Origin of the sequence: Thermosynechococcus sp. (genome assembly GCF_025999095.1) — a bacterium.
Lineage (GTDB): Bacteria > Cyanobacteriota > Cyanobacteriia > Thermosynechococcales > Thermosynechococcaceae > Thermosynechococcus.
On sequence record NZ_AP024678.1, the window covers coordinates 2334340 to 2448043 of the forward strand.

Consider the following 113704-nt stretch of genomic DNA (forward strand, 5'->3'; position numbering starts at 1 on the left):
CTTCGCTTGGCGCAGCACTGCCCGACTCTGTTGGAGTTGCGCCTCAAGGATCTGCAGTTGGCGATTGTTCCGCCGAGCGAGTTCAATCGCTTCGTTGAGGGTAATGGGGCGATCCAAATCAATTTTCACTTGATCGGGACGGCTGGGGAGATAGAGGGGATCGGGATTGGGATTGAGGGGCAAGAGATCTGTCGCCCCAGGATTGGGTTGGGCGATCGCGCCCGCCGCCATCGCGATCCAAACACTGGCCAGACTTCCCAGGAGCAGACTGCTTTGTTGGCAGATGAATTGTTGACCCATGCTCACTCCCAACACCGTGACAATTAGGAATTCTCGCTACCACATAAGACTATAACAGTCCTTTTCAAAGGAATCCTTTCCCAAAAGGCGGTACACTGGCACTGAATTGGTTCACACTCCAGGTAACTCAAGGCTTGATCAAGCACGGTGGCAACCATCTTACGCACTTGGAGCTATCAATATCCTTGGCTGTACGACACCATTAGCGCCCTTGCCGCCATAGCAGTTGGGGGGAGCGATCGCCTGCATCGTTTGGCTTGGCAAGATTTGAGTTTACCCCGCACTGCTGTGGTTTTAGATCTCTGCTGTGGCCACGGCATTGTGACTCAAGCCTTAACTGAGGCCTTTGATCAGGTTACAGGGTTGGATGCCTCACCGCAGGCGATCGCCCGTGCCCGAGAGCGCGTACCCCAAGCCACCTATGTACAGGCCTTTGCTGAGAAGATGCCCTTTGCCGATGCCACCTTTGATCTGGTACACACCAGCATGGCCCTCCACGAAATGACCGCAGCCCAACTAAATGCTATCTTGGCGGAAACGTGGCGGATTCTCAAGCCCGGTGGCTGGTTTGCCCTCATTGATTTTCACCGCCCCCAAGTGCCCCTCCTTTGGCCGGGGATGGCTCTCTTTTTTTGGCTCTTTGAAACGGAAACCGCTTGGCAACTGCTGCAAACGGACTTAGCTGCGCAGCTACGGCTACAGGGCTTTACGGTGGAGGGGCAGACTTACCACCTAGGACGCAGTTTACAGGTTCTCCATGGCCGCAAACCCAGCACGAACGATTAAGATATATGAACGACTTGCAACACGAGTGCGATAGCGATGGTAAGTTCACCGCCCCAACTGGAGATTAACTTAGAGACCGATGCCGAATTTGTAGCGCGGCACATTGGCATTACGCCCAGCGATCTACCGCAAATGTTGACCCTGTTGGGGTATGGCAGCCTCAAGGAACTCATCAATGCCGTCATTCCGCCAGAGATTCGCTTGCAACGCCCTCTTGCCCTTGGTGAGGGTCTGAGTGAAACGGCAGCCCTGCAAAAATTACGCACCCTTGCCCAGCAAAACCAAGTTTGGCGCAGCTACATCGGCATGGGCTACTACAACTGCATTACGCCCGCCGTGATTCAGCGCAACATTCTTGAAAACCCCGGCTGGTACACCCAGTACACCCCCTACCAAGCGGAAATTGCCCAAGGACGCCTGGAAGCCCTCCTTAACTTTCAAACCCTTGTGAGCGATCTGACGGCCCTACCCATTGCCAATGCCTCCCTCCTCGATGAGGCCACGGCTGCCGCTGAAGCTATGACCCTGAGCTTCAATGCCTGCCGTCAAAAGGGCGCCAACCGCTTCTTGGTGGCCCAGGATTGCCATCCCCAAACCCTTGCCGTTCTGCATACCCGTGCCCTACCCCTTGGCATCCAGATTGTGCCCATTGACCCGATCGCCAGTGAATTGCCCTGGGAGAATGCCTTTGGCCTCCTCTTGCAATATCCTGCCAGCGATGGCGCGGTGCGATCGCCCCAAGCCCTGATTGCCGCTGCCCATGAACGGGGACTGCTGGTGACCGTGGCCACGGATTTACTGGCCTTGACCCTGTTGCGGCCGCCGGGGGAATGGGGGGCAGATATTGCCGTGGGTAGTTCGCAGCGCTTTGGGGTGCCCTTGGGCTATGGGGGTCCCCATGCTGCCTTCTTCGCCACCCGTGAAGAATTTAAGCGGCAGTTGCCAGGGCGCCTAGTGGGGGTTTCCCACGATGCCCTGGGTCAAAAGGCCTTGCGCCTTGCTTTGCAAACCCGCGAGCAGCACATCCGTCGCGAAAAGGCTACCAGCAACATTTGCACCGCCCAAGTTTTGCTGGCGGTTGTTGCCAGTATGTATGCCGTCTATCACGGCGCCGATGGGCTGCGGCAAATCGCTAAGCGCATCCATCAACAGGGAGTGAGATTGGCCGCAGGCTTAGAAGCAGCGGGCTATCAACTCTACTATTGGGAATTTTTTGACACCCTGCGCATCGGCTTGGGCAACCTGCCAGTGCAGGTGCTCAAGGAGCGGGCAGCAGCGGCACAAATTAACCTGCGCTACTTTGACGATGGCAGTGTGGGCATCAGCCTCGATGAGACCACCACCGAAAAAGATGTGGCGGATTTACTGGCCCTCTTTGGCGCCAGTCCGGCTGAAGTTGAAGGGGGCGATCGCCTGCCGTCAACCCTGAAACGTCAATCCCCTTATCTGCAGCATCCGGTCTTTCAGGACTACCACAGCGAACACGCACTGCTGCGCTACATTCATCGCCTTCAGGCCAAGGATCTCTCCCTCACGACCTCAATGATTCCCCTTGGTTCCTGCACGATGAAGCTGAATGCGACGGCTGAAATGCTGCCCATCAGCTGGCCAGAATTTAATCAGCTCCATCCCTTTGCTCCCCAAGAACAGGCTCAGGGATATCAGCAGCTCTTTCGGGAACTGGCGGCAATGCTGGCGGAAATTACAGGCTTTGATGCCATTTCCCTGCAACCCAATGCTGGCTCCCAAGGGGAGTATGCGGGACTGTTGGTGATTCGTCAGTACCACCACAGTCGCGGCGAAAGTCAGCGCAATGTCTGTCTCATTCCCACCTCTGCCCATGGCACCAACCCCGCCAGTGCCGTGATGGCTGGCATGCAAGTCGTGGCCGTAAATTGCGATCACCAAGGCAACATTGATGTGGCGGATCTGGCGACCAAGGCTGAGACCTATGGCGATCGCCTAGCGGCCTTGATGATCACCTATCCCTCTACCCATGGCGTCTTTGAAACGGGAATTCGCCAAATCTGCGACATCATCCATCGCTACGGTGGGCAGGTGTATATGGATGGTGCCAATATGAATGCCCAAGTAGGGCTGTGTCGTCCAGGGGACGTTGGTGCCGATGTCTGCCATTTGAATCTCCACAAAACCTTCTGCATTCCCCACGGTGGTGGTGGGCCCGGCGTCGGCCCAATCGGGGTGAAAGCCCACTTAGCGCCCTTCTTGCCGACAACCCAGGTGATTCCCCAAGGATCAGAAATTGGCCCAGTGACCGCCGCCCCTTGGGGCAGTGCCAGTATTTTGCCGATTTCCTGGATGTATATCACCCTGATGGGGGGGGTGGGGCTAACGCGCGCCACGGCGATCGCTATCCTCAATGCCAACTACATCGCCAAACGCCTGGAACCCTACTATCCCATTCTCTACAAAGGTGCCCACGGCCTGGTGGCCCACGAGTGCATTCTTGATCTGCGGCCCCTGAAAAAATCAGCGGGGATTGAGGTGGAGGATATTGCCAAGCGGTTGATGGACTACGGCTTCCATGCTCCCACTGTCTCTTGGCCGGTCCCCGGCACGTTAATGATTGAACCCACAGAGAGTGAAACCAAGGCGGAATTGGATCGCTTCTGTGAGGCGATGATTGCCATTCGGGCAGAAATTGCTGAAATTGAGGCCGGGGTGAGCGATCGCCAGCAAAACCCCCTGAAAAACGCCCCCCATCCAGCACTGATGCTGGCCACAGACCCATGGCCCTACCCCTATTCGCGGCAGGTGGCCGCCTACCCTGCCCCTTGGCTGCGGGAGTACAAATTCTGGCCAGCGGTAGCCCGTATTGACAATGCCTATGGCGATCGCCACCTAGTGTGTAGTTGCTCAGTGCCCATCAGGGCACCCCAATCTTAAGCAAAGCTGAAATTTTGGCGGCGGTTGCCGATTCGCCTTGTCGAAGCCCAAAAGGGATTGCTAAAAGTAAGGCAGGTCAACCCCTAGGTGGTCTTATGACACTGGATAGTCTCGATACCGTTGTTCTCTCCCGTTGGCAGTTTGCCCTCACGGCCATTTTCCATATGCTCTGGCCGGTCTTGACGACGGGTATGAGTATTTATCTCGTCATCATCGAGGGGCTGTGGCTGAAAACCAAGAACCTGACCTACTATCACCATGCTCGTTTCTGGTCGAAGCTCTATGTCCTTAACTTTGGGATTGGCGTGGCTTCAGGGCTACCCATGGCCTTTCAATTTGGCCTCAACTGGGCACCCTTTTCTGAGGCCGTTGGGGATTTCTTTGGTACTGTTTTGGGATTTGAGGCCACCATGGCCTTTATGCTGGAGGCGGCCTTCCTCGGCATTATGATCTTCGGCTGGCAACGGGTCCCCCCGCTGATGCACTGGATTTCGACCCTCTGTGTTGCCTTTGGGTCCAACCTCTCTACCTTCTGGATTCTCTCGGCCAACTCATGGCTGCAGACCCCTGCCGGGGGCGTGTTTGTCGAGGGTAAATTCCGTGTTCAGGACTACTTCCAAGCGATCGCCAACCCCTTCATGGTCAAGAGCTTTGCCCACATGTTCTTTGCCACCCTTGAAACATCACTTTTTGTGATTGGTGGCATTAGTGCTTGGTATTTGCTGCAAAACCGCTTGCCCAATTTCTTTACCAAATCCCTGAAGGTGGTGTTGGTCATGGCCTTGGTGATTGCCCCGCTACAGGTGTTTGTCGGCCACCTGAGTGCTGAGCAGGTCTATCACTACCAACCCGCCAAATTAGCCGCCATGGAAGCCCTCTGGGAAACAGTACCAGCGGCTACCCCCGCAGACTGGAGCTTGATTGCCCTACCCAACGAGGCGGCAGAAACCAATACCTTTGAGGTCAAAATTCCCGGCCTGCTGAGCTACCTATTGGCGCTAAAGCCTCAGTTAGAGACACCCATCCTTGGCTTGAAGGAGTGGGCACCCAGCGATCGCCCCCATCTGGTTGGCCTGATTTACTATTCCTTTCGACTGATGGTGGCCATTGGTCTGTACCTCGCTGCCCTGGCAATTGTCACGATTTTTGTTTGGTGGCGCACGGGTCTTGAGGGCGATCGCCTGCGCAATTACAAGTGGCTCTGGTGGGGCTGGATTTTTGCGGGGCCCTTGGGGTACCTTGCGGTCGAAGCGGGCTGGATTGTGCGCTGTGTCGGGCGTCAACCGTGGATTGTCTATGGTCAGTTGCGAACAGCTGAAGCCGCCTCCGATCTACCCCCCCAAGTGGTGCTCTTTTCCCTCAGCGGCTTAGTTGCCCTCTACACCATTTTCTTCTTTGCGGCTCTTTTCTTTGGCAGTCGCATCATCCAAAAAGGCCCCAACGTTGCTTTACCAGTACCCGGCCAAGCCAATGCGGAAGCACTGGAAATCCGCATCAAATTGGCCCAACACCAACCCGATCGCCGTCCCCTAGAAACTCAACAGTAGCAAGAGGACACAATGGAACCCAATCCCCTTGCCCCCTTAGAGCACTTTTTGCCTCAGGTGTGGTTTTTTATCCTTGGTCTTTTTCTATTTCTCTACATTCTACTGGATGGGTTTGACCTTGGCATTGGCATTCTCTCCCTCACCAGTAGCGATGAACGCCGCCGCAATATCCTCATGACCAGCCTGGGCAATGTTTGGGATGCCAATGAGACGTGGCTAGTGCTGATGGGTGGATCCCTATTTGGGGCCTTCCCTTTGGCCTATGCCACCATCCTCAATGCCCTTTACCTGCCGGCAGTGATTATGGTCGTGGGGCTGATTTTACGAGCAGTCTCCTTTGAGTTTCGTGAAAATGCCAATAATAAACGGGTGTGGAACCTTACCTTTGGCATTGGCAGTTTCCTGGCGGCCTTGGGGCAGGGCTTTGCAGTGGGCACCGTCTTTGAGGGCATCAAGGTGGATGCGGCGGGTCACTTTGCCGGCAGCATGTGGGATTGGTTGACATGGCACTCTGTGTTGGTGGCACTGACGCTGATTCAGGGCTATGTGCTGATTGGGTCAACCTATCTGATTTACAAAACCACGGGCGAGTTGCAGCAAACCCACTATCGCACCGCCACAATTGCAGCCTGGACAACGTTTATCGGTGCTGTGTTGATTACCATTAGTGCCCCCATTTTCCATGAGCACTTACGTGCCCAACTGTTTCAGCCTCCCCTGTTCTACATTTTTGCTGCAATTCCAGTTCTGGGTGTCTTGCTGATTTTTCTACTGCTGCGTAGCTTACGAAAGCGTGAAGAAGTCATGCCCTTGGTGTGGACGTTTCTGCTGTTTCTCCTCTCATTTATTGGTTTGGGGTTTGTTATTTTTCCCAACATTATTCCTCCCAATGTCACCATTTACGAAGCTTCAGCATCTCCTAGTGCCCAAGTCTTTATGTTGATTTTTGTGGCCTTCTTAATTCCGATTATGCTGGCCTACAATCTCTACAATTATTTGGTGTTCCGTGGCAAAGTGGTGGCCTAGGTCTTGTCAGGCAATGGAGATTAAAACCGCCGATGCTGTTTTCTCGGTCTTTGAATGCGTTCGGGTTTGTGAGCTGGCTGAGGGAGTATCGTTTGCCGGCGTTAGGGAAACCTTCGCTGTTGATGATGAAATGTACCGATTCATCTGAAGGGGGTGATTCAGGCAGCGGTGAAAGCAGCAGGTCACGAGGTGTTACTCTCCCGATTTAACTTGATTGAGCAGGACTTTAGTGGGCTGCAGTGAGGGCGGATCTATGCAGGGGCAAAGGGTTCAATTGATGAGGTGATTCGCAAATTAGGGTGCTGGATAACGTCTCATTCTTTATTGGAATAGCTATCAATGGAATAATCACAAAACACGGAAATAGCCTAGAAAGGGCTCAACCAGTCTCTCCAGTTTTGACAATTTCACATTCAGGTCACCGAGAGCTAAACGCTCCCTTTGGCGAAATGTTGTGTAGTCCAATGGCTAGTTTCAAACCAGCTCAAAGCTAGGTTAGACTAGCTTATTGGGTCAACTCCTTGATTAGGAGGTTGCCCATTTCGCGACAGCCCACAAGCGTGCAGCCCTCAGACATTAAATCGCCAGTGCGGTAGCCTTGATCTAAAACGGCGGTAATCGCCTCTTCGATCGCCTGCGCTGCCGCTGGTTGGTGCAGACTATAGCGCAGCATCATTGCCGCACTGAGCACCATGGCGAGGGGGTTGGCTTTGTCTTGGCCGGCAATGTCGGGGGCCGAGCCATGAACGGGTTCAAACAGACCCGGCCCCGATTCCCCTAGGCTGGCGGAGGGAAGCATGCCAATACTGCCGGTGAGCATGGCGGCAATATCGGAGAGAATATCGCCAAAGAGGTTACTGGTCACCATCGTGTCAAACTGTTTTGGGGCGCGCACCAGTTGCATTGCGGCATTATCCACATAAAGGTGCGTTAGTTCCACATCCGGGTACTCAGCACTGAGGGCCGTCAGGCGATCGCGCCACAGTTGGGAGACTTCAAGGACATTGGCCTTGTCCACAGAGCAGAGTTTGCCCCGCCGTTTGCGAGCGGTTTCAAATGCAACACGGCCAATGCGATCAATTTCCGGGGCGCTGTAGGCCATCGTATTCACCCCTCGCTGCTCCCCAGTTTCGGTGGTGAAAATACCGCGCGGTTGACCAAAGTAAATGCCACCCGTCAGTTCGCGCACAACCATGAGATCCACACCGGCAATCACTTCCGGCTTGAGGGAGGAGGCATGGAGCAGTTGGGGAAACATTTTGGCGGGGCGGAGGTTGGCAAATAAACCTAGGCCAGAGCGCAGGGCAAGTAATCCTGTTTCCGGGCGCAGATGACGGGGTAGGCTATCCCACTGGGTTCCGCCAATGGCAGCTAAAAGCACGGCATCACTTTGACGACAGATTTCCAGCGTTGCTGCTGGCAAGGGTTCCCCCATAGCATCAATGGCGCAGCCCCCCACAAGGGCAGGCACAAAGTCAAAGTTCAGTTCAAAGCGAGGGGCGATCGCCCGCAACACATCAAGGGCAACAGCCATAATTTCTGGACCGATGCCATCCCCGGCCAAAACAGCAATGCGATACGTGGTTGCCATGCCTGTCTCAAAATCACCGATCTTCTAATCTACACCAGCAGCAGTCTTCCCTTGATGCTATTCGCAGAGATAGCCATCCGGTAAAATCGCCTCACTCATATCTACCGCCCTCAGATCAACACCATTGAGGCTGGCACCGGTGAGAATGGCTTCAATGAGATTGGCTCCCCGCAGATCAGCCCCGCTGAGATTCGCACCCATTAGGTTGGCGCCAATGAGAATGGCAGAACTCAGATCTGCTCCCCGCAGCAGCGCTTGAGCAAGGCTCACCCCCCGCAAATCAGCTCCAACAAGATTGGCTTTGTCCAGACAGGCATGGCGTAAATTGGCTTCTTTGAAGGCCACTTCGCGGAGGTTGGCTTCCTCAAGGCGGGCACGACGCAGATTCGCTCCGATCAAAATCGCCCGCTCTAGATTGGCCTGCTGCAAATTGGCGGCACTGAGATTGGCACCCCGTAAATTGGCCTGCAGGAGTTGACTTTCCCGCAAGACCGCATCCGTGAGATCGGCACCCCGCAGGTAGGCTTCAGTCAAGTTGGCACGGGTGAGGTTGGCACGCTCAAGTTCAGCAAGGGTCAAATCCGTGAGCGTCAAGTTGGCATCCCGCAAAATTGCTTCACTCAGTTGAGCACCGGTGAGATTGGCCTCACTGAGATCGGCATTGGCAAGGTTGGCACGGCTCAGATCCGCCCCTGTCAGGTTGGCCTTGCGCAGAGACACCCAGCGTAGATCGGCACTGATTAAAATCACACCCCGCAGATCCGCCCCCCGCAAGTCCGCTTGACTGAGATTCACGCCAGTCAGAATTGCCCCCCGCAAATCGGCCCCTTGCAGATTCGTACTCTGGAGGGCAGCATCGGTGAGGTCGGCACGGGAAAAATCAACGCCCGTTAGAATACAGCGGCTCAGGTTACCACGGCGCAAGCGTATCCCCGCAAAGTCGCGATCGCCAACGCTATAGCGTTTCAGTAAAACATCAGGTTCCACAGTAGTTGGGTCACGTCCTTAGGTAGCAGCTCTAGGTCTAGTTTCAGGGTTCCCCCAGCGGTCGCTGAACTTACGGGGGTGAAGTGGGTTTTAAGCGAATTCGAGCGATGTAGTGGGTAAACTGATTATCCCGCACATGACTGGTGATGCCCAGGGCAGCAAAGGGTTGGAGCGATCGCACCACCTCAGGAGCCAGTTGTGGCAAGAGCAAGTTATTTTGCAATGACCCCAAGTTACTCAAATTCAGGTAAAACTGGGTGTCCTTGGGCTGGGGAAGTACCGCATGGTAAAGGGGAGAGTCGGCAAGGGAGCGCTCAGGCCGGCGACTCATATCCATCAGAGGACCGAGTCCCAAAAAGACGATCTGGTCATTGAGCCAGCCATGCTGCCCCACAGGCAAACCCGGAGGAATGCGCCAAGTAGTAATGGGTTGGGGTTCTGTTGCTGTTTGCTGTACTTGCCACCGCAGGCGATCGCGAATTTGGCTATCGAGTTGGCTAAGGGTTTGGCTGGCGCGGGGGCGATCGCTCGTCTGACTCAAAAAGACTAAGCTAGGGGCATTTCCCAGGGAAGGAACCGGCACAAAGGCAGCGGCAAATTCGCCATCCATCCAAGGCACAAAAGCCTGTTGCCAATCGAGGCCGGTGAGATCTTTAACGGTGCTGGCGATGGTCTTTTTGACTGAGGCAGGGGTATTGTGCCATAAATTTTTGAAGGAACCTGTACCGTAAAAAGCAAGGGTTGTTTCAGGCACAAGACGACTGAGTTCACGGCTTTGACCTTCACTGACTAAGGCTTGATTCGCCTCAGGGCGCCAAGTTACTGCCTCCAGTTCAATTTGCTCAGGGGTCATCTCTGCAGTGAGCACGATCCCTTGCAGCTCCCGGGGCGGCTCAGGCAGACTTCCCTCAGGGGCAGCCATCTGACTGGCTAAAAAAGCGGGCAGGTTCAAATAGAGTTCCACAAGAGGGCGATGATCCGATAACCCTTTCACCGCCTGTTGATAGGTGAGCTGACTGGCAATGCCGTTGTTGGCTTGGGCGGTGGCAATGACTTGTTGCAGGGCGCTCTGGTGCTGACTCCAGATGAGATAGGCTTGGTCTTGATGCTTGAGGAGGGCGATCGTGCCGCTATCGGGGCCAGGAACAATTCCCTTTGCCCTAAAAATTTTCACCCCATTGATTTCTGTGATCGGTTCGCCAATTAGACTTTGCAGGAGCTGCTCCCCCATTGGTACATTCAGCGTTGGCACAACCCAAACGTAGGGGGGGACTGGCGATTCCTTTACCGATTCCGGGGTAATGGGTAGCAGCACAAGGGTGGCGCGATCGCCAATGAAGGGGCGCACCTCCTTGAGGTAATCCAGTTGCGCCAGATTCACCCCCTCAGGGGATAGCGGATCGTAGGTTGGATTCAACCAGGGTTGGGTCTGCAACAGATTGCTTTTGCTCAGGACTTCCCAGGGCTGGGGATCTGTCGGTAGGGTTAGGGTTAAAAGAGCCGCCTTAGGGGCGATCGCCATGCCAGGAGCGATGGAACGTTGGCTAAAGCGCTGCCACAGGAGAAGGGCCGCTGCTGTCCCCGCGCCCAGAACCACCACGGCAACAGCAGCCACTAGCCAAGGGTGGAACCGCCGGGGAGGCCGAACCAACGGCCGAGATTCAGTGGTCATCGCAACTCTCCAACGGCATTGTAAAGGGTTGTCCGCTGACGCGGGGTTCGACCCAAGGAGTGAATTGCTGCCACGAGATCCGCGGGGCTAACCCCCGTGCCCCCCTGCGCCCCCGCCACTGATGTAATGTGTTCTTCCATCAGCGTTCCTCCCAAATCATTACAGCCCCAGTTGAGTGCCATTGTCGCACCCCCAAGGCCAAGTTTGACCCAACTGGGTTGATGGTTGGCAATCCACCGTCCCAAAAAGAGCCGCGCCACTGCCGTCAGCACCAATGTGGGTAGTAACTGCGGTTGGTGGTGTCCTACCCATTGTCGCATGGCTTTAGGGGCAAGTTCCCCAACGTAGGGCAGCAGGATAAACTCGCTGATGCGGGCGGGATAGTCGTGTTCTAAAGCCTTTTGCTGAAGTTGCTGTAGGTGTTGTAGGTGAGCCACCTGATCCGCTGGCGTTTCAATATGGCCGCAGAGCATCGTGCTGGTCGTCCACACCCCCAAGCGATGGGCCGTCTCAACAATCTCAAGCCAAGTGGCGGTGCAAATTTTCTCAGGACAAATTTTTGCCCGCACCCGATCTACTAATACTTCAGCGGCGGTACCGGGCATGGAGTCCACCCCAGTCTGATGCAGGACATCAATTACTTGGGCATAGGAGCGGCCATCCTCACGGGCAATGAATTGAATTTCTTGGGGCGAAAAGGCATGGAGATGGATCTGGGGAAAGGCCGTTTTAATTTCCCGCACCAGGAATTGGTAGTAGCGCAAACTGGAACCGCCTTCCTTGGCGGCCGGATTGAGTCCCCCCTGCATACAGATTTCTGTAGCCCCTTGGGCAACCGCATCCGCCACTTTCCTCAGTATTGTTTCAATGTCGAGCCAGTAAGCATCGCCAGCGGTGGCATCGCGACGAAAGGCACAAAAGGCGCAGTGTTGCTCACAGATATTGGTGAAGTTGATGTTGCGGTTAATGACATAGGTGACGGTGTCGCCCACCTGTTGTTGGCGCAGGCGATCGCTAGCAGTCTGCAGTGCCCGCAGTAGTGGGGGCAATGGTTCTTGAGGATTGCTGGTTGCCGCTAAGGGAAGGGCGGCTGTCAAAAGGGTTAAGGCTTGTTGGCTAGAAATGCCATTGTTGGTCAGAATCTCCTCTAGCTCGGCGATCGCGCCTATGGTCTGCATGGCTTCAGGATACACTATCAATTATTTAGACACCATTATTTAGACACCTAGGGCACAGTTGCCTGTATCTTACAGCTTGACATAGCCAAGGTCGATGCTCCTAGAGAGTGCAGGCTTCACTGAGTGCGGCTCGAGATTGCGATCCTGAGAACAGAGACAAAGCAACAATGCGGTAAGGTAACGATGGCCAGATCAAAGAAGAATGCGAAGAGGACCAACTCCAGCGGCGCCACCCTCGGCTACGAGGTTGAGCTCTGGCAGATGGCCGATAACCTGCGCGGCAGCATGGACGCTGCCGAGTACAAACACGTCGTGCTGGGGCTTATCTTTCTCAAGTACATCTCCGACGCCTTCGAGGAACGGCACGCCAAACTCGTTGGTTCGCAGGGGTCTTATCTCTCAGTAGGTGGAACTCTTGTAAAAAATAACATATGGCCACACAACGTTACTCTGTCACCCCGCATCCTATCGAAACCCTGTTGAGCTGGGTCAAATCTGGCGAAATCGCCATACCCGAAATCCAACGTCCCTTCGTCTGGGATGCCACCAAGGTGCGCAACCTGCTTGACTCGTTCTACCGTGGCTATCCAGTCGGGTATTTGATCACCTGGCGCAACCCCACAATCAAGCTCAAGGACGGTACTCTATCCGCCGGCAAGCGCATTCTGATTGATGGTCAGCAGCGAATGACGGCGCTGATGGCTGCCCTGCTCGGTCGGGAGGTCATCACCAAAGACTACGACATTGTGCGCATTCGCATTGCCTTTCACCCGATAGAAGAGCGCTTCGAGGTCAGTAACCCAGCGATCCTGAAGGACTCAGCTTGGATCGCTGATATAGCGGACGTGTTCTCGCCAACTGCGAGTCTTTTTCAGTTGGTGACCAACTATTGCCAGAAGGATCCTGAGGCCTCGCAGGACAAGATCTTTGCCACAGTAGAGAAGCTGCGGAAAATTGTCAGCAATCACGTTGGGGTGATCGAACTGGCCGAAGACTTGGACATCGAGACGGTCACCGAGATTTTCATCCGAGTGAACTCGGCGGGTGTAGCACTTTCTCAAGCCGACTTTGCCATGTCCAAGATTGCCGTCAACGAAAAATTCGGCGGCAACCTGCTGCGCAAGGCAATTGACTACTTCTGCCACCTCGCGGTCGCTCCCGAATTCGCCTCGAAAATCGAAAAAGGCGATCCAGAGTTCGCAACGTCCGAGTTCTGGCCGACCATGCGTTGGCTGAAGGACGTCAACGACGACCTCTACGACCCCACCTATACGGACTTGCTGCGCGTGGCGTTCACCTTCAAGTTTGGCCGTGGCAGACTGCAGGACCTGGTGGCACTGCTTTCTGGACGGAATTTCGAGACAAAGCAGTACGAGGAGGCTGTTGCCGAGAAGTCTTTCGCCAAACTTAAGGAGGGTATCCTCGCGTTTATGAACAAAACCCATTTCGAACGCCTGACCATGATCCTCTCGTCGGCCGGCTTTGTCAGCAGTCGCCTTATCACCTCACATAACGCTGTAAATTTTGCGTACATCCTCTACCTTCGTGGACGTCGGGAAGGCATTCGATCCGATGAGCTCGAACAGCTTGTTCGGCGTTGGTTTGCCATGTCGGTCCTCCGAAGCCGCTATGCAGGTAATCCGGAGAGCATGTTCGACAGTGACATTCGTAGAATCGCAGAACACGGCCTCCAGGCGCACGTCGAAGGGGTCATTGCAAGTGAACTATCGGAGAGTTTCTGGTCGGTGACGCTACCGCAGGAAATGCAAACATCGTCGACGAAATCGCCGTACTTTATGGCATACCTTGCTGCGCAGGTGAAACTTGGCGATAAGGGTTTCCTTTCGAGGGACATCACCGTCCGGGATCTTTTACCCAACCGTGGTGACAAGCATCATATCTACCCACGTCGGTACCTTCAGCAACAAGGACTCGGCAGAAATCAGTACAATCAGATCGCCAACTTTGTGATGGCGCAAAGCGAAATCAACGTCGCGATTGGCAACAAGTCCCCTGAAATTTACTTTAAAGAGATCGCTGAGCAGGTGAACGGCGGCCCCAAGCGCTACGGCGGCATCACCGACACAGAGATGCTGAGGATAAACTTCGAGGAGAACTGCCTGCCCCTAAGCCTGCTCGATGGCCAGGTGCCGGACTATGAAAAGTTCCTTGCCGAGCGTCGCTGCCTTATGGCCCGTCGTATCAAGAAATGGTTCGATACACTTTGATGGTTACTGAGTTGAATAAACACAGCGCCAATAGGCATCCTGATGCACTACAGCACAGCCAGAACGTGTTGGAAGCTGTGTTCCCCGATCTCAAGGCCGACTTCATCCTCGCCAATCCGCCCTTCAACATGAAGCAGTGGGGCGGCGATCGCCTGCGCGACGACAAGCGCTGGCAGTACGGCGTGCCACCCGCAGGCAACGCCAACTTCGCCTGGGTGCAGCACATCATCCACCACCTGACGCCCAACGGGGTGGCCGGCTTTGTCCTCGCCAACGGCTCGATGTCCTCGAACCAGTCGGGCGAAGGCGAAATCCGCAAGAATATCATCGAAGCGGACCTCGTGGATTGCATGATCGCGCTGCCGGGCCAGCTTTTCTACTCGACGCAGATCCCGGCGTGCCTGTGGTTCCTCGCGCGCGATAAACGTGGCCTCCCCTCTCCCAGAGGGAGAGGGGCCGGGGGTGAGGGATGCGATCGCCGCGGCGAGGTTCTTTTCATCGATGCCCGCAAGCTGGGCCGCATGGTGGACCGCACCCACCGCGAGCTGACCGACGAGGAGATCGCCCGCATCGCGAACACCTATCACGCATGGAGGGGAGAGAAAGAAGCAGGGGAGTACACGGACGTGCCCGGCTTTTGCAAGAGTGCGACGCTCGAAGAGATCCGCCAGCACGGCTACGTCCTCACCCCCGGCCGCTACGTCGGCGCCGAGGCGATCGAGGACGACGGCGAGCCGTTCGAGCAGAAGATGGCCCGCCTTGTGGCGCAGCTGCGCAAGCAGCAGGCCGAGGCCATGCGGCTGGATGAAGCAATCTGGAGAAATCTGGAGGAGTTGGGCTATGGAGCATGAAAAAATCAGGCTTCGGGTATCTGTCAATCCGGCCCTTCTCCGTTGGGCGAGAGAACGCGCCGCCCTGACCCTCGGCGAGCTGATGAGGCGTTTCCCACATTACGAACAGTGGGAACAGGGTGTAACGCAGCCCACGCTGAAACAGCTTGAGCGATTGGCGCAGGCCTTGCATGTGCCAATCGGCTTTCTCTTCCTGAATGCGCCTCCTGAGGAGTCGATCCCTATCCCTGATTTCCGCACCCTGCCAGGACGGACTGCGCGGCCCAGCCCTGATTTGCTGGATACGATTTACCTTTGCCAGCAACGCCAGGCGTGGTATCGCGATTTCCTGACAAGGGAAGCAAGCCGCCCCCTGCCCTTTATCCGTAGCGCCACCATCAAACAGAATCCCGTCGGAGTGGCTGCTGACATTCGCCGCCGCCTCAAGTTCGATGTGGAAGAACGCAACCACATCCCCACCTGGAGCGAAGCCCTGCGCCGCTTCATTGAACAAGTCGAAGCGGCTGGCGTCCTGGTCATGGTGAGCGGGATCGTCGGTAATAACCCGCATCGGAAACTGAACGTTCAGGAATTTCGCGGATTTACCCTGGTGGACGAACTGGCGCCGCTCATTTTCATCAATGCTGCCGATACCAAAGCAGGGCAGATGTTCACCCTGGCCCATGAACTGGCGCATCTCTGGTTGGGCAGCGGCGGCGTTTCCGATGTCCAATTAAGCGCTTTCCCGGATTCGGAGATCGAGCGCTGGTGCAATCAGGTGGCTGCCGAGGTACTTGTTCCGCTTGAAGAGTTCCACCGACTCTTTCGCCCGGACGAACCGCGACGTTCCGCTCTTGACCGACTGGCGCGTCACTTTAAGGTGAGCACCTTAGTCATTTTGCGGCGCATGGTTGAGGCGGGAGCCATCAGCGGGGAGGATTTCTGGCAGGCTTATGAAGAAGAGTTAGAACACTTGCAGCAGTTCGAGCGGAAAGGCGAGGGCGGCGGTAACTTTTATCACACGCTGCCCCTGCGGGTCAGTCGAACCTTTGCCGAAGCCGTCCTCATCAGCACGCTGGAAGGGCAAACGCTCTTCCGCGAAGCGTATCAAATCTTGGGCATCCGCAAACACGAGACCTTCCAGCAATTCGCCGAAACCCTGGGGGTGCGCTGATGGCTTATTTGCTTGACGCCAATGTGTTCATTCAGGCGAAAAACCTCCATTACGGCTTTGATTTCTGCCCGGCCTTCTGGGACTGGCTGGATTGGGCTAATCAGCAAAGGCTGGTGTTCAGCATCGAACGCGTGCTTGACGAGTTGACTGCCGGAAACGATGCGCTGGCGCAGTGGGCACAGCAACGCACCGATTCTTTTTTTCTTCCGCCCGATGCCCAGGTTCTGGCGGCGTTTGGCAAAGTTAGTCAATGGGTCTCCACACAAGGCTATGAACCGGCCGCCATCAACACCTTCTTTCAAATCGCAGACTACTATCTGGTGGCGCACGCCCTGGCGCATTGCTTCACGGTGGTTACCCATGAAGTGCCGGCCGCTACCACGAAGCGGGTCAAAATCCCGAATGTCTGCATTGGGCTGAGCATCCGCCACATGACGCCCTACGAAATGCTGCGCCGCGAAGGCGCGCGCTTTGTGCTGGACGCTTCTCACGCACAACAGGAGGGAGGCGATGAGGGGTGAGTGGCCCCTGGTTCCTTTAGGCGAACTCGCGCAAAACTTCGACGCGCGTCGAGTTCCGCTCTCAAGCCGCGAGCGAGAGAAGCGGCGAGGCCCGTACCCGTACTACGGGGCGACCGGCGTCATGGACTACGTGGATGGGTTTCTGTTTGAGGGACTCCATCTCCTATTGGCCGAAGATGGTTCCGTCGAAACGACCGACGGCAAGCCGCTCCTTCAGCTCGTAGACGGAAAGTTCTGGGTCAATAACCACGCCCACGTCTTGAAGGCAGCCACGGACGAAGACACAAAGTTCCTGTATTACGCGCTCTCGACGGTTGCCATCCGCCCCTACATGAGCGGATCGGTTCAGGCCAAGCTGTCGCAGGCTAACATGAACCGAATTCTTGTCCCATATCCCCCTGATGAGCGTGACCGGCGCGCCATCGCCCACATCCTCGGCACGCTGGACGACAAGATCGAGCGGAACCGGCGGATGAGCGAGACCTTGGAGGCGATGGCGCGGGCGCTGTTCAAGGCGTGGTTCGTGGACTTCGAGCCCGTGCGCGCCAAGGCCGCAGGCCGCGACCCCGGCCTGCCCAAGCCCCTCGCCGACCTCTTCCCCGACCGCCTGGTGGACTCCGAACGGGGCGAGATCCCGGAGGGGTGGGAGGTGGGGACACTGGGCGATTACGCCATCAACTTCGACTCAAAGCGAGTGCCACTCTCTGGAAGAGACCGTGCAAAACGTAACGGTCCGTTTCCTTACTACGGAGCGGCGGGAATAATGGATTACGTCGATGACTATCTCTTCGACGGAATTTATCTCCTTATTGGAGAGGATGGTTCCGTTATGAATCCATCCGGTTTCGCCGTGACCCAATACGTCTGGGGCAAGTTCTGGGTGAATAACCATGCACATGTGGTGCAGGGGAAATACCCCGTTAGCACCGAGCAACTGTATGGGTATTTTACCTTTGAGTCAGTGGCACCCTATATTACAGGCGCAGTTCAACCTAAGCTGTCTCAAGGTCAGATGAACTCCATGCCGTTTCTGTATGCTGGCGAAAAAATCTGTTTGGAATTTCACAAGATCGTTGAGCCGTGGTTTGCCAAGTTCCGAGCATGTGCTGAAGAATCCCGCACCCTCGCCGCCCTGCGCGATGCGCTGCTGCCCAAGCTCATCTCCGGCGAACTGCGGGTGCGGGATGCGGAACGGTTTTTGAAAGAGAGGGGATTATGAGCAGCGCGGTCACACACATTGGGTTCGCGGACGAAGCATATTGGAACACGGGCCGGTTTCGCAGTCTTGGGATGGTGACGCTGCCCTTGAATTGCGTGGAGGTCATGGAAAGCGAAGTGAGGCGGCTGCTGAACGAGTCGCAGGTCAGCGAATTCAAATGGAATAAACTGCGCGGAGCTAAAGAGCGTTTCGCTGCTGAGAAGCTTTGCAAATTCATTGTAGAGAAAGCCTCCGCTGATCAGATTCGCGTTGATGTTCTGATTTGGGATACCGAAGACAGCCGACATAAGATCGCCAACAGAGACGACATTGCCAATCTCCAGCGGATGTATTACCACATTTTCCGAAACGTCCTAAGGGCACGGTGGCCGGACAATGCCATCTGGAGGCTTCATCCCGATGAGCACACCGCCCTGAATTGGGAAACAGTGAGAGACTGCCTCGAGAATAAGAGCACCGGTATTGACGTAGATCGTTCCCTTTCTACTGGTGGCCAGTTTCGCATCCGGCTGCGGCAGGAGTTCGGCATACAAGAAATCCAGGCGGTATCGTCCGGGGCGCATCCACTTCTCCAGCTTGCTGATCTGTTTGCCGGTTTGGCCGTATTCTCGCGCGATAATTTCGACGACTATCAGAAGTGGTTGCAGGCCACGTCACCGCAGGCCCGCCTATTCGACGAAGGCGACGCTTCAGACGATCCATCCCGTAGTTCTCGAGAGCGTTTTCAAGTCCTCAAAGAGTTTGACCGCTTGTGCAAACAGAGAAAACTCGGCGTGAGCTTGGAGACGAAGCGCGGGCTGTGGACACCCAAGCCACAAAACCCCATCAATTTCTGGATATATGAACCTCAGCATTCGGAGGACAAGGCACCGCAAAAGGAAAGACGATGAGCATTTCAGAATTGAGCAAAGCAACCGTTGAATTCGCCGCCCTGAGCGATACGCTGCTGCCTAAGCTCATCTCCGGCGAGCTGCGGGTTAGGGATGCGGAACGGTTTTTGAAGGAGCGGGGGCTATGACTGATCACCATGGTACGGGCGGGTTTCAAACCCGCCCCAACCGCCGCAGCATCCGCCTGAAGGGATACGATTATTCGCAGGCCGGGGCGTATTTCATCACGATTTGCACAAAGGACCGCGCGTGCCTATTCGGAGAGGTGGTAGATGGCGAAATGCGGTTGAATGATTTCGGCCAGGTTGTGCACGGCGTTTGGAATAATTTGCCAAACCATTATGCAGGTGTAGAAATGGACGCGTTCGTTGTGATGCCGAACCATGTGCATGGGATCGTTGTCATCGTAGGGGCGGGTTTGAAACCCGCCCCTACGACCACCGCCGCCCCTACGACCACCACCGCCCCTACGCAACACGGCCTGCCCGAAATCATTCGTGGTTTCAAAACATTTTCTGCACGCCGCATCAACGAATTGCGCAGCACGCCTGGGGTGCCGGTTTGGCAACGCAATTATTACGAACACATCATCCGCAACGAGGAATCATTGCACCGTATCCGCGAATACATCGCAAACAACCCCCTAAAATGGCAATTGGACCAGGAAAATCCGGATCGGGTAGGAGCGGTTCGCAAATCGCCCCTACAGTAAGGACAAACCATGGCGCGTCTGACCGAATCCGACATTGAATCCGTCGCCCTTGACTGGCTGCAAGCCACCGGCTGGCAGGTGGCCTACGGGCCTGATCTTGCGCCGGATGGCTCCGCGCCCGAACGCACCGATTACGGCCAGGTGATTCTGGAGCGACGCCTGCGCGATGCGCTCGCCCGCCTCAACCCCCAACTCCCCGCCGAGGCGCTGGAGGACGCCTTCCGCAAACTGACCCGTCCCGCGGACGCCGACCTGATGCAGCGCAACCGCACGCTGCACCGGCGGATGGTGGACGGCGTGACGGTAGAGTATCGAACAAGCGATGGCAGGATTCGCGGCGCGCAGGTCCGGGTGCTGGATTTCGACAATCTAGACAATAACGACTGGCTCGCGGTGAACCAGTTCACGGTCGTGGAACGTAAGGGCACGTTGCAACGTGCCCCAACCCGCCGGCCCGATGTAGTGCTGTTCGTCAACGGTCTGCCGCTGGTGGTGCTGGAGCTGAAGAACCCCACCGATGAGAATGCCACAATCTGGGCAGCCTGGCAGCAGCTCCAGACCTACAAACACGAGATCCCTTCGCTCTTTGCTTACAACGAGGCGCTCGTCATCTCCGACGGCATCGAGGCGCGGGTCGGGGTGGTGGGCGCCGGGCGCGAGTGGTTCAAGCCCTGGCGCACGATCGCAGGCGAGACCCTGGCACCCGATACGATGCCGCAGTTGCAGGTGATGATCGAGGGGCTGTTCGAGAAGCGGCGGTTCCTTGATTTGGTGCGCGATTTCATCGTCTTCGAAGATGACGGTGGCGGACGCCTGATTAAAAAGATGGCCGGCTACCACCAGTTCCATGCCGTGCGGGTGGCTGTGGCCGAGACCCTGCGCGCCGCGCAATTGACGCATACTGATCGGGTGGCGGACGCGCTCGGGCGCTACGAAGCAGGCCGTAAGTCCGGCGGTCAACCGGGCGATCGGCGCATTGGGGTGGTCTGGCACACCCAGGGTTCGGGCAAGAGCCTGACCATGGCCTTCTACGCCGGGCGCATCATCCGCGAGCCGGCCATGGAGAACCCTACCCTGGTGGTGCTCACCGATCGCAACGACCTCGACGACCAGCTCTTCGGGACGTTCTCCCGCTGCCAGGAGCTGCTGCGCCAGCCGCCGGTGCAGGCCGAGAGCCGCGCCCAGCTGCGCGAGCTGTTGTCGGTGACTGCGGGTGGGGTAGTGTTTACCACCATCCAGAAGTTCCTGCCCGAAGAGAAGGGCGATCGCCACCCGACGCTTTCTGAGCGGCGCAACATCGTGGTCATCGCCGACGAAGCGCACCGCAGCCAGTACGACTTCATTGACGGCTTCGCCCGCCACCTGCGCGACGCCCTGCCGGGCGCCTCCTTCATCGGCTTCACCGGCACGCCGATCGAACAGGCCGACGCCAACACCCGTGCGGTCTTCGGTGACTACATCAGCATCTACGACATCCAGCGCGCAGTGGAGGATGGCGCCACGGTCCCCATCTACTACGAGAGCCGGCTGGCCAAGCTGGCGCTCGACGAATCCGAGCGACCCCGGATCGACGAGGACTTCGAGGAGGCCACCGAGGGCGAGGAGCTCGAGCGCAAGGAGCGACTCAAGAGCAAGTGGGCCCAGCTTGAGGCCATCGCCGGCGCCGAGAAACGCCTGCGCCTCATCGCCCAGGACATCGTCGAACACTTCGAGCAGCGGCTCGAGGCGATGGAGGGCAAGGCCATGGTGGTGGGCATGAGCCGGCGCATCTGCGTGGAGCTCTACCGCGAGATCGTCAAGCTGCGGCCGCAGTGGGCCAGCGAGGAGGACGGCAAAGGGGAGATCAAGATCGTGATGACCGGCTCGGCCTCCGACCCCCCCGACTGGCAGCCGCACATCCGCAACAAACCGCGACGGGAGGCGCTGGCGAAGCGCTTCCGCGACCCAAACGATCCGCTGAAACTGGTCATCGTGCGCGATATGTGGCTCACCGGCTTCGATTGCTCCAGCCTGCATACCCTCTACCTCGACAAACCCATGCGTGGCCACGGCCTCATGCAGGCGATCGCCCGGGTAAACCGGGTGTTCCGCGACAAGCCGGGCGGCCTAGTGGTGGATTACCTGGGGCTGGCGCACGAGCTTAAACAGGCGCTGGCGACCTACACCGAAAGCGGCGGCACGGGGCAGACCGCGATCGCTCAGGAGGAAGCGGTGGCGCTGATGCGAGAGAAGTACGAGGTCTGCTGCGGCCTCTTCCACGGGTTCGACCGGGCGAAGTGGGTGAGCGGCACGCCTCAGAAGCGGCTGGCGCTTCTCCCTGCTGCCCAGGAGCACATCCTGTCGCAGCAAAAGGGCAAGGAGCGGTTTCTGCAGGCGGTGCGCGACCTGTCGCAGGCCTTTGCCCTGGCGGTGCCCCACGAGGAGGCCTTGGCGATCAGGGACGATGTGGCTTTCTTTCAGGCAGTGCGGGCAGCGATCGCCAAAACCACGGATGTAGGGGCGCACGGCCATGTGCCCCTCGAGCATGCCATCCGCCAGATCGTGTCCCGGGCCATCGCCCCCGAAGGCGTAGTGGACCTCTTTGCCGCGGCCGGCCTCAAGAAGCCCGACATCTCGATTCTCTCGGAGGAGTTCCTGGCCGAGGTACGGGGGATGCCCCAGCGCAACCTCGCCGTGGAGCTATTGCAGAAACTATTGAAGAGCGAGCTGAGGGAGCGCCGCCGCAAGAACGTGGTGCAGGCGAGGTCTTTTGCCAAGATGCTGGAACAAACCCTCCGTCGCTACCAGAACCGCGCCATCGAAGCAGCCCAAGTGATCGAGGAACTGATCGCCCTCGCCAAGGAAATGCGAGAGGCGGACTGCAGGGGTGAGAAGCTGGGCCTGTCAGAAGAGGAGCTGGCGTTCTACGATGCGCTGGAGACGAACGACAGTGCGGTGAAGGTTCTGGGCGAGCCGACGCTGAAGCGGATTGCCCAGGAACTGGTGCAGACAGTCCGGAATAATGTTTCGCTAGATTGGACAGTACGGGAAAGCGTTCGCTCTAACTTGCGGCGGTTGGTCAAGCGCGTCTTGCGCAAACACGGCTACCCACCGGACAAGCAGGAGCAGGCGGCCCAGACCGTGCTGGCGCAGGCCGAAGTCCTGTCCGCAGAATGGGCGATCGCCTGAATAGAGCAGGTCACAAGAGCCCTTACCATAGGGGATATTCATAGGCTTAGGGTCGCCAAAGGGGTCAAAGATGGCAGCAGTGGGCATGGTACAGGTGTTGGGGTATCCGGCAGCGCTGGCGGTGGCAGACACCTTAGTGAAAGCGGCTCGAGTGACCATTGTAAGTTGCGAGGGCATTGGCGCCGGCTATTGGACAGTGGTGATCCGTGGCGAGATTGCCGCCGTGAATGCGGCGGTTCAAGCGGCGCGATCGCTCCCTGGCCAGGCGGTCATTTCTCACCAGATTATTGCCCATCCCGATGGCAATCTGGAGCAGGTCTTGCCCGTTGCTGTTCCTCACCCACCACTCGAGGATTTTTTGCTTTAAGTTATTCATTCATTGGGAGGCTTGCAACTGCTTCACCTGTTCGGGGGTGAGAATGGTTAGCATCTCAACACGGGTATCCTGCATCACCTTGGCAAGCTGTGTTTTTTGAGCGGGACGCAGCTCCACCAAGTTCATAGCTTCACTGGTGGATTTCCCCTGTTTGATGGCATTGCGAAAGAGGCGCTGTTGGTCACGATCCAAGATCCTGAGGATGCGATCGTTGGTGCGCAGAGTCAGGCGCAGTATGGCCTGTTTTTGCTCCACACTGAGATTGAGTTTTTTCATTTGCTCAGCCGTCAGGAGACCGCCGCTGGTTTGAGCCATGACGTGGGGTGGCATAGCTGCGCCACTGATGCCAACCACGAGGGCGATCGCCACCATTAATCGCTGGAGATACTGACCCATGCCTATCCTCTCCTCAGTGTTGCTGCCTCTATTCTAGCGGGTCCAAGCGGGATGATTGAGCAGGGCATTGATGACCCGTACGCCCCGCAGTTGATTGGTCAGGGGTAAATGTCCACGCGGGGCACTCAAATCCCAAATAAATTCATTGGGATAGCGCGGCCAACGCTTACCCTGTCGCCAGCCGATTTTCTCCCAAAGCCGCTCCCAGTTTTGACCGCAACCCAGCCACAGTTGCCGCTGCACCGAATAGCCAAAGCGACCCAAGGAAAAGGCCAGCCACAGTTGATCAATCGTCTGCAAATCCACAACCGGGAACTGCTCCACCTCCGTAAAGTAGAGCCAGCGGCGTTTTTGGGCCATCGGCCCTGCCAGTTCACAGAGTTTTTGCGTCGTCAGGCGATCGGCTGCTTCAAATTTTTCGGCCACCAGCAATTCCGCCAGTTCTTGATAGTCCACCCCGCGATCGGAGCGCAGCGGAATTACCCCTTGGGGATAGTGTTGCTGCAAAAAGGCTTGCACAGAGGCTTCTCGGCTGTAGCAGAGGAGGCGATAGGCCTGACCGCGAACCCAAGGGGCGGGTGGGGGAGAAAAGGTGGCACTGTCTTTGAGGAACTCCTGCAGGAGGTCATAACCTTCACTGCCGGCTGTGCTCAGGGTGGTCATGGCGGCCAGTTGCGATTTTTCATTGCCGCTGTACAACTGCTCCCGTAAGTCGGCCAAGGCTGGTTCTGCGGTGACCATGCGCCCTATGATTCCTCCCCATACAACTCCAAAATGCGTTGGACGATCGCCGTTGTGGAACTGGGAACCTCTACTTGAATCAATTCAATGCGACCGCCATAGCGTTGCACCGCCGCTGCTTCCGGTAGGGTTTCCAGTTGGTAATCACCCCCTTTGACGTAGATCTCCGGTTGGAGAGCCTCGATCAGGGTTGTGGCAGTGCGATCGCCAAATAGCACCACTGCATCTACTGATCGTAAACTAGCGAGCACCTCTGCCCGCTGCTGTTCGGGAATAATCGGCCGTTTTGGCTTTAGGGCTGCCACCGAGCGATCGCTATTCAACCCCACCACTAGGCGTTTGCCGAGGGCACGGGCGGCCGCTAGATAGCGCACATGCCCCGCATGGATCAGGTCAAAACAGCCATTGGTAAATACCAAGGGGCGCCAATCTTGAGGCGCGGCATTAATGGCAGCAATCAGGGTTTCAAGGGTGTAAGGGTTCAGGGGACTTCTCCTGCTCCTAGGCACACTAGCTGAGTGTGCCACGAAATAGCCCTTGGGGGCGCACCAACAGCACTGCCATCATAATCCCTAGGGCAACGGCCAATTTGTATTCCACAGGGATAATGAGGGTACTCACCTCCTGCGCCACACCAATAATCAGGGCACCAGCGATCGCCCCGTAGGGGTTGCCAATGCCACCGAGGATGACACTGGCAAAAAGGGGCAGGATCAAAAACCAACCCATCGTTGGCCGCACAGCCGTAATCAGGCCATAGAGGCCCCCAGCCACCCCCGTGAGCACACCCGTCAAAAGCCAAGTGCACAGCACTACCCACTCCACATCAATACCCGAAACCCGCGCCAAGTCTAAATCATCGGCCACGGCTCGCATGGCTTTGCCCACTTTTGTGCGTTGCAACAGCAGGTGCACCCCAGCGATCGCCGCCACTGCCAAAATCATGACAATCCCCTGCGAGTAAATAATTTTCACACCCCAAAAATCAAGGGCAGGCATCACCGGTAGCCGATAGGTCTGGTTTTCACTCCCCCAAATGAGAATCACTCCATTGCGCAGCAGAAACGACAGACCAATGGAAATAATCATCAGGGTTGTTGAAGTGGCGCGGCGATCGCGCATCGGCTGCCACAGGAGCTTCTCACTCAGGAGCATCAACCCTGCCGTCCCCAAGCCCGCGATCGCCATTGAGAGCCAAATATCCAGTCCTGTAGCATTGGCCAGCAATGTCAGGTAGGCTCCCGCCGTCATAAAGTCGCCATGGGCAAAGTTGGGCAGGCGCAAAATGCCAAAGGTCAGGGTTAAACCCACTGCCGCAAGGGCAATAATACTCCCCACCGCCAAGCCATTAACAAAAAGTTGAATCAGTTGAATATCCATGAATGATTGCAACTAAGATTTTAGGAGGTGTGAAATGGGCAACGCCTGTTCATAGAATAGCGATCAGAGGAACCTGTTCACCGTACTTTTTTTTCCGATGAGGAAGATTACTCTTTTCAAAAAAATTCAAAGCCAAGAAAAAAATTTTATCACACCTTAATCTAACAAAATGTAACGACAATAACAAATAATAGTACGGATTCCCGAAGTTTTAGGTGGAGATTTACCCCCTTGGTTTTTTTTGTTGATATTGCGTACCGTTGAGGCAGTTATGCTGCTGAGTCAATCGCGCGATTAGCATCAGGGCAGCGGTGATCCACCGTATTGTTCGAGGAGGCTTGTATGCGCATTGCTCAAATTGCACCGCTGTGGGAACGGGTCCCGCCGCCAGCCTACGGCGGTGTGGAGTTGGTGGTGAGTCTGCTCACAGAAGAGTTAGTCAAGCGCGGTCATGAGGTGACCCTATTTGCCAGTGGCGACTCAATTACCCAAGCCAAATTGGTTTCTACCTATCCCCAGGCCATTCGCCTCGATCCCAAGGTGCAGGAGTACGCCGTCTATGAAGCGCTGCAATTGGGAGAGGTCTTTAGTCGCGCCAATGAATTTGATGTTATCCATTCCCATGTGGGCTATACGGCTTTACCCTACACCAATCTGGTGAAAACACCCGTTGTTCATACCCTCCATGGTCGCTTTACGCCGGATAACGAGCGCATCTTCACCCAATATCGCCACCAAAATTACGTCAGCATTTCCCACTCCCAGCGGCAACTACGGGACTTGAACTACATTGCCACGGTCTATAACGCCATTGCCGTGGAAACCCATCAGTTCTACCCTCAGCCCAGCGATCCGCCCTATCTGGCCTTCTTAGGACGGCTCTCGCCGGAAAAAGGGCCTCACCATGCCATTGAAATTGCCAAGCGGGTGGGCATTCCGCTGCGGATGGCCGGCAAAGTAGATCGAGTCGATCGCGACTACTTCAAGGAATTGATTGAACCCCACATTGACGGTGAATTTATCCAGTTCATCGGCGAAGCCAATCACCCGACCAAGAATGCTCTCCTTGGGGGGGCGATCGCCATGCTCTTTCCGATTACATGGCAGGAACCCTTTGGCCTAGTCATGATTGAATCCATGGCCGCCGGTACGCCAGTGGTGGCGATCGCCAAGGGGGCAGCCCCCGAAGTCATTGAGCACGGTAAAACCGGTTTCCTCTGTCACTCGGTGGAAGACTGTGTTGCCGCCGTTGCCCAAGTGCCGCAACTCGATCGCCAGGCCTGTCGCGACTACGTTTGGCAGCGGTTCAGTGTCGAGCGAATGGTGAGCGAGTACGAAGCTGTCTATGATACCGTTGTTGCCAATACCTTTGTCCATAATGGACATCGTAGGGGAACCATTGAACTGCTGGCCAGTTAGGTGTACCCCTGACCCCATTGCAAAAGTCTTTCTTTGACCGTTATTCAAGTTATTCAATTCAAAAGGTGTATTTATGCAAGCATTATCAACCCGTACAGCAAAAAATACACTTCCTCGGGCCTTTGCCATGTCCCAGCCGCAGGTCCCTGCCCGTCAGCCCATTGCCTTGATTTCTGTTCATGGGGACCCCGCCGCCGATGTCGGCCATGAATCCGCCGGCGGTCAAAATATCTATGTACGGCAATTGGGGGAAGCCCTAGCGGCCGCCGGGTGGCACGTGGATATGTTTACCCGCAAAATCCATCCCGATGACCCCGATGTGATTGAGCACAGCCCCCACTGTCGCACCATTCGCCTAGAGGCAGGCCCCCTGACCTACATTCCTCGGGAAAAACTCTTTGAGACACTACCCAAGTTTGTCGAAGCCTTCAAGGCTTACCACGCCAAGTATGGCTATCCGCTGATCCACACCAATTACTGGCTCTCTGGCTGGGTGGGTTGGCAGTTGCGTCAGACATTGAATTTCCAATGGCTGCACACCTACCACTCCTTGGGGGTAGTCAAATATCAAGTGGCTTCTGAGCAAGCCCAACGGGATGAAACCCGCCTCATGGTCGAAAAAGCCATCCTTGAACATGCCGACTGTGTGATTGTGACTAGCCCCCAGGAGGAAGCCTATCTGCGGCGTTGGGTCTCCAAGGCAGGGCGAACCCGCCTGATTCCCTGTGGCACCAATTTGAATCTCTTTTACCCCGTCGCCGATGCCCGCACCCAACTAAATTTGCCGCCCGATGAGCCGATTGTCCTCTATGTGGGTCGCTTTGATCGCCGCAAAGGGATTGAAACACTGGTGGCAGCAATGGCTCAGATCCCCCAAGGGCGGTTACTCCTTGTGGGGGGGAGTGATCCGCAGCGCAGCGATGGGGCCGAACGGCGGCGCATTGAAGGATTGGTGCAGGAGTATAACTTGGGCGATCGCGTCACCTTTGTGGGGCAAATTGACCACGAGCACTTGGCGGTTTACTACAGTGCTGCCAATGTCTGCGTGGTGCCCAGCTACTATGAACCCTTTGGCTTGGTGGCCATTGAAGCAATGGCCTGTGGGACGCCGGTGATTGCTTCTGCCGTTGGGGGTCTGCAATTCACGGTAATTCCCGGGGAAACAGGGTTACTGGTGCCGCCTCAGGATGCCACCGCCTTGGCCAATGCCATTCAACGCCTGTTGGCGGACCCAGCATGGGCGCGTACCCTTGGGGCCAACGGTCGCGAGCGGGTGCAGGCCCTCTTCAACTGGGAGGCGATCGCCCTTCAGATGGGGCAACTCTACCGTCAACTCTTTGCCGCCTCCCTCATGGGGAATTCCCCTCGCTTAGAGACGGTTAAAAACACCGCCTCGCTGACAACGGTGACCAAAGCGGCCTTAGCCTCCTAGGCATCTTAAATTGAGTCGCCGCAGCAGATCAAGCCGCACTCTCGTGTGGACAGATCACCCCTCTGCCCTCTACCTAGCCCCTGATTGCCCTCGTGCCGAACAATTTGTTAAATTCTAGGGGGTTGTTTATCGTTTTGTATCATTTCTGAAATTTGATGGTGCAGTGGCGATCGCTTTCTCCCCGATGGCCTGACGTTATTCTGGCGGCACTCATTCTAGGCCCTCTATTTGCTCCCTTTTTGGCGGCCAGCAATTTTCTTTTCTTGCCTAAAATTGCCCACATCATCTATACCATGGGCCATCATGTGTGTCCGCAACCGGAAATGGGGTTAATGCTGGCCTCCCCTTGGAAAATGGCCGTGTGTATGCGCTGCTACGGCACCCTTGTTGGAGTTCTCCTGACGCGCTGGTGGATTCAGGGGTCCACCACTGCCCGGGAGTGGTACTGGTTGCCGCAATATGGTCTGGGGGGCTTTTTAGTGGCGGTGGTGTTCATGCTGTTTTACCCCCTAGAGTGGGCACTACAACACTACGGCATTTGGGGCTATTCCAATTGGATTGTCTTTCCCTTTGGGGCGATCGCTGGACTGGGCTTGGGATTACTGATCATGCCTCTGCTCTACCCCAAACAGCACCCTGCCACCTCCGGCGGAGGAACAAACACCGAAATTTTGGTAGCCTCCGATACAAAAATTAACTAGGTCAACTTTCTACCATAGATTGTCGCTGCGGTGCGCCTAATACAGAAGGAGTAACCTATACATGGCAACGCCCCAAGAAATCTTAGATTTGATCAACAGCAAGTACGAGCTCATCGACTTGAAATTTATTGACATGCCCGGCACGTGGCAACACCTGACGGTTCACAAAAGCCAAATCAGTGAAAGCTCATTTACCGACGGTGTGCCCTTCGACGGTTCCAGTATTCGCGGTTGGAAAGCGATTAACGAATCCGACATGGTGATGGTGCCGGATCCGAATACAGCGTGGGAAGACCCCTTCATGAAAGAACCCACCCTGAGCATGATTTGCACCATCAAAGATCCGCGCACCGGCGAACTCTACGATCGCTGCCCGCGCTCCATTGCCACCCGTGCCGTTGAGTACTTAAAAGCAACCGGCATTGGCGATACGGCTTACTTTGGCCCCGAAGCCGAGTTCTTTGTTTTCGATGACGTTCGCTACGACCAAAATCAACGGTCTGGCTACTACTACGTTGACAGTATTGAAGGTCTTTGGAACACTGGCCGTGAAGAAGAAGGGGGCAACCTCGGCTACAAAATCCGTGGCAAAGAGGGTTACTTCCCCGTTGCGCCCACAGATACGCTGCAGGACTTGCGCACAGAAATGCTCTTGACGATGGCCAAGTGCGGTGTACCCATTGAAAAGCATCACCACGAAGTGGCTACGGCGGGGCAGTGCGAGTTGGGTTTCCGCTTTGGCACCCTCATTCAAGCTGCCGACTGGCTAATGACCTATAAGTACTGCGTCAAGAATGTTGCCCGCAAGCACGGTAAAGTGGCAACCTTTATGCCCAAGCCCGTCTTCAACGACAACGGCTCGGGGATGCATACCCACCAGTCGATTTGGAAAGATGGCCAGCCCCTGTTCTGGGGAGATGGCTACGCCAATTTGAGCCAAATTGCTCTCTGGTACATTGGTGGTATCCTCAAGCACGCTCCGGCGCTATTGGCTTTTACCAACCCGACAACGAACTCCTACAAACGACTGGTTCCCGGCTTTGAGGCCCCCGTGAACCTTGCCTATTCCCAAGGCAACCGCTCTGCTTCTGTGCGGATTCCCCTCACTGGTCCCAACCCCAAAGCGAAGCGCCTCGAGTTCCGTTGCCCCGATGCCACGAGTAATCCCTACCTTGCCTTTGCGGCGATGCTGTGTGCAGGTATTGATGGCATCAAGAATCAAATCGATCCGGGTAGCCCCTTGGATGTTGATATCTACGACCTCAGCCCCGAAGAATTGGCCAAGATTCCCTCAACCCCCGGTTCACTTATGGCGGCCCTGGAAAATCTGCAAAAGGATCACAGCTTCCTCACGGCGGGGGGTGTCTTTAGCGAAGACTTTATCCTCAACTGGATTCAGTACAAGCTGGACACAGAAGTCATTCCCATGTCACTGCGTCCTCACCCCTATGAATTTACTCTCTACTTTGATGCCTAGGCAAATTAGGCAAATAAGCTGCTAGAGTCTGGCAGTTAGCGACAACGCAGAGGCACCCATCAAGGGTTGCCTCTTTTATTTTTGCTACCGCTTCTGCGCTGGTAGAGGTTTTGGGTGGGCCCATGCTTGCCTAGGGCTGGAATTTCTGATAAGTTGAGATGTTACTAAAAATTAACATTCCCCCTCTTAAATATTGTTGATGGGGAAGGGTTCCCCCTAAGAATTAGGTTATAGGGTCCGATGCTACGCGCTGGAATTGTCGGCCTACCCAATGTGGGCAAATCAACACTGTTTAATGCCCTTGTGGCCAATGCTAAGGCCGAGGCAGCCAATTTCCCTTTCTGTACGATTGAACCCAATGTTGGTGTTGTCGCAGTCCCCGATGAGCGGCTGGAGGTCCTGGCAAAAATTTCCCAATCTGCTCAGATTGTGCCGACGCGGGTAGAGTTTGTGGACATCGCGGGCTTAGTAAAGGGAGCCAGCAAAGGAGAAGGACTGGGCAACCAGTTTTTGGCAAATATTCGCGAGGTGGATGCCATTGTCCACGTGGTGCGCTGCTTTGAGGACCCGGATATTGTCCATGTGGCAGGGCGGGTCAATCCGGTTGAGGATATTGCCGTGATTAACTTAGAACTTGCCCTGGCGGATTTAGCCCAGATAGAAAAGCGCATTGAACGCACCCGCAAGGCGGCGCGATCGCAAAAAGAAGCCCAGATTGAGCTGACGGCCCTTGAAAAGCTCCTGGGGGTACTCAATGAGGGACAGCCTGCCCGTCTGTGTCAACTGACAGAGGATGAAGAGGCGGCCATTCGCTTTCTCGGCTTGCTCACTCGTAAGCCTGTGATCTATGCCGCTAACGTGGCTGAGCAGGATTTGGCCACTGGCAATGACTGGACAGCAGCAGTTCAGGAGATGGCAAAGCAAGAGGGGGCGGAGGTGGTGATTGTCTCGGCTCAAGTGGAGGCCGAGCTCGTGGATTTGCCCGAGGCCGATCGCGCCGAGTATCTCGCCAGTCTTGGCGTGACGGAGGGGGGCCTGCGATCGCTCATTCGCTCAACCTATAAGCTGCTTGGCCTGCAAACTTTCTTTACCACAGGGCCTAAGGAAACCCGAGCGTGGACAATTCCAGCGGGTACCAAAGCGCCCCAAGCGGCCGGCGTCATTCACAGTGACTTTGAGCGGGGCTTTATTCGCGCCGAAACGGTAAGCTATGAGGATCTTGTGGCCTGTCAATCCATGACGGTGGCCAAGGAAAAAGGCCTAGTACGCAGTGAAGGCAAAGATTACGTTGTGCAGGAGGGGGATGTGATGCTCTTTCGCTTTAATGTTTAGCCGCCCCTAGTTAGAGGACCAGCCTATGGCAATATTCCCGCAATTGGATCAACCAAGGGGGGCACAATTAAGGCCATTGCCACCCCCACGGCTGCGATCGCACTGAGTAGCACTGCACCAGCGGCACAATCTTTAGCAATGCGGGCAAGTTCGTGATATTCCCGGCCAACGGTGAGATCTACTATCGCTTCAAGAGCCGTATTCAGCAACTCCAGCCCCATGACAATACCAATCGTCAGCAAAATCACTGCCACCTCAACGGGGGGAAGTTTTAACAAACCACTGAGGGCGATCGCGCTCAGGCCAACTGCGGTATGAATCCGAAAATTGCGCTGAGTTTGAAAGGTATAGACGACCCCTGCCCACGCGTAACGGAAACTATTCAGTAGGCAGGAGGCCACACGGTAGGAGCGCCCTCGCAGTGGGGTTGTCCCTGAGGCTTTCTCAGTGTAGGTGGCTAGAACTTTTTGTGTCATAACGTTATCCATCACACCAAATATTCACATCTAAGTGTTGACGTTGGCTTTCATACACCTTAAAGAAGAAATTTCAAGAAATTTGGTTGTTAACGCCTCCCATTTAAGCACATGGTTTTCAATTTCGTTCCTAGCCAACAGAGCATTTAAGGAACATTGGGGGTGTAAGCCCGACGGCTGCCAGGCACTCGGCCTGCTGAGCTAACATCCGTGCCAGTTGGGCCTCATCGGGATGATCCCAGCCTAGGAGGTGGAGAAGGCCATGGCAGGCTAGCCAGGTGATCTCTATAGAGAGAGTGTGCCCACTTTCTGTGGCTTGCTGACGGGCAGTATCGCCAGAAATAATGATGTCCCCAAGGTATTCAGGTTCCTCTAGGGGCAGCGGCAGGGCATCATCGCGGGTGGCAAAGGCAAGCACATCCGTGGGGGTGTTGCGATCGCGATACCGACAGTTAAGGGCTCGAATCTCGGCATCGGTTGTCAAACGCAGGGTCAGCTCATACTCTTTGCCTGCATTGGGCTCCACCATTGCCATCCATGTGTGAAACCACGCTGACCAAGGGAGTGCCGCCACTTCAGCGCTCAGGGAAGGATGGTGCAGTTCCAGATAGACGGTAACCGGCATTGTTTTTTCTTGGTTCTCACCAACTCCCTAACGGGTGAGGTAGGACAAGCCCACCAACAACGCCAACAGACCGATACTGGTGAGGGCAAAATGGATCAGGGATTTGCCTCTCTTACGCACCATGTTGCGCATGGCCAATTTGACATAACTGGGCTGCTCGGCAGGGGCAGACGTAGGTTCGGGGGACTTGCTCATGGGATTTTACTGCTATTGGCAATCTTCATGAATTTTAACAAGCAGGCTTGGCTTCAGTAGCGCGATCGCGGGCGATGATTGGCCACCGATTGTACCAGCCCTAAACCAACATAGGTGGCCAAGAGGGCAGAACGGCCATAGCTGAGGAACGGCAAGGGAATGCCCGTCACAGGAAACAGGTTAATGGTCATGCCGATATTGACCACCGCTTGGAACATCAACATGGCAAAGAGGCCAATGGCAAGGAGTGAGCCAAAATCATCCCGGGCACTATTGGCAATTTGCAATAGCCGCAGCCCAATGAACCAAAACAGTCCTAACACTAGCAAGCCGCCCCAAAAGCCTAATTCCTCACCGATGGCAGAAAAAATAAAGTCCGTGTGCTGCTCAGGGATAAACCCCAATTGTGTCTGCGTCCCATGAAATAGCCCTCGCCCCCACAGGCCACCGGCGCCGATGGCAATGCGGGATTGGATCAGGTGATAGCCCGCCCCCAGGGGATCTTTATCCGGATCTAAGAACATCAAGAGGCGGTCTTTTTGATAGTCCTTGAGAACACTCCACAGCAATTGCCCCAGCCCTGCCCCCGAAAGATTCAGAACAATGCCACCGATCGCCCCAATCCAACCAAGGGGCAGGGTTTGCCACGCCACTACCCCCATCCCCAATGTCCACAGGAACCACAGCACGAGATTGAGTTCATAGGGCAGCGGTAGGGCAAAGAGAATCGCGGCCACCAAAGGGGAGAGCATCAGCACAATCCAACCCAAACGGGCGTTGGCCCAGTAGAGCATCCCCAGGGTGATGGCAGCAAAGACCAGGGAAGTACCCAGATCGGGTTCCGACAAAATCAACCCTAGGGGCAAGGCCGTTGCCGCAAACACCCGTAGAATGCCGCTGAGGCCATTGGCAGGCACCCGCTGGAGGAGGGCAGCCTGGGTGAGGATGATCGAGATTTTGGCAAATTCAGAAGGCTGGAGGTTAAAGCCCGCAATGGGCAGCCAGCTCTGGGCGCCGTTAGCTTCAACGCCAAATAGGCTCACAGCCAGTAGGAGGAGACAACTGAGGCCATAGACCCACCAGTGGGCTGAGATAAAGACCGAGGTCGGCAGCCGTGCCAGTAGGAAAAGCAAAACTGTACCCACGCCCGCGATTGCCAGATGTTGGAAGCCATCCTTTTCGCCAATGTGCAGCTCAGCACTGTGAATGGCCACTGCCCCTAGCAGCGTAATCAACCATACTGCAATTAAAAGTAGCCAATCCATCCCCCGCCAAGGATAGAGCCAAGCAGACCAGCGGCGTTGCCATAGCCGAGTTGTCCAAAACATCGCCAGATATCCTTCGTTCGCACTAGGCTGGAACAGTGGTGGTTTGATTAAGACTCTCATTCTAGCTTGAGTGGAACTATGCTTCGGTGGCAACCGCATTGGTCAAGGCTTTATAGCCAGAGATAGGGCATACTGAGGGTGAAGCACGCGAAAAAAGCCACCCCTGCTGATATGAGCCTTCCTGCGCCGACTTTGGCTGAATTGCCCCTCCATCCCTATATTGATGGTTCAGGTCGTGTGGCCCCTGATCTCAAGGGAGCGATCGGTCTCTATGCCATTTTTGATGCTGCCGGCAGGGTGCAGTATATTGGCTATTCTCGGGATATACGACTGAGTTTGCTACAACACCTTGTGCGCTGTCCTCAGGGGTGTAGTGGCTACAAAGCGATCGCTATTGAGCGCCCCGATCGCCCGTGGCTAGAAACCATGAAACAGCAGTGGCTAGCGGAATTGGGAACTGTGCCCTTAGGCAACGAGCGCGATCGCCCCCAGTGGGAAAATGCCATTGATGTCAAGGAGCAAATGACCGAGGCCGAACGCACTGCATGGGCCAGTGCCGACTCACTCACTCAACCAAAACTGCTGAAACAGGTGGCGCGGCGAGTTGAAGCAGCGATTCTCGAACAGCTACGGCAGCGATCGCTACAGGAGCCGCTGGTCTTTAACGCCAAACTAAAGGAAAGTGGACGGCTGGATCTCAAATGACGACTTCTCCCCCTCTGACCTCTAGCCAAATCTGGCAGATCAATCAACTCCTGCGCCAAGCGGGGCAACGGGCACGGCAACTGGCACAGCAACCCTTTGATGTCATTGAAAAGGGACGCCAAGACTTTGCCACCAGTATTGATCGCTTCTTGGATCGGCTGCTGAGTCAGAAATTTCGTGCTTGGTTTCCTGAAGATGGCATCATCAGTGAGGAAAATGCCGACTCCCCAGCAGTTTTTCAGGAACCGAAAAATCGCTACTGGCTGATTGATCCCCTTGATGGTACCGATGATCTGATTCACCATCGCCAAGGCTATGCCCTAATGGTGGGTTTGCTAGAGCACTACAGTCCAGTGGCGGGTTGGATCTATGCCCCCAATCTGGACCATCTCTACTACGGCGGTAAAGACTGGGGACTCTTTCAAATGAGCAGCGGTGGGCCACCTGTCCCCCTATTACCCGTTTGTCCACCTTCCCCTAATGGCGACCATTGCCCGATGATGATTGGCTATCGCGACTACCGTACCTACGGCGATGCAATTCATCGGGTGTTGCCCCAAGTGGAATTTCGCTTTCTGGGCAGTTTTGGCCTCAAGGTGATTGAAGTAATTTTGGGACGGGCGGGACTCTACCTCTACTTAAATCAGCGGGTTAAGCTCTGGGATACCACCGCCCCCTTAGCTTTGGCAACAGCGGCAGGTTTGGTGTGCACCGACTTGCAGGGAAATCCCTTGCGTTTTGATGCCACAGGTTTACAGGAACAAACCCTGGCCCATCAGCAACCCATTCTCATTGGCTGGCCAGAGTATATCGCTGCTTTGCGATCGCCCTTGGTGGAAGCGATTACGGCAGTTCAACTGCCCTTTGGGTCTGCCTAGAATCCCTGAGAAATAGACTATCGTGGGGCTAGAGTTTGCTTGGAGGTATCCCAATGGGGCGCTGGCACAGTTGGTCATTGGTGGGAATGGCGATCGCCACCCTCCACATTGCTCAGCCTTTTCCGAGTCAAGCAGTAAGCGTTACAGAAGTTGCCCGCATCGCCAAAAAGATCACCGTGCTGATTGAAGGTGCCAACAGCCATGGCTCAGGCATCCTATTGCAGCGTCATGGCAATACTTACGTCATTCTCACCGCCTACCATGTGGTTGAAAAGGGCGGCCAGTACACTGTGAAAACGGTTGATGGTCAGCGCCATGCCATGCGACCCCGCTCAATTCGTCGCTTGCCCAGTGTTGATCTAGCCACACTAGAAATTGAAAGCAACCGTGATTACACCCTTGCCACACTGGGAAACTCTGGAGAAGCGGTGGAGGGTATGCCTGTTTTTGTAGCTGGTTTTCCTGCTCAGGAGGCCTCGGTGCTAGGTGGCATTTATCAATTTACAGAGGGACGGCTGACGGCCAATGCCTCACGTCCGATTCAAGATGGCTATGCCCTAGTCTATAGCAACCCCACGCTGCCAGGGATGAGTGGCGGGCCTGTCCTCGATGAAAATGGCCGTTTAATTGGGATTCATGGCAGTGCCGATATTGCTTCTACGCTTGTCCAGGAGGGCAATGGCTCTAGTACCGTCTTTGTTAAACGCGGCTTTAATCTCGGCATTCCCATTCATACCTACCTGAGTTTGGCAACACCGTCGCGGCCAACCACGGCTCTACCTGCTGTGACCCCCATGAAGGCAGCAGACTATTTCCTTGCCGCTGAGGCGTCCTTCCAGCGCCAAAATTTTGCCCCTGCCATTGAAAACTACAGCCAAGCAATCGCCCTCAATCCCAACTACAGTGAGGCCTATCTAGGACGGGCCGTAGCGCAAATTTTTGCCCTTGTGCCTAACCAAGACTTTAATCAGCTTGGTGAAGAACTGGGTACCAAGTACTTGAGCCGTCTCACCCAGGGCAACCCTATCCTCAAGGATGCCTTTCCTCCCAACCCACCCACCCCTTTGCTGGAGACATTTATGCGCAATATGGCTGAACGACCGGGCACAATCCAGCCGGACATTGCTAAGGCGATCGCCCTCAATCCCCAGTACACCGAAGCCTATGGCGTGAGTAGCTTTTTGAATTTGCTCCTGGGCAACTTTGGCAATGCCATTGCGGAGAGTGAGCGCGCCCTTGCCCTCAGACCCAACAACAGTGATCTGCAAATGATTCAGGCCTTGGCGCTGTTTCTCAGTGGGGATTTTCGCCGTAGTATCGCCGTATTTGATCGCCTCATTGCCGCCAATCCCAAGAGTACTGACTATCATTTGCTGCGGGGAGTTGCCGCTTTTATGATGGGGGACTATGCCCTCAGTCGCCCCAGTTGGACGACCTTGACCCAGCTTACCCCGCGGGATCCAATGCCCTTTGCTTTGCGGGGAGTGACATATCTTTTAGAAGAGAACTTCAAAGCCAGCCTACCTGATCTGCGGCAAGCAGCTGAACTCTATCGCCAGCAGGGGAATACGCAATCCTACAACCAAATGATGCAGGTGATTCACCAAATCGAGAACCGTTAGAAGGATCACCGGCGCTGCCACTGCTGCAAGAGCCACCGCCCCAAACGAATCAGCTGTTCTTCAATCCAGAGAAACAGGCGATCGCACCACAGCAGTAGCCGTTCAAACCAGTGGAGTTCATACCCAATGAGGGCAGCATCCACATCAAGAATCAACTGCTCTGGATTCGGATGGACACTGGTGGCCGCCGTCTCCGAGGGCGATGCAGGAGTGAATGGCGCCGAGGTGCTCCCTAAACTGAGCAGGGTCTCCACGGGAGAAAAGACTGGCAAAGCATCCGTAGCTGCCAATAGGGGTGAATTCGCGGTTGCTACCGCAGGAAGTTGGAATCCTCCTAGCCAGTAGGAGAGCTGAGTCAGCCAGTCTTGGAAGGGCAGCTTGAAGGGATGAAGATGGCGTTCAATCCAAGCGAGGGCTTGCGCCTGTTGAGCAGGGCTGAGGATGTACAGGATGGTGTTATCGGTGCCAATGAGCACCATCTGCTGTGTTTCTAAGAGAGTAGCAATCCCCTGTACCCGCACTTGGGAAAGCGTGTTCTTGCGACCAGAGGGGAGGCGCGATCGCAACCAGCGGACAGCAGCGGCCAAGGGAGACGCCGAGGGTAGGACTAAATCCCCTTCACGGGTACCTGTTAACTGCAGTTGCCCCAGAAAGGTTGCCACCAAACAGGACGGTGGGTTAGAGTCTGCTTTTAGGGATCGCTCCCACCAACCCCAGAACCAGTGATGTTGTCGCCGATACCACTGCCGAACATGCTGGTAGTACACTGCCAAGGCGTAGGCAATGTGTTGCTCAATTTGCTGCTGTTCTGTGGGGGTAAAGATTTTCAAGGGGCGAGCAGCCTCATCCACAAGCAAGAGGGATTTTGTGGGGCGATCGCAGGCAAGGTAAACAGGTGGCCGCTGTGCCAAGGGTGCGGCCGCTGAGGGTAATGTCTTGGACGGGGGATTGAAACCAGCGTTGCCAAGGGGCCATCCAGCGCTGCCACCAAGTTAAGGGGGCGAGCAATGGGGGCGATCGCCACTACCCAAGATTGATCCTCTCCTGGTGTGAGGGACAAAGCAGACATGACGGTTAACAGGGCTTCATCGGCAGGGGGTGCCGCTGTCGGCTTCGGCAGGAGGCGTTGATGCATTTGGGAAACCGTGCCCAACAGTTGGGGAACTCGCTGCTGCCAAAATTGTGCCAGAATTGAGCCAATGACCTGAAGTGTGCCACTGAGGGTGCTTTCAATCTGCCATTGTTGGCGCTGCCACCGTTGCTGCCAACGTTGCCATTGCTGTCGCCAAAAGCTAAAGAAGCGACTCTGATAGGAAACTGCCATAGCGGCTTTGTCGGTAGAGGAATATAAAACTAGATTACTGTTCTGGTAGTATAAATGCTTACTGTATGATTCCTGTCAATACTGATCCCGTTTACCCCGCAATCGCGTAAAGGCCTGTAAAGGTGTGGTTGCCCCCACGGCCATCTGAATGGTCCTAACTTCGCAGCGCAAAAAGGGATTTGTCGCCTTTTCAAGGCCAATCGTACTGGGAATCGTGGCTTGCCCTTGGGCGCGATCGCGACAAACTTGGGCATAGCGCTCTTGCAGGGTAGGGTTATCCGCTTCGACGGTAAGGGCAAAGCTAAGGTTCTTTTGGGTATATTCGTGGGCGCACCAGACCCGCGTCTCCTCCGGTAGCTGCCGCAGTTGATTCAATGAGTCCAACATCTGGGCCGGGGTTCCCTCAAAAAGACGCCCACAACCGCCGCCAAAGAGCGTATCACCGCAAAATAGATCGCCCGTTGTCGGCGCATAGTAGGCAATGTGACCGCGGGTATGGCCGGGAACAAAGAGGACGTCAAAATAAGTTTGGCCAAAGGGAACGCGATCGCCCGCCTTCAGGAAAACGGTTTGCTCTGGAATGCGGCCTTGATCTTGACGGCTGCCGTAGACTGCGATATCTGGGAAGCGCGATCGCAGGGCACAATTGGCACCCACATGATCCCAGTGGTGGTGGGTATTGAAAATCGCCCTTAGTGTTGCCCCCAATTCCGCTAATTTGGCAAGGACGGGTTCTGGCTCTGCTGGATCCACCACTGCCGCTGTCCCCGTTTGCGGATCATGGAGCAAAAAAATGTAATTATCCGTAAGGGCATTGAGGCGATAAATCACCATGGCCGTTGTTTCTGCACCCAGCGTTGCCAATTTTCTGTGCCGCTACCTCATCCATTTTGGCCTCTGCCAAGCAGCCATAAAGAGACTCTTTGGGCATCCATGAAAGGGGAGCGATCGATGCCATCCCGCAACTGGACCATTTGCCATCTCCCACCATTGTAGCGCCATAACTCTGGTACCCCCAAGGCTGCATAGAGGCGGTTTTTATCATTAATAATCATTCAATATCAGTGTGGGTCATGTCCACCGCAATGCCTCAATCGGAGGGGGTGGATCAATACTCAGATCAATCCTGCAGCCAACCACCCGTGGTTGAGGGTGGATCTAACAGTCATGATCTGGCTCTGCGATCGCCACGGGGTTCCTGAGCGCAGCGATCGCGGCGGCAGCCCTGTTTCCCCAACCAGAATGCGCCAAAATAGACAAAATAGACCAATTAACTCACCGGCAAACCCACAGGCGGGGCTTCAAGGGTGCCACATCCTGCTGCAAGGGAGGCCCTAGAGGCTGACAGGCTGTTTGCCCGTGGTGGCGGCTAGGGTTGCCGTTGGGCCAGATCAAAAATCTTCCATATTATCTGATTATCTGAAACTCTCTATGGCTTTGGTATCAGCTTCCTGCCCGTAGCACACAAATCAATCAGTTCACAGCTTTCGCACTGGGGCTGACGGGCTTGGCAAACTGCACGGCCATGGTAAATCAAGCGAATTGACCAGTTTTCCCAATCGGGCTGGGGAATCAGACGCATTAAGTCCCGCTCAATTTTCACAGGATCGGTTTCTTGGGTAAGGCCCAGCCGCCGGCTCAAGCGCTTGACATGGGTATCCACGGTAACTCCGCCTAAAATGCCATAACCGTGGGCAAGAACCACATTGGCCGTTTTGCGAGCGACTCCCGGCAGGGAAAGCAAATCTTCCATGACCTTGGGCACTTGACCCCCATAGACTTCGACAATGCGGCGACAGGCCCCTTGAATATGGCGGGCTTTGTTGCGATAAAACCCCGTGGACTTGATGTACTGTTCCAGCTCGGTCAAATCAGCCATAGCAAAATCTTTGGCATCGCGATAGCGCGCAAACAGTGCCGGTGTAACTTGATTCACCCGCTCATCGGTGCACTGGGCAGAGAGAATCGTGGCCACCAGCAGTTGCAGCGGATTGGCAAAGTTGAGGCTACAGGTGGCATTGGGATAGAGACGCTTGAGGCGGGTGAGAATTTCCAGCGCCCGTTGTTGCTTGGCCGAAAGGCGACGGGTGATAGCCATAGCTGGGCTTAAAAGAGTTGCTGCACCCAGCCGAAGCCCGTGAGGTTCACGGTGTCCCGAACAATCAGGAACATTCCCAATCCAAGGAGTAGAACCAGCCCTGTTTGCATCACGCCCTCTTGGATGCGATTGGGTAAAGGACGACCCCGAAGCGCTTCCACCAGCAAGAAAAGCAGTTGACCACCGTCTAGGGCTGGAAAGGGCAGAATGTTGATGATGGCCAGGTTGATACTGATCAACGCGGTAAAGGTAAAGAGCTGGTCAGCATTCGAGCGGGCAATATCCGCGCCCATGGCAACAATGGCTACCGGTCCAGAGACCTGTTGAGCCGCTTGATCAAAATGCCGGAACAGTTCCCGAAAACCATCTAGGGTCAGGACAATCACGCGCTGGAACTCCGCTGCGGCTGCCGTAACTAATTTAATCGGGTTTAGGGTGTGTTCGCGGTGAATGTCGACATGGGGCGCTAGTTGAACGCCAATCCGAGCTTGCCCATCCTCACTGACCTCTGGGGTGACAGTAATCTCTTGGATGTGCCCTTGACGTTGAATTGTCAGTGTCAGGGGTTGCTGCGGATGCTGCTGAATAGCTCGCATTAGGTTTGGCAAGCTATTGGTATCGGCACCCAAGGGTTGGCCATCCACGGCTAAAACCAAGTCCCCCGGCTGAATGCCCGCTTTGGTGGCCACAAGGCTACTTTCAGGAACAAGGGCAGGAATGAGCACACCCTCGTGGTACGTGGCTTGACTAATGCCCATGACCCCCACCTGCACCAGCAGTAGCAAATAGGCAAAGACCAAATTGGCAATCACCCCGGCGCTGATGACAATGGCGCGATCCAAAATCGGACGATTGCTTAGGAGATCGGGATCGTTGGCGGGAACGCCGCTATTGGGGTCATCGTCTGGAAAACCCACGTAGCCCCCCAAGGGAATCAGGCGCAGGGCGTACTCAGTCTTTTTGCCCTGAAATTTCCAAAGGATAGGGCCAAAACCAATGGAAAAGCGGTTGACGTGAATGCCTTGGCTGCGGGCAGCGATGAAGTGCCCCCACTCATGGACAAAAATCAAGATTCCCAAGATGGCGATCGCCACCACGACTGCAACCATGGACATAGATTCAACCCAGTGCTACGCTGCGAACTGTTAACTTCCTCTTATTGTGACACCGAAGTTCCCCTTGGATCGGTGATCTCTCCCCAGACCCCTGCATAATTTCCCAAACTTGTGCGATATATTGCAAAAATGCAACAAAGTGGGATGATAAGTAATTATTCTTAGTGGATACTCTTCGGAGAGACCCATACAAACGCGCTGTTTGAGACTTCAACGTTAAAGGGAATTTTCTACAATGTCTTTATTTGATTGGTTTGCAAATCGCCGTAAAGAAACTGCGTTGACACCCATGCAGCCAGAGCGGGAGATCGCCGAGGGTCTCTGGACAAAGTGCGAAGCCTGTGGCGTCATGATCTACAGCAAGGATCTGCATAGCCACCAGCTGGTGTGTCCAGAGTGTGGCCATCACCATCGCGTCAGCAGTAGTGAGCGTATCCAGCAACTGATTGACCCCCACACATGGCGCCCCCTAGATGAAAATTTGGTCAGTTGTGACCCCTTGCAATTCAAGGATCGCAAGCCCTATAGCGATCGCCTGCGGGAATATCAAGAGAAAACAGGGCTTAAGGATGCCGTACAAACTGGCCTGGGCCAACTCGAAGGTCTGCCGGTTGCCTTGGGAGTGATGGACTTTGCCTTCATGGGCGGCAGCATGGGGAGTGTTGTCGGTGAGAAAATCACCCGTTTGATTGAGCGGGCCACGTGGGAACATATTCCCCTTGTTATTGTTTGTGCCTCTGGCGGTGCCCGCATGCAAGAAGGCATGCTCAGCCTGGTGCAAATGGCCAAAACTGCTGCTGCCCTTGAGCGTCATCGCAGTGCTGGTCTGCTTTATATCCCCGTCTTGACCCATCCCACTGCTGGGGGCGTGACCGCTAGCTTTGCGATGTTGGGGGATATTATTATTGCCGAGCCGAAGGCAACAATTGCCTTTGCCGGACGGCGGGTCATTGAGCAAACGCTGCGGGAAAAACTCCCCGACGACTTCCAAACCGCCGAATTTGTCCAGAAATGCGGCTTTGTTGATGTAATTGTGCCGCGCACCCAACTAAAGTCAACCTTGGCCCGGTTAATCCGTTTGCATCAACCCGTGGCAAGTCGGGTGTCCTCAACCGTCTTGCCAAAATCATTCCCCTTGATGGCAATGGCTGAAGAATCGTCATAAAAAACAGCAGCAAGACGTAGAAAAAGCCTGTCCTAGGGCGATGGTTATACAATAGGGGATACCTCTTGCAAGGGGTGGTCGTCGCTGTGCTCTTTTTGCTGGCTCACTGCTCTAATGGCTACCGCTCAAACTGATCACAACCTCAAACTTTGGTGGGGCGTCCTTTATCCTGCCTATCCTGATCACCCCATTTTGGCTGCCCCCAACCGCACTTCTGAGGGAACGGTGTTTGAGCAGGACACCAATCCCCCCAATACGGCCGCCTTTTTTGACCCACAGCACCGCTACCAACGCTGGGATCACCACTACGCCTGTGATTTGCCCCAATTGGTGCAGGATCTACAGCCTGAGGAGCCGACGCTCTTAGAAACCCTCCGCAAAACAGCTCAGGACTGGGCACAGGGACTAAATATCCTGGATCCTACGGTGGTCATTCCCCATTTGCAAGCTCAATACCCTGACCTCAGTGCGGTGGCGATCGCCTACCTTGCCCTACACCTTGTCTATCCCGAAACCATTCCAGCCATTCACGATGCCTGGCTAGATACCGTTTCCACAAGCAACTTACCAGTCAACTACTGCCATGGCATTATTCTCGAGTACAATCACACTGCGCGCCCTCTGCAAGATGTTTGGCAAGACGACAACATTGCCGATGAGCAAATTTTCCAGTACCTAGAGGGCATGATTGACCTCTGGAAAACTTTAGAACCGTGGCATTGCCATTATTCCTTGCTGACAGTCAGAAACTTAGCCGTCAACCCAGACGATCAATTGTGGCTGCATCAACTGGACTTCACTTTGCCCTTAGGGGAAACTTTTGAGCGACCCACGCCGCCCCCTAGCCTCGTTAGCGTCTGGCAAGAGTTATTTGCCCATGCCTCTAGTCGCCGCCAAGCCGTTTTCATGCCCTTGTTGGTCTCTTTGAGTACGGCTCCGCTGGAGAAAATCTCAGAAATTCAGATGCTGCTTGACTCCCTTGCCTCCACCTTGCGCAGTGAACCCGTGTCTGAGGCGGAGACAGGCGAAAGTACGGGCGATCTAGGCGATCTAGGCGATCTAATAGATAAACTGCCAGACATCACCCTCTCACCAGAATCAGCAGAAGAGGATCACACCGCTATTGAGGATGCGCCAACTGCCCTCCTACCACGACAACTGGTTCAAGTGGACGTTGCTGCCCACACTGATCCTGGGCGCGATCGCCACCACAACGAGGATTTCTATCTCATCAATCATCGGCAGCAGATGCGCATAACCCCCAACGGTCAACAACTAGAGGTTCAAGGGGTTTATGTTCTCTGTGATGGCATGGGCGGCCACGCCGAAGGAGAAGTTGCTAGCTCCTTAGCCACTAAAACCGTTCATGAATACTTCGAGCAGACTTGGCCGTGGCAGGGAGAACTTCCGAGTGCCGACGAGGTACGCAACGCCATTTACCGTGCCAACGAGGTCATTTTTGCCACCAATGATCAAAAAGCAAAAACCGGCAGTGGTCGCATGGGTACAACCCTTGTCATGGCCCTGCTTCATAATTACCATCTCCGCCTTGGGCATGTCGGCGACAGTCGTATCTACCGCTTCACCAAACGCCAAGGACTGCAACAACTAACCACAGATCACGAAGTCGGTCAACGTCTGATTCAACAGGGGGTCGAGCCCGAAATTGCCTATGGCCGGCCCGACGCCTATCAACTCACCCAAGCCCTAGGGCCACGCAATAATGAAGCTATTACCCCTGAGATCATAGACTTGGACATCCTGGAAGACACCCTGATTCTCCTTTGTTCGGATGGCCTCTCGGATAACCGCTGCCTTGAAACTCACATTATCAGTCATTTGCTACCAATGCTCGACTTTAGTTTGCCACTCCATCAGTCCCTTCACGAACTCATCAATCTAGGGAATCAAGTGAATGGTCATGATAACTTGAGCGCGATCGCTATCCGCTTCAAATTGCGCTCCGTTCTCAGCACTCTATTTTAGACTTCTTCGGCAGGACAGACTTTACTCGGTGATACAATCGCCCATCAATATCCCAGGCTTCCAGTGCCAAGCAGCCTCACAGGCCAAGTACCTATCGAACCTATCAAATTCACCCCACATCGTATCCAAAACCAATTTGGGCAGCTTAGTTTTCACCACCTCTTTTGTAACATTGTATCCAGCTATAAGTATTAGTTTTTTCTAGGAGAAATGCTCTATGGCCTTCCGGGTCTTGGTACGGGTATGGTTCCCTACCTTCATTGGTCTTGTGGGCATCGTTTCCGCTATTACTGTCGCTCAAAACAACAGCAGTGCTACAGCCCTCCTCGAAAAGACTGAACCTTCTTCTAGTGGTGCCGGAGCGAGTTTATTGAATCCCATTAGCCCGGTACCACCTTCTTTAATGCAACCGCCGGTTGGTGCGCCACCGGTTTTGTTTCTGCCCACGATTACCTCTTCACTGGCAAATAATAATTCCAGTCAGGTCATCAGTCTTGTAGAGCAGAAAAATACTCAAAGCTTTTTGGCTTACTTTGGGCGTCCTTCAGATGTTCCTGAGTTATCCAGCGAAAAAATTCAAGCAATTCTACGAGAGCAGGCCCTGCAAACGGGGAAAAAACCAGCTGTCATCTATGTCCTCAGCCGTCCGAATCAGACGGATTTACTGGCCATTACACCACAAGGAGATCCCCTTTACCGAGCAGTAGGGGGTGTGGGCCAAGATCGCCTCCTCAAAACGGCGGAAACCCTTACTAATTTGGTGCGGGATCCCCGCTTAGTCAATACCCGCGCCTATTTGCCTGCAGCTCAGCAGTTGTACCAGTGGCTCATTGCCCCCCTGCGGATAGCTCTGGAAGCCCAACAGATTGATACTTTGGTGTTCATTCCTGACGACGGTCTACGAGGGATACCGCTGGCGGCACTCCATGACGGCCAAAACTTTTTGGTAGAGCGCTTTAGTGTCGGCTTGGTTCCCAGTATGAGCCTCACGGACACCCGCTATGTGAATATCAAAGAAGCCCGCATCTTGGCCATGGGAGCGTCTGATTTCCCCGACCAATCCCCCTTACCGGCAGTGCCTGTAGAATTACAGCAAGTGGCTCAGGATCTAGGGGGGGGATCGGTTTTCCTGAATGAGGCCTTTACCCTTGCCAATTTTAAGAAACAGCACCGTCAGGGCACCTATGGCGTGATTCACTTAGCAACCCATGGCGAATTTCGACCAGGAGCTCCCCAAAACTCCTACATTGCGTTTCGGGACGGTCGGCTAAATTTAATTCAGTTGCGAAACCTACGCCTCTATCGTCCGCCAATAGAGCTGCTCACTCTCAGTGCCTGTCGCACAGCAGTGGGTGATTTAGATGCTGAATTGGGGTTTGCAGGTTTGGCGGTGCAAGCGGGCGTGAAGTCGGCGGTGGCCAGTCTCTGGTATGTGAGTGATGAGGGCACATTGGCTTTGATGACCCGGTTCTATGACCGTTTAAATACGGCACCAATAAAAGCAGAGGCTCTGCGCCAAGCCCAACTGGAGATGTTGCGCGGTGAGGTAACCGTCAAGGGCAACCAACTGCAGACACCCCGGGGAGAGATTCCACTGCCGCCAGAGGTTGCCAAAGGGCGGGGCGATCGCTCCCTGAGTCATCCCTATTACTGGGCAGCTTTTACCATGATTGGCAATCCCTGGTAAGAGCCCCCTAGCGTTCAGGGCGGGCTGTGGCGAAAATTTCTTCTAAAATCTCGGACGCACCCTGTTCACGAAGTTTTAAGGCCAAGCGGGTGCCCAGTTCTTCTGGCATGGCCACATCTGCTGTGAGACTGTCTTTGACAAGGCGTTGGCCATCTAGACTTGCCACTAGGCCTGTTAAGGTCAGTTGACCATTTTCAATCACTGTGTGAACGCCAATGGGAACTTGGCAGCCCCCCTCTAATTGCCGTAGGAAGGCTCGCTCCGCTAGGCAACGGGCTGCTGTTTCCGGATGTTCAAGGGTTTTGACCAAAGCCAAAATATCGGCATCCTCGGCGCGGCATTCAATACCCAAAGCGCCCTGACCGACGGCATAGAGGGATACCGTTGCCGGCAAGACTTGGCTGATGCGATCGCCAAACCCCAAACGCCGCAGACCAGCTACCGCCAAAATCAGGGCATCGTATTCCCCAGCATCCAATTTGGCGAGGCGGGTATTTAGGTTGCCCCGTACATCCTTGAAGGTGAGATGGGGATAGTAGTGGCGCAGTTGGGCCAAGCGTCGCAATGACGAGGTACCAATGACTGTACCTTCAGGGAGAGTATCAATGGTGTGTCCTGTCCATTTCGCACCTAAAACGAGGGCATCCGCGGGGTCTTCCCGCTCGGTAATCGCGCCCAAAACCAAGCCGTCAGGCAACTTAGTGGGTAAATCCTTCAGGGAATGGACAGCCAAATCAGTTTCGCCCCGCAGCATTGAGAGTTCTAGCTCTTTGGTAAAGAGTCCCTTATCGCCAATTTTGGCAAGGGCCACATCAAGGATATTGTCCCCTTGGGTCGTCATTGTCACCACCTCAAAGGCGCGATCGCGATGGTGGGTTTGCAGTTGCACCTGTACCCATTCCGTTTGGACAAGAGCGAGTTGGCTTTTGCGGGAACCAATGCGAACCGGACGGGATGAGGTGGCAGTCATAGCGTTGAGCGTGCAGCGGACAGCATCCAGCCATTATAGGTTGCTTGGATCCCAAGGGGCAAGATCAGTGATTTTAGGGATGGGTACAAGCGGCAATAATTCCTGCTGCACCGCCAGAGACCACTTGAATGGGTACCCCTAGAGCCTCCTCCACAGTGGCTAAAGGCACATCATCGAGAAAAATGGGGGCATCGTGCTTGAGCATGAGACTGGGCAGGAGGAGGCGATCGCCTAGGGGTTTGCCCTTCAGGTGATAAATCAAATCATGGCCGGTCAGTAGCCCTGTCACTGACATCTGCTGTCCCCAATAGTCACTGGCCAAGGCATAGAGATCAAGGCGCAAGTTCTCAATCTGATTGAGGCGTGCCACCAACGGTTCAAAAGCCTGTGCCACCGTATTGCCGACTACCCAACTGAGATGCCGCGACCGTGGTAGGCGTTGAGGGAGCTGTTGGGCGTGAAGGTCAAACTCTTCTAGGAACAGGCGAATGGTGCCCACTCCATTACTGAGTTGTGGATAGTCCTGATAGTGGGCTGCTGGCGGTAACGGCCACCCAGCAATCAAGAACCATTCATCCGCCAGCCAAGCAAAGGGGGTTTGCCACTGCCGTTCAAATTGCTGCTGTAAAGCCTGTACCCGTTGAATCACTGCTTGGGCATGGTCGGAGGTGACAGGGGTGAGTTCATCCTCAGCAGGGCGAAAGCGGGTCAGCCCTACGGGCACTACAGCCACTGAGAGGACTGTTGGCCAATCAGGATCATAGAACTGGGCTAAATCTCGCAGCGTTTGCTCTAGGCACTCGCCATCATTAATGCCTGGACAAACAACAACTTGAGCATGGAGTTGTAGCCGCTGTTCCTGAAACCAGCGAATCTGTTGCAGAATCTCGCCAGCGCGGGGATTTTTCAGTAGGCGTTGGCGGACACTGGGCACTGTAGCATGGACAGAAATGTAAAGGGGGGAAAGGCGCAAGCGGGCAATGCGCTGCCACTCTGAGGGGAGAAGGTTTGTCAGGGTAATATAACTGCCATAGAGAAAACTGAGGCGGTAGTCGTCGTCCTTAATATAGAGGCTTTCCCGTTTGCCGGGCGGTTGTTGATCAATAAAACAAAAGGGGCAGCGATTGTTGCACTGCATTAGACCATCAAAGAGGGCAGTGGTAAATTCTAGGCCTAAATCTTCGTCAATCTCTTTTTCGATTTCGAGAACGTAGGTTTGGCCGTCTTTGCCCAACACTTCAAGAGTGAGGTATTCATCGGCACAGAGAAAGCGGTAGTCAATTAGATCGCGGGGGCGATCGCCATTAATGGCCACCAAAGCATCACCGGGTTCAAATCCCAACTCCGCAGCAATGGAGCCAGGCTTCACAGCAGCTACAAGAGCCGGTCGAAGGGCGCGATCGCTCATCGTTCAGAGGTGTTCACAGGTCTTCAAAGGTCGGGCAAAATTCTCTGTCACCGGTGGGAGTCACCCCCCTTATCTTTTAATGTACCCTAGGTCGCTTCGCCCCTCGGGATTCTCAAAGCAGCGCTAGGATTGATATAGTGGTGTTCGATGTTCTAAATATTTCTCAATATTGACGAGGAAAATAATGGGGTCATTGGCAATTGGCTTTACCGTCGGTGCAGGTAACTTCCTCCCCTTTTATGGGGTGTTGCTGCTGGGTTTAATTGCTGCCGTGAGCATTGGCCTCATTGCATGGTACAACTCAAAGCGTCCTCCCGGTTGGGAAAATGCCGATCGCCCCAGTTTTATTCCTAACTTGGATCTCGAAGAACCTGCATCCACCCTTAACCCTGATGAGACCAGAGATTCGTGAAGCTATTTCGGATTCTCCTGGAAGCCGCCTGGCCGACGATTGTTGCAGCAGCAATCGCCGGGCTTCTCAACGGTGGCAGCACGGCTGCGCTTATTGCCCTCATTAACGCCGCTTTGCAGAAAACCCCTGCCCTCCAACGCCTCTTGCCTGGGGGGTTTATTCTCCTCGGCACACTACTGCTGTTGACCCACTTTAGCTCCCAAGTACTGCTGGTGCGGGCTGCCCAACAGGCGGTTTATGAAATGCGCCTCCTCCTCAGTCGGCAGATTCTCGCTTCATCCCTACGCCAGTTAGAAGCCATTGGTAATCCCCAGCTGCTTGCAACGCTGACAGAGGACGTGGATGCTGTCTCCCGTTCCTTTTCCGTGTTGCCCAATCTTTTTAATGCCATTGCCATTGTGATTGGCTGTCTTATTTACATGGGCTGGCTGTCGCCGCCCCTCTTTTTTGCCCTTGTCGCCTTAATTGCCATTGGTACTGGCAGCTACTTATTTCTAGCGGGCAGAGCACAAAAATTCCTGGAGCGAGCACGGCAGCAACAGGATCACCTTTTTCGCCACTTTCGGACACTCACCGAGGGCAACAAAGAACTCAAGCTCAATCGGCAACGGCGGCTCGCCTTCTTCTATGGGGAATTGACACCCACAGCTCAAAAAACACGGCAGCAAAATGAACTAGGGTACATGGTCTTTGCGATTGCTGCCAGTTGGGGGCAGCTGCTGTTGTTTGTGACGATTGGCTTCTTTCTCTTTACACTGCCCCATTTGCTGGGAGCCACACCCACGGTTCTCTCAGGCTATGTCCTCACAATTATTTACCTCATGCTGCCGATGCAACAGGTGATTGATGCCATTCCAGTGTTTAGTCGTGCCAGGGTTGCCCTCAAGAAAGTGGAATCCCTACAACTCAACCTTGGGGATTTGCACCAAGATATCAATAATAGGGGTGAGCTTCCTCCCTTGGGTTGGAAAACCCTCTCTCTACTGCAGATTTGCCATCAGTACCGCGGTAGCCACAAGGATGAGCCCGCAACCTTTACCCTAGGCCCCTTAAGTTTGACCATTGAGGCTGGGGAACTGGTCTTTATTGTCGGTGGTAATGGCAGTGGCAAATCCACCTTGGCCAAGATTATTACAGGGCTCTACATTCCTGACCAAGGGGAAATTTGGGTGGATGATCACTGTTTGCGGCCTGAGGACTACGAATGGTATCGGCAACACTTTGCCGCTGTCTTTAGTGACTTTTACCTCTTTGACTCGCTGTTGGGAATTGAATCTCCAGAACGCCTAGCCGTCATCCCACATTACCTTGAAAAACTGCGCCTCAGTCACAAAGTTCGCCTAGAAGGTAACCGCTTTTCAACGACTTCTCTCTCGCAAGGGGAGCGCAAGCGTTTGGCGTTGTTGATGGCCTATCTCGACGATCGCCCTGCCTACCTCTTCGATGAATGGGCAGCAGATCAAGACCCTGTGTTTCGCGATATTTTCTACCGCCAACTCCTCCCAGAACTAAAAGCCCAAGGCAAAACGGTGTTTGTTATTAGCCATGACGATCGCTATTTCGATGTCGCCGATCGCCTGATCAAACTGGACTATGGCCAATTGGTGGTGGCCTCTCACCCCTAGGTAAACTGCTGGCTCAACATCAGCGGATTATGCACCGTGATTTTCTTTTTGTGAATCGAGATCATTTTTTGATCGCGGAGTTCCCCCAATAGGCGAGTCACAGTTACCCGTGTCGAACCAATGGCCTCAGCGATCGCCTGATGGGAAAGCTTCAAATCCACGGTTACTCCCGCACTCGTGGGAACGCCAAAGTCACGGCAAAGAATCAGCAAAAAGCTCACTAATCGGGACCCCATATCGCGGTGGGCAAGGGTTTCGATCATCATCTCCGTTTGCAAAATCCGCGATGACAACCCCTGAATCATAAACATGGGCAGTTCTGGATCGTGCTTCATGGCTTTTTCCACCTGCTCGATGGGAACGGCCAACAGCTCCACATTCGTAAATGCCACCGCATGGTAAAAGCGATCGGAGCGGGTGCCTGTAATGAGGGACAAGACTCCAAATACCGTATTTTCGCGCAGCAGTGCTACTGTGATTTCTTCGCCCCCTTCATACACCCGTGAGAGCTTGACCGCCCCCTTCAGTAGAAAATAGACTTTTTCAGCTGGATCCCCCGGAAAGAAAATCGTTTTTCCGCGTTCGTAGGTTTCAGTTGTGGCGGGAAACAGGCCACTGGCCATGTGGCGAAAGACTGGTGCTAAGGGTTCGTCTTTGTTCATGAGTCGTATGTCAATCCAAGGTGGTTGAATGGGTGGTGTGGGTGGTGTAGCGATCGCATAGGGTGCTGTCGGCATTGATATTCCCCCAACAATGCAACTCTCTCAACACCAGCCAATCTCGCTCTGGGTGTAGAGTTCAGCATTCACAGATCAGTAAAATCAGTAAAACCAATTCAGGGGCATTTTTTTGTATCATGCCACACTTTTTTTCGAGAGAATTAAGGGCGGACGCAAAAGGAAGTAACCCAATACTCCTACAAAGGGGACAAGGCTCCACCACCGCCACGGTGACTTTTCTAGGCCTCGCCGTTGCCAGTCATCCACAAGCAGCACGGGCAAGAGTAACGACAGTAGGCAAAAGTCAAGGGTCATCACATGAATAAAGCGGCTGCTGTGCCACTGCTGCCAAAAGTCTCGCCAGTCGCCGGCAAGTAAGCCATAGCTCAGAAAGATGACCGCCAATAAAAAAATCCCAATTCCAGTGATCCGCGATTCCCAAAGACGTACACCCCTATTGCGTGCTCCTGTGAAGAGGGGTGCAGGCTGTCGCAGGATCAAATAGGGCAACAGGGCAAAGGCACCCACGGCAAAACTGAAAGCAGCAAATGGCCACGCCGGAAATCGCTGCCCTTGACCATCCACCACGAGTAATGCGGTATAAATCAGTGGCCACACACCCATCAAGTTAAAGAGACTGACTATGAGGGGGTTAATGCCCTGCCAGTCTCCAGTAGCTAGCCGTTGAATGAGTGTCAGCGTTTGCGGTTGATCGGGGGGCGCAAAACCAAAACTATAGACAATCAGCCCCACCCAGAGAACGGCCAAGAACAGCCGCAGGACTCGGTATGAGTTAGCAAGGGGGCTGTGAATGGCTGTTTCTTCGATGGTCATTGAAGGCTAGCAGCTAGGCTAGTTTCCCCAACTCCTGCTTTTTGCAGTTGCTTGGTAAATTGGGGAAGAACTCGCTGACACTGCCGCACAAAAGCCGCCAACCAATTGTCTAAATGCTCAATTTGTTCCCTATTGAGGTAAATATCACGGCTGGATTGGTACGACCGATAAACGACCCGACCCTCATTGGTCACCGTAAAGTCAGCAAACCAACTGCTATAGGGACGGGTCCCCCGCCAATAATTGGCCACAATCATTTTGCCAAGGTATTTCTGGGCAATATCGCCAATTTTGTTAAAGTGTTCAAGAACTTCCGCTAGGGTGAGGACTTTAGCGGCTGGCTGTTCCATGCTATCAAGCTGAGGTAGCGTGATATCGCTGAGGTCTTCTTGAGGTTGTGCCGCCAGACCCATCAAAGCGAAGAGCTTCTGTTCCAGATTGACGAGGTAGCTATTGTAGGTCTGGCCATTGCGGCTGAGGGTTTGGTGCATCCGCACAATCAGATCAATTTCCGCCAACTTAGTTGCAGCTAAGGAGTCTAAGCGCGATAACTGCTCGGCAAAAGCCTCGCTATCGCTCCCACTCACCTTTAGGCCAAGGGATTCAGCACGCTCTGCAAGCAGACGGCGAATGTAGTAGCGGGTCATGGGTGTGAGCGGCATAGTCCTAAACCTCAAATGCAGTGAAAGAAGAAACCGGAGGAATGTAAAGTTTTGTAAACTAATCTAGCACGTTGCTTCCCCGTGTTGCACAACAGGAAATTTTTTTATATAAGTAAATTGGCGGAGTAGTAAGAATTTACTCCAGGGAAACGGCTGTTCATTCCTTCCAACCTATTCACGAATATAAATGATAGGAGCTGCTTCCTTCTCAGTAGTTTCACGGAAATTTATAGCATATTGACAAATTTTAATAAAACTAAAAGCGGCTAGGATTAGCGGGTCTTGACACGGGTGAGCCCCCTAGTGAGCTGCACCGCCAATTGTTGAAGCAATTTTTCACTTGACGTGCGCTGCAATCTCTGTGATGATGAAAGGAGTAGTTGGCTGTTTTGCTTGTTCAATATAGGCTATTGACAAAACACTTTTCTTGAGGTCTAATTCAAGAAGCATTCACAGCTACCTCTGCCCTAGTGGAGTGGTCTACACGGCTTAGCTCGGTCTAGGGCTTGTCAATGTGTTCGAGAGTTCTATGACATCTGTTTCTTTGTTGCCTGCACGCCCCCTGCGTCCCAACTGGGGGGTGATTTTTTTTATGGGTATTGTCCATTTGGGAGCGTTGCTGGCCTTTGTGCCTGGGACGTTTTCATGGTCGGCAGTGCTCCTCTGCTTTGTCCTCTACTGGATCTCTGGTGGTTTAGGGATTACCTTGGGATGGCATCGTCTTGTCACCCATCGTAGTTTCCAATGTCCGCAATGGCTGGAATACTTTTTTGTTTTTTGCGGTACCTTGGCCTGTGAGGGTGGCGTCATTGAATGGGTCGGCCTCCACCGCAATCATCACCTCCACTCCGATCAAGAACTGGATCAGCACAATTCCCAAAAGGGCTTTTGGTGGTCCCACATGGGTTGGATGCTCCAAGAAGTGCCCGCTAAGGCAGAGGTGGAACGCCTTACCAAGGACATTAACACTGACCCTGTCTATCGCTTTTTGAATCGGTATTTTCTCCTTATTCAAGTGGCTTTAGGGATGTTGTTATATCTCTGGGGTGGACTGCCCTTTGTGGTCTGGGGCATCTTTGTCCGCCTGGTGCTGGTGTATCACCTAACTTGGTTTGTCAATAGTGCGACCCACAGGTTTGGCTACCGCACCTTTGAATCGGGCGATCGCTCCACAAATTGTTGGTGGGTTGCCCTCCTGACGTTTGGCGAAGGCTGGCACAACAATCACCACACCTATCCCCATTCAGCACGCCACGGTCTGCAATGGTGGGAATTTGATATTACGTGGATCACGATTCGAGCACTGCAAGTGATGGGTCTGGCTCAAAAGGTGCGGCTTGTGGAAGCCCCCAGGAATCAGTAAAAACCCTTAAAAGGGGTTCTGGGGTTCCGCCTCTTGCCAAATGCGGATCAATTCTCTTGCTTCCGAGTAGAGAGGATGGGTGGGGGGGATGAGTTCGGCGGTGGCGATCGCCTGGCGGTTGTCCCGTCCGACCCAATAGCGTGCCTGCTCTAGGATGTTGTTGCCCCACTCCACGATCAACTGGTTGGCGGTGGCATAGACACTGGAGTTGGGGGAAATTTTTTGGGCAATGGCAATAGCAGCGGCAAAGTCGCGATCGCGACCCCCTTGGGCACGGCGCTGGGCTTCATTCAGGCGAGCCATCTCCGGATCAAGCTGCCAGCTCACTGCTTCAGTTGCAACGGGGGGAAAGAGTTCTTTGAGGCGATTTTGAGCCGTTTCATAGAGGGCGCGCTGGGGACGAATTTGCTCCAGCAGTTGGCGAGCTTGCAACAGAGCTTCAGGGGTACCTTGGCGGGCAAGGATATTGGCTCGGTCAATCAGGGGTTGATCCTCGGCAATCTCGATTTGACGTTGCCACAGCCGTCGCTGATCGCGGATTTGGTCTTGGCGATAGGGACTCGCCTCCGCCAAAGGGATGTTGAGTCTGTTAATCGCAACGTAAAGGCGGTCCACCGTACCACCACGGGCAATGGCTTGGGCTGCTGCTAAGGTTTGTAACACCTTCAGATCGGTTTGCCAGCGCCGAATGGCCTGTTGAGCTTCAAAGTAGAGGGGGCGTTCTGCAGTAATCGTCCGTGCTTGGGCGATCGCTCGATCAATGTCTTGTCCCATCCTTGCTTGAGCAAACTCTTCTGCTGCTGCCAACTTCACCACATCCTCAGCAGCGGGGGTATCCCTGACATCTGGGGGAATCAAACTAGCAATTCGCCGCGCTTCTTGGGGGTCATAGCGATTTAAGGCGGCGATCGCCAGTTCTAACAATCCCTCACCCAATTCATTGAGCAATCGCCGCGCACCGGGGTAAATATCACTGGTAGTGGGAATTCGCCGCACAATTGCGATCGCAGCGGCCAAGTTATCGGCTCCCCCCTGCGCCATGAGGGCACGCGCTTCATCCAACTGTCGATCTTCCCGTTGGGCACGGATAATCCGCTCATTAAAGGCACCAAACTGTTCCTGCGCCCAGTAACGACAGTCAACAAATTGCAACTGGAGCGAGATTTGAAAGGCGTCCCGCCATTGCAGGTTTTTCAACGCCGCTTCAGCACGGCGGTAGATTTCTTCTCCTTTTTGCCAAATTTCCTGCCAGCGCTGAATGCGTTCTTCCACCTTGGCATAGGCTGGGACCTCCCGGGGAATCCGCCGCGCAAAGGCGATCGCCCGATTTAATTGCCCTCCATGAAAGGCTTCCTCTGCCAAGGTCAACACCTGATCGGACCACACCTCTAGGCGGCGATTAATCTCAGGGGCAAGGGGATGATCCCGCGGCAAGTCGTCAATGAGATCAATGGCATGGAGCAAATCCTCAAGGGTGTGTCGCCCTGCGGCCTGTTGGGCACAGTAGAGGCGAAAGGAGGCCGATGCCAGAGGCCAAAGGACAAAATCACAATTGCCGGGAGTTGTTGGTTGCCGCAGTAGCAGCCACAGGGAGAGCCCCGAAATCCCCAGGGAAATTAGCAGGGAGAGGCCAGCCACCCCTGGCCAGTGTTGCAACCAAGGTAAGCAGCGGCGCCACTGGTTGTTAACAAGGGGAGCGAGACGATTGAGTTGGCGCGATCGCCCGCCAAAGCGCTTTAAGATCGCAATCACTGCCGTTGGTTTAGTTTGCTCCTGCACCGTCTCCCACTCCCCAACACTGCCGATTGGCATCCCTAACTATGAGCACAATGCCCAGTGACAGCCCTTTTCTGCAATAGGGATTAAGGAACTGTGCTGTCTGACACGTGCCTTCGCCGTGTTGAGTGGGTTCCATCCTTGGGAAAAAGGCTGTATCTAGGGAATGGCTGAACCTCTCAAAATTATCCTAATCAACCTAATCAATTTAGAGGGAGAGCTAGCCCAAAGACACACTCAACAAACTAACTGTTCGTCGTTTCACTAGAGGTCGTTGCTGCGCTAGGGGCGGGCGCTTGGGAGGCTGCATTGCCTCGGTTGAGGGCTTCCTGCAACTTCGCTTCATCCTCTTTTGACAGGGAGGTGCGCAGGACTTTACCGCCAAAGGGAGCAATTTCCTCGAGTACTTTGTCAGGTGTGGCTTGACGGACCAATGTAAAGATGGCCGAGCTACCGGGGGCAATGGTTTGTCCCAACTCCTTGATGAAATTATCATCAATGCCAATATCGGTAAATTTGCCGGAAATCGCTCCCGCCACAAGACCCGCAGCCCAGCCCAAGAGAGGATTGAAGAACAAAAGACCAATTAATAGCCCCCAAAAGCCACCGCCAAGGGCACCCTGGAGGGTTAAATCCTGAGTCTGGTTAATTTTAACCTTGCCCTCTTTAGTGCGCACGACAACAGCAGCGTCCTCAAGGTCAATGAGATGCTCACGCTGGAGTTTTAGTAACTGGATTAATACTTCGTTTGCCTTGTACTCATCATCAAATGCAATGACCACTAAGGTACTCATAACTTTAGGTCTCCCTACAAATATGGCTCATAGAACCGCTCCTACCATAGCATTGTCATTAGCCGGTTGGGATTACGGTATTGTAGCTAAGGGACAAGGCTAGGTCTTTGACAGCCCCTTTCACGCTAAGAGAGCGAGATCATGAGCACGCCACAAACCTATACTGTGACCATTCATGTGCGTCCCCTCAAGTCAGGGGATCCACCCCCGCGGACATACACAATTACGGTTCCGAGCGATCGTTATATCCTGCAACACGCTGAGAGCCAGGGCCTTGAGCTGCCCTTTTCCTGTCGCAACGGTGCCTGTACCACCTGTGCTGTGCGTATTCTCTCTGGCCATGTCTATCAACCGGAAGCCATGGGACTCTCTGCAGCTCTGCAGGCCCAAGGATACGCCCTATTGTGTGTCAGCTACCCCCGCTCTGACCTTGAGGTGGAAACCCAAGATGAGGATGAGGTCTATGAGCTGCAATTTGGCCGCTACTTTGGCAAAGGACGAGTCCAGTTAGGGCTGCCCCTCGATGAGGATTAAGCAGCTATGTTAGCCGTGAGTTGCCCGCTGCCGGAGAGTGAGCGACAGCGTTACTTAGAAATTGCTACGGAGGCGGCCTTAGCAGGGGGTGCTGTCCTTCAGTACTACTGGGGCAAATTAAGTGAAATTGAGGAAAAAGGCCGCTCTGGTGACCTCGTCACGGTGGCCGATCGCCAGTCAGAAGCGGCGGTCCTGGATGTGATTCGTCGCCATTGTCCAGATCATGCCGTGTTGGCGGAGGAATCGGGTCTTTCGGGACTCAAGGACAATCCATTCCTGTGGGCCATTGATCCGCTGGATGGCACGACCAACTATGCCCATCAATACCCCTTTAGTGCCGTCTCGGTGGCTCTGTTAGTGGAGGGGGAACCCCACATTGGCGTCGTCTATGATCCCTTTCATCGAGAACTGTTTCGCGCTGCAACAGGCCTCGGTGCCACCCGCGATCGCCAGCCCATTCACGTTTCCAGTACCGCAGAACTGAGTCACAGTCTTTTGGTTACCGGTTTTGCCTACGATCGCCGTGAAACGGCGGACAATAACTACGCTGAGTTTTGCTACCTGACCCACCTCACCCAAGGGGTACGGCGGGGCGGAGCAGCAGCCATAGACTTGGCCTACATTGCCTGTGGTCGCCTCGATGGTTATTGGGAACGGGGTCTCTCCCCCTGGGACTTGGCTGCCGGTGTAGTTCTTGTCCGTGAAGCTGGGGGCATCGTTACTGCCTACGATCAATCTCCTTTTCAACTGACATCGGGGCGGATTTTAGCCACCAATGGTCATCTCCACGCTGCCCTAAGCGAGGCTCTACTGCGGGTGAAACCCCTGGGTTTTTCATTTCTGCCAGAGGGACCTTAACCTGGGTCTTCTAGGGAAATTGCGGCAGGCAGACAGGTCCGCACCTGTAGGGGTTGATAAAAATCTGTTTGTTGGAGCTCCACCTTAGACTGGGCGGCGAGGAACAGCAGCGCCCAAAAGACACCCACGGAATCGGGCTGGCGCTGCAATAACTCTTGGAAGTCTAGCCATGTACCTGCGGGGGCCATTTCCCTGAGAAGGCTTTCCACTTCCCTAGCCATCTCCGTGAGGTTTTCTTGGTGAGCCAGTTGGGTAATGGCCCTGAGGGTGGTGGGACGGCGACGCTGCCGGGGCTGACGAGGCCGCAGCACCTTTGGGCGATCGCTCTGGAGCGCCATGGTTTTCAGGTGGCCAATTAATTCTTCAAGGGTGAGGCGGCGCCATTGTTGTGGGGGCACCACGGGGCGACGATGTAAATGCTGCTCTAGGGCATGGGGCAAAACCACAAAGGACTGGCTTTCACCGATCTCTGGCGGCTCCTCGCCTTCCGCTGCCGCTGGTGAAGGTTCAGTAACGGCCACTAGGCGATCGCTTTTGAGGAGCACCAGCATCGCTGCACACAAAAAGGCTTGCCCCGATTCACTGAGATTGGGTTCCCCCCGCTGTGCCAACTCCGCCAAACAGCGATCGCAAACATCAACGACTTGAATATCCCAGGGGTCAATTTCCCCCCGCTCCGCTAACTCAATCAAAATGTCAATGGCAGTATCGGCAAAAGATTGGCTCATGGCGGGCTGCCCCCTCGTTGTTGTCTCTTGTAACCTCCTCCGGACGCTGAGCCGACGGCTAGAGGGCGGGACCGATGGCTCCCCAAAGTGCTCATTATTTAAAAACCCTCAGCAATGGGAATTGTAAAGTGAAACTTACTACCGCGATCGCGCCCCGCCGACTCCGCCCAAATTTGCCCCCCCAAATTGGTAATAATCTGGCGACAGATTGCTAGACCCAACCCCGTTCCCCCCGCAGAGCGCCGCAGTGCTCCCTCCTCCTGATAAAAGCGATCAAAAATCCTTTCCAAGCGATCGGGTTCAATGCCGCGCCCCGTATCGGCTACGGTCACTTCTAGTAACCCATCAGGACGGGGCTTTGCTGCAATGGAGACCTGACCCGACTGTTCTGTAAACTTGCAGGCATTGTCCAGTAACTTCGAGAGCACCTCCACCAGCCACTCACCATCGGCTCGCACAAGGGGCAGTTCCTTGGGCAAGATGGTCTGAATTGTCGGGAGCTGATCCTTGGGGGTGCGCAAACTACTGAGGGCCAAATCCACCAGTTCCTGGAGGGACAGCGGTTCCGGTCGCCACTGCACCCGGCCACTTTCCAACTGGGAGAGGGTGAGGAAGTCCTGAATGAGTTTCCGCATACGCTCAGCATCGGCGAGAGCGGTACTCAGCATCACCTGCCGCAGTTCTGGATCCATATCAGGTTCACTGGCTAGGCTTTCGAGACAGACTTGAATGGTCGAAAGGGGCGTGCGCAGCTCATGACCTGTAATTGCAATTAGATTGCTGCGGGTACGATCTAATGCCTCCAATTGCGCATTGAGTTCTTCTAAATCGGCGTAGGCCTCTGCCTGAATCAGGGCAACCCCCACTTGGGCGGCGATCGCCTCCACTAATTCTGCATCCATATCGTGCCACGGCAGCGCTTCGCCGCGGTGGAGTTCGACAATACCCAAAAGTCGCCCCCGATACAGAACAGGCGCCAGTAGGAGGGCTTTGACGCCGGCAGCATCGAGGGGCTTGAAACGGGTGGCCTCATAGTGGGGATCAGCGGCCACATCATCCACCTGAATCATCCGCTGATGGGTCAGTGCCTGCTGGGTGTAGGGGTGCTCAGCCACAGGCCAATACTGATATTGCAAGGGGGGCAGGGCACCGCTAGTATACTCGTGCTCGATGGGCACCCGCGTATCAGTACTGCGGCAACGATAAATTAGACAGCGATCGCCCTTGAGGGCTTCCCCCAGCTCCGCCACGGCGCGAGTCAGAATTTCCGTGGGATTGAGGGAATTGCGAATCGCCGTGGTAATTGCATTGGTGAGACGTTCCTTGCGCTCTTGAATGGCAATTTGGCGGTAGGCCTTAATTTGCTTGTACTGGCCTGCCTGGAGATAGGTAACTAGGCGATCAACAAAGGGGGCAGGATCAGGATTGCCCCCCTCCAATTGGCGATAGGTTTCAACCAATACTAGACCTTCCCTGAGTTTCTCCTTGAGTTCAGGGCGGTATTCCCGAATACGGTTGAGGAGAATTTCAGCCGTTGTTGCCGCCACCTGCCGATCAAACGTCCAAATGCCCTCAAAACGCCGCGCTGCATCCATCGGCGGCAACACCTCGAAGCGATGGGTGGGCGATCGCTGGACTTCACGGCAGACCAAGCAAGTGCTGTAATTTTTGCCCAAGACGGTCAAATGCCATTCTTGAGTGAGGGCATCGCCGGGATCAAAGGCCACAGTTTCATAGTCGCCAGAGCAGTTTGTAAACTCGGTTTCGGGGGCAGCCAAAACGTAGACATGGTGGGACTTTGTGGCAATACGCTGGTAGCGATGGGCTTCTTGGCGATAAAAGCGTTCCCGCTGAAAGCAGGCAATAATGATTGGCGCATCCTCACTGGCCAAAACCTGATCCTCCATGGCGTGGGAGAGCGCCGTCAGCGATGTTTTGAAATACAGTTGCAATCGCAAGTGAGGCAATCGCGCCAACAACTCCTCAAGAACAGATGTGGCAATGATCCTGTTGGCCATGGAAGGGTGTGAATAAGAAGATGCCCTACGGTACCATTATCGGCAAATCCGCACCACCGAACCTATTGAAATTCCGTTCGAGCGGCTGGACCTGATTCAACCAACGGCTGAATTGCTGGAACCTCCAACCTTAAACTTTTGTTAAGAATTTTATTGATTGGCAGGGCTTATATGTAGTTTTCTATACTATATTTAAGCAAACCCGAAAAGATCAGCTTCTCTAGGGCTGGGGATCAACAAAATCCTCATAATTGCAACCGCTGCTTACGTTGTTTCCAAAGGTGCTCCGTGGAAACACCCATGGCAAGGGGAGAAGCTTGTAGTAACTTGGGTTTCAGAGAATAAGGTGAAAAAAACTGTGGCTGCCCGTGTTTCTGCTGTCCCTAGTGCTGGTCATCGTCGTTACGATCCTGAGGCGATCGCCCACTACTACTGGCGACATCCTTGGCAAGTCATCTGGCGGTTCGTTCACATTTCGGTATCTTTCTTAACATTTTGGCTGCTGTTGCAGTGGGACAAGTGGCTGGGTCAACAGGAAAGTCAGCGTCCCCTGCGGGCAATGCAACTGCGCAAACTCCTGATCCGGTTAGGCCCAACCTTCATCAAAGTCGGTCAAGCCCTCTCCACTCGCCCCGATTTGATTTCTCCCGACTACCTCGACGAACTCACGCTTCTGCAAGACAAACTGCCTCCCTTTCCCAACGAGGTTGCCATTGCCATCATTGAGCGGGATCTGCACTTAAACTTGGGGGATATTTTTGCCGAATTCTCACCCCAACCTGTGGCCGCCGCCAGTCTTGGCCAAGTCTATCGAGCCAAACTCCACAGTGGCGAGGAAGTGGCTGTCAAGGTGCAACGTCCCAATCTCTTGCCCGTGATTACTCGCGATCTCTTTTTGATCCGCCTTTTGGTGCAGTGGATCAAGCCTTGGCTACCCATTAACCTCTGCCACGACCTACGGGACATTGTGGATGAATTTGGCTGCAAGCTCTACGAGGAAATTGACTACCTCAATGAAGGGCGCAATGCCGAGAAATTTGCCGCCAACTTCCGCGACGATCCCACGGTCAAAGTCCCGAAAATCTATTGGGAATACACTACTGAGCATGTGCTCACCCTGGAGTGGATCCATGGCATTAAACTCAGCCGTACGGATTGCATGGTGGCGGCGGGCGTCAATCCCGATGAGCTCATCCGTATCGGTGTAATTTCTGGTCTGCGGCAACTGTTAGAATTTGGCTTTTTCCATGCAGATCCGCATCCCGGGAACCTCTTTGCCATGCCCGATGGCCGTATCGCCTACATTGACTTTGGCATGATGGATCAGCTGGAGGAGAGCACTAAAGAATCCCTGGTGGATGCCGTGGTTCATTTGGTGAACAAGGACTATCAAGCCCTAGCGGTGGACTTTGTCAAGCTGGGCTTTCTTACTCCGGAAACGGATATGACGCCGATTATTCCTGCCCTGGAGTCGGTCTTTGAGGAGGTGATTGGCTCCAGTGTGCGGGAATTCAACTTCAAGGTGATCACCGATCGCTTCTCTAAGTTGATGTATGCCTATCCCTTCCGTGTTCCCGCCAAGTTTGCCCTGATCATTCGCTCCCTAGTGACCCAAGAGGGCATTGCCCTATGCCTCAATCCCAACTTTCGCATTGTCGATGTCAGCTATCCCTATGTGGCACGGCGTCTGCTCCAAGGAGAATCGCCCCAACTGCGGCGACGGCTATTGGATATCCTCTTCAAGGATGGTCGTCTCCAGTGGCAACGACTAGAAAACTTGATTGCGATCGCTCGGCAGGATCAGCACTTTAACCTCGCCCCAACGGCCACCTTGGGCTTGCAATATCTCCTTTCTGAGGAGGGACAGTACCTGCGGCGGCAAATTGTGCTAGCGTTAACCGAAGATGACCGTCTCCACACCGAAGAGGTGCAACGCCTTTGGAATTTGGTCAAGTCTGATCTCCGTCCTCTCTTCTTTATTGATGTGGCATGGGAAGCCCTCAAGGCCTCTGTTTCCCACACGCTCGGTAAAGAAGAGGACAGCAATTCCTTGGTGGTGGCCCCCTAAGGGTTGGCAGCGGTTATTAACCTCCCTGAAGTCAAAGAAGGATTAGGTATCCCGTGTTTGATCCACCGATTGTCTTGCTGCTGGCCGGTATTTTTATGGGATTGACCAGTGGCAAAGCCTTTGAGGCCACCCTCAAGCAGAGCGTCCAAGAATGGAACCGCAGTCGCTCTACTCGTGTTCTGAGTCAGTTGCGCGGGCCCCAGCTGCAGTTGCCCTACTTGGGGATTGCCATTGGCATCTGGCTTTTCCTGATGGCGGGATTGTGGACCTATGGTTTTGGCCTGGGGCTGAGTATGATCATTGCCTTCGTGCTGACGATCGCCACCGCCCTGTTGGTGTGGTATCAATTGGGGAAAGTGCTGACCATTTTAAGTACGGGTGGCTCCCGTGCCCTTGATCTCGATGCCCTTGAAGCCAAGGAATAGTTCTCTATAGTTCCGAAAGGAGGTGTTGTGGATTTACTGACCCAAGTGGATGAACTGATTGCCAACGCCCCTGCTGACCCTGCAACGGTGGCGGCGGTACAGGCGATCGCCCCCATCCTCTACGAGGAAGCCCAGCGCTACGGGCAAACGGTTTACTACGTCCTGCAAACCCGGGATGGCCAATGGCAGGTGATTACCCTAGAGGAACAGCAACCTCCCCACCAACAAAAAAATGTTATCCACGCCTACGGCAGCGAAGCCATGGCTCAAGAGGCCTGTGATGAACAGGTGATCCCAGTGGCCATGCCAATTATTCCCCTCCTGTTTCAACTGTTGGCCGCAGAGCCAGTGGATAGCCTGATGATCCTGGAGGCGGATGGGGAGCGCGGCTGGGAAGTGGGGCGGCAATGGTTACTGGCCCAAGTACGCTCAATCCTCAGTGCCCCCCCAGACATTGCCTAGGAGGGAAGCGGCTCACCGCGAATGGCCAAGTCTAGCAGTTGGATGGGGTGGTATATGGGCACTGGGCTACCTTGCGCTTGCAGATACTGCCGCAACTGTACCGTGCAGCCCACATTGGCTGAGACAATGACATCGGGGTGCGTATTCAGTAGGTTGCGCACTTTTTGGCGTCCCAATTCGGCTGCCACATCCGGTTGGAGAATGTTGTAGACGCCGGCACTGCCACAGCACAACGCCGCATCCAGTGGTTCTCGCAGTTGCACTTGGGGAATTTGGCGGAGCAGTTGCCGCGGCTCAAGGCGGATTTTTTGGCCGTGGATCATGTGGCAGGCATCTTGATAGACCAAGGTGAGGGGGCGATCGCCCAAGGGATGTAAGGCCGTCACCAAGCCCTGCTTGACCAAAAAGACCTGTACATCCTCAACCTTTTGCACAAACTCGCGGGCGCGATCGCTATACTCAGGGTCAGCCGCCAACAGGTGATGGTATTCCTTGAGGGTATGGCCACAACCCGAGGCATTGATTAAGATGGCCTCCACCTTAGCGGCAGTAAAACAGTCAATCATTTGGCGAGCCAGGGTTTGCGCCTGCTTCTGTTCCCCTTGGTGATGGGGTAGGGCACCGCAGCAGCCCTGTTGGCGTGGCAGCACTACCTCAAAACCATTGGCACTTAAGACGGCGATTGTGGCTTCATTGACTTCAGGCAAAAAGAACCGTTGCACACAACCAAGAATCACCCCGACGCGGCCCCGCTGTTTCCCTTGGGCGGGTACCACCTCAGGAAAGGGAACGCGAAATGTCTTTGCCGAAAGGGAGGGCAGCATTTGATACATGGCCGCTAGGGACTTCGGCAGTAGCCGTTTGAGGAGTCCCAGGCGCTTTTCAAGATTCCCCAAGCCCAGTTTTTGGTAGAGCCACAGGGGCCACAGGAGCGCCCGCAGCCGTTGGGGGTAGGGCAGCGTTTGGAAAATGAACTGCCGCAGCCAGCGATCGCCCACGGGACGGGAATAATGACGCTGCACTTGCACCCGGGTGGCCGCAATCAACTTATCGTACTCGACCCCCGAGGGACAGGTGGTGACACAGGCCAAGCAACCCAAACAGGAATCAAAGTGCTGTACAACATCCGCTAATTGTACTCGCCCCTCGTTAATCGCATCCATGAGGTAGATACGGCCACGGGGGGAGTCCATTTCTGTGCCCAGGACCCGATAACTGGGACAGGTCGAGAGGCAAAACCCGCAGTGGACACAGGCATCAATCAGGTGTGGATCGGGCGGGCGAGCCACAGGATCAGTTGCAGTCATTCGGAAGTATTAAAACTTGTCTAGAGATTGCCGACAAAAACGCCAGTGCCAAAGACACCCGTTGCATCCAATTGTTGCCTAAGACGCCGCATCAATTCAAGGGCGTTGCCGCGATAGTCCCAAGGATCCAGTTGCTGCTTGAGGCTCAGGGGTGCGGCTAAGACAGTGACATAGCCCCGTGGTAACCCTTGGCGCAGCCTGAGAATTAGTTGACGGAGATCATTCTCCTCTCCGTGGAGATAGGCGTAACCGACCCCGGCACTCATTTCGCCTCGGCACTCGCAGGCCAATTTCCTTGCCAACTGCTGCAGCTGGGTAAGGGCGGGCAACATCTCCTGCAATGGCACGCCGATTTTGAGAATCACTTGCTCGGGGGTGGGGTGGAGGGTAATCCCTGGGGGGGCTTTGGGTTCAAGTTGTAAATCATGGGTCTGGGCAATGTGGCTGAGGCGATCGCCCAAGGTGCCCGCAGCCAAGACTTCCCGCAGCGTATGAAACTCCAGTTCCAGTAAGAGTGCCCCCGTTCCTTCAAGGCGCAGCACACAGCGCGCCGGCGCCAGGGAACTCGTTAAAATTGCCGCCAATCCACTGGCCAAGGCAGAGACTTCTCCCCGCAACTGCCAAATTTGTACCGCATCGGGCAGGGGATAGACCCGCAACGTCACCTCTGTCAGGATTCCCAGCGTGCCATAGCTACCGATGAGCAGCTTCATCAGGTCATAGCCGGCCACATTTTTGACCACTCGCCCCCCGGCTTTGACAATTTGGCCATCGCTGCGAATGAACTTGACCCCCAATAACTGATCGCGCCAGGACCCATACCGCTGTCGTAGGCTGCCATTGCTTTGGGTGGCCAAGCAGCCGCCGAGGGTGGCTGTTTCCCGAAAGAGGGGATCCGCTGCAATCCATTGCCCTGCGGGCGCCAGGTGGTGCTGCAGGTGTTGCAAGGGGATGCCCACTTGGGTGGTGACGGTCATATCGGCAGCCGCATGATCAATGAGCCTGCACCACGCCGTTGTCCGCAGCAAAATATCTGCCTGGGGGGTGTTTCCGAGCCAGTTGAGTTTGGTACCTGCCCCCATGGGCAATACGCGCCAGCCTTGCCGTTGGGCACAGGCAATCACTTCTGCCCCGGCTTCTGGGGTCGGGGGAGTCACCAGCAGGGCATGCTCAGGCAGATAGGGACGCAGGTGGGGGGCGCGATCGCCCAATTCAGCAATAGGATAAACAGCAGCATCCCCCAAGAGTGCGGTTAGGGTTTGCTTCATGGATTGCGGGTGGGCACTTCAAAGACAAAGCCCTCATAGTATAGGAGTTGGCCGTCCTCACTTTTGACAGGGCGAGCGCATTCGCAGATGGTGGTGATTGTTTGGTCAGCACGATACACTTTGGAAACTAAATTGCGCACTACTCCCCGGGTTTGAATCTGTTGCTGGAACTTCTGCCAACTGCTGTCATCCACGTAGGGGCGTTGGTTGTGGTGCTCAATATCCGCTAACCAGTCTTCAGCATCGGCATAGCCATAGATGCGTGCTAGGGCATTGTTCACTTTGAAGTAAACCCCCTCGGGAGAACTTTGGTAAATCCCCACCACGGCCTCCTCAAACATTTGGCGATACTGTTCTTGCGCTGCTTGCAGTGAGGCCACCAATTCACGGCGCTCTTCCGCAATTTCCTGCAGTTGCTGGTTTTGCTTTTGCAAGAGAGCATTCTTTTGCCGGAGCTTCCGCTGTAGGAGGGCGATCGTCAACTGATTTTTCACCCGTGCCAGCACTTCCGCCTGCTGAAAGGGTTTGGTGATGTAGTCAGCGCCACCTATTTCAAAGGCCTTGACCTTGTCAAATACATCATCCAAGGCACTAATAAAAATAATGGGGATATGCTTGGTCTTGGGATTCTCCTTGAGGGTTTGACAGACCTCATAGCCACTCATATCGGGCATCATGATGTCCAGCAAGATGACATCTGGAGGTTCTGCTTCAATACCCATGAGCGCCATTTGGCCGCTGATGGCGCCACGCACATCATAACCTTCCAGTTGCAGCAGGGTTGTTAAAACTTCAACATTTTCGGGGGTATCATCGACTATTAAAATGCGACCAGCCCCTGAGTCAAAGAGGTCGGTGGTCATGCACGGGTCTCCCAATGGCGATTGTTTGTCAGCGCCCTGACACTCCCCATCCTATCAAAGTTTTTTCTGAGTGCTGGCGATCGCGCCGCCACATTTGCAACCCGCAAACTCTCCAACAGTTCGTACCTGATCTTTTCTATACCATGGGGGCTGACCGCCCAGCAACGACGGGTATCAATGACAACAAACTGGGACAATTTTCGCAAAAACCTTGGGGAATGGCAGGGCTCCTTTACGGCGGTCAGCCCTACGGGGGAACTGGGGGCCTCGGTGCCTTCTATTTTGATCCTTGCCGATACTGCCGATGGCCAGCGAGTGCGCTTTGAACTACGACGCTTTGGCAATGGCCTCGATCAGCCCCCCACCAGTGAAACGGTGCAGGAGTACGCCACCATTGGCCGCCAAAATGTCTTTTTTCCGACGGGGGCCTTTTCCAAGGGCTCGTTGCAGGTGGCGCCCTTTGCCGAGTTTGGCGCCGAGTATGGCTTTGTCATGGGCGATCGCCGGCTACGGTTTGTCCAGCTCTTTAACAAAAATCAGCAGTTAGAGTCCATGACCCTGATTCGCGAGTTTCGTGCCCACACTCATGCGGTTGAACGTCCTCCCTTAACTGTAGATCAGCTCCTTGGCGAGTGGCGCGGCACCGCCTACACTGTCTATGCCGACTGGCGATCGCCCACGGAAACTCCTACCCAGCTTCGCCTTTGGCGGGAGGGCGATCGGCTCTACCAACTGCTGCAAACCCCCGACCACGAGGTGAAAACAACGGCCACAATTGCGGGTTCACGGCTCCTCTTTAGCGATACGGATCAACCTAAGCAGGTTGTGCTGCTCCCCGATGGCACCTCTAGCCTCACGCCCCTACAGGTGTCCTTTCGTCAGCCCTTCTTTGTTGAGGTGGGCTGGCTGTGGGCAGAGGGGCAGCGGCAGCGCCTGATTCGTACCTATGGCGATCGCGGCGAATGGGTCAGTGCAACTCTCGTTGTCGAAGAACGGATAAACTAAGCATCCCCAGTAAGAGGGGAAGCAACCAATCCCCGTAGCGGCTGTAGAGGGTCTGGGTCTGCCGCCGCCAAATCGTTGCAGCATGAATCACAAACTCGTCGGCGTTTGAGAGCCAGAGGGTTTCTCCCGTAGGTGCAATCACCGCGGAAAGGCCCGTATTGGTGGAGCGCCACTAGCCAGCGATCGCCTTCGACGGCGCGCAACACATCATGGCCGTGGTGCTGGGTCATGAGTTGGCGACGGTAGGGATCATTGTTGGCAACACTGAGGATCAACTCCCCACCATGAACCAGTTGCCAGCGACTGCGGTGGGAAAAGGCGGATTCAAAGCAAATCAGGACAACTGCATTTCCCCAAGGGGTGGTAAAGATCTGTTCAGGGTCTCCCGGAATCAGGCGCGATCGCAAGGTGGATAACCGCTGCACCACTCCTGCCAGCCAATCGGGAATATATTCCCCCAATAGGACAAGATGCACTTTGTTATAGTGACTGTCAATCTCACCGTTGCCATCGAGGGTCAGGAGCACCTGATGATGCCCCCCTGCCGTCTCCATAAATGTTCCTAACCACAGGGGCACACCCGCTTCCCGCACTACCCGAGTGATGGGATTCATTTGCTGCCGTTGCCAGAGAATGGGCAGGGCCCCCTCAGGGGTTAAGACAGCATCAACCCCGCAACCCACGAGTTGGCGATAGCCTTGGGCATAGATCTGCCAAGCGCGGCGGATCCCCTCTGGAGTGAGCTTTTCCCGTGTTGGGATATTGCCTTGGATCAAACCTATCCGTAGGGGTTCCCCGTGATCTGCAATGGCACTGGCACCTAAAACCCCATTGAGGGCGATCGCCCCCCCGAGGGTCATTGCAAGCCAAACCCTTGCCCCTGGGTACCGCCGCAGACGGAAGGTAACTAAGCCATTCACTGTCATTACTACCGCTGTCATGGTGGTCGGCCCCGCCAGACGACCCAGTTGCACCAGTCCCTGGGGGCTTTGGGTTAGGGATAAACTAATCCACCACAGGGGGGAATGGCTCCAGAGGGCTTCCAGGGCACACCACAGGGTGACACCCCATAGGAGTTGCCAAGGCGCGGATCGCCGCACCCCATAGCGCGCCATCAACAAGGCCCAACTTCCACTCAGGGCGGCCCCCCAAGTGCTGAGAAACAGCCAAATGCCCCGCGAAATCAGCCAACTGGGCACTGGGGCAATGCCGATCCACGTGAGAGGATGCAAATCCCACACCCAAACTAGGCTAGTGCCATAGAACCCCAAGCCCCAACACAGGCCGGCGATCGCTGCCCATAGCGGCGATAAAACCTGACACTGCCACCACAGGGGCACAATGCCCACAAAGGCCAGGAACCAGCCGCTCACTGGCGGTAGCGCCAACTGCGTTCCCCAACCGGCGATGCCTAAACCAACGCACAGCAGCCACCTAGGCAATACTTTGGCGTTTGCGTTGCTCTTTGGGGGAAGGCGCCACATACCAGTGTCCTGCCTTAATCAGTTCCCGCTCTAGTAAAGCAAAAAAGCGCTGGCGATCGCTGCCACGCACGACGGCTAAATTGTGGGCTTCTGCCAAGGCCACAGGGTAACCCCGGCCTTTTTCAATTTGGGCTGCCGTCAACGAGACGGCTTGTTGCCATAGGTCTGGATCCTGGGCCACCCATTGAGGTACTTCCAAGCGCACCACTTCTGAGCCACCATGGAGGTAGGCAACGTAGATGTGATGTTCGCCGTAGTGCTCCAAAATGCGGCTGCGGCCACGCCAGAGGGAACTATGCTGTTGCGGTGCTAAGTGCGCTTGCCAGAGGAGCACATCCCGCAGGGAATCAAAGACCTGACAAGGGGGGCGATCGCCGGTTACCTCGAAGCCAGTCTGACTCGTCTGACCACAGTGGAGGGCACAGTTGGGTTCAGGATAGGGGCAAACCCCCAAGCGCAGAAAATTCACCGTTTCCTGACTGCGGGAGGCACTGACATACCCCACCAAGGGGATTCGCTGGGCTCGCAATTGATCCCAAGCAGCTAAGATTGGCCTCAACAATTCCTGCCGCACCATTGGCGGCAGTGATTCCCATCCCCAGAAAATGAGTGAACCATCCACAAGGGCTAAGCTGGGAGCTTTCTGATTTTGAGTTTGAATGAGTTCAACAAGGCCGAGAATTTCCGCTTGGGTGCGGCGGTAACGTAACCAATCCTCTAGGGTGAAGCCCCAGCCCCGCGATCGCCCCAATTCATCGGGGTCATACACCAACTGCGGCACGCTATCTAAATGAGGGCGCTGGCCTTGACCGTAGGCGATCGCCACCCGTCCTACGTTAACCAAATAGCAATAGGCAATTTCGTGGGGACTGGGGGCAATTTGCGAACCATCGGTGGCAAAAATCGTATGTGCCCTTGGGGCAGGCGGGACAGTGTGCTTTACCGTCAGCGACTCAATGGGTTCAGCTGCATTAAAGGCAAAGGACTCGCCCCACGCTTGGAGGGCTTGGCGATAGTGTTCTGGACGTTCCGCCATTGCTGTGAGGACTGCGAGGGCACGGGTCTGTTTTTGTTGGATAGCGATCGCCCCTTGGCGGATCAGTTGACCCACCGTTGCCATTTGAGCAGCCACTTTTACCAAGTCCAACACGGTTTTCGTCTCTGGTTGTCTCTAGAACTAACAGAGGTCGTCAAGCCCAGCTCGAATAGCCAACCGATTTTGGAGCTTCAAGATGCCTCTCTATCAGTTTTACTGCTGTAGGCAGGACATGTCTGACAGAGGGGCGATCGCTGGCCCAATCGAGTCAGTGAGCCTTAGGCGCAAAATTCCAACTGTACCCCCATAACTCTATCAGGGGGCATTGTGAAAGCAGCTTTATTAAAATTTGTTACGAACGGGAACTTCCCGCAGGTTCACCCCTGGGCTGTGGGTACCCTAGGGGAGTAAAGAATATGGTTCCTTAAAAAGCAACAGCAATTTTCTGAAGCATATTCTATGGATTGCATAAATCTATAAGGTGTATAAAAAGCTGACCCCGTAGTATACTTACGTTTTTTGAGTAATGGATTCTACTGGCACAAATGGTCATGAGAATTGGAGAACTCTTACTGAAGGCAGGATTAATTACAAGCGGTCAGCTCCAAGTTGCCCTAATGGAGCAAGGGATGTATGCCAACCTGCGTCTTGGTGAAATTCTTGCCCTTCATGGTTGGTTATCCCAAGAAACAATTGACTTTTTTGTAGAAGAGTGGCCAAAACTGGCTCAAGATAAAGAAAAACGTCCTATTGGTTTTTACCTGAAAAAGGCAGGTTTATTAACGCAAGAGCAGATTAATCAAATTCTCAAGGAGCAGTGGCAAGCCAGCTATCGCTTTGGGGCATTGGCCGTCCTCAATGGCTGGGTGAAGCAGGAAACAGTAAACTTCTTTCTAGAACATATCAACCCAAATGCCCTCAAAGAAAGTGTCCGCATCGAGGAGGCCACATCATCAGTTGTCAACCGACTAACCCCGCAAAGTCGCAAGCATGCAACCAAACATTCAAAACAATCCTCTGTATCCCTGAAGAAGCATTTAATCGATCCAGAAGACTTGTCGGACATTGACCTTGAATATTGAATGGCTAAGTCAGCCTGGAAAGAACCATTACGCCACCCCCTGAAATAAAAAAAACTCGCACTAGAGGTAACTCCAATGCGAGGGTAATCACGAATCACTCTTGAGAGAGGACAATCACATCCGTGGACTAGCTCATTGTGGCAGGACTGCGATCGTAGCTTGTCCAGAGATGGGGCTTAATTTTGCCCTGAATTTGGTTCCAATAGTGACCTGCGGCCGCAGGTAACCCCATTTGGGCAATCATCCGCGTCAGGAGGGATTGTTCGCGGTTTTTGATCACTTGGTGGTGATGGGTGAGAATGACCCGCGACAGTTGATTGAGATCAAGCGCTGGCATATTCACTCCACTGGCTGGGTTGGCAGTAGGAGCTGCCGTCGGATTCACGGCTTCCCCTTGACCAGTACGGTAGGCCACGCCGCGATAGATAAGATCCCGCACCGGTTGAGCCGGCGGATTTACTGCGTGGGTACAGTGGTAATTCCAACCCCGGTATTTTGCCACGACATCAGTTGCTGCGGTCTGTACTGCCGGAGGAACGTAATCGTATTGGACGCCGCGATAGGTGAGTGTGGTTTTCATAAGCATCGCCCCAAATTATCTACTAGGTGGTTTTCGTCAACTGAGGCGCGTTCCTTCGGGACAACTGCCCTACTTCCGTCTTCGCTGCTCACCTAAGTTTTTAGGTGCTTTTCAGCAAAGATGAACGATTTATTTCTGTATCTAATTTAACAGTTTTGGCATTATGAAGGCAAGTATTTACAAAAATTTACACTAGAAGGCGCCCCCCATGTTCTAGGGGGGTCTAGATTTAGACAGGGATGGCCTTAAATCCCAGGGGCGTGGGTCAGGATAATGTGGCGATCGCGATCGTAGGTGAGCCAACGTTCCTGCCGCAGCTTGCCCAGAAGGCGGGTCATGGTCACGCGACTCGTGCCGATGGCTGTTGCCAGTTGCTGATGGGTGAGGCGGACACTGTAGCGTGTACCCAGGGGATGAGGTTCACCAATTTCTTGCTTCAACAGCAGCAGTAAATGGCGTAATCGCTCCTCAATGCGGCGATGACTAGTAATTCCTAAGAGACCTTCCGCTTGCCGTAGGCGACGAGCTAGACCGCGCACAAGGCTTTGGGTCAAGTTGGGGGAGGATTCCACCTCCACGAGCGTAAAGAGCATCAGCTCTGTCTTGGCAAGGGCCTTGGCTTGGTAGGCCATTAAACTGGTCAAGGGCAAACCAAAGGCAGTACCTGGTGTCGCCAGTCCCACCACCACTTCTTCACCATCGGAATGCAGCAGATTCAAGAGGACGACACCCCGGCTCACTAGCCAAACCCGTTCTGGCTCCATCCAGATGCTGTCCCCGATACTAAACGTGTGCACTCGCGCGGCGGAGCGCCAGCGTCCATCCACAGGAGGAGTGACTGCAGCGGTGGAGACGTTTGCCATGGCGGTAGAACCTCAAGCAAAGGAACCAGCCCTTAGGTGTGTGCCGCAGAGATGGGTTGTTCTGCCCACATTCCCAGTGTTTGTGTTCTGGGCAACGTTAGCTAAAACTGCTTATTAGGCTAAGGGGCAAACGTAAAGATGAGATAATCCTTGGCTCAAGATTGGGTTAAGGTTTTGTTGTCAAGGCAGAAATCGCTTCCAACAGGCCCCGTGCTTTGTTGAGGGTTTCTTCGTATTCCCGCTGCGGATCGGAGTCGGCAACAATCCCAGCACCCGCTTGCACATGAATTAGATGTTGATGGTCCGTCAGGGGTTGCACCACCATTGTGCGAATGGCGATCGCTGTATTGAGTTGCCCTTCAAAGTCATAGTAACCATAGGCACCGGAGTAGGGGCCACGGCGGCAGCCCTCCAATTCATAGATAATTTCCATGGCACGAATTTTGGGGGCACCACTGACGGTTCCGGCGGGGAAACAGGCTTGGAGTAAGTCCCATGCCGTTTTATCAGGCAATAGTTCACCCACCACATTACTGACAATGTGCATAACATGGGAATAGCGCTCAATCACCATAAACGCTTCAACGCTGACACTCCCCTGACGACACACGCGCCCCAAATCATTGCGCCCCAAATCAACGAGCATGACGTGTTCGGCCACTTCTTTGGTATCGGCAAGGAGTTCGGCGGCTAGCCGCTGATCTTCGGTGTAGGTGTGCCCCCGCTGGCGAGTGCCAGCAATAGGACGCACAGTAGCAAGGACAGACCCAGCGTTTTCAGGATGGTGCTCGGCTTTGACCATGACTTCTGGACTAGAGCCAATGATCTGCCACGTGCCAAATTGAAAGTAGGCCATGTAGGGGGAAGGGTTAATCAGGCGCAAGGAGCGATAGAGGGCAAAGGGATCGCCGCTGTAGGTGGCACTCAGGCGTTGGGAAAGAACGACTTGGAAAATATCCCCTGCTCGAATGTAGTCCTTAGCGCGCTCCACATTGGCACGGAAGGCTTTGGGGGTAATGTTGCTAGTGTAACTGGGGGTCTGGCGACTGGGTTGCCAATGGAGTTGGGTGGCCTCAGGGGGAATACGGGTTTGCAGTTTGCACACAAGCCGCTCTAGGCGATCGCGCGCGTGAGTATAGGCCGTTTTCAAGTCCGTCTCACGGGTATCGGCATAGACCACGGCCCAGATTTTTCGCTTCACTTGATCAAAAATCAGGATTTGATCCACCTGCATCCACACCCCATCAGGCAAATCCGCTTCTGTGGCAGGGTGAATGGGAACCCGTGGCTCAATCCACTGAATCAGTTCATAGCCCCAAAAACCAAAAAGACCACCAATGCCCCCCGGCAATTGCGGTAGCTTCACAGGCTGATAGGGGGCAAGGCAATTGGCCAAAATGGTGAAGGGATTGCCCGTAAACCTGGTGATTGACCCATCGCGATGGGTTTGGGTGGTTTGGTTGCCGCGGGTTTCCAGTACCCACAGTGGATCACAACTAAGGAGACTGTAGCGGGCCAGTTGTTCACCTCCCTCGACGGACTCCAGCAAAAAGTTGTAGGGGCGATCGCGACAGACCCGATACCAAGCCGACACAGGTGTATCCATATCCGCCACCCACTCCTGATAGATGGGGATGAAGTTACCCTGTTCGGCAAGTTGACAAAAAGTCTGAAAATCGGGGTACATGGTCGCGGGTGTGCAAACTCTCTTATTTTCTCCCTAAAGGGGAGCAACAGCAATCTCGACGCCAAGGGTTAGGTGCTTCTGGGGGGGCACGTGTAGTAGATCCACCCCCGTATTCAACGCATGGCGGGGGGCGGTCCAAGGTTCTAGACAGTAGTAGGGTTTGCCCTGAACGGTCCAAAAGACGAGGGTTGTAAACACTGTATCGTAGCGCAGCGTCAGGCAGTACTGTTGTTGCAGGTCACAGACACGAGCCACTTGACCCATGAGCGGGCGACAGGCCAAATCGAGTTCTGCTGCACTCCAGTCAAACATGCCGCTAAAGGTGAGGGGTTGCTGGTTTTTTTGATCCACCATGGCGTGGATCGGCAAGTCAAACTGCAATTGGTGCTTGTCAGCAACGGCAAAGTAGGGATGCAAGCCAAAGCTAAAGGGCAAGGGGGTGTCACCGGGGTTAGCCACCTCAAGGGCGATCGCCAAGGCAGCAGCAGTAAGGGTATAGGTCAAGGTCAGATGAAAGGCAAAGGGATAGACTTGGCGCGTGGCTGGGGTATCGTGCAATCCCAGTTTCAAGACCTGTTGCTGCTGCTGCAGCACCTGCCATGGCAAGTCCCGGGCAAAGCCGTGCTGTTTGAGGTGATAGGCTTGGCCCCTGTAGTGAAATGTATCCTCGGGCAAATTGCCACAAATAGGAAAAAGGAGGGGAATACCGCCGCGCACGCTTAACTGCGGGTTGGCAAAGCGCTCCCGATCTAAGTACAGCAGCTCATGACCTTGCCACTGCCAGCGAGTGATGAGGCCACCGCGCTCTGGGATCACCTCAACGCGAGTACGTTCGGCATGGAGAGTATAGGGCATTACCATGGCTGGACAGTCGGCTTGCTTCTTAGGATACACCCGCGACTACGCTAGAATAGCGGCAATGCCCTTGGAGGGAAACCAATGTCCCTAAGATTTGCCCTAAACTCCACCCTACGTTTTTGGTTCAGTGTGTTGCTGCTGACTTGGTTCCTGGGGCTACTGGGGCTAGGCTGGTTAGTGCAATCCTTTCTGGTGCTGTTTTTAATCTTAATGTTGACTCCTATGCTCCTTTTTGCCGGCTTGCAACTTTGGTTGCGCTGGAAGTTGGTGGCGGCGGCTTGTCCAGTGTGTGGCTTTGAATTCAGCAGTTTGAATAATACCCAAACCCAATGCCCTGCCTGTGGCGAAATGCTGATGGTGCGCGATCGCCAGTTCCACCGATTGGCTCCCCCTGGCACCATTGACGTGGAGGCGGTGGAAGTGGTCAACCCTGTGATTGAGGACTAGCCACAGTGGTATGATTAGCCCAAGATTGTCTGTCGCTGGCAGCATGACCGATGCGACAGTCCCTTGCTAAAATGATACGATTTGCCATGCATGGGTTACGGGGTACTCTATGCGACAACTTAACTTTTTGATGATATTTGTCATTGGTTTGGGCTTAGTTCTCTTTAGTATTCAAAATACCGATCCAGTTAGTATTAAGTTTTTTGAAGGGAAGGTCATTCAGGCGCCACTGTGCGTTGAACTTATTGTTGCTATGGGGGCGGGTGCCCTCTTTGCCTGGGTCTTTAACGTTTGGGTACAGCTACAGCGCACCTTTACCATTCGGGTGGAAATGGAAGCCCGCGATGAACAAATTGCCCACCTTGAGCAGGATGTGGAACGCTATAAAGCTGCCCTTGAGGAGCAACAACGCCTCTTGCCCAGTGTCAGCAGTGCCTCGACGGAAAAGTAGCCTAGAGCCTTGAAAATTGGTTAGGCTAAAAGATGATTAGCCTTTGTTATTTTGTGTTAACTCGGCGTGTCCTATGGCTGTATCTCTGGCTGTTGAAAAGAAAAAGTTAAAAAATCCACCCCTCCAGCTGCATTATTTGGGCGATCGCGTGCTGCGTCAACCCGCCAAACGGGTCAGTAAAGTAGATGACAGTACCCGCGATATTGTGCGGAAAATGTTACAAACCATGTATAGTGCCGATGGCATTGGTTTGGCGGCACCGCAGGTAGGCATCAATAAGCAAATTCTCGTCATCGATATTCATCCCGATGACCCTAAAGCGGAGCCATTGGTAATGATTAACCCGGTCATTAAGGACTTCAGTGAAGAACTGGAGGTTTGTCAAGAGGGCTGCCTAAGTATTCCTGGGGTATACCTAGAGGTGCGTCGTCCGGCCATGGTGGAGGTGTCCTACAAAGATGAGTGGGGTCGTCCCCAAGTGATCATGGCGGGTGGGCTGCTTGCCCGGGCGATCCAGCATGAAATTGATCACTTAACGGGGGTAATGTTTGTCGATCGCGTGGAAAACCAAGCCTTGCTGCACCATGAACTCAAGGAGCATGGGTTTACCGCCAGTGCTGTGCGTCCCATTGCTGCTTAACCCTTGAGGAGCATTGTCTGTGGCCAAGAGTTATCTATACCTACTGGGGGCCTGTGTGGCCGCGATCGCCACTGTGGGTTCCATTTTTGAACTGAGCTCTGGGGAAGCCCAGTTGGGAACTGTGCCCACCACCGTGATTTTGCTCCTCAGTGCGCCCCTTGGTGTAGTGGCCTTTGTAACAGCGGTGCGCCTTGCCCGTGCCAGCGATCGCCCCTGATGGATTGGAATTGGCTATGACACTTACCTACCCTGAGGACCTGCAATATCTCGACAGCCATGAGTACCTGCGCCTTGAGGGCGACACGGCCACCCTCGGCGTTAGTGCCTTTGCTGTGGATCAACTGGGGGATATTGTCTTTGTCGAGTTGCCTGCCGTTGGCGATGCCCTAGAACCCGGCGAACGCTTTGGCACGATTGAATCGGTCAAGGCCGTTGAGGATCTCTATGCGCCCCTTGGGGGAACCGTCATCGCCGTCAATCAAGCCGTTATTGACAACCCCGCCCAAATTGCTGCAGATCCCTATGGTGAGGGGTGGTTGGTGAAGGTGCGAGTCAGTACCCCCCCTACGGGACTCCTCTCAGCGGCGGATTATCGTGCCCGAGTGGAAGGAACTTAGGTGCTAACCAACGCCTTGCAAGTCCTTGTGGATGGACTGACCACAGGGAGTGTTTATGCCATCTTTGCCCTCGGCTACACCCTTGTCTTCTCGATTTTGGGCATTATCAACTTTGCCCACGGCGCTGTTTTTGCCATTGGTGCTTATCTCACCTATGCCCTCTTGGGAGGACGCTTTGGCTTTAATGGCCTGTTGGCCAATGGGCAGCTTCCCGTTGCCTTACCCTTTGCTGCGGCCTTAGCTTTGAGTGCCCTTAGCTGTGGACTGTTGGGGGTTGCCATTGATTGGGTTGTCTTTCGACCGTTGCGGCAGCAGCGCACCGATACCCTCTTGACGGTGGTGGCCAGTCTTGGAGCTGCTGTTTTCCTCACCAACCTGATCCAGTATTTAGTGGGTGCCGAAGTCTACACCTATCCCGATCAACGCTGGGGGGGATTGCCCCTTACCCTGCGATGGGGGGACATCACCCTGCGCACTAGCCAATTTATTATCTTTGCCGTGGCGGTGGTTTTGATGATTGCCCTGACCTATTGGGTAAAGGGAACGCGCATGGGCAAAGCCCTGCAGGCGGTGGCTGAAAATCCGATGGCAGCAACATTGCTAGGCATTGATAGCGATCGCGTTATTCAAGTAGCATTTTTTGTTAGCAGTGCTTTGGCTGCGGTTGCTGGCACCCTGATTGCCTTGAGTGTTGGGATTACAGGGCCACAGTTTGGAGTGATCTTTGGCCTCAAGGGGTTAGCAGTGATTGTTCTGGGGGGCCTCGGCAACCTCCCAGGAACAATGCTGGCCGGCTTTTTGCTGGGATTGGTGGAGGCAATGGTGCCTGCGGCTGCTTCGGGGTTTCGCGATGCTGCTGCCTTTGCAATCCTCTTTCTGGTGCTGCTTGTGCGCCCCCAAGGGCTATTGGGTCAGCCCCCGGTTGAAAAAGTCTAAGGCGCTTCAATCACTAATTCACTGCTGTAGCCAGCTCCGTGCCAGTGGCGGCCACTAATTCCACCTTTAAACTGACGCCAAATTGGCTTTCAAAGGGTTCCTTTTTGTAGTTGACACTCCAAATTTCCAACTCACAGCGATCGCTAGGATCTGCCGGATGGATCTGCAGACAAAACTGGCGCTGCGGAGCGCGCCACTCACAGGTCATGTGATCCACGGCCCCAATTTGGCGCCGATCCAAGGCCGAAGCCAGCCGTAGAATGGCACTGAGTTCCTCGACCATTTGCCGTTCTCGCCGTCCCATCAATTGGCGGAAGTTTTCATGCTTTTTCTTGGGGGGGCTTTTGCGGTGATAGCGACAGAGGTTGGCAATGATTTCAATTTCCGTATCAGTGTAGCCGAGTAAGCCGCCGTGGCGCACCAGGTAGTAGGAATGTTTGTGGTGGGCGGAATGGCTGACGTAGTGGCCGGCATTGTGGAGAATTGCCGCTGCCCAGAGGAGTTCCCGCTCTGCTTCGGTCCAGTTGTGGAGAATTCCCTGGGTGCGATCAAACAGCGTTAGGGCAAAATTGGCCACCCGTTCACTGCTGGCCAGATTGACGTGGAATTTTTGCGCCAAACTGTAGGTACTGCGCTGACGCACCGAGCTTTGATAGCGCAGGCGGTCTTCAATCAGGCCGTGGGTCAGCATCCAGTCCACAATGATGCCTTCCCGCAGGGCGCGATCGCAGGTGATCAGGCTGCTTTGGCCCAGCATCTCCATGGCCTCAGCGAGAATTACTGCCCCTGCAACAATAATTTCCGCTCGCCGCTCCGACATCCCCAAGAGTTGACAGCGTTGGTTAAAGTTTAGCCGCCGCAATTTGGCCAGGAGCGCTTTCAAGTCCTCAAGGGTGAGTTCATAGCCCCGTAGAGAGGGGGGGCAAGTACCAAGGCGATCGCAGGTGTGAATCATCATCAGGCTTTCAATGGTGCCTGAGGTACCCACCAATTGCGGTTTTTCATGGGGGCCGAGTTGCTGCCGCAGGTCTTCCACGGCGCGATCCAACATTCCCCGCACATAGGCTCGCAGGGCTGCGTAATCTTGATCGCTAATGGGATCGCTTTTAACAAATAAATCCGTCAGGCGTACTGCCCCCACTTTGGTACTGCTGAGGTAGCGGGGTTCATGGCCATCGCCAAGAATTAACTCCGTGGAGCCACCCCCAATGTCTATGATGATGTGGGGCTTGCCGTTGAATTCTAGCCCCGAGAGTACCCCCAAGTAGATGCGCCGCGCTTCCTCTTCACCGGAAATGAGATCAATGGTCAGGCCGGTCTCTTTTTTGACCCGCTCTAAAAACTCGCGACCATTGGGGGCTTCGCGCACGGCACTCGTGGCCACGCCAATCATTTCCTCCGCCTTGAGGCCCGTGGCCAACTCGCGACAGCGGCGCAGGGTGGCGATCGCCCGCTGCATGGCCTCTTCCGTCAGTTGGCCGGTCATTTGGCAGCGTTCCCCCAGGCGCACCATATCCTTTTCGGCAGCAATGATTTTGAAACTGGGTAAGCTGGGCTGAATTTGCACCACCACCATGTGAATGGAGTTTGTCCCGACATCAATTGCCGCCAGAATGCGATCGCTGCGGTTCACCGGTCGCCACAGGTGGAGATGTTGTTCAGCCGTCATTGGACTTGTCATTAAGGGGACAAACATCCCCTATGGTACCCCAACCCCAAACCTTTTCAGGGGGATGAAACAGACTCAAACCATGAAAGCCAAGACGGTATCTCCTATTTCATAAAAGGGCTGTATTTCCTGTTAAATGATCCTTGATTTTGGCGGCAATCCGTGAGCCTAAATAGTCCGGAATAACGCTGCCATTGGGGCCCAGCAGATAGAGCAACAGCCGCACCCGCCCCTGCCAAAGCATAAAGTTGATATTGACCACCAGCAATTCCTCTTGCCAAAGGGCGTGCATGACCTTATAGAGCAGTGCCGGATGATTTGCAGACTCCACCAAGAGTGCCGGCAGATGAAAGACCTGATCCTGATAGAAACTGGTGGTCACTTGCGGCAGGCCTTCGTTGAGGTTAAACTCCATGGCCAGCATTTCCTCAACCGCAAACTCACCACTGAGGGTCTGTTGGAGGGCACGGCGCACGCTTTCACTGCGCTTTTTGGTCAGGGGTTTGCCCTGCTCTGAGAGCACAAGTTTGACAAAGACCAGTAGCGGTGGTCGCACATGGCCATAGAGCGAGACATTGTGAATCGTCAGCTTGTAGGCGGCCATCACCCCAAAGAGATCACTCAGAAGATAAGAGTGATTGCGGTGGGCAAAGTGGAGAATGGAGCGATCGCCCTCGGGGACGATTTGAATCACCGCCTGATTTGTCCGATGAATTTGAAAGCCCAACTTCAGGTTTTGCAGTTGGACGTCCCGACCCACAAATTGCTCATAAAAGTCTGGAAAGGAGCGATTGAATCGCTTCAGGACATCAGGGTTACGCAGTTGAAAATCGGAAACCATGGGTGAGAGTCGCTATACTATAGCCTAGGCCGGGTTACACTTGGTCGTTTCCCCATCTCCAGCATACTTGCATGAGCTTCTGGAAATCGCTGTTCAATTCGCAACCGACTGCCAGCGCTACCACGACGTCCCCTAGTTTAGGTTCTCCGGTAGAGCGGGACAATGGCAGCGAAAGCAAAATTATTTTTAGCAAAGAAAAAGACATTGATGTCTATGAACTAGAAGAACTTTGTGATGCTGTCGGCTGGTCCCGCCGTCCGATTCGTAAGGTGAAAAAAGCAATTCAGCACAGCTTTTTGGTGATCTCGATGTGGGAGCAGCGGGGTGCCTATCGTCGCCTGATTGGCTTTTCCCGTGCCACCTCTGACCATGCCTTCAATGCCACAATTTGGGATGTAGTGGTGCATCCAGAATTTCAGGGGCGCGGTCTGGGCAAGGAGCTAATGCGGCAGATTATCAAAGAACTGCGCAGCGAGGACATCAGCAACATTACCCTCTTTGCCGATCCCCATGTGGTGGACTTTTACCGTCAATTGGGTTTTCGCCCCGATCCGGAGGGGATTAAGGGAATGTTTTGGTACCCCAATTCCCGCTAGGCTCGATAATCAATAACGTAGCTGAATGATCCTTTGCCATGAGCCAAACACCCCTCGTCACTGAGGCTGAGATTGCTGCCGAAGGTCTCAAGCCCCAAGAATACACCGAAATTGTCCGCCGCCTTGGTCGCCATCCCAACCGCGCGGAATTGGGCATGTTTGGTGTGATGTGGTCAGAGCATTGCTGCTACAAAAACTCGCGTCCCCTGCTGAAGCAGTTTCCTACCCAAGGGCCACGGGTCCTTGTCGGTCCCGGTGAGAATGCTGGTGTTGTGGACTTAGGGGATGGCTTGCGCCTTGCCTTTAAGATTGAGTCCCACAACCATCCCTCGGCCATTGAGCCCTTTCAGGGAGCAGCGACGGGAGTGGGGGGAATTCTGCGGGATATTTTTACGATGGGGGCACGTCCCATTGCCCTGCTGAACGCCCTGCGCTTTGGTGATCTTAAGGAAGCAAAAACCCAACAATTGGTGAAAGGAGTCGTGGCGGGTATTGCCCACTATGGCAACTGTGTCGGCGTGCCCACAGTGGGGGGGGAGGTCTATTTTGACCCCTGCTATACCGGTAACCCCTTGGTGAATGCCATGGCCCTGGGTCTTATGGAAACCCCAGAGATTGTTAAATCGGCAGCCAGTGGCATTGGCAATCCCGTCCTTTACGTTGGCTCCACCACGGGGCGGGATGGCATCGGGGGAGCCAGTTTTGCCAGCGCCGAGCTGACGGATGAGTCAATGGGCGATCGCCCCGCTGTTCAAGTGGGGGATCCCTTCATGGAAAAATGCCTTATTGAAGCCTGTCTGGAGGCCTTTCAAACTGGAGCCGTTGTGGCCGCCCAAGATATGGGGGCAGCAGGATTGACCTGCTCGACCTCGGAAATGGCTGCCAAAGGCGGGGTGGGCATTGAACTGGACTTGGACAAGGTGCCTGTGCGCGAACAGGGGATGGTGCCCTACGAGTTTCTGCTCTCGGAATCCCAAGAACGGATGCTGTTTGTGGTGGTGCAAGGGCGGGAAGCAGAACTGATTGAGATTTTCCATCGTTGGGGCTTGCAGGCGGTGGTGGTGGGGCGTGTTATTGCTGAACCGGTGGTGCGGGTGCTTTACCGTGGCGCGGTGGCCGCCGAGGTGCCTGCCCGTGCCCTGGCGGAAGATACACCAATCTATGAACGCGAGTGCCCCGATGAGCCACCAGCCTATGTCCAACAGGCGCGGCAATGGTCGGTGGATCAATTACCGCTACCGGCGCGATCGCCCGCGGAGATTTTGCTCACGCTCCTTGCTACCCCCAGTATTGCCTCTAAAGCCTGGGTCTATCGTCAGTATGATCACGAAGTCCAAAACAATACCTTGATCTTCCCCGGCGATGCGGATGCAGCCGTGATTCGCCTGCGGGGTACGCCAAAAGGAATTGCTGCGACCGTGGATTGCCCCAGCCGCTATGTGTATCTAGATCCCTACGAAGGGGGCAAAGCAGCCGTTGCCGAAGCCGCTCGCAATCTCAGTTGTGTCGGGGCAGAGCCTCTGGCCATCACCGATAACCTCAACTTTGGTAGTCCAGAAACAGCCGTGGGTTACTGGCAGTTGGCCCATGCCTGCCGCGGCCTTGCCGAGGCTTGTCGGGCCCTACAAACGCCGGTCATAGGGGGGAATGTCTCCCTCTACAACGAAACCATTGATAGGAATGGGCAGCCACAGCCCATTTATCCGACCCCTGTGGTGGGGATGGTGGGGTTGATTGCCGACCTGCAGCGGGTTGTCGGTCAGGGCTGGCGATCGCCCGGGGATGTCATCTACCTACTGGGGTTGCCTCTGACGACGCCTTTGAGTGATCCGCGCCTGAGCCTAGGCGGGTCAGAATACCTGGCCCAGATTCATGGCCTGGTGGCCGGTCGTCCGCCTCAGATTGATTTAGACCTAGAGCAGCGCGTGCAGGCAGTGTGTCGCTATGGCATTCAGCAGAAGTGGATTGCCAGTGCCCACGATCTCAGTGAAGGTGGTTTGGCTGTGGCCTTGGCAGAAAGCTGCCTCAGCGGCCAGCGGGGGGCGAAGATTCAATTACCAGCGGGCACCTATCCCCGCTGGGATGTGCTGCTATTTGCTGAAGGGGGGGCGCGAATTCTGGTTTCGGTGCCACCGACGGAACAGACAGCCTGGGAGACCTATGTGCAGGCGCAATTGCCCAATGCTTGGACACGCTTAGGGGCTGTTGATGGTGAACAGACAGAACTGTGTATTGACACCTGTGACAATTCTCTGCTTATCAAGGTTACGATAAAGGAGTTAGCTCTTGCGTGGCGATCGCCCCTGCCGAAATATTTGGACTAAATGACAGAACAACAATTTGCTGATAAGCCGGAAGAAGCCTGTGGTGTCTTTGGGGTCTATGCCCCCGGGGCGGATGTGGCTCGCCTCGCCTACTTTGGTCTCTATGCCCTGCAACATCGAGGTCAGGAATCGGCTGGAATTGCCACATTTGCTGGAGACACCGTCCACTGTTACAAGGATATGGGCTTGGTGTCCCAAGTCTTTGATGAAGAGATTCTTGGACGGCTGGTGGGAGATTTGGCTGTCGGCCACAACCGCTACTCAACCACAGGTTCCAGTCGCATTGTCAACGCCCAACCAGTGGTAGTGGAAACTCGCCTAGGACCTTTGGCCTTAGCCCACAACGGCAACTTGGTGAATACCTACGCCCTGCGGGAACAGGTGCTGGCCTGTGATGCACCTACGGCGGTGTTGGCGAGTACAACAGATTCTGAACTCATTGCCTGGGCGATCGCCCAAGCGGTGGCCACTGGCCAATCCTGGTCAGAGGGGATGATCACGGCGGCTCAACAGTGCCAAGGGGCTTTTAGTCTCGTGATGGGTACCCCAGCGGGATTGTTTGGACTGCGGGATGCCCACGGCATTCGTCCCTTAGTGATTGGTCGCCTGATGACAGAAGGGACGGCCCATTATGTGCTTGCTTCGGAAACCTGCGCCCTTGATATTATTGGTGCCGACTATGTGCGGGATGTGGAGCCCGGGGAACTCGTCCACATTACTCCTGAAGGGATTGGCAGTATGCAATGGGCAGAGTCCCAACGGAAGCTGTGTATCTTTGAGATGATTTACTTTGCCCGTCCTGATAGTGTCATGCAGCAGGAGAGCCTCTATAGCTACCGGCAGCGCTTGGGGTACCAGTTGGGTCGCGAAGCCCCCGCCGAGGCCGACGTGGTGATCGCTGTGCCTGATTCTGGTGTGCCAGCGGCCATTGGCTTTTCCCAGGCGACGGGGGTACCCTACGCCGAAGGCTTGATTAAAAATCGCTACGTGGGGCGCACCTTTATTCAGCCCACCCAGTCGATGCGGGAGTCGGGAATTCGCATGAAGCTGAATCCGCTGCGGGATGTGCTGATGGGACAGCGGGTGGTGATTGTCGATGACTCGATTGTGCGGGGCACCACTAGCCGCAAAATTGTCAAAGCACTGCGGGATGCCGGTGCCGTGGAAGTCCACATGCGTATTTCTTCGCCCCCTGTCACTCACCCCTGCTTCTATGGCATTGACACCGATACTCAAGATCAACTGATTGCCGCCACCAAGTCTGTGCCTGAGATTGCCGCTCAGATTGGCGTGGATTCCCTGAGTTACCTCAGTTGGCAGGGGATGATTGCCGCCACCTACGATACGGGCGATCGCTTCTGTTCCGCCTGCTTTACCGGCAAGTACCCCATTCGCATCCCCGAGTCAGTGAAACGGCAAAAGTTGGTGCTTGAGCAACTTCCCCAATGAGTCTGGACTACGGCTACTGGCCTTCCATCCTTTCTGCAGCGGAAGTTAGTGCTGCTGCCACCAGTATCAGTGAATTGCGCGCCACTCCCCTTGGTCTGGTGTGGTTAGAGCGGCGCCCTCAAGAAAAGGGGCGCGGGGTGTTGGTGCGTCAAGGGCAAGAACTTTTGGCTGCCCCCTGGAGTGCGCGATCGCGAGTGAATGAGTATGGCGGCGGCGCCTACTGGTGCCATAACGATCAGATTTACTTTGTCAACGATGCCGATCAGGGGATCTATGCCCTTGGGGAACCCCACCCTACGTTAATCTACCAAGCTGCCAATACTCGCTTTGCCGATGGCTGTGTTGATCCTTGGCGCGATCGCCTGCTGTGTGTCGAAGAAATGCTGCTTCCAGACGGTAGCTCACAGCAGTCCCTTGTGGCTATTTCCCTATCGGGGGAACGGATTTCCCTGATCACTGGGGCTGGTTTCTATGCTGCACCCCGCTTGAGTCCAGACGGTAAGACCCTTGTCTGGCTGCAATGGTCAGCACCACAGATGCCCTGGGATGGCTGTGAACTGTGGGGCGCCATGGTCAGTAGTGACGGTTCCCTGGCTACCCCCTACCGCATTGCCGGCGGCCCTGAGGAATCTGTCCAACAACCCCAATGGCAGGGAAAGACCCTTTACTACATCAGCGATCGCTCTGGCTGGTGGAATCTCTATCGTTACTGTGATGGCCACCATGACCCCGTTTGGCAAGCCAGTTATGATGCCGGGGTGCCCCTGTGGGTGTTTGGCCAGTCCACCTATGCCCTGGTGAATCCAGAGACTGCGGTGCTGACCTATAGCGATCGCGGCCTGTGGCGGCTGGCAGTGGTTTCCCTAGGAACGGGTCAATGGCAAACTGTGCCGACGGATGATACCGAGATTCACTCCCTGGTGCGGCTGAGCGATCGCACCGTTGCCTTTGTTGGCAGTTCGCCCCTGTTGCCTCCCCATATTGTGCAGTTCAATCTTGAGGACGGCACCACAACACCGCTTCAGCCCATTGCTGCTCCCCTGCCGCCTGAGTGGATTTCTCAGCCCGAGCTGATTGCATTTCCCACCACTGAGGGGGCCACCGCCTACGGCTTTTTCTATCCGCCCCAAAATCCGCAGGTGCAACCCCCCACCAATACCCGACCGCCCTTAATTGTCAGAAGTCACGGGGGGCCGACGGCCGCCAGTGGCACCGGTTTAGATCTGCGCCTCCAGTTTTGGACCAGTCGCGGCTTTGCGGTGTTAGATGTCAACTATCGTGGCAGTACCGGCTATGGTCGCGCCTATCGCAATGCCCTGCGGGGACGGTGGGGAGTGGTGGATGTGGCCGACTGTGTTGCAGGGGCGCAGTATTTGGTGAGCCAAGGACGAGTGGCGGGCGATCGCTTGGCGATTCGTGGCAGTAGTGCCGGCGGCTATACCACCCTTTGTGCCCTGACATTTACGCGGGTCTTCCATGGGGGGGCAAGTTACTATGGCATTGGTGATCTCCTGAGCCTGCTCAAGGAAACCCATGCCTTTGAGGCCCATTATTTTGATCAACTGATTGCCCCCTATCCCGAAGGGGCAGACCTCTACCGCCAGCGATCGCCCCTCTACCATGCAGATTGCCTCACCTGCCCAGTGATTTTCTTTCAGGGACTGAAGGATGTCGTGGTTCCCCCCAGCCAAGCGGAACAGATGGTGGCTGCCCTTCAGGCCAAGGGCATTCCCGTCGAGTATTACACCTTTGCCGACGAGGGACACGGCTTCCGCCAAAGTAGCACGATCGCCACCGCCCTTGAGGCAGAGTTGAGGTTTTACCAAAGGCATCTACTTAAGGGTTAGATAACAATGTTTACTGGCATTATTCAGGCCATTGGTGTGCTCCAGCAACGCTCCGAATCCCAGTTGGTGATTACTGCAACCGATGCCCCGTTCCTTGGGGATGTGGCCCTTGGCGATAGTATTGCTGTTGAGGGTGTCTGCCTCACAGTGGAAACCTTCGATGCCACCGGGTTTACGGTCAGCGTCTCTCCGGAAACCCTACAACGCACTACATTGGCGGCCAAAGCGGCAGCGGGAGCAAGGGTGAATCTAGAACCTGCTCTGCGCGTCGGGGATAAGGTGGGGGGACATTTTGTTACTGGTCATGTGGATGGTGTCGGCACCGTACTGGCGATCGCTCCCACAGGCAGCAGTTGGGAATTTACATTCTCCGCCCCTGAAACGGTGGCAGCGTACATTATCCCCAAAGGCAGTATTGCCATCAATGGCATTAGCCTCACTATTGCCCATTGCAATGAAAAAGGGGATGAATTCAGCATTGCTGTCATCCCCCATACCTATGCAGAAACGACGCTGCAATTTCTCAGGGTTGGGGATGGTGTGAACCTAGAGGCAGATCTGCTGGGCAAATATGCCCGCAAGTTCCTCCAGCCGCAGAATTCCTCAACCGCCGTGGAAATTGATCTCGCATTTCTCCAAGCCCATGGCTACGCCTAGGGACATTATTTTTTCTTCTTGTTTGTGCGAGACTTGCCACCGGATTTTTTGGTAGCGGCACCAAACCCCTTGCTTTCAGCCCCAGGGTCCGCTCCTGGCTCAGATGCTGGTGCTGGGGTTGGCTCTTCAGTGGTCACTGCCGCTGCTGGTTCAGGTGCGCTCACTTCAGGTGGGGCAGTTTCAGCCACTTGTGCAGCTGCTTCGGCAGTTTTTGCAGCAGCACTCATGGCTTGGGTTTGGGCAGCTACTTCTTCAGCCAGGTTAGTTTCTTGCTTCTCGATCCCCTCACCGAGGACAAAGCGTTGGAAGCGGCGAATCTGGATATTTTCGCCCAGTTCGGCAATGTGCTCTTTCACCAACTCTTCAACAGTCTTGGACTGATCGCGGATAAAAGGCTGGTAGAGCAAACAGAGTTCTTTGAGGGTTTTTTCCAGCTTGCCAGCAACAATTTTTTCTTGGACTTCTGGGGGTTTCCCTTTCAAGGCATCGGAACCAAGGGCAATCTGGCGTTCTTTCTCCTTGTACTCGGCGGGAATATCGTCTAGGGAAACAAATTCCACATTGGGGCAAGCAGCAATTTGCTTGGCAATATCTTGGACCAGGGTTTTAAATTTCTCGTTACGAGCGACAAAGTCAGTTTCGCAGTTCACCTCCACCAGTACCCCAATGCGCCCGCCGGTGTGAATGTAGCTATCCACCAGACCTTCAGTGGTTACACGCCCGGCCTTTTTACCCGCAGAGGCTAGACCCTTTTGCCGCAACCAAGCGATGGCGGCTTCCATATCGCCATTGGACTCCTGCAAGGCTTTCTTGCAGTCCATCATGCCGGCACCGGTTTTGTCCCGCAGTTCTTTGACTAGTTTGGCTGAAATCTCTGCCATGATCGGTTCCTCAAGGATTAAGCGTCAGAGTCATCTGGAATATCTAGAGCTTCGGCATCGCCATCGTCGCTGGCGGTCATCCCATCGTCGTCCTCCTCAGCGAGATCCGCTTCGGGTTCCTCCAACTGACCATGGCGGCCTTCGTAAATGGCATCGGCCAGTTTGCCCACAATCAGCTTAATCGAACGGATGGCATCATCATTAGCGGGGATGGGAATATCCACTTGGGTGGGGTCACAGTTGGTATCTAGCAGTGCCACGATAGGAATTCCTAATTTGTGACATTCGGCAACGGCGTTGTACTCCCGCTTGACATCCACAATAATCGCGACATCGGGCAGCCGCCGCATTTGTTTGATCCCACCAAGGTATTTTTGGAGGCGTGCCAGTTCTCGCCGCAGGGCTGAGGCCTCCTGTTTGGGCCGCAGATCAATGAGGCCGTTTTCCTCCATGCTTTCTAATTCCTTGAGGCGATCGACACGGGTTTTGATGGTACTCCAGTTGGTGAGCATTCCCCCCAGCCAGCGCTGGTTGACGTAGTAGCTGCCGCAGCGGAGCGCTTCCTGTTCGACAATGCCGGCGGCTTGACGCTTGGTACCGATAAACAAAAAGCGCTTGCCTTTTTCAGCAGCGTTGCGGATGTAGTTGTAGGCTTCATCCACCAATTGAGCGGTTTGCACGAGGTCAATGATGTGCACCCCATTGCGAACTGTGAAGATGTAGGGTGCCATCCGGGGGTTCCAGCGGCGGGCTTGGTGGCCAAAATGAACCCCTGCCTCCAGCATTTGGGCAAGGCTAAGAACTGCCATTGAGTTGTACTCCTATGGGTTAAACAACCATCCGTCCATGATCCGGTGAGGACACCCAAGGGGACGAATGTGAAAGATTTGCAGATTTACTATTATAGCCAATAGTCAAGGTCTTTGGAAAGCCCAATCCACAGTGATTTGGTAGCGTTGTGATCTTGACGCTCGGGGGTGGCCAACCTATTCTGAAACATTTAAGACGGCTGGATGGTGCTTAAGCTTGGATATTTCCCGCTTGCGATCGCAATGGCAACAAATTCACGGTGATGAAACCTCTGAAGCCGTTATTGAGGAGCACTTCGTCCGACCGCTCTTGAGTGTGTTGGGGTTTAGCGATCGCGATTGCCTCTCTTCTTTTGATACAGGTATGGGCATTGCCGATGTAGCCGCGCGGTTTCGCCGCGAGAATCAGCCTCCCTTTTCGCAGACTCAAGTTGACCCCGATTTAATTGTCGAGATTAAAACCCCTGCCCGTCGCTCGCGCAATACCCCCAGTCAAACTGTGGCCTTGAACCTTGAGAATGGTTCTGCCCATCATAGCCGCGCCCTGCAACAACTGCGCCAACTTCTCAGGGGACGCCATTGCCAAGGAACCGCTTGGGGGTTGATCACCAATGCCCGCCATCTCCAGCTTTTTCAACGCCATGGCCACTTGGTCTATCCAGCCACGCCCAACTATGAACTGACGGGCGATCGCCTCGAGAGCATTATCGAGGACTTCAAAACCTGCTTGCGATCGCGCCCCCGTGCCACCACCCTCTCCATCTACAATCACAAAGGGGGCGTGGGCAAAACCACCACCACGATTAACTTGGGAGCCACCCTTGCTGTGGCGGATGCGGCCGTTTTACTTGTTGACTGTGACCCGCGGGGGGATCTCAGCCGCGCTCTTGAGCTGACCGCCACAAATGCAACCCTTGCGGCTTGTCTGCAAAATCCTGATAAGCCGATTACAGCCGCGATTTGCCCCTTTGACTTGCGCCTTCGCGCCAGTAGCAGTATTAAATCTGCCCATATTTTTGATGTCATTCCCGCTGGGCCACAACTGCAAAGCATCCTCATTCAGGCAATGCAAACCCAAAATCCACCCATTACCCGCCTGCGGGAACTCCTCGCCCCCTTGCGCGATCGCTACGACTACATTCTCATTGACTGCCCCAGTGCTTGGCTTTTTTTAAGTAAAAGCGCCGTATATGCCAGTGACGCCGTTTTGATTCCCACCCGCCACACCGATCTCTCCTCCCTCAACAATGCGGCTCAGGTGATTCACCAATTTCTCTTTCATGAAATCCACACCTTGCGCCGTGAAGGGGGTCCCCTTCCTTTACCCATTTTCTTTAATGGTGCTCCCTTTAATCGTGCTCCGACAACCGATAGGGCAATCGCTGTTGCCCAGGCAGAAATTGAACGGATTCTCCAGAAACTCCCCCACCTCACCCCCTACTTTTGGCCCCAGTATCAAGCCAGTGACACAAGTGTATTTGCCATTCCTGAATATGCCATCATTGCCCGTGCCGCCTTTGCCCGCGTTCCTGCTGTCTTCAAAGATAAGCGCGTCCTAGGCTTCTATCAGGCACTCGTGCAGACCTATCTTCGCCCCTTAGCGTCTGCCGATGACCTCTCCTAACAGACAACCTTCCTAACAGGATTTATAAAAATCTGAAAACAGAAATTGCTTGCTCCCCCTAAAATGACATTCCCCCCTGAGCAGCAGCCATGATCGAGCCTGTCACCCAATCCTAAATCACTGAGGTGCTGGACACCGTGAGGGCAATGCAGCCGCAACGGGCAGAACTCACCCTTGCAGTGAAGGTAGAGCAAGCGGAAATTCGTAAAACGTTCAACCTCGTAGAGGCAAAACTTCTATAGAGGCCAAAATGAAGGGCAGGACGGGACGGCGACTACCTTGTTCGTCTCTTTGCTGACGGTCTGAGTATGTGTTTGCGTTGCGGGCAAAGACACAAGGCTGCAAAACTACGGTAATCTTATAGACAAACGAGAGTATTACTGGCAGTGCTATGGGCATCACCATTGAAAATGTTTCGAAGGCCTTTGGCTCCTTTCAAGCGGTCAAGCAAGTGGATTTGGATATTGCCAGTGGCTCCTTGGTGGCACTGTTGGGGCCTTCGGGTTCTGGTAAATCAACCTTACTGCGACTAATTGCGGGCCTAGAGATGCCCGACACTGGACGGATTCTCCTCACGGGTAAGGATGCCACCTATCAAAGTGTCCAAGAGCGCAATATTGGCTTTGTCTTTCAGCACTATGCCCTTTTTAAGCACATGACCGTGCGCCAAAATATCGCCTTTGGCCTAGAGCTGCGCAGGGTGCCCCGTGCCAAGATTAAGGCCCGCGTCGAGGAACTATTAGAGTTGGTGCAGTTATCAGGTTTGGGCGATCGCTACCCCTCTCAGCTCTCCGGCGGACAACGCCAGCGGGTGGCTCTGGCCCGTGCCCTTGCTGTAGAACCTAAGGTGCTGTTGCTAGATGAACCGTTTGCTGCCCTCGATGCCAAGGTGCGCAAGGAACTGCGAGCATGGCTGCGCCGCCTCCACGACGATGTCCATGTGACAACGGTCTTCGTGACCCACGACCAAGAGGAAGCCATGGAAGTTGCGGATCAAATTGTCGTCATGAACAAAGGGCAAGTGGAGCAGGTGGGCACCCCGGCTGAAATCTACGACCATCCCGCCAGCCCTTTTGTGATGAGCTTTATTGGCCCTGTCAATGTCTTGCGCTCCCGCGTCTTCCAGCAAACCCAAGACACGGCTCCCCACTGCGATATTTTTCTGCGCCCGCGCGACATCATTATTGAAACCAGTCCCAACGGCAACACCGTCTCAGCTCGCATTCACCGCATCATCCACTTGGGCTGGGAAATTCAGGTGGAACTGCGCCTAGACGATGGGCAGGAATTGATGGCACACCTATCGCGAGAGCGATTTGACGAGCTGCACCTTGAACCCCAACAACAGGTCTTCATTAAGCCACGGGAGGCAAAGTCCTTTCCCCTTTACTACAGTATTTAGGCAGAAAAAAAATCTGTTCATCCCTTGAACAAAGGGCACTCGACTTGTTATGCTAACAAAGCGATGCAATGGGGTGTCGCCAAGCGGTAAGGCAGCGGGTTTTGGTCCCGCCATTCGGGGGTTCGAATCCTCCCGCCCCAGTTAGGTTTTAGAAATCAATGGCACAAATATTCCCCTCATTGCTGGCCTTAGATTTTGATGGCGTTCTCTGTAACGGCCTGCGGGAATATTTTCAAACCAGTTGGCGAGTCTATCAGCAGGTGTGGCCTGAGCAGCCCCTTGGGATTTCCCTAGAGAAACTAGAAAGGCAATTTGGTCAATTGCGCGCTGTGATTACGGTGGGGTGGGAGATGCCGCTGCTGTTGCGGGCAATTGTTGAAGGTACCCCTGCTCAAGAGATTCTCCAAGATTGGCCAAAGGTGTGCGATCGCCTGCTGGCTACCTATCATCTCACTGCCGCTGATTTAGGAGCACGAGTGGACGGCCTGCGCGATCGCTGGATTGAAACGGACTGGCAAAGCTGGTTAGCGCTCCATAACTTTTATGACGGTGTCATAGCCGCTGTGCAACACTGGCAGGCCCAAGGGCAAGCCCTCGCCATTGTCACCACCAAGGAGCAGCGCTTTGTCACCTACTTGCTGGAGCAGGCGGGCCTCTCTTTTCCCTCGGAGGCCATCTATGGCAAAGAGCAACAGCAGCCAAAACCTGTGATTCTTCAGGCGCTGCAGTCAACCTATGGCGCGCCCCTGTGGTTTGTTGAGGATCGCCTTGGGGCACTACTACAGGTTGCAGCGACATCGGAACTCGCGGAAACAAAACTCTTTTTGGCCACCTGGGGCTATACCACCGCGGGCGATCGCGCCCAGGCTGAAGCACATCCGCGCATCCATCTCCTCAGCCTAGAACAATTTTGCCAATTTCCCCACTGGCTGTCCGCCTAACCCCTTGTCTTTCAGGGTAGTTTTCTCTATACTGAAAAAGCTGTGAAACAGCGCGGGTCGCTAGCTCAGCGGTAGAGCACTCGGCTTTTAACCGATTGGTCTTGGGTTCGAATCCCAGGCGACCCACTAAAGCTAACTCTCTAGCAGACGGCGGAGTTCTGCCATATCGTCATCAATAGATTTACTTTGAGACGATGCACTGGTGCGTGGTGCGTCCTGCACTTCAGGAGCAGAGATATTGATATTGATATTCAATTGACTGCTGCCAGTGGCGGTCTGGGGTAGCGTCCCCGCAGAGGGGGCATCAGGCAACAGACCCATTTGCCGCTTCATTTCCAGCAGCTCAAATTCCACGTCCTGCTTGTTAGCACTGCTTTGGAGGGCTTCGAATTTACTTTCGAGCGTATCGCCACTCAGTTCAGCAATAGCTTGGGAGCGAGCCTCCATTTGGAGCACTTTATCTTCCATGCGTTCAAATGCCGCCATTGCATTGGAGGTGCCCACCTTGCTGACCGCTTGATGAATCTGTTCGGAGGCTTTGGCTGCACGAACCCGTGCCTTAAGCATTTCCTTCTTCGTTTTGGCCTCAGAAATTTTGCTTTCAAGGGCCGTCAAGTTGTCCTTGAGGGTTTTCACTTGAGCAGCCATTTGATCCACCTGGGCTTTGAGGGCAATAGCGGTATCTGCGGCAGTTTTCTTGCGGTTCAAGGCTTCGAGAGCCAGGGCTTCATCTCCTCTACTGAGGGCAAGCCGTGCCCGCTCTTCCCACTGCTGGGCATCCTTAAGATTTTGGGTGTACTGTTGTTCGAGTCGTTTTTGAGCGGCAATGGCCTGAGCAACCGCTTGGCGTAACTTCACCAAGTCGGCATTCATATCAATAATCGTTTGCTCGAGAATTTTTTCCGGATCTTCGGCAGCACTGACTAGGGCATTGAGGTTAGAGCGAATGACCATGCCCACACGATCAAGTAAACCCATGGTTCGCCTCGTCAATAACTCGTTGACTCTACTCTAACGCATGCCCCTCACATCCCCATGATGCAGTAGCCCGAATCCACATAAAGAATTTGGCCAGTGATACCACTGGCTAGATCACTAGCCAGAAAAGCTGCCGTGTTGCCCACTTCTGTTTGGGTTACCGTGCGCCGCAGGGGAGCCGTGGCTTCCACATGGTGAATCATGTCCAGAATGCCCCCTACGGCTGAGGAGGCTAAGGTGCGAATTGGACCAGCGGAGATACCATTGACGCGGATATTCAGAGGCCCTAGTTCCGCTGCTAGATAGCGCACGTTCATTTCTAGGGCTGCCTTAGCAATGCCCATGACGTTGTAGTTTGGCACAACCCGCACACCCCCCAAATAGGTGAGGGTAATGATTGAACCCCCATGGGTCATCAGCGGTTTGGCGGCACGGCTGAGGGAGATGAGGGAGTAGGCACTAATGTCGAGGGCAAGATGAAAGCCCTCAAGGGAGACTGCTGAAAAGTCACCACTGAGATCTTCTTTTTGAGCAAAGGCCAAACAGTGAATCAAGATATCTAAGCCACCCCATGTGGATTGAATCGCCGCAAAGACGTCGTCAATTTGTTGAGGTTGCTGCACATCTAGCGGCAGGAGCAACTTGGGAACAAGGGGGGCTGTCAGTTCCTCGACCTTTTGCTTGAGCTTTCCCCGCTCGTCGGGCAGATATGTCACTGCCAGCTCAGCACCCGCTGCATGGAGCTGTTGGGCAATCCCCCAAGCAATCGAGCGATTATTGGCAATGCCTGTCACAAGGGCGCGTTTTCCCGATAGGTCTAGGAGCATAGGTACAGCCAGTGTGCATGATTTAGATTTAACCCTCTGATCCTACCAGAGGGGCTGCTGCCTTTATCGCCAGCGCAGGACTTGGGTTTTCAGGGGGTTGACAAATTCCCGTTCCTCTTGAATGGCCTTTTCGTACTCCCGTTTAAGCTGGTAGTACCACTTGGCTTGGTAATCTGCTTCTTTAATGAGCGTCAAGGGTGGCTTGTACTTCAGGCCTTCGCTTTGCTTGGCTACAATACGCAAATCTTGGTTGAGAAATTCCCGCGCTAGGGGAGCCAGTAGGGGTTTCAGGGGAGCAAGCCAAGGAAATGTCCAGTAGTAGGTGGCGGTGAGTTCAGTTTCCTGATCGTTAATGGGGGTGAGGGTAATCAGAAAACAAAACGTGTGGCGATCGCTATAGTTAGTTTCGATGCGAATGCCCGGCAGCCGATAGATAATTTCCACCTCAGGGTGGCCACCCAAAATGTGGTGTGCCCAAGACTTGCGCAACAGGGGATGACGGCGCATTGTAAAGCCATAGGGCGACGGATCAAAGGTTTTCGCCTTCTCAAAGAGCTTGCCTCGCTTGCGCCACCACCAGGCCCCATGGACAAAGGGGGCATGGGAAGGATCCATAAAGTTAATAAACACCTGATCCAGATGTCCCGGAAAGATGAATTTTTGTACGGCTTGGGGTTGGGTCTCGGCACTAAATCCGGGAACCAGGGGCACCTCTAGGGTGGGCTCGCTGACATTGCGCTCATTGGCCGGGAAAAAAATCCAGAGATTGCCCTGCACCTCGCGCACTGGATAGCTCAACACCCCAAAGTTTTTGAGATCCACATCGCTATCACTCGTCAGCGAGGGAATGAGCGTACAGTGGCCGTGGGCATTAAAGCGCCAGCCGTGATAGGGGCACTCCACCTCTTCGCCATCAAAGCGACCATAGTGCAGGGGAATGCCACGGTGAGGGCAGAGATTACGCAGGGCAAAGGGCTTTCCTGAAGTGGTACGACAAAATAGGATCGGTTCCCCTAAAAGCACCTTGGCTTGACAGCGACCCGGTTTAAGGTCAGCGGCTGGCAAGCCATAGTACCAGATATGGCGCAAAAAGCTACTACCCTCATGAAGGGAGAATGAAGTGCTGCTGGATGTCATAACGAGACTCTGCCAGATGGTCGGCGGTTATTTTCTACGTTACGCTGGAGCAGCCGTCAAGTCAGTCACATACCGCAGTAAGATTCCCTTCTGGCCGAGGATGAACCCTTGATCGGGACCAAAGAAGAGAATTTTATAAAAGTTGGAGGGGACTTTCTTCACGTCCACATCCTGCTGCCACGTTTGGCCACCATCTTGGCTACACAGCAGCACGCCGGCCCCCCCTGCTAGCCATACTTCGTTGGGTGTGCGATAGGCCAGATCAAGGAAGCCAACACTATTGCGACGCAGAGGACTCAGCAGTTCTCCCCAATTCTCAGAATTATCTGGATCAGAAAAAGCAATTTTACCCCCATTGACAATCATCCAGAGCCGACCATCAGGGGTAAAGCCCATATTGTGGAGGCGGCGTGAGGTGGTGCGATTATGGGGTTCCCAAGCGGTTTGGCCCGGTTCCCAAGTAGAGTAAAAGCTCCCCCGCGAGGAGACAGCCACATACTCTCCAGAGGGCGAACGGTTGAGGTTGCGCATGACACCAATGGCTTCTTGGACTAATGCTTGCCAGTTTTTGCCACTATCTTTGGTGCGGTAAATTGCCCCCACATCGGTCATCATTTCCGCAGCGCCATTGCCGAGGGCTTTGATCAGGCGGGGCGAACCGGGGAGTTTGGGATTGAGGGGAATTTGGCTCCAAGACTGGCCACCATCGGTTGTGTGCAGCATAATTGGCGGCTCACCGACAATCCAGCCCTCGTTCCCCTGGAAGCTAACGCTGTTGAAGCGATAGTCGGGATTATCTAAAACCAGCCTACGCGGTTCCCAGGTTTGACCACTGTCGCGAGTTTCCATTAGCGTGGCATTGGTACCGACTAACCAACCGTGATTACGGTCAATAAAGCTCATGTCAAGAATCGTTGAGGTTGTTGGCAGTTGGATGGCTTCCCAAGGATTGTAGTCCAAAGCAGGGATAGCCAGGGCAGAGGTGCTCAGGCTCACCCAGAGGAGAACGGTCACTAGGAGCCAATGCAGGAACTTGATTCCTTTCATTTTTTGCCAGTAAATGTCAATTTGTTTAGCGAACATTATAGAAACTCAGTAGAAAAAGAACAGCAAGGGCAAGACCACCAAAAATGAGGATATTTTTTTGGCCAGGGGTGAGGCGATTCACACCCAAGCCGTAGTTCAGATTCTCCTTGAAGCCCGAGGGGGATCCCACAGGTCCAATGTTGCTAAATTGCTTTTTTGGGGCACTGCACACTGGGCACCGCCAGTTCACGGGGAGATCAGCAAAGGCTGTGCCGGGCGGAATCGAGCGATTCTCGTCTCCCTTTGCTGGTTCATAGATGTAGCCGCAGGCACGGCACTCAAACCGATCTAAGGGCGCAACATCAGGAGTTTCGGCGGTCATACCTCAGAAATTTTTAAGATTTGCGACATACATCTTAATACTACGGGATTTAGGGGCGTTTCTTGTGGGGAGGACAGGGAAGTTTTCAGGGCAATACTGCGAGACTTTAAGACATATAACGAAAGATCAAACCTTTGCAACATAAATATAAAGAAAAGATTAGGAAAGGTGCCCCTGTCAAGGAGGGATGCCATGATAGGGGTGTTCAATTGAGGTCAGCCCATATAGACCTTAACCTTAAATCTGCTTTAATATTCCGTAGAATGCCGGCTTCCATATAACCAAAGGAGGCTGGCATTTTACTTTTGGCGGTAAAATGAGGGCTTGCGCTTTCCACTAATCCCCTGTGACTCCCACATTCTGTTGGCACTATCCACCGCTCCAAGAAGGAATTCTCTGTCGGCGCTATCGGCGATTTTTTGCTGAGATTGAGTTGACCTCTGGCGATCGCATTACAGCCCACTGCCCAAATACAGGCCCAATGACAGGGATTTGCCAAGTAGGTGCCCCCGTTCAAGTCTCCTACCATGCGGACCCCAAGCGCAAGCTGGCCTATACGTGGGAAATGATTTTTGTTGACGGTACTTGGGTAGGGGTGAATACCAGTCTGCCCAATCGGGTCATCGCTTCGGCATTGGCGGCAGGCATCCTACCGGAACTGGCTGGCTACGGTACGCAGCAGCGAGAGGTGGCCTATGGTCAAGAGCGCAGCCGCATTGACTTTTATTTAACGGATCATCCTCAACAGCCCTCCGCCTATGTTGAGGTGAAAAATACCACTTGGGCGCAGGGGGGCTTAGCGCTGTTCCCTGATACGGTAACCACCCGAGGTCAAAAGCACTTGCGGGAACTGCAATGGCTGCGGCAAACCCAGCCGGAGGCCCGTGTCTGTATGCTTTACTTCATTAATCGCGGCGATTGCGATCGCTTTGCGCCCGGCGACAGTGCCGATCCCACCTATGGACAACTCTTGCGCGCTGCCTACAACGAAGGGGTAGAAATTTTGCCCTACCGCTTTGCCATTGAGCCAAGGGGTATTCAGTTCTTGGGAGTTGCCAAGCTGGTGCTCTAGGACATTTGGCTAAGTTCAATCAAATTGCCATCGGGATCTGCGACAAAGATTGCAGCTCGTCCTGAGGCACTGCGCTGGCAGGGGATTTGGGCTGCCACTAGGCGTTGTTCGAGACTGGCTAAATCAGTTACACCAAGGGCAAAGTGGGGGTTACGTCCCCACCGTTGATCTTGACAGGTATCTACCACCTTCTGCGCTTGGATTAGATGAATTTGCACGGCACCGATTTGATACCAGCGGCCGGGAAATTTCAGGGGGCGATCGACGGGGGTAAGACCCAGCAACCCTTCATAGAAGGCAGCCGCTCGCTCTAGATCCGTGACGTTAATGGCAACGTGGAGAAAAACCATCAGGAGTTGGCGGGTTGCGTCACCCCTAAGCGAATTTCCGAGCAGAAGGAAGCCATACTAAAACCACCAAAGCGCTTGAGAATACTGGTGCGCAGACGTAAATTGGGGCTGGCAAACCAGAGGCGCTCTTCGGAATACATGGTTTCGTATTCGGTAATCAATGTCAGGGCACCATCACTGCCCATACTGAAGCGACCCGCAACGGGTGCTTTTTCGGCATAGCCCATTTCCCGCAGGAGCTTGCCTTCCATCCGCGACCCCTGATCCATGATGGGGACTAATACTGTTGAGCCTTCGTGCTTCTCGCTATCCCATTCCATTGTGCCGTCCCAGCTAACCCGTGCGCCGCACACTGCCCAAGCGGGATCCATGTCATATTGCTGACACAGGGCAATTACCGCAGGATCATCGACGGACAGTAATTCAATGGTTAACTGAGACTTGCCTGACTCAGTTTGCTTAAAAGCCAAGTGATGACTCGTACGTTGGGAAAACCAGCGGCCAGCACTTTGGGCAAAAAAATCGCGGATGTCCATACCTATGCACACTGCTAATGGAGACAGAATCGGTATTTTTTAGTCTTTTTTTAGGGTACACCGTCTCTTCGATTGCTTCCAAACGATCGCCCCCAGGAAAGGGCACTCAAAAATCAAAAATGTAACAATATGTAAACGAGTTTAAGGTTTAAGATAGAAGTTAGGTTGCCCTCATCAATCCCTATGCTGCACTCAAATTTACCTGAGCCTCAACTACTTAAGGTCTTACTGGAGCCGCTACTTGAAGATTTTCAGTACTGGTTCACGCGATCGCGATCGCTGTTGCAGACAGAAGTCATTCCCTTTTTGAACGTGGCGGAACAGCAGGCACTCCTTGAACAGGTGGAGACGGCCCTCAACGATGTAATTGCCACCCAAAGCCTCTTTCGGGCAACGGACGGCCAAGTGGGGGTTGATACACAGGTATTAATGCAGTGGCATACACTCTTGATGGAGTGCTGGCAGGTTGCCCACCACTATCGCTTATCCAAATCTTGTGACGCTTAAACCATTCTCAGTGCTTGGCTCGGAGGTGCTCTCTTCATGTTGCAGTTGATCTACATTGTTGCCTTTACGGTCTTGGCCCTACTGGCCATGGCGAATTTGATTCGCAGTTTATTGACCCTCGGCATTGAATCGCAAGGGCAATTGTCACCGCAACGGGTGACCCATCCAGAACTTTTAGATAGTGATGGCCATGTGATTGACGAACCCCTGTTGGTAATGCGCTCTTTGAGCGTCGAAGATGCCCGTGCTCAACTGGATGCGATCTATCGCGCATCCCCCAGCTACGGTGACGACTCCTGTGGAGAAACTCAAGCCTAAATTTTTAGGCCCCATAGGCCGTTCCTGAACTGCTGGCTTCAGGGGGATGCAAGCGCGGTGACCGCCTGTGGCGCTTTTAGCGACTGGATGGGGGCTAGACCGCCGATCTCCAGCACCTTTAGCAACTACTCCAAGAAACATTGGCAACTGCCCCCTTGCAATTGCGCCAAAGGGAGAGCTAGATCAAACTATCGTTTTGCGGAGCATTTGCCTTTAGGGAGCCATCGGCCTGCCAGCGTACTTCCCCCACTTCGCCAACGACAAAATAGGGAATGTGTTGCTGCTTTAGGTAGCCGGCGATCGCCGGATCAAGGGTAGGGCGACTAAGAATGACACTGCGTGGTTTGACAATTTCAAAGAGGCGTGGTGTTAATTTGCGCCCCCACCACCAGAGAACCTGGGGCGGTTCTATGGGCGTCACGGCCAGCCAATCGGTTTGGGCGGCATCCCGGCTCGGATCGGTCACAAAGAGCCATTGAGTGTTGCCCAGCTCCAAGGTCAAGATGGCTGGATCCGCTCGCAGGACAGTAATTTTCACCTGCCCCAGTTGAACCGGTTGCCGCAGGGGTAGGGATTCATGGGGGACTTTGAGGGTGCTCAACATTTCTCGGTAGGCAGGATCACTCTCGGCCGTTGGCACATCCGTCAATTGGCGAATTGGCGTCATCCAATGAATATCGGCCCAACCCCGTTGTTGGCGGTACCGGCGATCGCTAGCCACCGCCCAATCAATGCGATTAATGCCCTCTTGAGCCAAGAAAGCCGTTAACCCTTCGGGATCCCCCCCATTAATTACCACGGTTCCCGCCGGTTGCTGAATTACTAGTGTGGGCACCTGTGTATTGGCGAGAACGGTGGCTTGAAAGAGGGTGTTTTGGCGGAGAATAAAGGGCACTAGGACAAGGCTGACGCCCAGTGTAAACACCAAAAACCAGCGCCGCCGCCAAGGGGGACTTAACCACACCAGCACCATCAGAGCATAGAGGACAACAACCTGTAGCCAACCCAAGCTGCCCAGGGCAATCATTGCCCCCGGCCATCGGCCAATGGTTTCAATCAGCCACAGCAGCAAGGCGGTGGGGGAGTAGAGAAGCCAAGCTAGAGCGGATCCTAGGGGGGGAAGGATGAGGCCAACCATTGCACTGATAAACCCCCCAACCGTCAAGAAAATGAGAAGAGGATTGGCAAGGACATTGGCCGGCAGACCATAGACTGGGAAAGTGCCAAAGATGGCGAGGGACAGGGGAAGTACCCAGAGGCTGGCTGCTACAGACACAGCAACGACGTTGCGCAGGAAGGTCGGCAGCCAATCGAGGCGATCGCTGATGGGTTGGGCACTGACAATTAAGCCCAAGGTGGCGAGGAAGCTCAATTGAAAGCCAATGTCCTCAATCCAAAGGGGGTTGTAGATCAGCATGGCAGTGGCGATCGCCAGCAGGATCACAAGGGGCTGCCCCTTTTGGCCATCCACTAAAGCCACTAACCCCGCTAAGCCCATGAGCACAGCGCGCATTGCTGAGGGGGCAAATCCAGTCAAAAAAGCAAAGAACACCAAGACACCAGCCCCCAGACCATAGCGCCACCGGTGCGGCAGAGGGCGGGTTGCCGTTAGGACAACCGCCAAAAGAATTGCTGTGTGAAACCCTGAGGCCGCCAGCGCATGGGAAAGCCCCACGCGCCGAAAACTGTCGCGCACCTCAAAGGGAATCGCCACCGCACGGTTCCCCAGCACCATGGCCGCGACCACCGCCCCATAGCGATCGCCCAATCCTTGGGTATGGACTTGGAGAATTCGCTGCCGCAGGGCCCACAACCCCCAGGGTGATCCCTGATCCAAAATCGTGACCTTATGGCCCGCTAAGCCCGCAAAGGTATGCTGCAACTGAAGCTGCCGCCGAAAGTTAAAGGCACGAAAAAACTGACTACCCCCACTGCGGGGAAGATAGAGCCGTCCCACAAGCCGAATCCGTTGGCTGGGATGCAGCTTTGCCCCTTGCTGCGCTGGCAGGGTTACATAGAGGCGGCCACTCGCCCTCCCCTGCAGGACCCCACGTTGGGCAGGGTCCTGACTGAGATTTTGATAGCGCTCCACCCCTAGGAAAAAGCGTAGGCGCCCAGCACGATTGGGCAGGGGTGTGGTTTCAACACGACCCTCAACGAGCACCGTTGGCGGTAGATGCAGTGCCTCAAGACGCGGCACCAAACTGCTGAGGTCATTCACCCCTGGCTGGGGGGTGCGCAGCCATACATAGAGCGTTGCCAAGAGGGCAACCACGGTGGCGATCGCAAAACTTTGACTCGCAGGCAGTCGCAGCCAAACCTTTCCACCGCGACGACGGCCCCCATAGAGCATTCCCCCTAGTACCAAGACCCCCAGCCACCCCCACGGAAAGAGACTGAAAATACACCCCGTAACAAAGGCGATCGCCCAGAGAATCCCATCCGCCTTGGTAATGTTGAACATAGCCTTGTCGGGGTTGGCGTCCAGTGGAAGTACTTAGGAGAAACTCTAAGACTAGGAGAAACTCTAAGACGGCACCCTACTTTAAGAACCTTTAAGAAACTTTAGGGACGGAGTTTTAGAGCCAATTCACACCTTAGCCTATGTCATGCCGACACTAAGGGGCACCCGCGTCTTTTTTTCGGCCTCAATGGTCACCTCTTCAGGACGGCAGCGCACCACACTAACCTCAAGTCCCTCTGCTCCCTCAGCCTTCAGGTCCTCAATGTAGCCATCCTTTTCTTTTTCGGCCTCCATGGATGTCAGAAAAGGGCCAAAGTAGTACGTGCAGGGGGGGGTCTTTGTCTCTATTTTGACCCACCATGCCAGACCGATTCCATTGAGGAGATCGGCGAGCCAGCTTGTAAAACCTGTATTATTATCGCTAAGCATTGACAGTATTCCTCCCAGACTTGCCAAATTGCCCCAACCAATCCATACATCTCTTGGTTTACTCTCTATTTGTGTATAACTGATCCCCCCCTAAATGTGTATGGCGAAAATTCCAAACCATCAATTGTCACATTTATTTACATCAAAACTCCCCAGGAAGACAAGATCGACAAGCATCGACAAGATCACCGATTCAACCCTGACGCTGCAGGTAAACGCAGTGCCGTTGGGCATGACTCAAGGGAGTAGTAAATCCTTGAATGTCTAGTTGTCGAGTGCGGTATCGCGGCAAGAGAGTCTCTAGATGTTGAGTATCCTCGTCGCTCCACTGGCCTCGGTACAGGACTAAGATGCCCCCCGAGCGCAACAGGGGCAAGCCGTAGGCACAACAACGAGCAACATCACCGACGGCTCGAATCAAGGCCAAATCATAACGGCGCCCATGGGACTCTGCCCGTCCCCATTCTGGGTAAATGTTGGCCAAACCAATCGCTGAACCCAGAGAGTGCAAAAATTTGACTTTCTTTTGGGTTGCTTCAAGGAGCGTTACTGACCAGTCTGGGCGGGCGATCGCCACCGGTACCCCCGGAAAACCACCGCCACTGCCAATATCAATGACCTGTTGAATCTTGGTTCCCCACAACGTTTCCCCAGTGGGCTGAAGCCACGGCAAAATGCCCCGCAACGAATCCCAGAGGTGCTTCTCCCAGAAATCAGGGGCTGCCGTAATCCGCGTCAGGTTCATCCCTTGGTTGGCTGCAAGGATAGCCCCATAGAACCGTTGAAACTGTTCCTGCTGTTGGGGTGTGGGTTGCCACTGGAGTGTCTCCTGCCAAGGGAATTGCTCAAGCAATAACGTGCTAGGATTCGTTATCACCACTGGGCAGCTCTCTCTTTGCGGTTAGCACCTCCCATGCGGCTTTGAGGCGCTCCTCAAAATCCTTGACATGGCTAGAGACGGTATCAGCATTCGACTTCAGCTCTGCGATCGCCGTTTCAAGGGCTTTTTGGACATCCGCGGGCAGGGCTTTGAGTTGGGCAGTGGCAAACCGTTGCAGAGCCGCAAGGAGGGCTTTTGCCGCTTCGGTCACTTCCTCTGGACTGACGGCTTCTGTTTCAGGTTCGGGAGTTGGAGACTCTGGTGGCGAAACTTGTTCTTCAGACATAGGGCAATGCTCCCAAGTTAGCACTCAACAAGCTTAGCAATTATCTTGCCCACCCTAGAAAAGGGCTGTACTTCTACCTTAGCAAATGGCTTTTTTGATGTTCAGAGCCTAAGTCCCTAAAGATCAAAGAGCAACCCCGCCCCATTGGGCAGGGAAGATATCGAAGATATCGAAGTACTAGAAGCTAAAGGTTGTCCGTACCACACCGAGGACGATTGGGGCATTGTTACTGTTGCTGTTGGGGTTGACCAAAGCAATGACCCCCGGTGTGATTGAAATATTCCGTGAAATAGGAATGCGGTATACCCCCTCAATGTGGTAAGAGTTAAACGTTGCACCAGGAGCACCCGCCACATTCCGAACGCTAATGGTTTGGGGGGTTGACCGACAATCAAACCAAGAACATCGCCCTTGCGCCAGATGTCCGGTACTCCAAAGGTGGCTGCCCAATTCAAAACCTCTGCTTCTCGCCGTGGTCCTCCAAAGTTTTGCACTTGATAGACATTGGAATAGCCGACCCAGCCAGCGATATTGAGTTTTGGAATCGGGCGATAGGTAAACTGAAAGCCAAAGTTATCGGCTGCTGCATTGGCATTATTACCAATGGGGTTATCAGCAGATCCAATAAAACCATTGCTTCCTGTACCGCCGGCAACACCAGTACCAAAGGAGCGCACATAGGTAAATCCTAGGGCTAAGTTTTTCACGGGTCGCCAATCCAATTGAGCCAAGGCTGCATAGGCGCCGCCAATTAAACCATTGGTATTCGGGGCATTCTGGTTGGGATTGGGGGCATTGGGCGCTTGATAACCAAGATTCAGGACAAGGTTTGTCCCCCGCTCTTTGTTTTCAAGGAGTGTGTAACGCAGGGTTAGACCGGCGCTGTTGCCGCCGCCAAAGCGATAGAGGGGATTAAAGCGACCGAAACGGCTAATAGCTCCCGTTTCATCGGACTGCAAGAGGGGGTTAAAAGTGAAGACATTCTTATCAAAGTTCCCCGCGGCGGCGTCAAAGGCAAGGAATAGGCGCTGGGTCAGAGGGGTGCGGTAGTAAAGGTCATCAATGGCAAATTGGCCCGCGGTGTTGGTATCGTAGCCAAGACGTGCCATAGTGGTGCCTGTAACAGCATTGTAGTTAGGCATGTTAGCGGCCTGAATACGCACCCGCAGGACATCTTTGCCATAGAAGCTGGTGTCAAAGTTTAGCCGAGCGCGGTAGGTGGCAACAGGATTACTGTCGATGGTTGGCCCGCGACCAGGAGCCGCAACGGCTTGGGTGCCCGTGAGGACATCGGAGACATTGAACACTACTGCAGCCCGTAGTTTCGTAGTGGTGGCAAATTGGGTGGCTTCAAGGTTAGCAGTGCGAGCCTCCAGCTTATCCACCCGACCGCGCAGGGTCGCCAGTTCAGCCTTGAACTCATCCATCAGGCGCTGCAGGGTGGCAAGGTCTTCTTTGGTAGCAAAGCGATCGCTGATCATATCCCAGCAGGCATTCAAAGCCGCCGCCATTTCGTAGCGCGTAGCTGCCCGATTACCCCTAAAGGTGCCATCGGGATAGCCGGCAATACAGCCATATTTCTCTACCAGTGACGCCAGGGCTTGATAGGCCCAATCGGTGGGGCGCACATCCGAAAGTTGATTGACCGAGGTCACTTGGGGCATTGTCCGCGGCATTCCCAAAAACTGCTCGGGGGCAGGGAGTCGAGGAGCCTGAGCCTCTAAGTCCGCTACTGCTGGCATTTGTGCCCCTTGAAAGGGTGATTTTACTGCATGAGTAGCTTGTTGCAACTCATAATCAAAAAATTCAGAGACACTTCTATCACTCCTATGGGATACATCCTGCAATTGATTTGCAGCTAGCGTCGCTGACATTCCCCAGGCGGGAGCCAAAACTAACCCCAGCCAGACCGCGATTGATCTCGCCATTATTCACTCCTCACTAATGATCAAGGTGCCTGCAAGCCTCTATCTATAAAGTTTCCAAGGGCAATCGGGCGATCGCCCGCAGAAATTTTGGAGGGGCAATCCTCAGCTGCCCCCTAGAAAAAGTCAGGAGTAGATTCGCAATAAATTCATTGAGGCTGAACAGAGGAAAACGGTTCCTTTACCTTGTTTATCTTGAACTACTTGCAAATAAAAGTCAACTACTTCTTGCGAATTTTTCTAATACAGTGCCAACGCTACTCTAAGCTTGATATGCTTTCTAGCAGTCCCATAAGTCACTGCTGTGATGTCCTACTCGCTGCGTGTTGCTGATCTGCCCGTCGGCGATCGCCCCCGTGAAAAGTTGCTCAGCCACGGTGCCCGCCACCTAAGTTCGGCAGAATTGTTGGCAATCTTACTGGGAACAGGTCAAGGGGCTGGCAAACTCTCAGCCGTCGGCTTGGGGCAGTTTATTCTCAAACAGTTAGGAGAGCGCAGTGCTGACAGTGCCGATGCCGTCAGTGCCCTGCGGGACATTACCCCAGAGGAATTAATGGCGATTCCTGGGGTTGGCCCCGCCAAAGCCACCACGATCCTAGCCGCCGTCGAACTGGGGAAGCGGGTCTTTCAGTCGCGACCCGGAGAGCAAACCATCATTGACAGTCCTGCCCTGGCCGCTGCTGTCCTTGGTGCTGATCTCATGTGGCAACCCACGGAACGGTTTGCGGTTCTCCTGCTGGATGTGCGCCATCGCCTGTTGGGATCCCATGTGATTACAGTGGGTACGGCCACCGAAACCCTTGCCCATCCCCGTGAAATTTTTCGGGAAGCCGTGCGCCGCAATGCTAGCCGCCTGATCATTGCCCACAACCATCCCTCAGGCAATCTCTCTCCCAGTCAAGCAGATCTGAACTTGACAAAACAAATTCTACGAGCGGGACAGCTCATGGAAATTCCAGTGCTTGACCATTTGATTCTCGGCAATGGGGATTACCAAAGTCTGCGGGAGATGACCTCCCTCTGGCAAGAGGTGCCCCAAGGGGAGGGCAGTGCCTAATCCTCATCCGGTTCATTTTCCAGGAGTGCTTTTGCCTCTAGGAGTTGTTCTTTGTGGGCTTCGCTGACAACCGGATAATGTAGGTTGAGACTCGCCAATTTTTGATAAATAAAGTGAGCCACCATTAGCCGTGCAAACCACTTGTGATTGGCGGGAATAATATGCCAGGGTGCCCAGTCGGTACTGGTGTGGCGAAAGACATCGGCATAGGCTGCTCGATAGTCCTCCCAGTGGGCGCGATCGCGCACGTCCTCAATGGAAAATTTCCAGTTCTTTTCCGGACGGCTAATACGCTCCAAAAAGCGTTTCTTTTGCTCTGCTTTGGAGATATTCAGGAAAAACTTGAGGATGAGAATGCCATTGCGTGTTAAGTAACGTTCGTAGTTATTAATATCCTCAAAGCGCTCTTTCCAGATGTGCTTGGTCTTGGTTTCGGGGGGCAGTTGCTGGCGATTGAGCAAATCGGGGTGTACGCGCACCACAAGCACTTCTTCGTAATAGGAGCGATTAAAAATACCAATACAGCCTCGCTCGGGCAAGGCACGATTCGCGCGCCACAAAAAGTCATGATCCAACTCCTCGGCACTGGGGGCCTTAAAGCTATAGACGCGGCAGCCTTGGGGATTAATGCCACTCATGACGTGTTTGATCGTGCTGTCTTTGCCCGCTGCATCCATCGCTTGGAAAATAATCAGCAGCGCATAGATATTCTGGGCATAGAGAACATCTTGGTAGGCGGCTAGCTTCTTGATGCCAGCAACAAGGAGTTCTTGGGCTTCGACTTTGCTTTTGAGGCCAGCGGTGTCCCCAGGATCATAGTTCTTCCAGTGAAATTTCCCCCCCACGGGAACAATGTAGCGATCGGGGTTAATTTGGTCGAGAAAATCTTGAGGAATCATGATCAGGGGGGGTGCGGCAGAACTGTATCCTAGCCTAGATTATCTCATTGCAGAAAAATCAAAAGATGCCACCTTGGCGGCTATCTTTAACAAATTGTATAAGGCAGGGGCAAAATAGAATTCTGTTTGTATGCTGTATCAGTAGGCGAGCGATCGCCCTCCATCGAATCATTTCCTGTCGTTTGCGTTTTGGACAGCCACCGTGGCTCCGATTAAACCTCACAAATTGGATCTGGATGCCAGTTACCCCTGCCCCTGTCGCCGCCAGGGGGAATTGATGCCGATTGCCCTCACAGAAGCCTTTGGCTGTCGGCGCTGTCAGCAAATTTTTGTTGTGCGTCCCGATGGCTATTCCATTGAGCAGTTGGCAACCACCTATCCCTACAAACGAGCGTGGTATTGGACCGGACTGCAGTGGAGTCAGTTGCAGCGGGGCTTCTCGGAAAGCTACTGGTATTTCGCCATCGGTCTGAGTTTCTTTTTATTGATGCCTATTCTCCTGTGGCTGCCCTTACTTCTACAATTGTCCTTAAAACCTGAAGGGTTGCTATGGGTGATTGCCTCCCTGCTGATTGCACTAACGCCAGCATTTCTAGTCTGGATTGCCCTCTCCCGTCGTTGAATGCGCTGCGGCCATGTTGCCTGAGCCACTGAGGAGGGCGCGGGTCGCCAGTACCCACCTCAGTCAAGCTAGCTATGACCGCCGTCAGGAAGCCCTTAGGCACCTCATTGAGGAGTTGGCAACAGCAGAACCTCTCCTGTTGGAGCAAAATACCCTCGATCTCGAATCCAGCCGCGATCTAGCAGTGTCTCAGATTGTGCTTGGCTGGCTGCGGCTGACCCATGAGCGCCTGCAGCGTATTCGCCAGTGGCTAGAGCACCTCTACCATGCAGCAGATCCATGGCAACAACCCTTGCCGACGCGACCCGAGCGCTTTCAGTATGCCGTTCCCCTAGGGGTGGTGGCCTTAGTCTATGAAGGGCTACCCACTTTGAGCTTGATGCTGGCGGGCATGGCACTCAAAACAGGCAATGCCCTTGTGCTCTGGAGTGGTGAAAGTAGTCACTATACCGCTGGGGCGATCGCTACTCTCATCGAGGCCGCATTGAGCAAAACCAGTCTACCGAAAACCACTATTCAAACCCTCTCCCTTAGTCCGGCCAGTTGGCTCGGGGAGCCCACTGCTGTTGATTTAGCCCTTGTCTATGGCCGCTCCCGCTTTGTTGCGGAGCAACGGGCGGCTGCTCGCTGTCCCTTAGTTTCTCTTTCCCTGGGGAATACCTATCTCGTTTGGGATGGTTCGGTATCGCCAGAGAGTGTCCTCAACTGTATTCAGCACAGCCACCAAGCCAATCCCGATCGCGCCCTTGCTATTGAAAAGGTGATTGTGCTCAGTAATGTCAACCCCTCCCATCTCGCATTTGTGATCAATGAACTCACCCAAGCAGGCTACAAACAGGGAGTGGATGAGCACTTACACCGCAACTATCCCGAAATTCCCCTTGTGGACGCCAGCGAGTGGCCGCTCCCCTACCTGGATCAACGCTTGGCGTGGCACTATGAAGAAGACCTCAGCGCCGCCGTAAATTGGATTCACCAGTATGGCAGCGCCGCCAGCGGGATTATTGCCAGTAGTTACGAGGACTGCCGCGCCTTTTATCAGCAGGTGCAAACGCCCCTTGTATTTGTCAATCGCCCCCCCAACTAGAGCGCTGGGATGCCCTGGCCATCGGTGCTGTTGCCAGAGGTTTTCAGCGGGGACTCTTTGGCCTTGCTCGCTTACTTAGTACGAAGCAGGTCTATCTCTAGGGCATCAAAACCTCAAGTAGAACTCACAGGGAGCGGTGCAAGCCAATCGCCACTGCCGTTGGTTTCCATTTCCGTGAGCCAGCGTTGATAATCGGCCACAAGCTGCTGACTGAGGCGCTGTTTAATCGTTAAGAGCACGCTCTTGAGTAAGCCATTGCCGGTGGCTTCGAGAATCGGCCGCGGCGTCAGATCCAAAGGAGGCGGAATATCTACGCCCACCTGCAAGTCAGCGAGACCGATTAAATCCGTACCGTTCGCCGTGGCTTGGGGAGACAAGTAGCCTGTGAGGGCTAGGTGAAAGCGGCGATTGATGTAGTCCACGCCGCGAATTTCACAGCCGAGGGAGCGCAATTGTAAGGAGCCGTCACTATTGGCATGAACCACTAAATCTACGGTGGGCTGCAAGCTGACCATGAGAAAGTTCAAGGGGCGCATCTTGAGGCGAAAGCGATCGCTCCCCAAAAATTCCACTCGGGTTGGATCAGTTAGGGCATAGACAAGCCGCTGGGGTTGACGCAGGTAGTGCTGTAAGGGAGCCGTGGGTGTTTCAATACTGAGGCGGACAGATTGGCTGGCCTTAAATTCTAAGTACATAGCACACCTAGCAAACGTTGTTTTTAATGTAACGAATTATTAAGCAAGTAGGTAAAGGGTAAACCGAACCCCTTAGTCAGTCCAGCGGGTTTGCAATCCCAGCCAAAGGACGGGAATGAGACCCACGACCACCAGGGCCAAAGCACTTAGGGCTGCCTCAGGAAGTCGCTCATCAGAGGCAAAGCGGTAAACCTGTATTGCTAGGGTATCAAAGTTAAAGGGACGAATCACCAATGTTGCCGGCAATTCCTTCATCACATCCACAAAGACCATCAGGGCGGCGGTAAAAAGGCCGGGCACCATCAGCGGCAAGTGAATCGTGCGCAGAATATTCCAAGGCGATCGCCCCAGGGTCCGCGCCACCTCATCGAGAGAAGGGCGAATTTTCACCAAGCTAGCCTCCACACTGCCTAAGGAAACCGCCAAAAAGCGTACCAAGTAGGCATAGATCAGTGCTGTGATCGTGCCACTGAGAATCAAGCCCACTTCCGCCCCCCACAGGTGCTCAGTGACATCATTAATGAGATTGTCTAGCCACCCCAAGGGCATGAGAATCCCCACCGCAATCACTGTCCCCGGAATGGCGTAGCCCATAGCAGCCATCTGTGTGCCCCAACGCACCCAAACCGTTGGCAGCAGACGTCGCCCATAGGCCAGCAGCAGGGCAATACCCACCGCAAGTACTGCCGAGAGCGTCGCCAAAATGAGGCTGTGGCTGGCATGTTCTAAAAACTCACGGCTGAGTTGCAATTGTTGGTAGCTGATGGCCAAGTAGAGCAGCAACCCGCCGGGGAGCAGGAGGCCAAAAAACACCGGTAGGGCACAGACTAGCCAAGCCAGAGCTGCTCGCCATCCCTTGAGCTGGTAGGGAAGGGGGCGATCGCGGCCCTGACTGTAATAACGGGCCTTGCCCCGCGACCATTTTTCTAGGAGCAGGAGGGCAAAAACAATGACCACCAGAACTGAGGCCAACTGAGCCGCTGCCACGCGATCGCCCATGCCAAACCAGGTGCGGTAAATTCCTACGGTGAACGTATCGACACCAAAGTACTGCACGGTACCAAAATCATTGAGGGTTTCCATGAGGGCGAGGCTCGTACCCGCCGCGATCGCCGGCCGCGCCAGGGGCAATGCCACTGTCCAAAAACTACGCCAGGGCCCACAGCCAAGGGAACGACTGGCCTCTAAGCTACAGGTGGCCTGCTCCAAAAAT

110 protein-coding genes, 2 tRNA genes, 2 pseudogenes and 1 riboswitch (2 of these 115 running past the window's edge) are annotated in these 113704 nt (G+C 54.4%); of the genes and pseudogenes, 58 read left to right on the top strand and 56 right to left on the bottom strand.

The window, feature by feature from the left end; genetic code table 11:
• Positions 1-300: the 5' portion of a TolC family protein gene (locus Q0W94_RS11435; protein ID WP_297759294.1), read on the bottom strand. Its footprint begins 1152 nt before the window's first position; only the first 300 of its 1452 coding nucleotides appear in the window; it begins with the start codon at positions 298-300; its stop codon lies off the left edge, out of view.
• Between the two features lie 147 nt (positions 301-447).
• Here Q0W94_RS11435 and Q0W94_RS11440 point away from each other — a divergent pair, with 147 nt between their 5' ends.
• The 4 genes from Q0W94_RS11440 (at position 448) to cydB (ending at position 6566) form a co-directional block, all read left to right on the top strand.
• On the top strand, positions 448-1086 hold the full coding sequence (locus Q0W94_RS11440; RefSeq protein ID WP_297759298.1) for a class I SAM-dependent methyltransferase: 639 nt from the start codon (positions 448-450) through the stop codon (positions 1084-1086).
• Between the two features lie 36 nt (positions 1087-1122).
• Positions 1123-3993 carry an aminomethyl-transferring glycine dehydrogenase gene (gene gcvP, locus Q0W94_RS11445; protein ID WP_297759301.1) on the top strand — a complete coding sequence of 957 codons (2871 nt, stop codon included), beginning with the start codon at positions 1123-1125 and terminating at the stop codon, positions 3991-3993.
• A gap of 101 nt (positions 3994-4094) precedes the next feature.
• Positions 4095-5540: a cytochrome ubiquinol oxidase subunit I gene (locus Q0W94_RS11450; protein WP_315863132.1), complete on the top strand. Its 1446-nt coding sequence runs from the start codon at positions 4095-4097 to the stop codon at positions 5538-5540.
• Positions 5541-5552: 12 nt separating this feature from the next.
• A complete protein-coding gene (gene cydB / locus Q0W94_RS11455) occupies positions 5553-6566 on the top strand; it encodes a cytochrome d ubiquinol oxidase subunit II (protein ID WP_297759307.1) in 1014 nt (337 codons plus the stop codon).
• Between the two features lie 505 nt (positions 6567-7071).
• Here cydB and leuB read toward each other — a convergent pair.
• The 4 genes from leuB to cofH all read right to left on the bottom strand — a co-directional run bounded on the left by leuB (position 7072) and on the right by cofH (position 11994).
• The gene (gene leuB / locus Q0W94_RS11460) at positions 7072-8157 is read right to left on the bottom strand and encodes a 3-isopropylmalate dehydrogenase (RefSeq protein WP_297759309.1); all 1086 of its coding nucleotides are present in this window, start codon (positions 8155-8157) and stop codon (positions 7072-7074) included.
• A 57-nt stretch (positions 8158-8214) separates the two neighbouring features.
• Complete coding sequence (locus Q0W94_RS11465; protein WP_297759312.1) at positions 8215-9144, bottom strand: pentapeptide repeat-containing protein; 930 nt, start codon at positions 9142-9144, stop codon at positions 8215-8217.
• A 70-nt stretch (positions 9145-9214) separates the two neighbouring features.
• A complete protein-coding gene (locus Q0W94_RS11470; protein WP_297759315.1) occupies positions 9215-10816 on the bottom strand; it encodes a DUF3352 domain-containing protein in 1602 nt (533 codons plus the stop codon).
• Positions 10813-11994, bottom strand: a complete 1182-nt coding sequence (gene cofH / locus Q0W94_RS11475; RefSeq protein WP_297759318.1) for a 7,8-didemethyl-8-hydroxy-5-deazariboflavin synthase subunit CofH — start codon at positions 11992-11994, stop codon at positions 10813-10815. The genes Q0W94_RS11470 and cofH overlap by 4 nt, the downstream gene beginning before the upstream one ends.
• 183 nt (positions 11995-12177) lie before the next feature.
• On the opposite strand from cofH, the pseudogene Q0W94_RS12310 reads away from it, so the two are divergent.
• The 11 genes and pseudogenes from Q0W94_RS12310 to Q0W94_RS11530 form a co-directional block, all read left to right on the top strand.
• Positions 12178-12369 (top strand): annotated as a pseudogene (locus Q0W94_RS12310) (type I restriction-modification system subunit M N-terminal domain-containing protein); the annotation flags it as partial.
• Between the two features lie 56 nt (positions 12370-12425).
• Entirely contained in the window at positions 12426-14222 is a 1797-nt protein-coding gene (locus Q0W94_RS11485) for a DUF262 domain-containing protein (RefSeq protein ID WP_297759321.1), read from the top strand.
• Positions 14222-15073 carry an N-6 DNA methylase gene (locus Q0W94_RS11490; protein ID WP_297759324.1) on the top strand — a complete coding sequence of 284 codons (852 nt, stop codon included), beginning with the start codon at positions 14222-14224 and terminating at the stop codon, positions 15071-15073. Before Q0W94_RS11485 ends, Q0W94_RS11490 begins: the two co-directional genes overlap by 1 nt.
• A complete protein-coding gene (locus tag Q0W94_RS11495; RefSeq protein WP_297759327.1) occupies positions 15063-16226 on the top strand; it encodes an XRE family transcriptional regulator in 1164 nt (387 codons plus the stop codon). Before Q0W94_RS11490 ends, Q0W94_RS11495 begins: the two co-directional genes overlap by 11 nt.
• Entirely contained in the window at positions 16226-16747 is a 522-nt protein-coding gene (locus tag Q0W94_RS11500; protein WP_297759330.1) for a DUF4411 family protein, read from the top strand. The genes Q0W94_RS11495 and Q0W94_RS11500 overlap by 1 nt, the downstream gene beginning before the upstream one ends.
• Positions 16737-17966, top strand: a complete 1230-nt coding sequence (locus Q0W94_RS11505) for a restriction endonuclease subunit S (protein ID WP_297759332.1) — start codon at positions 16737-16739, stop codon at positions 17964-17966. The genes Q0W94_RS11500 and Q0W94_RS11505 overlap by 11 nt, the downstream gene beginning before the upstream one ends.
• Positions 17963-18856, top strand: a complete 894-nt coding sequence (locus Q0W94_RS11510; protein ID WP_297759335.1) for a DUF3800 domain-containing protein — start codon at positions 17963-17965, stop codon at positions 18854-18856. The genes Q0W94_RS11505 and Q0W94_RS11510 overlap by 4 nt, the downstream gene beginning before the upstream one ends.
• On the top strand, positions 18853-18984 hold the full coding sequence (locus tag Q0W94_RS11515; protein WP_297759337.1) for a hypothetical protein: 132 nt from the start codon (positions 18853-18855) through the stop codon (positions 18982-18984). Before Q0W94_RS11510 ends, Q0W94_RS11515 begins: the two co-directional genes overlap by 4 nt.
• Positions 18981-19568 carry a transposase gene (locus Q0W94_RS11520; RefSeq protein ID WP_297759340.1) on the top strand — a complete coding sequence of 196 codons (588 nt, stop codon included), beginning with the start codon at positions 18981-18983 and terminating at the stop codon, positions 19566-19568. The genes Q0W94_RS11515 and Q0W94_RS11520 overlap by 4 nt, the downstream gene beginning before the upstream one ends.
• A gap of 9 nt (positions 19569-19577) precedes the next feature.
• Complete coding sequence (locus Q0W94_RS11525) at positions 19578-22736, top strand: type I restriction endonuclease subunit R (RefSeq protein ID WP_297759343.1); 3159 nt, start codon at positions 19578-19580, stop codon at positions 22734-22736.
• A 70-nt stretch (positions 22737-22806) separates the two neighbouring features.
• On the top strand, positions 22807-23103 hold the full coding sequence (locus Q0W94_RS11530; protein WP_297759346.1) for a BMC domain-containing protein: 297 nt from the start codon (positions 22807-22809) through the stop codon (positions 23101-23103).
• Between the two features lie 9 nt (positions 23104-23112).
• Here Q0W94_RS11530 and Q0W94_RS11535 read toward each other — a convergent pair whose 3' ends face one another.
• Genes Q0W94_RS11535 through Q0W94_RS11550 form a run of 4 tightly spaced genes read right to left on the bottom strand, consistent with a single transcriptional unit; the run spans position 23113 to position 25629 of the window.
• Positions 23113-23508, bottom strand: a complete 396-nt coding sequence (locus tag Q0W94_RS11535; RefSeq protein ID WP_297759349.1) for a Spy/CpxP family protein refolding chaperone — start codon at positions 23506-23508, stop codon at positions 23113-23115.
• 33 nt (positions 23509-23541) lie between these two features.
• Positions 23542-24249, bottom strand: a complete 708-nt coding sequence (locus Q0W94_RS11540) for a GUN4 domain-containing protein (RefSeq protein ID WP_297759352.1) — start codon at positions 24247-24249, stop codon at positions 23542-23544.
• A gap of 5 nt (positions 24250-24254) precedes the next feature.
• Positions 24255-24776 carry a D-glycero-beta-D-manno-heptose 1-phosphate adenylyltransferase gene (rfaE2, locus tag Q0W94_RS11545; protein WP_297759355.1) on the bottom strand — a complete coding sequence of 174 codons (522 nt, stop codon included), beginning with the start codon at positions 24774-24776 and terminating at the stop codon, positions 24255-24257.
• Entirely contained in the window at positions 24760-25629 is an 870-nt protein-coding gene (locus Q0W94_RS11550; protein ID WP_297759357.1) for a branched-chain amino acid ABC transporter permease, read from the bottom strand. The genes rfaE2 and Q0W94_RS11550 overlap by 17 nt, the downstream gene beginning before the upstream one ends.
• A 342-nt stretch (positions 25630-25971) precedes the next feature.
• Between Q0W94_RS11550 and Q0W94_RS11555 the strand changes: the two genes are divergently transcribed.
• The 5 genes from Q0W94_RS11555 to ychF all read left to right on the top strand — a co-directional run bounded on the left by Q0W94_RS11555 (position 25972) and on the right by ychF (position 31990).
• Positions 25972-27048 (top strand): glycosyltransferase family 4 protein, encoded by a 1077-nt coding sequence (locus Q0W94_RS11555; protein WP_297759360.1) that lies wholly within the window; start codon positions 25972-25974, stop codon positions 27046-27048.
• Positions 27049-27121: 73 nt separating this feature from the next.
• Positions 27122-28480 carry a glycosyltransferase family 1 protein gene (locus Q0W94_RS11560; RefSeq protein ID WP_297759363.1) on the top strand — a complete coding sequence of 453 codons (1359 nt, stop codon included), beginning with the start codon at positions 27122-27124 and terminating at the stop codon, positions 28478-28480.
• A gap of 155 nt (positions 28481-28635) precedes the next feature.
• Positions 28636-29181, top strand: a complete 546-nt coding sequence (locus tag Q0W94_RS11565; RefSeq protein WP_297759366.1) for a DUF2085 domain-containing protein — start codon at positions 28636-28638, stop codon at positions 29179-29181.
• A gap of 61 nt (positions 29182-29242) precedes the next feature.
• Positions 29243-30658 carry a type I glutamate--ammonia ligase gene (glnA, locus tag Q0W94_RS11570; RefSeq protein WP_297759369.1) on the top strand — a complete coding sequence of 472 codons (1416 nt, stop codon included), beginning with the start codon at positions 29243-29245 and terminating at the stop codon, positions 30656-30658.
• 240 nt (positions 30659-30898) lie between these two features.
• Positions 30899-31990, top strand: coding sequence for a redox-regulated ATPase YchF (gene ychF / locus Q0W94_RS11575; protein ID WP_297759371.1), 1092 nt, complete (start codon positions 30899-30901; stop codon positions 31988-31990).
• Positions 31991-32013: 23 nt separating this feature from the next.
• On the opposite strand, the gene Q0W94_RS11580 is transcribed toward ychF, so the two are convergent.
• The 4 genes from Q0W94_RS11580 to rodA all read right to left on the bottom strand — a co-directional run bounded on the left by Q0W94_RS11580 (position 32014) and on the right by rodA (position 34614).
• On the bottom strand, positions 32014-32466 hold the full coding sequence (locus Q0W94_RS11580; protein WP_297759374.1) for a diacylglycerol kinase family protein: 453 nt from the start codon (positions 32464-32466) through the stop codon (positions 32014-32016).
• Positions 32467-32596: 130 nt separating this feature from the next.
• Positions 32597-33091: an rRNA maturation RNase YbeY gene (gene ybeY, locus Q0W94_RS11585; RefSeq protein ID WP_297759376.1), complete on the bottom strand. Its 495-nt coding sequence runs from the start codon at positions 33089-33091 to the stop codon at positions 32597-32599.
• 27 nt (positions 33092-33118) lie between these two features.
• Positions 33119-33286: a DUF3285 domain-containing protein gene (locus tag Q0W94_RS11590; protein ID WP_297759380.1), complete on the bottom strand. Its 168-nt coding sequence runs from the start codon at positions 33284-33286 to the stop codon at positions 33119-33121.
• 53 nt (positions 33287-33339) lie between these two features.
• A complete protein-coding gene (gene rodA, locus Q0W94_RS11595; RefSeq protein WP_297759383.1) occupies positions 33340-34614 on the bottom strand; it encodes a rod shape-determining protein RodA in 1275 nt (424 codons plus the stop codon).
• Positions 34615-34752: 138 nt separating this feature from the next.
• Between rodA and Q0W94_RS11600 the strand changes: the two genes are divergently transcribed.
• Genes Q0W94_RS11600 through Q0W94_RS11610 form a run of 3 tightly spaced genes read left to right on the top strand, consistent with a single transcriptional unit; the run spans position 34753 to position 37819 of the window.
• Positions 34753-35319: a GIY-YIG nuclease family protein gene (locus tag Q0W94_RS11600; protein WP_297759384.1), complete on the top strand. Its 567-nt coding sequence runs from the start codon at positions 34753-34755 to the stop codon at positions 35317-35319.
• On the top strand, positions 35316-36197 hold the full coding sequence (locus Q0W94_RS11605; RefSeq protein ID WP_297759387.1) for a 3'(2'),5'-bisphosphate nucleotidase CysQ: 882 nt from the start codon (positions 35316-35318) through the stop codon (positions 36195-36197). The genes Q0W94_RS11600 and Q0W94_RS11605 overlap by 4 nt, the downstream gene beginning before the upstream one ends.
• A 53-nt stretch (positions 36198-36250) precedes the next feature.
• Positions 36251-37819 carry a serine protease gene (locus tag Q0W94_RS11610; RefSeq protein ID WP_297759390.1) on the top strand — a complete coding sequence of 523 codons (1569 nt, stop codon included), beginning with the start codon at positions 36251-36253 and terminating at the stop codon, positions 37817-37819.
• Positions 37820-37824: 5 nt separating this feature from the next.
• On the opposite strand, the gene Q0W94_RS11615 is transcribed toward Q0W94_RS11610, so the two are convergent.
• The 5 genes from Q0W94_RS11615 to rseP all read right to left on the bottom strand — a co-directional run bounded on the left by Q0W94_RS11615 (position 37825) and on the right by rseP (position 42356).
• On the bottom strand, positions 37825-38730 hold the full coding sequence (locus tag Q0W94_RS11615; RefSeq protein ID WP_297759393.1) for a hypothetical protein: 906 nt from the start codon (positions 38728-38730) through the stop codon (positions 37825-37827).
• Positions 38646-39143, bottom strand: a complete 498-nt coding sequence (locus Q0W94_RS11620) for a hypothetical protein (RefSeq protein WP_297759394.1) — start codon at positions 39141-39143, stop codon at positions 38646-38648. Before Q0W94_RS11620 ends, Q0W94_RS11615 begins: the two co-directional genes overlap by 85 nt.
• Positions 39144-39218: 75 nt before the next feature.
• Positions 39219-39977 carry a hydroxyacylglutathione hydrolase gene (gene gloB, locus Q0W94_RS11625; protein WP_297762435.1) on the bottom strand — a complete coding sequence of 253 codons (759 nt, stop codon included), beginning with the start codon at positions 39975-39977 and terminating at the stop codon, positions 39219-39221.
• A gap of 595 nt (positions 39978-40572) precedes the next feature.
• On the bottom strand, positions 40573-41241 hold the full coding sequence (gene nth, locus Q0W94_RS11630; RefSeq protein ID WP_297759398.1) for an endonuclease III: 669 nt from the start codon (positions 41239-41241) through the stop codon (positions 40573-40575).
• Between the two features lie 8 nt (positions 41242-41249).
• Positions 41250-42356: an RIP metalloprotease RseP gene (gene rseP / locus Q0W94_RS11635; RefSeq protein WP_297759400.1), complete on the bottom strand. Its 1107-nt coding sequence runs from the start codon at positions 42354-42356 to the stop codon at positions 41250-41252.
• A gap of 235 nt (positions 42357-42591) precedes the next feature.
• On the opposite strand from rseP, the gene accD reads away from it, so the two are divergent.
• The 3 genes from accD to Q0W94_RS11650 all read left to right on the top strand — a co-directional run bounded on the left by accD (position 42592) and on the right by Q0W94_RS11650 (position 47194).
• Positions 42592-43521, top strand: coding sequence for an acetyl-CoA carboxylase, carboxyltransferase subunit beta (accD, locus tag Q0W94_RS11640; protein ID WP_297759403.1), 930 nt, complete (start codon positions 42592-42594; stop codon positions 43519-43521).
• A 114-nt stretch (positions 43522-43635) separates the two neighbouring features.
• Complete coding sequence (locus Q0W94_RS11645; RefSeq protein ID WP_297759407.1) at positions 43636-45507, top strand: serine/threonine phosphatase; 1872 nt, start codon at positions 43636-43638, stop codon at positions 45505-45507.
• Positions 45508-45724: 217 nt separating this feature from the next.
• On the top strand, positions 45725-47194 hold the full coding sequence (locus Q0W94_RS11650) for a CHAT domain-containing protein (RefSeq protein ID WP_297759410.1): 1470 nt from the start codon (positions 45725-45727) through the stop codon (positions 47192-47194).
• A gap of 7 nt (positions 47195-47201) precedes the next feature.
• On the opposite strand, the gene hemC is transcribed toward Q0W94_RS11650, so the two are convergent.
• The gene (gene hemC / locus Q0W94_RS11655; RefSeq protein WP_297759413.1) at positions 47202-48164 is read right to left on the bottom strand and encodes a hydroxymethylbilane synthase; all 963 of its coding nucleotides are present in this window, start codon (positions 48162-48164) and stop codon (positions 47202-47204) included.
• A 73-nt stretch (positions 48165-48237) separates the two neighbouring features.
• A complete protein-coding gene (locus Q0W94_RS11660) occupies positions 48238-49572 on the bottom strand; it encodes a TIGR03279 family radical SAM protein (RefSeq protein WP_297759417.1) in 1335 nt (444 codons plus the stop codon).
• Positions 49573-49756: 184 nt separating this feature from the next.
• Between Q0W94_RS11660 and psb35 the strand changes: the two genes are divergently transcribed.
• Entirely contained in the window at positions 49757-49984 is a 228-nt protein-coding gene (psb35, locus tag Q0W94_RS11665; protein WP_297759419.1) for a photosystem II assembly protein Psb35, read from the top strand.
• Positions 49981-51609 carry a cyclic peptide export ABC transporter gene (locus tag Q0W94_RS11670; protein WP_297759421.1) on the top strand — a complete coding sequence of 543 codons (1629 nt, stop codon included), beginning with the start codon at positions 49981-49983 and terminating at the stop codon, positions 51607-51609. Before psb35 ends, Q0W94_RS11670 begins: the two co-directional genes overlap by 4 nt.
• Here Q0W94_RS11670 and ntcA read toward each other — a convergent pair.
• The 3 genes from ntcA to Q0W94_RS11685 form a co-directional block, all read right to left on the bottom strand.
• Positions 51606-52271 carry a global nitrogen regulator NtcA gene (ntcA, locus tag Q0W94_RS11675; protein WP_297762437.1) on the bottom strand — a complete coding sequence of 222 codons (666 nt, stop codon included), beginning with the start codon at positions 52269-52271 and terminating at the stop codon, positions 51606-51608. The genes Q0W94_RS11670 and ntcA overlap by 4 nt on opposite strands.
• 192 nt (positions 52272-52463) lie before the next feature.
• Positions 52464-53162, bottom strand: coding sequence for a DUF2834 domain-containing protein (locus Q0W94_RS11680; protein WP_297759423.1), 699 nt, complete (start codon positions 53160-53162; stop codon positions 52464-52466).
• Positions 53159-53824: a hypothetical protein gene (locus Q0W94_RS11685; RefSeq protein WP_297759425.1), complete on the bottom strand. Its 666-nt coding sequence runs from the start codon at positions 53822-53824 to the stop codon at positions 53159-53161. The genes Q0W94_RS11680 and Q0W94_RS11685 overlap by 4 nt, the downstream gene beginning before the upstream one ends.
• Before the next feature lie 529 nt (positions 53825-54353).
• Here Q0W94_RS11685 and Q0W94_RS11690 point away from each other — a divergent pair.
• Positions 54354-55187 (top strand): acyl-CoA desaturase, encoded by an 834-nt coding sequence (locus Q0W94_RS11690; protein WP_297759427.1) that lies wholly within the window; start codon positions 54354-54356, stop codon positions 55185-55187.
• Positions 55188-55193: 6 nt separating this feature from the next.
• Here the strand turns inward: Q0W94_RS11690 and Q0W94_RS11695 are convergent, their stop codons facing one another.
• Entirely contained in the window at positions 55194-56966 is a 1773-nt protein-coding gene (locus Q0W94_RS11695) for a hypothetical protein (RefSeq protein WP_297759429.1), read from the bottom strand.
• 242 nt (positions 56967-57208) lie between these two features.
• The gene (locus Q0W94_RS11700) at positions 57209-57757 is read right to left on the bottom strand and encodes a DUF1269 domain-containing protein (protein ID WP_297759431.1); all 549 of its coding nucleotides are present in this window, start codon (positions 57755-57757) and stop codon (positions 57209-57211) included.
• Positions 57758-57898: 141 nt separating this feature from the next.
• Here Q0W94_RS11700 and Q0W94_RS11705 point away from each other — a divergent pair, with 141 nt between their 5' ends.
• Together Q0W94_RS11705 and Q0W94_RS11710 are read left to right on the top strand one after the other, a co-directional pair.
• Positions 57899-58291 carry a 2Fe-2S iron-sulfur cluster-binding protein gene (locus tag Q0W94_RS11705; RefSeq protein ID WP_297759433.1) on the top strand — a complete coding sequence of 131 codons (393 nt, stop codon included), beginning with the start codon at positions 57899-57901 and terminating at the stop codon, positions 58289-58291.
• Positions 58292-58297: 6 nt separating this feature from the next.
• Positions 58298-59149, top strand: coding sequence for an inositol monophosphatase family protein (locus tag Q0W94_RS11710; RefSeq protein ID WP_297759435.1), 852 nt, complete (start codon positions 58298-58300; stop codon positions 59147-59149).
• Here the strand turns inward: Q0W94_RS11710 and Q0W94_RS11715 are convergent.
• The gene (locus Q0W94_RS11715) at positions 59146-59877 is read right to left on the bottom strand and encodes a segregation/condensation protein A (protein WP_297759437.1); all 732 of its coding nucleotides are present in this window, start codon (positions 59875-59877) and stop codon (positions 59146-59148) included. The two genes, Q0W94_RS11710 and Q0W94_RS11715, sit on opposite strands and share 4 nt — an antisense overlap.
• 98 nt (positions 59878-59975) lie before the next feature.
• Complete coding sequence (locus Q0W94_RS11720; RefSeq protein WP_315863073.1) at positions 59976-61895, bottom strand: DICT sensory domain-containing protein; 1920 nt, start codon at positions 61893-61895, stop codon at positions 59976-59978.
• Positions 61896-62241: 346 nt separating this feature from the next.
• Between Q0W94_RS11720 and Q0W94_RS11725 the strand changes: the two genes are divergently transcribed.
• Genes Q0W94_RS11725 through Q0W94_RS11735 form a run of 3 tightly spaced genes read left to right on the top strand, consistent with a single transcriptional unit; the run spans position 62242 to position 64850 of the window.
• On the top strand, positions 62242-63963 hold the full coding sequence (locus tag Q0W94_RS11725; protein WP_297759441.1) for an AarF/ABC1/UbiB kinase family protein: 1722 nt from the start codon (positions 62242-62244) through the stop codon (positions 63961-63963).
• Positions 63964-64016: 53 nt separating this feature from the next.
• The gene (locus Q0W94_RS11730; RefSeq protein ID WP_297759444.1) at positions 64017-64388 is read left to right on the top strand and encodes a hypothetical protein; all 372 of its coding nucleotides are present in this window, start codon (positions 64017-64019) and stop codon (positions 64386-64388) included.
• Positions 64389-64415: 27 nt separating this feature from the next.
• Positions 64416-64850 carry a hypothetical protein gene (locus Q0W94_RS11735; RefSeq protein ID WP_297759446.1) on the top strand — a complete coding sequence of 145 codons (435 nt, stop codon included), beginning with the start codon at positions 64416-64418 and terminating at the stop codon, positions 64848-64850.
• Here the strand turns inward: Q0W94_RS11735 and Q0W94_RS11740 are convergent.
• The 3 genes from Q0W94_RS11740 to Q0W94_RS11750 are packed head-to-tail and all read right to left on the bottom strand — an operon-like array spanning position 64847 to position 68288.
• Complete coding sequence (locus tag Q0W94_RS11740) at positions 64847-66157, bottom strand: (Fe-S)-binding protein (RefSeq protein ID WP_297759448.1); 1311 nt, start codon at positions 66155-66157, stop codon at positions 64847-64849. The genes Q0W94_RS11735 and Q0W94_RS11740 overlap by 4 nt on opposite strands.
• Positions 66158-66177: 20 nt before the next feature.
• Positions 66178-67425 carry an FAD-binding oxidoreductase gene (locus Q0W94_RS11745; protein ID WP_297759450.1) on the bottom strand — a complete coding sequence of 416 codons (1248 nt, stop codon included), beginning with the start codon at positions 67423-67425 and terminating at the stop codon, positions 66178-66180.
• Positions 67422-68288: a response regulator gene (locus Q0W94_RS11750; protein WP_297759452.1), complete on the bottom strand. Its 867-nt coding sequence runs from the start codon at positions 68286-68288 to the stop codon at positions 67422-67424. The genes Q0W94_RS11745 and Q0W94_RS11750 overlap by 4 nt, the downstream gene beginning before the upstream one ends.
• A 177-nt stretch (positions 68289-68465) precedes the next feature.
• On the opposite strand from Q0W94_RS11750, the gene Q0W94_RS11755 reads away from it, so the two are divergent.
• Positions 68466-69293 (top strand): DUF3598 family protein, encoded by an 828-nt coding sequence (locus Q0W94_RS11755; protein WP_297759454.1) that lies wholly within the window; start codon positions 68466-68468, stop codon positions 69291-69293.
• On the opposite strand, the gene lnt is transcribed toward Q0W94_RS11755, so the two are convergent.
• Entirely contained in the window at positions 69290-70777 is a 1488-nt protein-coding gene (lnt, locus tag Q0W94_RS11760; protein ID WP_297759456.1) for an apolipoprotein N-acyltransferase, read from the bottom strand. The genes Q0W94_RS11755 and lnt overlap by 4 nt on opposite strands.
• Entirely contained in the window at positions 70728-71927 is a 1200-nt protein-coding gene (locus Q0W94_RS11765; protein WP_297759458.1) for a DNA double-strand break repair nuclease NurA, read from the bottom strand. Before Q0W94_RS11765 ends, lnt begins: the two co-directional genes overlap by 50 nt.
• Positions 71928-72364: 437 nt before the next feature.
• Between Q0W94_RS11765 and Q0W94_RS11770 the strand changes: the two genes are divergently transcribed.
• Positions 72365-72895 (top strand): hypothetical protein, encoded by a 531-nt coding sequence (locus tag Q0W94_RS11770; RefSeq protein WP_297759460.1) that lies wholly within the window; start codon positions 72365-72367, stop codon positions 72893-72895.
• A 127-nt stretch (positions 72896-73022) separates the two neighbouring features.
• Here the strand turns inward: Q0W94_RS11770 and Q0W94_RS11775 are convergent, their stop codons facing one another.
• From Q0W94_RS11775 to Q0W94_RS11790, 4 genes are all read right to left on the bottom strand, one after another.
• On the bottom strand, positions 73023-73475 hold the full coding sequence (locus Q0W94_RS11775) for a DUF4278 domain-containing protein (RefSeq protein ID WP_297759462.1): 453 nt from the start codon (positions 73473-73475) through the stop codon (positions 73023-73025).
• 44 nt (positions 73476-73519) lie between these two features.
• Positions 73520-73604, bottom strand: a riboswitch (Glutamine riboswitch).
• Positions 73605-73720: 116 nt separating this feature from the next.
• Positions 73721-74338, bottom strand: a complete 618-nt coding sequence (locus tag Q0W94_RS11780; RefSeq protein ID WP_297759464.1) for a Crp/Fnr family transcriptional regulator — start codon at positions 74336-74338, stop codon at positions 73721-73723.
• A gap of 166 nt (positions 74339-74504) precedes the next feature.
• Positions 74505-76025: an anthranilate synthase component I gene (gene trpE, locus Q0W94_RS11785; RefSeq protein ID WP_297759466.1), complete on the bottom strand. Its 1521-nt coding sequence runs from the start codon at positions 76023-76025 to the stop codon at positions 74505-74507.
• A gap of 33 nt (positions 76026-76058) precedes the next feature.
• The gene (locus Q0W94_RS11790; protein ID WP_297759468.1) at positions 76059-76886 is read right to left on the bottom strand and encodes an aldose epimerase; all 828 of its coding nucleotides are present in this window, start codon (positions 76884-76886) and stop codon (positions 76059-76061) included.
• A 78-nt stretch (positions 76887-76964) separates the two neighbouring features.
• Between Q0W94_RS11790 and Q0W94_RS11795 the strand changes: the two genes are divergently transcribed.
• The 6 genes from Q0W94_RS11795 to Q0W94_RS11820 all read left to right on the top strand — a co-directional run bounded on the left by Q0W94_RS11795 (position 76965) and on the right by Q0W94_RS11820 (position 79974).
• The gene (locus Q0W94_RS11795) at positions 76965-77330 is read left to right on the top strand and encodes a hypothetical protein (RefSeq protein WP_297759470.1); all 366 of its coding nucleotides are present in this window, start codon (positions 76965-76967) and stop codon (positions 77328-77330) included.
• A 109-nt stretch (positions 77331-77439) separates the two neighbouring features.
• Positions 77440-77781, top strand: coding sequence for a LapA family protein (locus tag Q0W94_RS11800; protein WP_297759472.1), 342 nt, complete (start codon positions 77440-77442; stop codon positions 77779-77781).
• A gap of 73 nt (positions 77782-77854) precedes the next feature.
• On the top strand, positions 77855-78421 hold the full coding sequence (gene def / locus Q0W94_RS11805) for a peptide deformylase (protein ID WP_297759473.1): 567 nt from the start codon (positions 77855-77857) through the stop codon (positions 78419-78421).
• Between the two features lie 19 nt (positions 78422-78440).
• On the top strand, positions 78441-78638 hold the full coding sequence (locus tag Q0W94_RS11810; protein WP_297759475.1) for a hypothetical protein: 198 nt from the start codon (positions 78441-78443) through the stop codon (positions 78636-78638).
• 16 nt (positions 78639-78654) lie between these two features.
• The gene (gene gcvH / locus Q0W94_RS11815; RefSeq protein WP_297759477.1) at positions 78655-79038 is read left to right on the top strand and encodes a glycine cleavage system protein GcvH; all 384 of its coding nucleotides are present in this window, start codon (positions 78655-78657) and stop codon (positions 79036-79038) included.
• A complete protein-coding gene (locus tag Q0W94_RS11820; protein WP_297759479.1) occupies positions 79039-79974 on the top strand; it encodes a branched-chain amino acid ABC transporter permease in 936 nt (311 codons plus the stop codon).
• A gap of 13 nt (positions 79975-79987) precedes the next feature.
• Here Q0W94_RS11820 and Q0W94_RS11825 read toward each other — a convergent pair whose 3' ends face one another.
• Both Q0W94_RS11825 and Q0W94_RS11830 read right to left on the bottom strand, forming a co-directional pair.
• A complete protein-coding gene (locus tag Q0W94_RS11825) occupies positions 79988-81655 on the bottom strand; it encodes a Ppx/GppA phosphatase family protein (protein WP_297759481.1) in 1668 nt (555 codons plus the stop codon).
• Between the two features lie 97 nt (positions 81656-81752).
• Complete coding sequence (locus tag Q0W94_RS11830; protein WP_297759483.1) at positions 81753-82484, bottom strand: hypothetical protein; 732 nt, start codon at positions 82482-82484, stop codon at positions 81753-81755.
• Positions 82485-82555: 71 nt separating this feature from the next.
• Between Q0W94_RS11830 and Q0W94_RS11835 the strand changes: the two genes are divergently transcribed.
• From Q0W94_RS11835 to Q0W94_RS11855, 5 genes are read left to right on the top strand one after another with little or no spacing between them, the layout of a single operon-like run.
• Positions 82556-83080 carry a GNAT family N-acetyltransferase gene (locus tag Q0W94_RS11835; protein ID WP_011057519.1) on the top strand — a complete coding sequence of 175 codons (525 nt, stop codon included), beginning with the start codon at positions 82556-82558 and terminating at the stop codon, positions 83078-83080.
• 38 nt (positions 83081-83118) lie between these two features.
• Complete coding sequence (purL, locus tag Q0W94_RS11840) at positions 83119-85404, top strand: phosphoribosylformylglycinamidine synthase subunit PurL (protein ID WP_297759486.1); 2286 nt, start codon at positions 83119-83121, stop codon at positions 85402-85404.
• Positions 85405-86853, top strand: coding sequence for an amidophosphoribosyltransferase (gene purF / locus Q0W94_RS11845; RefSeq protein WP_297759488.1), 1449 nt, complete (start codon positions 85405-85407; stop codon positions 86851-86853).
• Positions 86850-88700 (top strand): S9 family peptidase, encoded by a 1851-nt coding sequence (locus Q0W94_RS11850; RefSeq protein WP_297759490.1) that lies wholly within the window; start codon positions 86850-86852, stop codon positions 88698-88700. The genes purF and Q0W94_RS11850 overlap by 4 nt, the downstream gene beginning before the upstream one ends.
• Positions 88701-88706: 6 nt before the next feature.
• Complete coding sequence (locus tag Q0W94_RS11855) at positions 88707-89357, top strand: riboflavin synthase (RefSeq protein ID WP_297759491.1); 651 nt, start codon at positions 88707-88709, stop codon at positions 89355-89357.
• A 5-nt stretch (positions 89358-89362) separates the two neighbouring features.
• Here the strand turns inward: Q0W94_RS11855 and tsf are convergent, their stop codons facing one another.
• Entirely contained in the window at positions 89363-90238 is an 876-nt protein-coding gene (gene tsf, locus Q0W94_RS11860) for a translation elongation factor Ts (RefSeq protein WP_297759494.1), read from the bottom strand.
• A 17-nt stretch (positions 90239-90255) separates the two neighbouring features.
• The gene (rpsB, locus tag Q0W94_RS11865) at positions 90256-91047 is read right to left on the bottom strand and encodes a 30S ribosomal protein S2 (protein WP_297759496.1); all 792 of its coding nucleotides are present in this window, start codon (positions 91045-91047) and stop codon (positions 90256-90258) included.
• A 217-nt stretch (positions 91048-91264) separates the two neighbouring features.
• Between rpsB and Q0W94_RS11870 the strand changes: the two genes are divergently transcribed.
• The 5 genes from Q0W94_RS11870 (at position 91265) to Q0W94_RS11890 (ending at position 95140) form a co-directional block, all read left to right on the top strand.
• Positions 91265-92671: a ParA family protein gene (locus Q0W94_RS11870; protein WP_297759498.1), complete on the top strand. Its 1407-nt coding sequence runs from the start codon at positions 91265-91267 to the stop codon at positions 92669-92671.
• A gap of 391 nt (positions 92672-93062) precedes the next feature.
• Entirely contained in the window at positions 93063-94073 is a 1011-nt protein-coding gene (locus Q0W94_RS11875; RefSeq protein WP_297759500.1) for a sulfate/molybdate ABC transporter ATP-binding protein, read from the top strand.
• 69 nt (positions 94074-94142) lie between these two features.
• Positions 94143-94214, top strand: a tRNA-Gln gene (locus Q0W94_RS11880).
• A 17-nt stretch (positions 94215-94231) separates the two neighbouring features.
• Positions 94232-95014, top strand: coding sequence for an HAD family hydrolase (locus Q0W94_RS11885; protein WP_297759502.1), 783 nt, complete (start codon positions 94232-94234; stop codon positions 95012-95014).
• 54 nt (positions 95015-95068) lie between these two features.
• Positions 95069-95140: transfer RNA gene (locus tag Q0W94_RS11890), tRNA-Lys, on the top strand.
• Between the two features lie 6 nt (positions 95141-95146).
• Here Q0W94_RS11890 and Q0W94_RS11895 read toward each other — a convergent pair.
• From Q0W94_RS11895 to Q0W94_RS11915, 5 genes are all read right to left on the bottom strand, one after another.
• The gene (locus Q0W94_RS11895; RefSeq protein ID WP_297759504.1) at positions 95147-95992 is read right to left on the bottom strand and encodes a PspA/IM30 family protein; all 846 of its coding nucleotides are present in this window, start codon (positions 95990-95992) and stop codon (positions 95147-95149) included.
• A 47-nt stretch (positions 95993-96039) separates the two neighbouring features.
• Positions 96040-96819, bottom strand: a complete 780-nt coding sequence (gene fabI, locus Q0W94_RS11900) for an enoyl-ACP reductase FabI (RefSeq protein ID WP_024124741.1) — start codon at positions 96817-96819, stop codon at positions 96040-96042.
• 63 nt (positions 96820-96882) lie between these two features.
• A complete protein-coding gene (locus Q0W94_RS11905; RefSeq protein ID WP_297759506.1) occupies positions 96883-97956 on the bottom strand; it encodes an aromatic ring-hydroxylating dioxygenase subunit alpha in 1074 nt (357 codons plus the stop codon).
• Positions 97957-97995: 39 nt separating this feature from the next.
• A complete protein-coding gene (locus Q0W94_RS11910; protein ID WP_297759508.1) occupies positions 97996-99003 on the bottom strand; it encodes a photosynthesis system II assembly factor Ycf48 in 1008 nt (335 codons plus the stop codon).
• A 25-nt stretch (positions 99004-99028) separates the two neighbouring features.
• Complete coding sequence (locus Q0W94_RS11915; protein WP_024124744.1) at positions 99029-99364, bottom strand: rubredoxin; 336 nt, start codon at positions 99362-99364, stop codon at positions 99029-99031.
• Between the two features lie 346 nt (positions 99365-99710).
• Between Q0W94_RS11915 and sfsA the strand changes: the two genes are divergently transcribed.
• A complete protein-coding gene (gene sfsA / locus Q0W94_RS11920; protein ID WP_297759510.1) occupies positions 99711-100436 on the top strand; it encodes a DNA/RNA nuclease SfsA in 726 nt (241 codons plus the stop codon).
• Here sfsA and Q0W94_RS11925 read toward each other — a convergent pair.
• Positions 100433-100786 (bottom strand): VOC family protein, encoded by a 354-nt coding sequence (locus Q0W94_RS11925; protein ID WP_297759512.1) that lies wholly within the window; start codon positions 100784-100786, stop codon positions 100433-100435. The genes sfsA and Q0W94_RS11925 overlap by 4 nt on opposite strands.
• A complete protein-coding gene (locus Q0W94_RS11930) occupies positions 100786-101322 on the bottom strand; it encodes a phycobiliprotein lyase (protein WP_190278015.1) in 537 nt (178 codons plus the stop codon). The genes Q0W94_RS11925 and Q0W94_RS11930 overlap by 1 nt, the downstream gene beginning before the upstream one ends.
• Before the next feature lie 183 nt (positions 101323-101505).
• Between Q0W94_RS11930 and Q0W94_RS11935 the strand changes: the two genes are divergently transcribed.
• Together Q0W94_RS11935 and Q0W94_RS11940 are read left to right on the top strand one after the other, a co-directional pair.
• A complete protein-coding gene (locus Q0W94_RS11935) occupies positions 101506-101829 on the top strand; it encodes a DUF2605 domain-containing protein (protein WP_297759515.1) in 324 nt (107 codons plus the stop codon).
• Between the two features lie 36 nt (positions 101830-101865).
• The gene (locus Q0W94_RS11940; protein ID WP_297759517.1) at positions 101866-102147 is read left to right on the top strand and encodes a DUF2973 domain-containing protein; all 282 of its coding nucleotides are present in this window, start codon (positions 101866-101868) and stop codon (positions 102145-102147) included.
• A gap of 178 nt (positions 102148-102325) precedes the next feature.
• Here Q0W94_RS11940 and Q0W94_RS11945 read toward each other — a convergent pair whose 3' ends face one another.
• From Q0W94_RS11945 to Q0W94_RS11970, 6 genes and pseudogenes are all read right to left on the bottom strand, one after another.
• Positions 102326-104611: a ComEC/Rec2 family competence protein gene (locus tag Q0W94_RS11945; RefSeq protein ID WP_297759519.1), complete on the bottom strand. Its 2286-nt coding sequence runs from the start codon at positions 104609-104611 to the stop codon at positions 102326-102328.
• A gap of 138 nt (positions 104612-104749) precedes the next feature.
• Entirely contained in the window at positions 104750-105040 is a 291-nt protein-coding gene (locus Q0W94_RS11950; protein ID WP_297759521.1) for a DUF1816 domain-containing protein, read from the bottom strand.
• A gap of 193 nt (positions 105041-105233) precedes the next feature.
• Positions 105234-105917 (bottom strand): 16S rRNA (guanine(527)-N(7))-methyltransferase RsmG, encoded by a 684-nt coding sequence (gene rsmG / locus Q0W94_RS11955; protein WP_297759523.1) that lies wholly within the window; start codon positions 105915-105917, stop codon positions 105234-105236.
• Complete coding sequence (locus Q0W94_RS11960) at positions 105901-106206, bottom strand: hypothetical protein (RefSeq protein ID WP_297759525.1); 306 nt, start codon at positions 106204-106206, stop codon at positions 105901-105903. Before Q0W94_RS11960 ends, rsmG begins: the two co-directional genes overlap by 17 nt.
• A gap of 177 nt (positions 106207-106383) precedes the next feature.
• The gene (locus Q0W94_RS11965; protein ID WP_297762439.1) at positions 106384-106560 is read right to left on the bottom strand and encodes a carbohydrate porin; all 177 of its coding nucleotides are present in this window, start codon (positions 106558-106560) and stop codon (positions 106384-106386) included.
• Positions 106561-106637: 77 nt separating this feature from the next.
• A pseudogene (locus tag Q0W94_RS11970) lies at positions 106638-108134 on the bottom strand (iron uptake porin); the annotation flags it as partial.
• Positions 108135-108438: 304 nt separating this feature from the next.
• On the opposite strand from Q0W94_RS11970, the gene radC reads away from it, so the two are divergent.
• Positions 108439-109188, top strand: coding sequence for a DNA repair protein RadC (radC, locus tag Q0W94_RS11975; RefSeq protein ID WP_297759527.1), 750 nt, complete (start codon positions 108439-108441; stop codon positions 109186-109188).
• On the opposite strand, the gene Q0W94_RS11980 is transcribed toward radC, so the two are convergent.
• The gene (locus tag Q0W94_RS11980) at positions 109185-110087 is read right to left on the bottom strand and encodes a polyphosphate kinase 2 family protein (protein WP_297759529.1); all 903 of its coding nucleotides are present in this window, start codon (positions 110085-110087) and stop codon (positions 109185-109187) included. The genes radC and Q0W94_RS11980 overlap by 4 nt on opposite strands.
• Positions 110088-110289: 202 nt before the next feature.
• On the opposite strand from Q0W94_RS11980, the gene Q0W94_RS11985 reads away from it, so the two are divergent.
• Together Q0W94_RS11985 and Q0W94_RS11990 are read left to right on the top strand one after the other, a co-directional pair.
• A complete protein-coding gene (locus Q0W94_RS11985; RefSeq protein WP_297759531.1) occupies positions 110290-110709 on the top strand; it encodes a hypothetical protein in 420 nt (139 codons plus the stop codon).
• Positions 110710-110722: 13 nt separating this feature from the next.
• On the top strand, positions 110723-111796 hold the full coding sequence (locus Q0W94_RS11990) for a hypothetical protein (protein ID WP_297759533.1): 1074 nt from the start codon (positions 110723-110725) through the stop codon (positions 111794-111796).
• Positions 111797-111909: 113 nt separating this feature from the next.
• On the opposite strand, the gene Q0W94_RS11995 is transcribed toward Q0W94_RS11990, so the two are convergent.
• Positions 111910-112491 (bottom strand): DUF1997 domain-containing protein, encoded by a 582-nt coding sequence (locus Q0W94_RS11995; protein ID WP_297759534.1) that lies wholly within the window; start codon positions 112489-112491, stop codon positions 111910-111912.
• Between the two features lie 72 nt (positions 112492-112563).
• Positions 112564-113704 carry the 3' portion of an iron ABC transporter permease gene (locus tag Q0W94_RS12000; protein WP_297759536.1) on the bottom strand. Its footprint extends 503 nt past the window's final position, so only the last 1141 of its 1644 coding nucleotides appear in the window; its start codon lies beyond the right edge, outside the window; the stop codon is at positions 112564-112566.

Excerpts from the sequence above, each read along its gene's own strand:
- gcvP (WP_297759301.1), top strand. The coding sequence starts at position 1,123 with ATGGTAAGTTCACCGCCCCAACTGGAGATTAACTTAGAGACCGATGCC.
- cydB (WP_297759307.1), top strand. The coding sequence starts at position 5,553 with ATGGAACCCAATCCCCTTGCCCCCTTAGAGCACTTTTTGCCTCAGGTG.
- leuB (WP_297759309.1), bottom strand. The coding sequence starts at position 8,157 with ATGGCAACCACGTATCGCATTGCTGTTTTGGCCGGGGATGGCATCGGT.
- Q0W94_RS11470 (WP_297759315.1), bottom strand. The coding sequence starts at position 10,816 with ATGACCACTGAATCTCGGCCGTTGGTTCGGCCTCCCCGGCGGTTCCAC.
- cofH (WP_297759318.1), bottom strand. The coding sequence starts at position 11,994 with ATGCAGACCATAGGCGCGATCGCCGAGCTAGAGGAGATTCTGACCAAC.
- Q0W94_RS11485 (WP_297759321.1), top strand. The coding sequence starts at position 12,426 with ATGGCCACACAACGTTACTCTGTCACCCCGCATCCTATCGAAACCCTG.
- Q0W94_RS11490 (WP_297759324.1), top strand. The coding sequence starts at position 14,222 with ATGGTTACTGAGTTGAATAAACACAGCGCCAATAGGCATCCTGATGCA.
- Q0W94_RS11495 (WP_297759327.1), top strand. The coding sequence starts at position 15,063 with ATGGAGCATGAAAAAATCAGGCTTCGGGTATCTGTCAATCCGGCCCTT.
- Q0W94_RS11500 (WP_297759330.1), top strand. The coding sequence starts at position 16,226 with ATGGCTTATTTGCTTGACGCCAATGTGTTCATTCAGGCGAAAAACCTC.
- Q0W94_RS11505 (WP_297759332.1), top strand. The coding sequence starts at position 16,737 with ATGAGGGGTGAGTGGCCCCTGGTTCCTTTAGGCGAACTCGCGCAAAAC.
- Q0W94_RS11510 (WP_297759335.1), top strand. The coding sequence starts at position 17,963 with ATGAGCAGCGCGGTCACACACATTGGGTTCGCGGACGAAGCATATTGG.
- Q0W94_RS11515 (WP_297759337.1), top strand. The coding sequence starts at position 18,853 with ATGAGCATTTCAGAATTGAGCAAAGCAACCGTTGAATTCGCCGCCCTG.
- Q0W94_RS11520 (WP_297759340.1), top strand. The coding sequence starts at position 18,981 with ATGACTGATCACCATGGTACGGGCGGGTTTCAAACCCGCCCCAACCGC.
- Q0W94_RS11525 (WP_297759343.1), top strand. The coding sequence starts at position 19,578 with ATGGCGCGTCTGACCGAATCCGACATTGAATCCGTCGCCCTTGACTGG.
- Q0W94_RS11530 (WP_297759346.1), top strand. The coding sequence starts at position 22,807 with ATGGCAGCAGTGGGCATGGTACAGGTGTTGGGGTATCCGGCAGCGCTG.
- Q0W94_RS11535 (WP_297759349.1), bottom strand. The coding sequence starts at position 23,508 with ATGGGTCAGTATCTCCAGCGATTAATGGTGGCGATCGCCCTCGTGGTT.
- Q0W94_RS11540 (WP_297759352.1), bottom strand. The coding sequence starts at position 24,249 with ATGGTCACCGCAGAACCAGCCTTGGCCGACTTACGGGAGCAGTTGTAC.
- Q0W94_RS11550 (WP_297759357.1), bottom strand. The coding sequence starts at position 25,629 with ATGGATATTCAACTGATTCAACTTTTTGTTAATGGCTTGGCGGTGGGG.
- Q0W94_RS11555 (WP_297759360.1), top strand. The coding sequence starts at position 25,972 with ATGCGCATTGCTCAAATTGCACCGCTGTGGGAACGGGTCCCGCCGCCA.
- Q0W94_RS11560 (WP_297759363.1), top strand. The coding sequence starts at position 27,122 with ATGCAAGCATTATCAACCCGTACAGCAAAAAATACACTTCCTCGGGCC.
- Q0W94_RS11565 (WP_297759366.1), top strand. The coding sequence starts at position 28,636 with ATGGTGCAGTGGCGATCGCTTTCTCCCCGATGGCCTGACGTTATTCTG.
- glnA (WP_297759369.1), top strand. The coding sequence starts at position 29,243 with ATGGCAACGCCCCAAGAAATCTTAGATTTGATCAACAGCAAGTACGAG.
- ychF (WP_297759371.1), top strand. The coding sequence starts at position 30,899 with ATGCTACGCGCTGGAATTGTCGGCCTACCCAATGTGGGCAAATCAACA.
- Q0W94_RS11580 (WP_297759374.1), bottom strand. The coding sequence starts at position 32,466 with ATGACACAAAAAGTTCTAGCCACCTACACTGAGAAAGCCTCAGGGACA.
- ybeY (WP_297759376.1), bottom strand. The coding sequence starts at position 33,091 with ATGCCGGTTACCGTCTATCTGGAACTGCACCATCCTTCCCTGAGCGCT.
- Q0W94_RS11590 (WP_297759380.1), bottom strand. The coding sequence starts at position 33,286 with ATGAGCAAGTCCCCCGAACCTACGTCTGCCCCTGCCGAGCAGCCCAGT.
- rodA (WP_297759383.1), bottom strand. The coding sequence starts at position 34,614 with ATGTTTTGGACAACTCGGCTATGGCAACGCCGCTGGTCTGCTTGGCTC.
- Q0W94_RS11605 (WP_297759387.1), top strand. The coding sequence starts at position 35,316 with ATGACGACTTCTCCCCCTCTGACCTCTAGCCAAATCTGGCAGATCAAT.
- Q0W94_RS11610 (WP_297759390.1), top strand. The coding sequence starts at position 36,251 with ATGGGGCGCTGGCACAGTTGGTCATTGGTGGGAATGGCGATCGCCACC.
- Q0W94_RS11620 (WP_297759394.1), bottom strand. The coding sequence starts at position 39,143 with ATGGCAGTTTCCTATCAGAGTCGCTTCTTTAGCTTTTGGCGACAGCAA.
- gloB (WP_297762435.1), bottom strand. The coding sequence starts at position 39,977 with ATGGTGATTTATCGCCTCAATGCCCTTACGGATAATTACATTTTTTTG.
- nth (WP_297759398.1), bottom strand. The coding sequence starts at position 41,241 with ATGGCTATCACCCGTCGCCTTTCGGCCAAGCAACAACGGGCGCTGGAA.
- rseP (WP_297759400.1), bottom strand. The coding sequence starts at position 42,356 with ATGTCCATGGTTGCAGTCGTGGTGGCGATCGCCATCTTGGGAATCTTG.
- accD (WP_297759403.1), top strand. The coding sequence starts at position 42,592 with ATGTCTTTATTTGATTGGTTTGCAAATCGCCGTAAAGAAACTGCGTTG.
- Q0W94_RS11645 (WP_297759407.1), top strand. The coding sequence starts at position 43,636 with ATGGCTACCGCTCAAACTGATCACAACCTCAAACTTTGGTGGGGCGTC.
- Q0W94_RS11650 (WP_297759410.1), top strand. The coding sequence starts at position 45,725 with ATGGCCTTCCGGGTCTTGGTACGGGTATGGTTCCCTACCTTCATTGGT.
- hemC (WP_297759413.1), bottom strand. The coding sequence starts at position 48,164 with ATGACTGCCACCTCATCCCGTCCGGTTCGCATTGGTTCCCGCAAAAGC.
- Q0W94_RS11660 (WP_297759417.1), bottom strand. The coding sequence starts at position 49,572 with ATGAGCGATCGCGCCCTTCGACCGGCTCTTGTAGCTGCTGTGAAGCCT.
- psb35 (WP_297759419.1), top strand. The coding sequence starts at position 49,757 with ATGGGGTCATTGGCAATTGGCTTTACCGTCGGTGCAGGTAACTTCCTC.
- ntcA (WP_297762437.1), bottom strand. The coding sequence starts at position 52,271 with ATGAACAAAGACGAACCCTTAGCACCAGTCTTTCGCCACATGGCCAGT.
- Q0W94_RS11680 (WP_297759423.1), bottom strand. The coding sequence starts at position 53,162 with ATGACCATCGAAGAAACAGCCATTCACAGCCCCCTTGCTAACTCATAC.
- Q0W94_RS11685 (WP_297759425.1), bottom strand. The coding sequence starts at position 53,824 with ATGCCGCTCACACCCATGACCCGCTACTACATTCGCCGTCTGCTTGCA.
- Q0W94_RS11690 (WP_297759427.1), top strand. The coding sequence starts at position 54,354 with ATGACATCTGTTTCTTTGTTGCCTGCACGCCCCCTGCGTCCCAACTGG.
- Q0W94_RS11700 (WP_297759431.1), bottom strand. The coding sequence starts at position 57,757 with ATGAGTACCTTAGTGGTCATTGCATTTGATGATGAGTACAAGGCAAAC.
- Q0W94_RS11705 (WP_297759433.1), top strand. The coding sequence starts at position 57,899 with ATGAGCACGCCACAAACCTATACTGTGACCATTCATGTGCGTCCCCTC.
- Q0W94_RS11710 (WP_297759435.1), top strand. The coding sequence starts at position 58,298 with ATGTTAGCCGTGAGTTGCCCGCTGCCGGAGAGTGAGCGACAGCGTTAC.
- Q0W94_RS11715 (WP_297759437.1), bottom strand. The coding sequence starts at position 59,877 with ATGAGCCAATCTTTTGCCGATACTGCCATTGACATTTTGATTGAGTTA.
- Q0W94_RS11720 (WP_315863073.1), bottom strand. The coding sequence starts at position 61,895 with ATGGCCAACAGGATCATTGCCACATCTGTTCTTGAGGAGTTGTTGGCG.
- Q0W94_RS11740 (WP_297759448.1), bottom strand. The coding sequence starts at position 66,157 with ATGACTGCAACTGATCCTGTGGCTCGCCCGCCCGATCCACACCTGATT.
- Q0W94_RS11745 (WP_297759450.1), bottom strand. The coding sequence starts at position 67,425 with ATGAAGCAAACCCTAACCGCACTCTTGGGGGATGCTGCTGTTTATCCT.
- Q0W94_RS11750 (WP_297759452.1), bottom strand. The coding sequence starts at position 68,288 with ATGACCACCGACCTCTTTGACTCAGGGGCTGGTCGCATTTTAATAGTC.
- Q0W94_RS11755 (WP_297759454.1), top strand. The coding sequence starts at position 68,466 with ATGACAACAAACTGGGACAATTTTCGCAAAAACCTTGGGGAATGGCAG.
- lnt (WP_297759456.1), bottom strand. The coding sequence starts at position 70,777 with ATGTGGCGCCTTCCCCCAAAGAGCAACGCAAACGCCAAAGTATTGCCT.
- Q0W94_RS11770 (WP_297759460.1), top strand. The coding sequence starts at position 72,365 with ATGAGAATTGGAGAACTCTTACTGAAGGCAGGATTAATTACAAGCGGT.
- Q0W94_RS11775 (WP_297759462.1), bottom strand. The coding sequence starts at position 73,475 with ATGAAAACCACACTCACCTATCGCGGCGTCCAATACGATTACGTTCCT.
- Q0W94_RS11780 (WP_297759464.1), bottom strand. The coding sequence starts at position 74,338 with ATGGCAAACGTCTCCACCGCTGCAGTCACTCCTCCTGTGGATGGACGC.
- trpE (WP_297759466.1), bottom strand. The coding sequence starts at position 76,025 with ATGTACCCCGATTTTCAGACTTTTTGTCAACTTGCCGAACAGGGTAAC.
- Q0W94_RS11790 (WP_297759468.1), bottom strand. The coding sequence starts at position 76,886 with ATGGTAATGCCCTATACTCTCCATGCCGAACGTACTCGCGTTGAGGTG.
- Q0W94_RS11795 (WP_297759470.1), top strand. The coding sequence starts at position 76,965 with ATGTCCCTAAGATTTGCCCTAAACTCCACCCTACGTTTTTGGTTCAGT.
- Q0W94_RS11800 (WP_297759472.1), top strand. The coding sequence starts at position 77,440 with ATGCGACAACTTAACTTTTTGATGATATTTGTCATTGGTTTGGGCTTA.
- def (WP_297759473.1), top strand. The coding sequence starts at position 77,855 with ATGGCTGTATCTCTGGCTGTTGAAAAGAAAAAGTTAAAAAATCCACCC.
- gcvH (WP_297759477.1), top strand. The coding sequence starts at position 78,655 with ATGACACTTACCTACCCTGAGGACCTGCAATATCTCGACAGCCATGAG.
- Q0W94_RS11825 (WP_297759481.1), bottom strand. The coding sequence starts at position 81,655 with ATGACAAGTCCAATGACGGCTGAACAACATCTCCACCTGTGGCGACCG.
- Q0W94_RS11830 (WP_297759483.1), bottom strand. The coding sequence starts at position 82,484 with ATGGTTTCCGATTTTCAACTGCGTAACCCTGATGTCCTGAAGCGATTC.
- Q0W94_RS11835 (WP_011057519.1), top strand. The coding sequence starts at position 82,556 with ATGAGCTTCTGGAAATCGCTGTTCAATTCGCAACCGACTGCCAGCGCT.
- purL (WP_297759486.1), top strand. The coding sequence starts at position 83,119 with ATGAGCCAAACACCCCTCGTCACTGAGGCTGAGATTGCTGCCGAAGGT.
- purF (WP_297759488.1), top strand. The coding sequence starts at position 85,405 with ATGACAGAACAACAATTTGCTGATAAGCCGGAAGAAGCCTGTGGTGTC.
- Q0W94_RS11850 (WP_297759490.1), top strand. The coding sequence starts at position 86,850 with ATGAGTCTGGACTACGGCTACTGGCCTTCCATCCTTTCTGCAGCGGAA.
- Q0W94_RS11855 (WP_297759491.1), top strand. The coding sequence starts at position 88,707 with ATGTTTACTGGCATTATTCAGGCCATTGGTGTGCTCCAGCAACGCTCC.
- tsf (WP_297759494.1), bottom strand. The coding sequence starts at position 90,238 with ATGGCAGAGATTTCAGCCAAACTAGTCAAAGAACTGCGGGACAAAACC.
- rpsB (WP_297759496.1), bottom strand. The coding sequence starts at position 91,047 with ATGGCAGTTCTTAGCCTTGCCCAAATGCTGGAGGCAGGGGTTCATTTT.
- Q0W94_RS11875 (WP_297759500.1), top strand. The coding sequence starts at position 93,063 with ATGGGCATCACCATTGAAAATGTTTCGAAGGCCTTTGGCTCCTTTCAA.
- Q0W94_RS11885 (WP_297759502.1), top strand. The coding sequence starts at position 94,232 with ATGGCACAAATATTCCCCTCATTGCTGGCCTTAGATTTTGATGGCGTT.
- Q0W94_RS11895 (WP_297759504.1), bottom strand. The coding sequence starts at position 95,992 with ATGGGTTTACTTGATCGTGTGGGCATGGTCATTCGCTCTAACCTCAAT.
- fabI (WP_024124741.1), bottom strand. The coding sequence starts at position 96,819 with ATGCTCCTAGACCTATCGGGAAAACGCGCCCTTGTGACAGGCATTGCC.
- Q0W94_RS11905 (WP_297759506.1), bottom strand. The coding sequence starts at position 97,956 with ATGACATCCAGCAGCACTTCATTCTCCCTTCATGAGGGTAGTAGCTTT.
- Q0W94_RS11910 (WP_297759508.1), bottom strand. The coding sequence starts at position 99,003 with ATGAAAGGAATCAAGTTCCTGCATTGGCTCCTAGTGACCGTTCTCCTC.
- Q0W94_RS11915 (WP_024124744.1), bottom strand. The coding sequence starts at position 99,364 with ATGACCGCCGAAACTCCTGATGTTGCGCCCTTAGATCGGTTTGAGTGC.
- Q0W94_RS11925 (WP_297759512.1), bottom strand. The coding sequence starts at position 100,786 with ATGGTTTTTCTCCACGTTGCCATTAACGTCACGGATCTAGAGCGAGCG.
- Q0W94_RS11930 (WP_190278015.1), bottom strand. The coding sequence starts at position 101,322 with ATGGACATCCGCGATTTTTTTGCCCAAAGTGCTGGCCGCTGGTTTTCC.
- Q0W94_RS11935 (WP_297759515.1), top strand. The coding sequence starts at position 101,506 with ATGCTGCACTCAAATTTACCTGAGCCTCAACTACTTAAGGTCTTACTG.
- Q0W94_RS11940 (WP_297759517.1), top strand. The coding sequence starts at position 101,866 with ATGTTGCAGTTGATCTACATTGTTGCCTTTACGGTCTTGGCCCTACTG.
- Q0W94_RS11945 (WP_297759519.1), bottom strand. The coding sequence starts at position 104,611 with ATGTTCAACATTACCAAGGCGGATGGGATTCTCTGGGCGATCGCCTTT.
- Q0W94_RS11950 (WP_297759521.1), bottom strand. The coding sequence starts at position 105,040 with ATGCTTAGCGATAATAATACAGGTTTTACAAGCTGGCTCGCCGATCTC.
- Q0W94_RS11960 (WP_297759525.1), bottom strand. The coding sequence starts at position 106,206 with ATGTCTGAAGAACAAGTTTCGCCACCAGAGTCTCCAACTCCCGAACCT.
- radC (WP_297759527.1), top strand. The coding sequence starts at position 108,439 with ATGTCCTACTCGCTGCGTGTTGCTGATCTGCCCGTCGGCGATCGCCCC.
- Q0W94_RS11980 (WP_297759529.1), bottom strand. The coding sequence starts at position 110,087 with ATGATTCCTCAAGATTTTCTCGACCAAATTAACCCCGATCGCTACATT.
- Q0W94_RS11990 (WP_297759533.1), top strand. The coding sequence starts at position 110,723 with ATGTTGCCTGAGCCACTGAGGAGGGCGCGGGTCGCCAGTACCCACCTC.
- Q0W94_RS11995 (WP_297759534.1), bottom strand. The coding sequence starts at position 112,491 with ATGTACTTAGAATTTAAGGCCAGCCAATCTGTCCGCCTCAGTATTGAA.